Raw genomic sequence first — 115343 nt, 5'->3', positions numbered from 1 at the left:
TGGTGTAATGTATGGGGTGTTCCTGAAGGAGCAAAAAGTATAATTCGCCAGCTCAGTGTTGATGATGTAATGCTTCTAATAAAGACCACTGGCGGTAATGGTGAAATGCCAGCTTTATGTCACGTGAGAAGTTTTTGGAAAGAGCCATTACTTGATCTGTCAGATTTTTTATGGGGTAGTTCGCATTTCCCTTATATCTTCTTCTTTAAAACAAAACCCATTAACCTTACATGGTTTCAGTTTAAGCAAGACGTTCAATACCTGCCAAAATTTAGACCAGCGGGAAATGTCTATCGTGTAAAAAGCGATAGATTAGAAAGCTTTGGTGGCCCTGAAGGTTATGTTAAACACTTAACTCAATGTGGCTATAATATTGAGAACTCTCATAGTTTTGAAATTAGGGAAAATTCACCACAACAGGATTACGAGGAAGGTGAACGGCATGTTCGCGAATCATATTATTTCAAGAGAAATGCAAAATTAGTACAAGATGCTAAAAATAAATATGGATTCAAATGCCAAATTTGCGGATTTGATTTTGAATCTTTTTATGGTGCTGAAATAGGTTCTGGGTTTATTGAATGCCACCATAAAAACCCACTATCTGAGAAAGATGAAAACTACAAAAGCACATTAGATGATGTTTGTGTTGTCTGTTCTAATTGCCATCGCATTTTACATAGAACCAAGCCAGCAATGAAACCAGAGGAACTAATTGAACGGTTGCGCCGAACTATTGGAGCACCCACCGTTCTGAGCAAAACGTGAGGGTGTTCAATCTTCTGTGTCAGCCGAACATAGGTTAATATGATCATCCAATCTGCCGGAGAAATGGATCGATAGCCGCGACAATGTCAGATTCCAATTCTGTATGGGCAGCGTCCAGAGTTTTGATGCCTGCAACATACCGGCATATAACAGCTTGAGAAAACTATTTTCATTGGCGAAACCACCTTTGGTTTTTGTCAGTTTGCGGAATTGCCGATGGGCAGCCTCGATCGCATTGGTTGCGCGAATTGGGACACCCACCGTTCTGAGCGGCCCTTAGCGACCAACAGGCAGGCAGACAGGCAAAATCAACGCTTGGTTTTGGCTCTCGTTCTAATCCACCGAGCTGAATAAATAAGCCCAGGTGTTTGACCAAGCTCGGCACTGGTTAGTGGTGCAATGCGCTGCGCTTATTGGCACCCTACGTTCCCAACAGCACGGCTAGTGAGTGGCTGGGTAGCGGTGATAAAAGCGAGGTACCAAATTGAGGACACCCACCGTTCTGTTTGTCACGTAACGACCAAAGTACCAACAGGCATGCACAACTGGCGCACAATTTTGGTTTTCGAGCCAATCCACCGAGCTGAATAAATAAGCTCAGGCGTTTAACCAAGCACGGCTCTGGTTAGTGGTGCAATGCGCTGCGCTTATTGGCACCCTACGTTCCCGACAGCACGGCGCGTCGGTGGCTGGGTAGCGGCGATAAAAGCGAGACGGGAAAGAGATGAGTCAGGGGGCAAGCGCCCCCTGAAGATTGATGAGCGGTGCAGGCTGGGATTAGTCGAGCAGGCCGCGTTCGCGCAGCGCGCTGAGCAGCACGTCGACTAGCTCGGGCACGGATTGGCCGGAGTTGATTAAGTGCACTTCGGGCTGAAGCGGCGCTTCGTAGGCCGAATCGATACCGGTGAAGTTGCGAATTTCGCCGGCGCGGGCCTTTTTATAAAGCCCCTTGGGGTCGCGTTGTTCACATAGGGCCAGCGGCGCATCGACAAACACTTCGAGAAACTCCCCCTCCCCCAGCAGGCCACGCACCAAGTCGCGCTCTTCACGATAGGGCGAGATAAAGGCGGTGAGCACGATAAGGCCGGCATCGACCATCAGCTTGGCCACTTCACCAACCCGGCGGATATTTTCGCGCCGCGCCGCCTCATCAAAACCGAGATCGCTGCAAAGACCATGGCGCACGTTGTCGCCATCAAGCAGGTAGGTGTGCTTGCCGTGGGCGGCCAACGCCTCTTCCAGGGCGCCCGCCAAGGTCGATTTGCCCGCGCCGGAGAGGCCGGTAAACCAGAGCACCACGGGTTGCTGCCCCTTGGCACGGCTGCGGTCAGAGCGGGTAACCGCATGCGGATGCCACACGATGTTATTCATTTTGCCTCCATCAGAACGGGAAGAGCAGCGGGACCATGACGATAACACCGATGCTGTAGGCGAGCGAAACCGGCAGCGCCAGCATGAGGTAATCCTGCATCCGGTAGTTACCGGCCGAGTAGACCATCAGGTTGGTCTGATAGCCGTAGGGCAGGATAAAGCTCGAGCTCGCACCAAACAGCACCGCCAAAATAAAGGGCATGGTGGCCACGTCCATACTCAGCGCCAGCTGATAACCCATGGGAAACGCCAGCGCAGCGGCGGCGTTGTTACTCATCAGCTCGGTCAGCACCAGGGTAAACAGATAAATACCGATAAAGGCGATGATGGGGCTGGAGCCGTTAAATTCCCCCATCAGCCACTGGGCAATCACCTTGGCAAGCCCGGTCTGCTCGAGCTGATCCGACAGGGCCAGCGCCCCGCCAACCACCAGCCAGATCTCCAACGGGAAGCGGCGGCGAATCTCATCAAGGGTGAGGATGCGGGTCGCCAACAGCGCCACCAGCATGATCAGCAGCCCTTTAAACAGTGGCACGACATCGATCACCGAAGCGCCAATCACGGCAACAAAACCGGCGACCACAGCGGCGCTGCGGCGGGTATCGAGCCGGGTCGATGCTTCCAGACCGCTCACCACCAGAAACTCGCGATTCAAACTCTTGTTGCTGGCAAAGCGCGGACCGGGCGCGAGCAGCAGCACGTCACCGGCATGCAGCTCAATCTGACCGAGCCCGCCGGTTAACTGGCTTTCACCACGGCGCACTGCCAGCACCACCGCATCAAAATGGGTGCGAAACTCGGCGTCCTTGATGGTTTGCCCCACCAGACGCGAGCTGTGGCTGACAATCACCTCGACCAGATGCTGGCCGTTAAGGCGATGCTCGCCGTAAAGCTCAAGGCCGCGCATCTCCTGCAACACGCCGACGCTCTCCACATCGCCGCAAAACAGCAGCACATCCCCTTCATGCAGCTCGTGCTCCGGCTGCACCGGGCAGATCACCTGTTCGCCACGAATGATCTCGGCCAGATAGAGGCTTTTCAGGCTGCGCAGGCCATTGTCCTTGACGCTGCGACCGGCCATCGGCGAGCCGCGCCCGACCTTGGCTTCCAGAAAATAGCCGTGGGCCGGGTCAAACTCGCTCTCTTGCTCCGGCAGGCGGCGCGAGAAGATCATCACCGCAATCCAGCCGGTCAGCAGCGTGCCCGCCCCCACCATAAAGAAATCAAACATGCCCAGCGGCTTGGCGCCCATCTTCACCAGAAAGCTGTTGACGATGAGGTTGGTCGAGGTGCCGATCAGGGTCAGCACACCGCCAAAAGTGGCGGCAAAGCACATGGGCAGCAGCAGGCGCGCGGCGCTGTGCTCGGGGTTGCGTTTGACCGCGCCGAGCATAGAGGCCACCACCGCCGTGTTGTTCACAAACGCCGACAAAAAGGCGGTGGAGAACCACACCTTGGTCAGCACCTTGCCAAACGAGCCGCTGCCGATGGCGCCAGCAAACCAGCTCATCATGCGGGTCTTTTCAACGGCCAGCGACACCAGCAACAACAGCACCAGCGTCAGCAGGGAGCTGTTGGTATAGCCTGCGGTCAGGCTCTGGATATCGGCCAGACCGCACAGGTAGCTCACCATCACCGCGCCGGTGAAGAGCAGGGCCGGCCGCAGCCGGCCCTGGATCAGCAGCGCAATCAGGGCAACCAGCAAACCCAGGATCAGGGATTGTTGCCAGGTCATGCCTTACCCCTTGCTGATATCAAGCGCCTGCCAGTGCGGGAAGTGCTTGCGGATCAGAGCGTTGAGTTCGAGTTCAAACTCGCTGAAACCGGCCTTGGCGGTCTCTTCTTCCAGCGCTTGAACAATCATCCCGGCACCGACGGTGACGTTGGTCAGCCGGTCGATCAGGATAAAGCTGCCGGTATCGCGAATGTCGCGGTAAGGGTCAAACGCCACCGGTTCGGTCAGCGCCAGTTCGCACAGGCCAATCTCGTTGAGCTTGAGCTCGCTGGCGGCATGCTCTTCGAGGTTGTTGATATCAACCCGGTGACGGATCTGGGTCACTTCACCACGGCTCTTCTTGGTGGCGAGCTTGATGTCATAGCTGCGACCATGTTGCAGCGGCGCCTCACCCATCCACACGATATGGGCCAGCAGACGGCGGGAGACCGACGGCTTGTGGCTGGCCGCCACCAGCAGATCGCCACGGCTGATATCAATCTCGTCAGCCAGGGTGATGGTGATGGCCTGACCCGGCAGGGCGTGGTCCAGATCCCCATCAAAGGTGACGATGCGGGTGACGGTGCTCTCTTTGCCCGACGGCAGCACCGCCAGACGATCACCGACTTTCAGCACACCCGAAGCGAGCGTGCCGGCAAAGCCACGAAAATCGAGGTTGGGGCGGTTGACGTACTGCACCGGCAGGCGCACCGGATGGCGCTCGAGATCCTGCTCCACATCGGCGGTTTCGAGCAGGCTCAGCAGCGGCTCGCCCTGATACCAGGCCATGTTGACGCTCGGGTTAACCACGTTGTCACCGTCGAGAGCCGACACCGGCACCAGATGGATGGTTTCCACATCGAGCTGGCTGGCAAAGGCGCGGTAGTCGCGGCTGATCTCGTCAAAACGATCCTGGCTGAACTCCACCAGATCCATCTTGTTCACCGCAACCACGAACTGCTTGATGCCAAGCAGACTGGCGATGTAGCTGTGACGACGGGTCTGATCCAGCACCCCCTTGCGCGCATCAATCAGGATGATCGCCAGCTGGCAGGTTGAGGCGCCGGTCGCCATGTTCCGGGTGTACTGCTCATGGCCCGGGGTGTCGGCGATGATGAATTTGCGCTTGGCGGTGGAGAAATAGCGATACGCCACATCGATGGTGATCCCCTGCTCGCGCTCGGCTTGCAGGCCATCGACCAGCAGGGCCAGATCCAGCTTCTCACCGGTGGTGCCGAGCTTCTGGCTGTCTGATTCCAGCGCCTTGAGCTGATCTTCATAGATCTGCTGGGAGTCGTGCAGCAGGCGGCCGATCAGGGTGCTCTTGCCATCATCCACGCTGCCGCAGGTCAGAAAACGCAGCAGGCTCTTGTGTTCCTGAGCCTTGAGGTAGGCTTCGATCCCTTCGCTCTCGAGGGCGGTCTTCACATAAGAATTCATGGCAGCTCCTTAGAAATATCCCTGACGCTTCTTCTGCTCCATCGAGCCGGCCTGATCGTGGTCAATCAGTCGCCCTTGGCGCTCACTCGAGGTGGTCAGCAGCATCTCTTCGATGATCTCGGGCAGGGTGGCAGCATCGGATTCGATGGCACCGGTCAGCGGGTAGCAACCGAGGGTACGAAAACGCACCAGCTCTTCGCGCACTACGTCGTCAGGGCCGATCGGCATCCGCTCGTCATCAACCATGATCTTGATGCCGCCGCGCTCTACCACCGGGCGCATGGCCGCAAAGTAGAGCGGAACGATGTCGATCTGCTCGAGGTAGATGTATTGCCAGATGTCGAGTTCGGTCCAGTTAGAAAGCGGGAAGACGCGGATGCTCTCGCCCTTGTTGACCTGACCGTTGTAAGTGCGCCACAGCTCCGGCCGCTGGTTCTTCGGGTCCCAGCGGTGGTTGTCATCACGAAACGAATAGACCCGCTCCTTGGCACGGGACTTCTCTTCATCACGGCGGGCACCACCAAAGGCGGCATCAAAACCGTATTTGTTCAGCGCCTGCTTGAGCCCTTCGGTCTTCATGATGTCGGTGTGCTTGCCGCTACCATGCACGAACGGGTTGATGTCCATCGCCAGACCATCGGGGTTCTTGTGGACAATCAGATCGAGGCCATATTTGGCGGCGGTCTCGTCACGGAAGCGGATCATCTCCTTGAACTTCCAGTTGGTGTCCACGTGCAGCAGCGGGAAGGGGATCTTGCCCGGATAGAAGGCCTTGCGGGCCAGGTGCAGCATGACCGACGAGTCCTTGCCGATGGAGTAGAGCATCACTGGGTTTTCAAACTCGGCAGCCACTTCGCGGATGATGTGGATACTCTCCGCCTCCAGTTGCTGCAAGTGGGTCAATCTTTCGCGGTCCATGTCGGCTCCTCGGTCTCTCTTTTCACGCGTGTCTGTGCTTGTAATGAATCTCAGGCCAGCTGTACCAGCCCAAGCTCTGCCGGCTCGGCGCGCTCGCCAAACCAGGCCAGTTGTTCATGCAGGCTCACCACCTGCCCGATCACGATCAGGGACGGGCTCTCGGCCTGCGCCGCCAGAGTGCCCAGCTCAGCCAGCTGGCCAATCAGCAGGCGTTGGCGCGCCGTGGTGCCACGCTCGATGATGGCAACCGGCGTGTCGGCGCTGCGGCCGTGGGCCAGCAACTGCTGCTGGATCAATTCGCTTTTCATCAGCCCCATGTAGATGACCAGGGTCTGATTGCTGATGGCCAGCGCCTGCCAGTCGGGCTGACGCCCTTCCAGCTGGCAGTGGCCGGTGATAAAGACGGCGCTTTGGGCAAAGTCACGGTGGGTAAGCGGAATACCGGCATAAGCGGTCGCACCGGCAGCCGCCGTGATGCCGGGCACCACCGAGAAAGGCAAACCGGCAGCGGCCAGCGCCTGCAGCTCTTCACCGCCACGACCAAACATAAAGGGATCGCCCCCTTTGAGGCGCACCACACGCTGGCCCTGACGGGCGTAATCAATCAGCAGCTGGTTAATCTCGTCTTGCGGCACGCTATGGGCACCGGCTTTTTTACCCACCGGCACTAGCGTGGCGTCGCGGCGCACCAGATTGAGAATTTCGGGGGAGACCAGTTGGTCATAGAGCACCACTTCGGCCTGCTGGATCTGCTGCAATCCCTTGAGGGTGAGCAGACCGGGATCGCCCGGGCCAGCACCGACCAGCACCACTTCACCCGCCTCGCGGCCGGCTTGCTGCAATTCACTATCAAGCCACTGCTCGGCCTTATCCCACTGGTTTTGTTCAATCAGACCGCCGAGCACGTTGGAGGCGTAAGCGCGCTCCCAGAAACGGCGACGGGCCGAAAGCGAATCGAGCACCCGCTTGGCACGTTCACGAATGCGGCCAGAGAGGGTCGCCAAACCACCCAGATGGGTCGGCAGCAGGCTTTCGAGCCGCTCGCGCAGCAGTCGCACCAGCACCGGGGCACGGCCACCGCTGGAGACTGCCACCACGATGGGGCTGCGATCGATGATCGACGGAAAGATAAAACTGGAGCGCTCGGGGTCATCCACCACGTTGACAAACAGGCCGAGCTCGCTGGCTTGCTGATACACCTCGGCATTGACATCCAGCTGATCGGTAGCGGCAACGGCCAGCAGTTGGCCGCGAAGATGGGCAGGAGAAAACGGCTCGGCCAGATGGGTAAAACGACCGGCAAATTCGGCAAAGCCCTCGTCGAGCTCGGGGGCCACCAGGGTGAGACGGGCACCGGCTGCCAGCAGCAGGCGCGCTTTGCGCAGGGCCACATCCCCCCCGCCCACCAGCAGCACCGCTCGCCCTTCGAGCTTGGCAAACATCGGCAAGTAATCCATCGCACACCTCATGACATCCAGATGTTGGCACTCTAGAGGCGATTGATGGCGCATTAAAATAATAAAGAACGTTCATTTATATCTTTTGGAAATATAAAGACGAAAAGTGGCAAAACGGGATGAAAAAAATCCCCGCTGCTCCTGGAAGCAACGGGGATACATGCGGCACATCCGAGTGATTCGAAGTGCGATGTGAAAGAGGCTCCTCTTGCAAGGAAGCCTGGCGACCTTGTCGCACTGGATAATTCACATTGCGTGCCAATCTTGCCAACCTGCCCAACGCAACCCCGGATGAGGGAAACGCCCCCTTGCCCGGCGGCGCATCCGATGCCGAGGTCAAAAAAAGCGCCTGATCGGGGGTGGATCAGGCGCACAGTTTCACAACGTCCAGTTATTATCTTTCGCAGCACCATGGCATAAGCAAGAGGCGGGCCAGCGAAAAGGGCGCGCCAGCTGTGTTTCACGGGCCCAGCCTGGTGCAACTGCACAGGTTTTGGGCACCGCACTGGTCCTTTTGCCGGCAGGGGTATACCCTGCGAAATCAGGTATCCAAAGGAGTCATAGGATGAACGAGTCACTGGTTGTGCTATTCATTTTTGTCGTGCTGGTCCTGATTACCCTGGCGGCCGGTATCAAGATTGTGCCACAAGGTTTCAACTGGACCGTCGAGCGTTTTGGGCGCTACACCCGTACCCTCTCCCCCGGCCTCAACCTGCTGATCCCGTTTGTAGATCGGGTCGGTCACAAGATCAGCATGATGGAGCAGGTGCTCGATATTCCCTCCCAAGAGGTGATCTCGCGTGATAACGCCAACGTCACCATCGACGCCATCAGTTTCGTGCAGGTGGTGGAAGCGCACCGTGCGGCCTATGAGATCAACGACCTGATGAGCGCCATCCGCAATCTGGCGATGACCAATATCCGGACCGTGCTCGGCGCCATGGAGCTCGACGAGATGCTCTCCCAGCGCGATACCATCAATGAAAAACTGCTGCGCACCGTCGATGCGGCGACCGAGCCTTGGGGCGTCAAGGTGACCCGTATCGAGATCCGTGACGTGCAGCCGCCCACCGATCTGGTGGCTGCCATGAACGCCCAGATGAAAGCCGAGCGGCAAAAGCGCGCCGAGATCCTCGAAGCCGAAGGGGTGCGCCAATCCAAGATCCTCAAGGCCGAGGGGGAGAAGCAGTCGCAAATTCTCAAAGCCGAGGGTGAGCGTCAGGCCGCCTTCCTCGCCGCCGAAGCGCGCGAGCGCGCCGCAGAGGCCGAAGCCCGCGCCACCGAGATGGTCTCGCGAGCCATTGCCCAGGGCGATGTGCAGGCAGTGCACTACTTCATTGCCCAAAAATATACTGAAGCGCTGACCCGCATCGGCGAGAGCGACAACAGCAAGGTTGTCATGATGCCGCTGGAAGCGAGCCAGCTTATCGGCGCCATCGGCGGCATTGGTGAGCTGCTAAGCAAAGGCGGCTCGAAAGCACAGAGCGGTAAGTCATCATGATCGACCTCCTGCTGCAGATAACCAGCTGGCACTGGCTCGGCCTGGGTGGGGTGCTGCTGATCATGGAACTGTTCAGCGGTGCCGGTCTGTTGCTGTGGGCCGGGATTGCCGCGCTGGAAGTGGGCATCTTGCTGCTGCTCTACCCGTTTGGCTGGCAAGAGCAGTGGCTGCTGTTTGCCATTCAATCCATCGTCACCACCGGGCTGTGGTGGCGCTGGCAGCAGCAGCGTGATAACTCGCCGCGTGACGGGGCAGCCGGTCTCAACCAACGCATGCAGGGTTATCTCGGGCGGGAAGTCGAACTGCTTGATGACACCCATCAAGGGCTGAGCCGGGTGCGTCTGGATGACACGGTGTGGAGCGTCAGCTGCGAGCAGGCGCTGCCCGCCGGCAGCCGGGTGAAGATTACCGGCGCCGAATCGAGCCGCCTGCTGGTTGAAGCAGTGACAGAGGAGTAGGGGTTAGTCGCGGAAATTGCCGTGCTCGAGGCAGGCGCGCAGCAGATCCTTCCAGGTGATGATGCCGACCAGTTCACTGTTATCGAGCACCGGTAGGCAAGAGACCCCTTCGTTGAGCATCAGCGCCACGGCGCTGTGCACCGTCATGCGGGCTCCCACCGTAATAGGGTGACGGGTCATCACCTGATGCACCCGCTTATGCAGCGTGTCGCTATCGCGCGTCTGCTCTGCTTCCGATCCGAGATAGGGGCTCAGTGCCTGATAAAGATCGGTGTCGCTAAGGACGCCAACCAGCTCCTTCTCTTCTACGACCAGCAGGTGATGAAACGGTGCCTGTTCGAAGATCTCTTTGACCACCTCGAGACGATCATCCATCGAAACGGTCGCCAGTCTGGTTGTCATGATGTCTGCCACACGCATAGCTTGGTCCCATCCGAGTGATTCGTTTGCTTCTGTTTATGACAGGTTTGCGCGTCATAAACCATGCTTGAGTTCCCATATTGTGGGCCAGATGTGCAATGACGCCCCAATTAACGTAAGATTCGCCCTGTTTTTTTACCATTTGCCGGTCTCAAGAAGCCCCCATGATAGTTGCCAGTGAAGTCGAACTGATCCGCGGCGGCCGCAAGCTGCTCGATGGCGCCAGCGCCACCATCCACCCCGGCCACAAGGTCGGTCTGGTGGGCAAGAACGGGTGTGGCAAGTCCACCTTTTTTGCCCTGATCCGTGGTGAACTCTCCCTCGATGGCGGCTCGTGCAACGTGCCGTCCGGCTGGCAAATTGCCGGCGTGGCGCAGGAGACCCCGGCACTCGACTGCTCGGCGCTGGAATATGTCATCGACGGCGACCGCGAGTTTCGTGCGCTGGAAACCGAGCTGAAAGCCGCCGAGGCAGCCGACGACGGGATGAAGGTCGCCGATCTGCACGGCAAGCTCGACACCATCGGAGCCTGGAGTATTCGTGCCCGCGCCGCCGAGCTGCTGCACGGTCTGGGCTTTGGCGATGAGCAGCTGGCCTCACCGGTGCGCAGCTTCTCCGGTGGCTGGCGCATGCGTCTGAACCTTGCCCAGGCCCTGCTGTGCCGCTCCGATCTGCTGCTGCTCGATGAACCGACCAACCACCTGGATCTCGATGCGGTGATCTGGCTGGAAAAGTGGCTCAAGAGCTATCAGGGCACGCTGGTGCTTATCTCCCACGACCGGGATTTCCTCGATGCCGTGGTTGGCCGCATCATCCATATCGAGAACGGCAAGCTGAACGAATACACCGGCGGTTACTCCGATTTTGAACTGCAGCGCGCCGAACAGCTGGCCCAGCAGCAGTCCATGTATGAAAAGCAGCAGCGTGAGATGTCGCACATGCAGGCCTATGTGGACCGTTTCCGCTACAAGGCCTCCAAGGCGCGTCAGGCGCAAAGCCGCCTCAAGGCGATGGAGCGCATGGAAAAAATCCTGCCCGCCCACGCCGATTCGGAATTCAGCTTCGAGTTTCGTGACCCGACCGCCCTGCCCACACCGCTGATCGCGATGGAAAACTTAAGCGCCGGTTACGGCGACAAGGTGATCCTCGAGAAGATCAAACTCAATCTGGTGCCGGGTTCGCGCATTGGTCTGCTCGGTCGCAACGGCGCCGGTAAATCGACCTTTATCAAGATGCTGGCTGGCTCGAATCCGCCACTTTCCGGCAAGCTTGAAGTGAGCGCCGGGGTGAGCATCGGTTACTTTGCCCAGCATCAGCTGGAAACCCTGCGCCCGGATGACTCGCCGCTCGATCACTTGGTGCGTCTCGCGCCGGACAAACCCGAGCAGGAGCTGCGCAACTATCTTGGCAGCTTCGGCTTTCACGGCGACAAGGCGCTCGACAAGGTCGCACCGTTCTCCGGCGGTGAAAAGGCGCGGCTGGTGCTGGCCCTGATCACCTGGCAGCGCCCCAACCTGCTGCTGCTCGATGAACCGACCAACCACCTCGATCTCGAGATGCGCCACGCCCTGACCCTGGCTCTGCAGGGGTTTGAAGGAGCCATGGTGGTGGTCTCGCACGACCGTCACCTGCTGCGCACCACCACCGATGATTTCTATCTGGTGCACGGCGGCCGGGTCGAGCAGTTTGATGGCGATCTGGATGATTACCACAAGTGGCTAAACGAACAGGAAAAAGAGGCCAACGCCAAACCGGCGGATGCGCCGCTGTCGGCCAACTCGGCGCTGGCGCGTAAAGATCAAAAACGCCGCGAAGCCGAATTTCGTCAGCAGACTCGCCCACTGCGCCAGAAGCTTGAAAAGCTCGAAGCCAGTATGGACAAGCTGCAGACCAAGCTGGCAGCGGTCGAAGAGCAACTGGCCGATCCGGCCATCTATGAAGAGAGCGCCAAGGGCAAACTCTCCGAGTTGCTAAAATCCCAGGGGCCGCTTAAAGAGGAGCTCGAAGGGGTGGAGCTCGAGTGGATGAGCCTATCCGAAGAGCTCGAAACCATGGAGCAGGCGTTCGCTGCCGAGTCGTAATGCTGATGGGCAGGGCCAGCGCCCTGCCCGCTACGCTACTTTAGTTTGCCTGATTAACCCGCGCCAGCGGCGCACGAGAACAACACCCATGCTGAGCTATCGCCACGCCTTTCACGCCGGCAACCATGCCGATGTCCTCAAACACGCCGTGCAGGCACTGATCCTCGCGAGCCTGAAAAAGAAGGACAAACCCTTTATCGTGCTCGACACCCACGCCGGTGGCGGTCTGTATGACCTGCGTGGCGAGTGGTCGCAGAAAAAGGCTGAATATCAGGACGGCATCGCCCGTCTGTGGGGCGAGCAAGCCAACTGGGCCGCCATCGATGACTATCTGGCCACCGTGCGCGCCATGAATGATGACGGCGCCCTGACCTTCTACCCCGGCTCCCCCGAGCTGTCACGCCGCTTGACCCGCGAGCAGGACAAAGTGGTGCTGATGGAGCTGCACAACAACGAAGTGGAGTCGCTGCGCGGCAATATGCAGGGCGATCCGCGTGTCACCCTGCACCACCGCGACGGCTTCGAGGGATTGGTGGCGCTGCTGCCCCCCACCCCGCGCCGTGGTCTGGTGCTGATCGACCCGCCCTATGAGCTCAAAGAGGACTATTTCCGGGTGGTCGATACCCTGAAAAAGGCCCAGAAGCGCTGGGCGACCGGCATCTACGCCATCTGGTATCCGATCCTGGGACGCGAAGCCGATCGCTCGCGCGATATGCTTAACGCCATCGCCAAAGCGGGTCTCGGTGACGTCTTGGTGGCCGAGCTGGAAGTGGCTGGACAAACCCCGGACTGGGGGATGAACGGCTCGGGCATGGTGATAGTGAGCCCGCCGTGGCAGCTCGACGAACAGATCGAAACATTCCTCAAACCCCTGTGCAGCAAACTGGCCCAAGGCCCCGGAGCTCAATTCCGGGTCGAGTGGCTAAGCCGCAAAGAAGCAGAGTAAGCCTATCCTTCGGGGCATTGTGCCCCGAAGACCCGCCCCCAGCGCGTTCGTCTTACCCCATTGATAGCTCACGCCAACTAACGCCATAGATGAGAATAGATATCAATTACTCATCTACCATGGCACAGTGCAGGCATGTTGCATCAGGGGAAGACCCACCATGACCAAGACCCTCAGCTTTGCCGCCATCCACTTCTCAGTGGCCTTTACCCTGGCCTGGCTGCTGACCGGCGAGATTCTGCTGGCCAGCCTGATCGCCCTGATTGAGCCGATGGTCAACACGGCGGCGTTTTATCTGCATGACAAGCTGTGGCTGTGGCGCAAACCCGATCACAGCCTGCATGCCAAAACCAGCAGCTTTGCCGTGGTGCATTTCACCGTTGCCTTTAGCGTCGCCTGGCTGCTTAGTGGCGAGTGGCTCACTGGCGGCGTGATGGCCTTGATTGAGCCTGGCATCAACACCGTCGCCTTCTTCTTTCATGAAAAAGCGTGGCGCCAACGCCAGGCCTTGGTGGCTGCCTAAATCGGCGTCTCAGCGCTCTGCGGCCGCCAACCGTGCATGTCATAGCCAGTGGGGGATTGGTGCAACCGCAAGTGGAACTGACTAATCACCGCCACCACATGATCGAAGATATCCGCCTGAATCGACTCGTATTCGGCCCAGGCGGTGGTGGTAGTAAAGCAGTAGATCTCCAGTGGCAGGCCATCACTGGTCGGATTGAGCTGGCGCACCAACAAGGTCATATCTTTTCTGATTTGTTCATGAGCCTGTAGATAGGCCTGCAGGTAGGCGCGAAACGTACCGATGTTGGTGAGATAACGCCCGTTGATGGGGTTATCCAGCGCTTCGGTCAATCGCTGGTTGTACAGGCTAAGCTCTTGCTCTTTGCGGCTCAGATAAGGGGCCAGCAAGCGCGCCTGCTTGAGCGTCAGGATCTCCTCCTGAGTGAGAAAACGCACGCTGGTCATGTCGATATTGACGCTGCGTTTGATGCGCCGCCCGCCCGACTCGGTCATCCCCTGCCAGTTCTTAAACGAGTCAGAAATCAGGGCATAGGTGGGAATGGTGGTGATGGTTTTATCCCAATTTGACACCTTGACCGTGGTCAGGCCGATATCGATCACCTCACCATCGGCGCCATATTTATCCATCTGTAGCCAGTCGCCGACACTGAGCATCTGGTTGGCCGAGAGCTGAATGCCTGCCACCAGCCCGAGGATCGGATCTTTGAACACCAGCATCAGTACGGCCGTCATGGCACCGAGGCCGCTAAACAGGAACCAGGGCGATTTACCGACCAGCATGGAGAGCATCAAGATGCCAACCATGATGCTGCCCGCCAGCTTCACCCCCTGGAAAATACCGCGCAGCGGCAGGCTGCTGGCCATGCTGGAGCGGCGGCTGAAAAAAAGCAGCGCATCGAGCAGTGAAAACAGGAACAGCAACACGCAGAGCAGGATCGACAACTGGGTCGCCATCACGATCACCGACAAGCTTTGCGAGCCGGCAGGCAGCCAGATCTCCGCCTGTCCAAGCAGCACCAACCCTTGCAGTACATAGGCCAGTCGGTTGAACAGCTTCTTTTGCAAACCGGTGGGTAACCACACCTGGCGACTCTGCGCGAGCATGGCCAACAGCCGCACCAACAGATAACGGTGCAGCAGCAGATGGAGCAGGCAGAAGGTCAGCAGGATAAATCCAAGGGCAATTGAGAGCCCGAGCAGACCGGTTACTTCGACCCCCTGCGCGCTCAACCAGGAAAACAGATTCTCTTTCATCGGCACCTCCTTGATACCCCTACCCTAACAGAGCCACCCTGACAAACCATGAACAGGCTCCGCCACCCTCTGGCGCAGCGGCGCAGCGCGCTACGTGCAGTAAACCCCGCTGCGTGGTGTAGTAGAGGCCCTTCGCACTTTACGAGGAGAGTCCCATGAACCGTTCATCCTGTGTGCGTCTGTCTCTGGCACTGCTTACCAGCCTGCCCCTGTGGGTCCATGCAGCCCCCTCTTTTGATTGCAGCAAGGCCAGCGGCGCCGTCGAAACCCTGATCTGCAACGACCCGGCGCTGGCCGAACTCGACAACCGCCTGACGGCCCTCTATCCCAAGGCCGTGGCCGATTTTCCCACCGAGGATGTGCAAAAAGAGCAGGCGCTACAGCGCGGCTGGCTCGCAGGGCGCAACCAGTGCGCGAAAGCCGATGATGTGCGCGGCTGCGTGCAGCAAAGCTATCGCCAGCGCATCAGCGAATTGCAGATCAAAGGGGGCGAGACCATGGTGCCCTCGCCCGTCAGTTACCGCTGTGAACACGCGGTGAGCCTTGATGTCTACTACTACGACCAGACCGAACTGCCCAGTGCTGTCATCAATCTGAGCGAGGACGGCTTGCATCTGCAGGAGATGGCCTATGCCGATTCGCCTGCCAGCCAGCAGACAGATCGCTCCTACGTTGGGCGCAACCTCAATCTGCTGCGCGCCAAAGAGGGGGTCACTCTGGAGCGTGATGGCCAGCCGCCGCTGCAGTGCCAGCCACAAGCTGGCAGCAGCGAATAAGCCTATGCCTCCAGCGCCAGCAGCGCGAAGGTCGCAAGCCAGTGCTCACCCATGTAATCACCCGCCAGATGCGTAAGCGCCGCCGCAAGGTGGCGCTCGGCATTGGCAAGCAGCAGATCGTGGCGCGAGTCAGCCTCAGGCAGTGCCCGCGCCAGCGAACGTAAACACCAGGCTCGGCTCAAATTCAGCCCATCGAGATGGGCAATCTTGCCATCACTGCGATCGCTAACGGATGCCGGTGTAAACAGGGTGGCCGGCTCGCCGCTTGCCAGCGCTGGCAAAAACGCCGAGAGCCAGGGCTCGAAACGATCCGCTGGCAGCACCCGGCGCATCAACTCGGCCTCCATCAGGGAGGGCGAGAGAAACTCATCCCCCGAGGGCTCCCACGCCTGACACGCCACATCCTGCAGATGCCAACGCTCGGCACACTCGGTTATCTCACGCGCCAGTGCGGCAAACCCCATCGACTGGCAATAGGGCAGGGCCAGCGCCAACGCAAAGGCGGTGTTGAAGTGAGTGCCGACCCGCACCGGATAGGTCGCCTTGGGCAAAAAGGCAGCCAGCAGGCCCAGCAGCCGGTTCGCAAGCGGCGCCAACACGGCGGCATGGTCGCGCAAGGGCGCCTCCGGGGATTGCGCCAGCTCCCCATGCAGCGCCAACAACCAGGCCCAACCATAAGGACGCTCAAAGCGCTGGTGCAGCGGATGATCGAAGTAAGCCAGCTCACCAGCCACCTTGGTATCGGTAAAGTGCTCGGCCATCACCGCCAGGATGGCAGGGCGCTCGGGCAAATCGGGAAAGCGCCCCAGCAGACGGGCCAGCAACCAGTAGCCGTGCACACAGGAGTGCCAGTCGTAGCTGCCATAGAAAATCGGGTGCAGTTGGCGGGGCTCGGCCAACTCATCGCCATGTTGCAGCGCCAGCACCAGCTCGTTGGGGTATTCGCGGGTCAAATGTGAAAGAGCTAGGCGCGCAAAACGGCTGGCTAACTCTTGGGTCAGGCGGGTTTCCATCATACCTCCATCTTCCTGATAGACCCTGTCAGAAGACGGCAAAACGAGCGCGAACACAAGCGACCTTGCCACAAGGCGGTGCTCAGCGACACGACGGGCTCAAGAGACATGCCTCACTTGAGGCATACCCGAATGGGGGCAATTACTTTATTGCGACACCATTGCGTGCTTAACATCACGAAATTAACGTGGCAGAAGGTGTCACGACTTTCCCGTCCGACATGCAAGGAACACGCTCGATGCCGCCTGTGGAACGCTCTGTGACAATGAATCGGCTCTCATTGTTGCCTCCCTCACTGTTTGACCCCCTTCCCGGATTTCAGGTCTGGTATCGCTCCATTAAAGTGGTGCAGATCCGCTACAGCGCCTTCATTACCGCATTGCTTTACCCCTGTTATGGTTTGATCGAAGCGAGCATGGATCTAGCGCCGCTGCAGGTGTGGTTTCATATTGCGGTAGTCCCGCTGACCCTGCTGCTGATCGCCATCCTCAGTTTTTCACGCCGTCTGCACAACGTCATGTATGCGCTCTTGATGGTGATCCCCTGTGCCGCGCCGCTGTTCAGTCTTTATATCAACTTGCAAACCCCGCTCAGCCCTTACTTCGTGCCTGAGCTCTACCTGAATCTGCTATGGACCTTTGTCATCTCGGTGCTGCCGCTTGGCTGTGCGTTTATCACCGCCACCAGCACGCTGCTCGGAGCACTGATACTGATTGAACTCAGGGGTACCCCGGATCAGTTTCTCTTGCTCAATCTGCTGTGGACGGGGTCGGCCTATCTGTTTGGTCTGGTAGGGGCTGTGGTGCTGGAACAAGCCTACCGGGCCTTGTTCCAACAACAACGCCTGCTGGAGCACAGCGCCAGTACCGACAGTCTGACAACCCTGTGGAACCGGGAAAAGATGGGGCAGCTCTTTGACCAGGTGACGAGCGTCGACCCGGTCGGGATTCACCCGGTATCGGTGATCATGCTCGACATCGATCACTTCAAACAGGTGAACGATCAACACGGCCATGCCGTCGGTGATCACGTGCTGAGCAGTTTTGCCAACCTGTTACGCCTGAATGTGCGCCAACATGATCAGGTTGGACGCATTGGCGGCGAGGAGTTCTTCATTTTGCTGCCGGACACGGATGAGCATCGAGCCCATGTGCTGGCCAGTCATCTGCAAAGCCGCATCAACGGCTTCGAATTTGAACGGGTCGGCCATAAAAGTGCCAGTTTCGGCATCGCCCAATATCGTCCCCATGAGACGCTCGCCCAATTATTGAGCCGGGCGGATCAAGCGCTCTATCGCGCCAAAGCCAATGGTCGTAATCGCATCGAGGTTGGCTGAGTACCCTGCGCAACAACAAAAAAAAAGCCCGGCGTGGGCCGGGCGAACGTTGCTGCTACTTGGGTAGTGCAGGGTGGATATTCCTCATTGACGTCATCATATGAGAAGTGACCGGCAGCAAACCAACCGATTATTCCGGCAAAGGCAATCTGCTTTTACGATTACATTTATGCCTTTCGACGGCCTGTTGCTATCGTCACCTCACCGTCACACGACCTGATAGTGTTAAACCGGTTGTATTTGTTCACGTTTTGCTTCAACGTAATTAGATATAACTAAATCAAGGCTTAACTATGAGCCACCATACCCAGCAACACCCCAACCTGCGTTTTGCCACTCTGCTTGCCATGACCATGGCGCTGGGGCCGTTTGCCCTTGATACCTACCTGCCCGCCTTTCCTGCCATGGCGCAAGATTTGGGCTGTTCGGTGCATGAAATCTCGCTGAGCATCTCGGTGTACGTGTTTGTGCTGGCATTCGGGCAGCTGGTCGCCGGGCCGCTGTCCGATCGCATCGGCCGCGCCAACGTCATGCTCAGCGGCCTGCTGATCTTCGCCATGGCCAGCGCCTTGCTAACGGTGGTCAGCACCCTGCCCATGCTGCTGTTACTGCGCGCCGTTCAGGCCTTTGGTGCCGGCTGGGCGATTGTCTGCGTACCGGCGCTGGTGCGCGATCGCCTGCATGGACGGGAAGCGGCCAAGTTCTTCAGCCTGATCGGACTTATCGGGGTAGTAGCACCCGCGCTGGCGCCCTCGGTGGGTAGCACTTTGCTGGCCCGTTTCGCCTGGCCCGGCATCTTTGTCTTTCTGGCTCTGTATGGCCTGCTGATGGCGCTGCTGCTCAAGCGCATGGTGTTTGTGGGGGGAGTGGGCGCAGCATCTCCCCAGGCACACCCGATGACCCTGACAGCGCGCTACGGCTCGGTGCTGGTCAACCGCCCGGCACTGCGATTTCTGTTTATCCAGGCATTTTCGTTCTCGGTGATGCTGCTGTTTATCACCCACGCCTCGTTTATCTATCAGCAGCACTTTGGCGCCACCCCCGGCCAGTTCTCGCTGCTGTTCGGCGCCAATATGGTGGTGATGCTGACGGTAAATATCGCCAATCGCAAACTGCTGAACCACTTCACACCCCAGCGGATTCTCGCCCTCGGCCTGCTGCTACAGGGAGCCGGTCTGCTGGCCCTGATATTGGTGACCCTGTTTGCCCCCAGCCTCTGGTTGTTCCTGCCCGCCATGATGCTGACCGTCGGCGTGATGGGCGCCATTACCCCCAACACCCAGGCCTGTTTTATGGAGTATTTCACCCACAACAGCGGCACCGCCGCCGCCCTGATTGGCGCCGCCCAGTTCCTGTTTGCCGGAGTCATCTCCGCCGGCTCAGCCCTGCTGCCCGGCAGCGTGCTGGTGATTGTGCTCTGTCAGGCCGCCTGCTCGGCGGTATGCCTGTTGCTGCTGGCAATGCGCCAGCGCAGCGAGTAAGCAACCGCGTTTTTCCGACCCACCAATAGCAAAAAGCCCGTCACTGTGGACGGGCTTTGCGTATCTGGCAGGGGCAGTTTATTGACCGGTGCCGGAGTTACGGGTCGATGGACGACGGCGCGAGGCGGTCGTGCGGGTGCGACCACCGGCAGATTGCTGCTCCTTGTGGCGCTTGACGGCGCGACGGATCTGGGCAGCCTGCTTGTGGCGATTCGCCTTGCTATCGGCGTGCACGTCAACCTTGCTCTCGGTTTCGGACTGCATCCCCACCAGCGAACGCAGGTAGTTCACTTCGGCCAACTTGAGCTCTTGCCAACCGCCACGGGGTACCGAGCGGTCGAGCTTCACGTCGCCATAGCGGATACGCATCAGGCGGCTGACTTGCACGTCCTGAGATTCCCACAGGCGGCGCACTTCACGGTTGCGACCTTCGGTCAGGGTAACGTGAATCCATTGGTTCAGCCCTTCGCCACCGGCCGGCTTGATCTTGTTGAACTTGGCCACACCATCTTCGAGCTGCACACCGCGGCGCAGACGCTGCAGCATGGCTTCGTTGATCTCGCCAAACACACGCACCGCGTATTCACGCTCCACTTCGTGGCTCGGGTGCATCAGGCGGTTGGCCAGTTCACCGTCGGTGGTGAACAGCAGCAAACCGGAGGTGTTCACGTCAAGACGGCCAACGGCAATCCAGCGCCCTTCGGAAAGGGGAGGCAGACGGTCAAACACGGTAGGACGGCCTTCCGGGTCGTGGCGGGTGCACATCTCCCCTTCCGGCTTGTGGTAAGCCAGCACACGACAGATCAGTTCATCTGCCGGTTTGGTCTTGACCGTGTGACCATCAATACGGATCACAACATTGCTCTCGACGCGATCCCCCAGAACGGCAACTTTGCCATCCACGCTGACCCGACCCTCGGTGATGAGGGCCTCCATCTCACGACGGGAGCCGTGGCCCGCACGGGCCAGCACTTTTTGCAGTTTTTCACTCATCGGGTATACCTGATTGTTGACCGCCAAGCGGCAGGGCTGCCGCCAGCGGAGTTTCTGCTTCCGGGAGCAGCTCGGGGAGCTGCTCCAGGCTCTTCAAGTTGAAATAGTCGAGAAATTCGCGGGTCGTGGCGAGCAACTCGGGGCGCCCCGGCGCCTCTTTGTGCCCAATACCACGGACCCATCCCCGCTCTTTCAGGGTTGCCACCATCTGGCTGGAGACCGCCACACCGCGAATCGCTTCAATCTCGGCCCGGGTAATGGGCTGACGATACGCTATCAAGGTTAACGTCTCCATGACGGCCCGCGAATAACGCGGAGCCCGTTCACTCCATAAACGGGACAGCTCTTCGGCGAACTCCTGGCGGGCCTGAATGCGCCAACCGGAAGCCACCTCTTTCAATTCTACGCCGCGCGACTGGTAATCGCTTTTCAGCTCGGCCAGCAGCAGCTGAACGTAGCGGGTCGAGACCGGATAATCGGCCAGCACCGTGCTCTTGAGATCACTGATGGTAAGAGGCCGACCGGCCACCAGCAGGGCAGCCTCAATCAAGCTCTTCAGGCGCTCAGTGGGCAGGGCCATGCAGCATCTCCGCATCATCGGCCTGCTCGGCCAACGCAAAATGGATAGGGCCGAGCGGCTCGGCCTGCAGCAACCAGATGTGGGCGCCCTTGCACAGCTCCAGCAAGGCCAGGAAGGTGACCAGCACCCCCATGCGCCCCTCGTCAGTGCGCAGCACCTCGTCAAAGCGCAGGGTCATGCCCGGCGTCAGCATGGCCAGGATCTCGGCCATGCGCACCCGGGTCGGGATCTGCTCGCGCCGGATCTGATGATGCTCGAAGTGAGTCGCGCGTTTTACCACACTTTGCAGGGTCAAGGCGAGTTCAATCAGGGCAACGTCGGGGGCAAGCGGCTTCAAATCACCAAAATCCGGCAGCATCGCACTGGCGATAAATACCTCACGCTCGACCCGTGGCAAGGCATCGACCACCTCTGCCGCGAGCTTGAAACGCTCGTACTCCTGCAGGCGGCGAACCAGCGCCACCCGAGGGTCTTCACCCTCGTCATCTTCCAGCTCCGGCGCCTTGGGCAGCAGCAGGCGCGACTTGATCTCGGCCAGCCAGGCCGCCATAAGCAAATACTCGGCCGCCAGCTCCAGATTGAGCCCCTGCATCAGCTCGACATACTCCATGTACTGCGCGGTGATCTCGACGATCGGCAGGTTGAGAATGTCGAGTTGCTGGCGCCGGATGAGATAGAGCAGCAGATCGAGTGGCCCCTCGAAGGTCTCGAGGAACACTTCCAGCGCATCCGGCGGAATAAACAGATCCTGCGGCAGCTCGGTATAGGGCTTGCCCTCGACCAGGGCGATCGGATCGCTCATCACTCGAACGGCGTCGGATCCCCGGCGCCGCGACGGCGCACCACCGGCTCATCGTCGGAAAAGTCGATCACCGTGGTCGGTTGCTCGCCGAGATAACCGCCGTTGATCACCAGATCGAGCTGCTTGCCTAGCTTGTCGTTGATCTCGTCCGGATCATACTCGGCCGTGGCCGAACCCGGCAGGATCAAGGTGGTCGAGAGCAGCGGCTCCCCGAGCGCCTCCAGCAGTGCCAGCGCAATATTGTTGTCTGGCACCCGGATACCGATGGTCTTCTTCTTCTCGTTCATCAGGCGCCGCGGCACCTCTTTGGTGGCCTTGAAGATGAAGGTGTAGGCACCCGGCGTGTTGTTTTTGATCAGGCGAAAGGCGCTGTTCTCCACCCGGGCATAGGTCGCAAGCTCAGAGAGATCGCGGCATACCAGAGTAAAATCGTGGTCGGCTTCGATGCGGCGGATGCGGCAGATGCGCTCCAGCGCGCCCTTGTCACCCATCTGGCAGCCCAGCGCATAACCCGAATCGGTCGGGTAGACGATGACGCCACCGCTTTTAAGGATCTGCACCGACTGGCTGATCAGGCGCACCTGCGGATTTTCTGGGTGAATATAAAAATACTGACTCATGGGTACCTCCCGGGTTTATCACCCGGCGATTGCTCACGCAATGGACGGCACAGCCGCCGGACAGGATCCGTCGCACGGATCATCGAAACACTTGGTAATCTGCTTATTCTGCGCTCGTTTTCAAGCGCTTGCATCCGTCGTCTGCACCTCGGCCAGGGTCACGCCAAACAAGGCGGGATGAACCTGCCACAAGGGCTGACCGTGCTTGGGCAGCCACAGACCGCGACCAAGCTCCAACCAGGGTTGCGGCTGATGAAAATCGGAGCCGACCGAAATCAGCAAGCCGTGCTCCTCTGCCCACTGGCCGAGATTCGCGCGCTCAATGGGACTTTGCTGCGGCAGGCACACCTCCATGGCATCGCCGCCCGCCTCACCAAATGCCACCATCAGGCGTTTGATCCATTTGGTGGTGAGATCATAGCGCCCCGGATGGGCCAGCACCGCCTTGCCACCACCGGCATGAATGGCGGCAATCGCCTCAGCCATCACCGGCCACTGAGCCGGCACATAACCCTTGTTGCCGCGCGAGAGATAGCGCTTGAACACCTTCTGTATCGAGTCCACCACACCGGTATTGACCAGATGGCGGGCAAAGTGGGCACGGGTCACCTCGGCGTCACCGGCGAGTGCCTGCGCCCCGGCAAACGCATCCGGGATGCCGCACTTTTCCAGCCGACGACCAATCTCTTCGGCCCGCTCGCGGCGGCGCTGCGCCTGCGCTTTGAGAAACGCCTGCAGCGGCGCACTGGTCAGCGCCACCCCCAGCCCCACGATATGGATTTCGTGATGCTCCCAATTGGTGGAGATCTCCACGCCATTGACCAGTCGCAGCGGCAACTGGTGCGAAGCGACAGCCTCTGCCGCCTCGGCCAAGCCCGCCAGCGTGTCGTGATCGGTGATGGCCAGCACATCCACCCCCTTTTCGGCGGCGCGCAGCACCAGCTCGGTTGGGGAGAGCGCGCCATCAGAGGCAGTGGTATGGCAGTGCAGATCGAATCGCAGCAAGGTGAGCTATCTCTCCTGTGGTAAAAAAGCGGCTTGACTTGTCCGGTGAAATATCGTTTTACTGTAGGCACTTCAGATTGCACGAGACAGGACTCTATCCATGCAAGCGACTTTCACCCTCAACCTGATTTGGTGGTGGCACACTCCCTAAAACGCGGGCGTGTGGTCGTTGCTGTGTGCGAAATACCTGACAGCAAGAATAAAGAACCAAGAAAAAGCCCGCTGACCCCAGCGGGCTTTTTCATTATCCGGTTTTTAACGTATTAAGCGAGCAAGTGATGCAATTGATCAGACTGACAGGGCGATGGCGGCCCGAAACGGAAATCACAAGCCACTGATTTGATATTTATTTTAAGGAAAGCACCGCCATGATCATTGTACTCAAGCCCGCCGCCACCGAGGCTCATGCCAACGCCCTGCTGGCCCGTATCGAACAAACCGGTCTCAAGCCGCTCTATCTGCCGGGCGCCGAGCGCATCGTGCTGGGCGCTCTGGGCGACGAACGTATTCTCGATGGGCTCAACCTCGATGCCGATCCCATGGTCGAATCGGTCAAACCGATCCTCTCCAAATACAAGCTGGTCAGCCGTGAGCTGCACCCGCACGACAGCCAGGTGCGCATCGGTAACCTGACCGTCGGTGGCGATACCTTCGCCCTGATTGCCGGCCCCTGCTCGGTGGAATCCCGCGAGCAGCTGCACTCGGTCGCCGCCATGGTCAAGCAGTATGGCGCTCAGGCGCTGCGTGGTGGTGCCTTTAAGCCGCGCTCGAGCCCTTACGGCTTTCAGGGGCTCGGTGAAGAGGGGCTCAAACTGCTGGCCGAGGTGAACCGCGAACACGGCCTGCCGACCGTATCGGAAGTGATGGACGCCAGCGACGTGGAGATGATGTGCCAATACGTCGATTGCCTGCAGATTGGCTCGCGTAACATGCAAAACTTCCGCCTGCTCACCGCCGTCGGCCAGACCGACAAGCCGGTGCTGCTCAAGCGCGGTCTGTCAGCCACCATCGAAGAGTTCCTGCTGGCGGCCGAATATATCTACGCCGCCGGTAACCATCGCATCATCTTGTGTGAGCGCGGTATCCGCACCTTTGAAACCGCCACCCGCAATACTCTGGACTTGAACGCCGTCGCCCTGCTCAAGCAGAAGACCCACCTACCGGTGCTGGTTGACCCGAGCCACGGCACCGGCATTCGTGAGCTGGTGATCCCGCTGTCACGCGCGGCCGCTGCGGTCGGCGCCGACGGTATCATCGTCGAGGCTCACCTCAACCCGGCCCAGGCACTCTCGGATGGACATCAGGCGCTCACCGAGCCCCTGTTCCGCCAGCTGGTGGCCGAGTTGACCCCCTTTGTGCAGGCCGCCGGCCGCCACCTCTGATTGAAAGGATGCAACCATGACCTCCCTGCCCTTCGGCAAGTTTGAAACCCTGCGCCTGTCGGCCCCCTATGTGGCCGACCCGCTGGCACTCTATCGCACCCTGTGCGGCGAGCGGCCCCACACCGTGCTGCTCGAATCGGCCGAAATTGACAGCAAGGCTGGCAAGCAGAGCCTGCTGCTGGTCGATGCCTGCCTGCGCCTTGAGTGCCGCGATCAGACGGTGACGGTGCGCGCACTCTCTGCCAACGGCGAGCCGCTGCTGGCGCTGCTGGCCAAACAGTTGCCAAACGAGGTTACCCGCCAGCAGCAAGATAACGCGCTGGCCCTAACCTTCCCGCGCGCCGATCAGGCGCAAGACGAAGACAGCCGCCTCAAGGCTGTCGGCGTGCTCGACGCCCTGCGCCAACTGATCACCGGTCTGGAGACCGAGCATGAGCGCAGCAGCCTGTTTCTGGCCGGCACCTTCGCCTATGACCTGATCGCCGCCTATGAAGATTTGCCGCAGGTGCCGGAGGGGAGCAACGACTGCCCGGATTTTTGCTTCTATGTGGCTGAAACCCTGATCACCATCGATCACACGGTGCAGGCGACCAAGATCCAGGCCTGCGTCTTCGGCGGCGAAGGGTTTGCCCCGAGTTATCGTCGCCTGTCGGCGCGCCTTGGCGAGCTGAAAACCGCCTGCGCTGCCGCCGTCACTGCCGAGCAAGCCGCACCGACCATCAGCGGTCCGATTGCCGTTGATCAGGATGACAAGCGTTACTGCGCCGAAGTTGAGCGCCTCAAGGGCTATATCCGCAAGGGCGATATCTTTCAGGTGGTGCCCTCGCGCACCTTCTCGCTGCCCTGCCCGAGCCCGCTGGCCGCCTATCGCCGCCTCAAGCAGACCAACCCCAGCCCCTACATGTTCTATCTGCAAGATGAGCAGTTCACCCTGTTTGGCGCCTCGCCCGAGAGCGCGGTGAAGTTCTGCGCCCAGAGCCGTCAGGTGGAGATGTACCCGATTGCCGGCACCCGTCGCCGTGGCCTGAACCCTGATGGCAGCATCAATGCCGATCTGGACGGTCGCCTTGAGCTGGAGCTGCGTCAGGACGAGAAAGAGGTGGCCGAGCACCTGATGCTGGTCGATCTTGGCCGCAACGACATCGCCCGCATCAGCGAGCCGGGCACCCGCTATGTGAAAGACCTGCTCAAAGTCGATCGCTACAGCCACGTCATGCACCTGGTCTCACGGGTCGTCGGGCAGCTGCGCGGCGATCTGGATGCCCTGCACGCCTATCAGGCCTGCATGAACATGGGCACCCTGACCGGTGCGCCGAAAATTCGCGCCAGTGAGCTTATCCGCACCGTCGAAGGCAAGCGCCGTGGCAGCTACGGCGGCGCCGTGGGCTACTTAAACGGTGACGGCGAGATGGACACCTGCATCGTTATCCGCTCGGCCTTTGTGAAAAACGGCGTGGCCCACGTTCAGGCCGGTGCCGGCGTGGTCTTTGATTCCAAGCCCCAGGCCGAGGCCGACGAAACCCGCGCCAAAGCCGCCGCCGTGCTCTCCGCTATCGCTGCCAGCCATGGCACCTCGCTGCAGGCATTGAACGCCTTGGCAGCCAAGAACAAGGAAGTGAGCCATGACTAACATTTTCCTGCTCGATAACTTCGACTCCTTTACCTACAACCTGGTCGATCAGTTCCGCTCCCTCGGTTATCCGGTGCGGATCTACCGCAACAGCCTGCCGGCCCAGCGCATCATGGCAGAAATTGACGCATGCGCCGGTGATGCGGTGCTAGTGCTCTCACCGGGCCCGGGTGCCCCGCACGAAGCGGGCTGCCTGATTGAGCTCATCAAGCTGGCACGCGGTCGGGTGCCGATCCTCGGTATCTGCCTCGGTCATCAGGCGCTGTGCGAAGCCTATGGCGGCACCGTCGGCTCGGCTGGCGAGATCGTCCATGGTAAGCGCTCACTTATCGAGCACGACGGTCACGGCGCCTTTGCCGGTCTGCCCAACCCGCTGCCGGTGGCACGTTACCACTCCCTGGTCGCCACCTATGTGCCGCCAGAGCTATCAGTGATTGCCCACTATCAGGGCATGCCCATGGCACTGGCGCAGGAGGAGGACCGCGTGCTCGGCTTTCAGTTCCACCCGGAATCCATTTTGACCAGCGAAGGGGCCCGTCTGCTGACTCAGGCTCTCGCCCACATTACCCGCGCCAATCGCGGCGAGCAGTAAGCAAGGACGCCACCATGCATCAACATCTCAATACTCTTTATCAGGGTCAGTCGCTCAGCCGCGACGACTCCCGTGACGCCTTCGGCCAAGTGGTGCGCGGCGAAGTCGATCCCATCGTGCTCGCCAGCCTGCTCACCGCCTTAAAAATCAAAGGGGAAACTCCGGCCGAGATCGCCGGCGCCGCCGAAGCACTGCTGGCCGAAGCCCGCCCGTTTCCGCGCCCGGACTATGCCTTCTGCGACATTGTCGGGACCGGTGGCGATGGCCTTAACACCATCAACGTCTCCACCACCTCGGCGCTGGTCGCCGCCGCTTGCGGCCTCAAGGTGGCCAAGCACGGCAACCGCTCGGTGTCGAGCAAATCGGGCTCAAGCGATCTGCTCGATCAGATGGGGATCAAGCTCGACATGAGCCCAGAGCAGGCCCGGCATTGCCTCGATGAACTCGGTGTCTGCTTTCTGTTTGCGCCCCAGTATCACGCCGGGGTTCGCCACGCCATGCCGGTGCGCCAAACCCTCAAAACCCGCACCCTGTTCAACGTACTCGGGCCGCTGATTAACCCCGCCCGACCGACCTATCAACTGATGGGCGTTTATGCCCCCGAACTGGTGCGTCCGATTGCCGAAACCCTGCTGGCCTTGGGGCTGAAAACGGGTATGGTGGTACACGGCGCCGGCCTCGACGAGGTGGCGGTGCACGGACCGACCCAGGTGGCCGAGATCCGCGATGGGGAGATCCGCGAATATATGCTGACGCCAGCCGATTTCGGGCTCGAAACCTATCCGGTCAGTGCCATTGAAGGGGGGACTCCGGCCGAGAACCGGGCCATCACCCAGGCGATTTTGGAAGGACGTGGCGCCCCGGCCCACAACGCAGCGATTGCCGCCAACGTGGCGCCCTTACTGGTGATGGCCGGTGCCGAGCCGACCCTGCGCCAGGCGGCCAGTCGCGTGCTGGCGGTGCTGGCCAGCGGTGAGGCGGCCAGCCTTGCGGCGCGCCTTGCCACCCTCAGCCATCTGGAGCCGGCTGCCGGTTAATGGATTTCACGTTAAGGACAGACTCATGCTCAATCATTCCTCCCTCAGTCAGACCATCCTCGGCAAGATTGTCGCGGCCAAGCAGCAGTGGCTGGAGGAGCGCAAGGTCAGTCAGCCGCTCGCGCTGTTTCAAGCCGGGCTGACTCGCAGCGATCGCGATTTTGAAGGGGCCCTGCGCGCCGGTGGCACCCGCTTTATCATGGAGTGCAAGAAGGCCTCCCCCTCCAAGGGGCTGATCCGTGGTGACTTCAACCCGGAGCTGATTGCCGACACCTATGCCCCCTATGCCGCCGCCATCTCGGTGCTGACCGACGAGCCCTATTTTCAGGGGGACTTTGCCTACCTGCCGCGGGTACGCGCCCGCGTCAATCAACCGGTGCTGTGCAAGGATTTCATGATTGACCCTTATCAGGTCTATCTGGCCCGTCACTATCAGGCTGACGCCATCTTGCTGATGCTCTCGGTGCTGTCAGACGAGGGCTATCGCACCCTGTTTGCGGTGGCCCGCGGGCTCGGTCTGGGCGTGCTGACCGAGGTGAGCAACGAAGAGGAGGTGGCGCGTGCCATCACCCTCGGGGCGCCGGTCATCGGCATTAATAACCGGGACTTGCGCGATCTGAGCGTCGATCTCGACCGCACCCGCCAACTGGCCGCCCTGATCCCAAGCGATCGGCTGGTGGTCAGCGAATCGGGCATCCACCATCGCGCCCAGGTCGCCAGCCTGCGCCAGTACGCCAAGGCGTTTTTGGTGGGCTCGTCGTTGATGAGCGAGCCGGATCTGCCGCGCGCCGTGAAAAAGCTGGTGCTCGGCCAAAACAAGGTGTGCGGCCTGACCCGGCCACAAGATGCCGCCGCTGCCTTTGAGGCCGGCGCCATCTACGGCGGACTGATTTTTGTCGGCAAGAGCCCGCGCTATGTGGACATTCCGGCCGCCCGCGCCGTGATGGCCGGTGCGCCGCTGCAATACGTCGGCGTGTTTCGCAATGCCAAACCCGAGACGGTGGTGAAAACCGTCGAGGCGCTGGGATTGGCCGCCGTGCAGCTGCACGGGGATGAAAATGGCGCCTATATCGACGCGCTGCGCCCCTTGCTGCCGGATAACTGCCAGATCTGGAAGGCAGTCCATGTGGTGCCAGGTGAGCCCTTGCCGGACCTTGCGTTCCCGTGCGATCGCATCCTGCTCGACACCAAGGTGAGCGGCCAAAGCGGCGGCACTGGCGTCGCCTTTGACTGGCAACTGCTCGCCACCATCGATAAATCAACGCTGATGCTGGCCGGTGGGCTCAACCCCGACAACGCCCTTGCGGCTGCCCAAGTGGGCTGTCTCGGTCTTGATTTCAACTCCGGGGTGGAATCGGCGCCCGGCATCAAGGACGCGACCCGCATTCAAGCGGCATTTGAACAACTGACCCGACTCTGAATTATTCAAAGGAACCTGACGATGACACTGCTCAACCCCTTTTTCGGCGAATTCGGCGGCATGTATGTGCCGCAGATCCTGATGCCGGCACTGCTCCAGCTGGAGAAGGCCTTTGTCGATGCCAAGGATGATCCGGCCTTTATCGCCGAATTTGGCACCCTGCTGACCGAATATGCCGGCCGCCCGACCCCGCTGACCCTGACCCGCAACCTGACCCGCGGCACCAAGACCCGCCTCTATCTTAAGCGTGAAGATCTGCTGCACGGCGGCGCCCACAAGACCAACCAGGTGCTGGGCCAGGCCCTGCTTGCCAAGCGCATGGGCAAATCGGAGATCATCGCCGAAACCGGCGCCGGCCAACATGGCGTCGCCACCGCGCTGGCCTGCGCCCTGCTGGGTCTGAAGTGCCGCGTCTATATGGGCGCCAAGGATTGCGAACGGCAAAAACCCAACGTCTTTCGCATGAAGCTGATGGGCGCCACCGTGATTCCGGTGCACTCTGGCTCGGCCACCCTCAAAGATGCCTGCAACGAGGCGCTGCGCGACTGGGCTGCCACCTATGAAACCTCCCACTACATGCTGGGCACCGCCGCCGGTCCGCACCCCTTCCCGACCATTGTCCGTGAATTCCAGAAGATGATCGGCGAAGAGGCCAAGGTGCAGTGCTTTGAGAAAGAGGAGCGTCTGCCGGATGCGGTGATTGCCTGCGTGGGCGGTGGCTCCAATGCCATCGGCATGTTTGCCGACTTTATCCCGGATAGCTCGGTACGTCTGATTGGCGTTGAGCCGGCCGGTCACGGTATCGAATCGGGCGAGCACGGCGCGCCGCTTGGTCACGGCACCAAGGGGGTGTTCTTTGGGATGCACTCCTATCTGATGCAAGACAGCCAGGGCCAGATCCAGGAGTCCTACTCCATCTCCGCCGGCCTCGACTTCCCGTCGGTCGGCCCGCAGCACGCCCATCTGGCCGCCATCGGCCGCGCCGAGTATGTCTCGGTGACCGATCAGGAGGCACTCGATGCCTTCCGCGAGCTGGCCCTGCACGAGGGGATTATCCCGGCGCTGGAGTCCTCCCATGCGCTGGCCCACGCCCTCAAGATGGCCCGCAGCGAACCTGAAAAAGAGCAGGTGCTCATCGTCAATCTCTCCGGTCGTGGTGACAAGGACATCTTCACCGTCGCCGACATCTTCGAAAAGCAAGGAGTCCTGTGATGAACCGTTATGCGGATATGTTTGACCGTCTCGATGCCGCCAAGCAGGGCGCCTTCGTTCCGTTTGTGGCGCTCGGCGACCCGACGCCCGAGCTGTCGCTGGCCATCGTCGATGCGCTGGTAGAAGGCGGCGCCGATGCCCTTGAGCTCGGCATCCCCTTCTCCGATCCGGTCGCCGACGGCCCGACCATCCAGGGCGCCGCACTGCGCGCCTTTGCCAGCGGCACCACCCCGGATCGCTGCTTTGAGTTGCTCGGCCGCATTCGTGCCAAGTACCCGACCCTGCCGATTGGCCTGCTGGTGTACGCCAATCTCGTCTATGTGCGCGGCATCGACGGCTTCTATGAAAAGTGCCAACAAGCCGGCGTTGACTCGGTGCTGGTCGCCGACGTGCCGGTCGAGATGTGCGCCCCCTACAAGGCAGCGGCCGACCGCTTTGGCATCGCCAGCATCTTTATCGCGCCGCCTAATGGCGATCGTGAGACCCTGCAAAAAGTGGCCGAGCTTGGCAGTGGTTACACCTATCTGGTGAGCCGCGCCGGTGTCACCGGCGCCGAAACCAAGGCCGGTATGCCGGTCGATGGGCTGGTAAACACCCTGCGTGAGTTTAACGCCGCCCCGGCTCTGCTCGGCTTTGGCATCAGTGAGCCGGCCCAGGTGCGCGAGGCCATCAAGGCCGGTGCCGCCGGCGCCATCTCCGGCTCGGCCGTGGTCAAGATTATCGAGACCTATCACCAAGAGCCGACCCGGATGCTGACCCGCTTAAAAGAGTTTGTGGAAGGGATGAAGGCGGCGACCAATCGATAGGGAATGGCATTAGCCAAATGCCATTGGCCGTGTCTGTAGAGAGGGGAGCCTGATAGGCTCCCTTTTTTATCCGGCGCCAAAGGTGGGCTTTCTGTAGGTCTGATTAGCAAAGCATAATCAGATGTTCGCGACGTTGATGTGGTGGCGCTGCTTCCCTACGCAGTGGCACATCGTAGGGTGCAATAAGCGCCGCGCATTGCACCGCAGGGGATTGTCCGTTCCACGACGACAGACTCTCGCCGGATTCCAGAGCCGGCGGTTAACCCCTCAATGCGGCTACGCCGCATGGGACACGAGGACTTTGTCCTCGACAGGGTTTCGTCCGCCCTTCGGGCTGGGGCGAGTGACTTTGGAAAGACCCAAAGTCACCAAAGGTCTTCTCCCCCGCTTATTCGCCCGACTGACGTCGGGTACCTTCGGCTCACCTTTTGTCCAACGGCACGCGCCGATGGGCCGTCCATGGCCCAGCGCCGCTCGCTCGGCATCCTGCCTCGTGGCCTAGACAACAGGACTCGCTTCAGCGAACTAAGAGGGGGATCAATACCGTGCCAGCCCTGAGCCCCGACAAACCGCAGAGATGCTCACTCTCCCATTAGCAGAGGGTTGGAGTGAGGGGCGTTTTCGCACTTCTGCTAACCAACAACCCACTTGAAACGACAGTTGCTCACTAATTGATTGAACCTGCTCAGATTTTTATCAACGTCCTCTTTTCAGATCTCGCGTTGCACCCGTAAGATAGCCAAATGGCAATCTGTCTCTCGGCGCAATGTGATGGCAACGATGGATGGGCTCTCGCAGGTTAAAAGCGGTGGACTGGGTTTGTAACTCAGTGCGGTAGCCTTGCCGACGCTTGCCATGGCCTATGTCACACCATTTTTCGATATCGTCGTAATGGCGGCGCAAAAGGAAGAGGTCAAGCGAGTAAGTTAAGCCGCAAGGGACAAATGGCAAGCTATTGACTGAAAACATAGTGATTGATGCCCTATAACGGGGCAGAGCGGGGTTAGATGGAAGTCGGTATTAATGTGTTAGTGCCGACTTCCATCTAGTCAAAGTTAGCCCTTACAGGACATCCAATGAATCGCGAAAGATTTTTAGTAAAGTCGTTTGGTGACAATATCGATGGGACAAAGGCGGGTCTTATCAAGCTCATACAGCTACTCGATACCCATGACCATGCAGTGATAGTTGTTCCCGAAATAGGAAAGGTAAAGAGCACCATGCTCGTTGATGCTCTTGGAGAAGATCTCTCAAAGGCTCTGATAAAAAATCGAGAAATCGCATTTCCGGGAAACAAGAAAATCAGTTTGTGTGCGCAATCGACATTGAAAAACTACAGGCATGCAGACGCTTACTTAGCTTTGTGGGGCTCCGAATACACGATTGCAGATATTGAAGCTCTGCCTAATTGGGCGTCATTGGTTCTTGTAACTTGGTTACCGAAAGATTCCGCACAGTGGGAAGCAGCAAATAGAGTTACTGTCATTTACGACGACAAAAAGGGCTAACCCATCAGTCGAGAGGGCCCCCCCCGAAGCTGCGCTTTGGGCGGTCCCTCACTTCAAACGTTAGAGCGCAAGGATTACGATGTGCAAATTGCCGAACTGAAAGAAATCGCACCATTGCTGGCTGGTGGAATCGGTGCTGGAGCCACGCTTATTGCCGTCGTTGTAACAAGCCTATTCAATTTAAGGGTTGCGCGGCTAAACATTGAGGCCCAGAGCCGCCAAAAAACAAAAGAGCTAAAAATTGAAAAGCTTGAGGACCTATTCTTCCTATTCGAAAAATGGCAGGTAAACTTCTCAAATATCTACCTGATCCACCTTCGCTGCTACCGAGGCCAGCTAACATTCAACGAAGTAATTAAATTAGTCAATGAGCGTACAACTCTCGCTCCCGGTGAAGCACAGAAGTACCGAATGATCATGGATCTTCACTTTCCGTCACTTGTACAAGCGTATGCTCCAGTTGAAGCCGCACGCAAACGTCTAGTGCCATTCCTCTCTGATCCGAGTGTTAGCAGACTAAGCACCCAAGAGTTTAAGAGCAATCAAGTCATCTTTGAGGAAGCCTGTGAAGCCTTCAAATCCAAAGTGAGCTCCTTAGCTCACGAAACGTTAGAACTGGAATGAGCGAGCAAAATGAGGACATATATGGTCACCTCGCTGGATGCAAGGCCAACACCCTGATGGCAGTGTATTAGCAAAGTGGTCTTGTATAGGTCGTTACATAATGCCCCCCTGTCTCGTAACGCGTCTGGCCACAGATGATTGACGGTCTTACGACATATATCCAGCATCACACAGTTGTGTCTGCTCTGATGAGTTCCAATGTGAAGTCTTACCCGCCTTAGCACCCACAAGGCCTCGAACGCCAGTGTCCCATCAGGTTCCAGGTAAGACATATCCGTTTAGCTCATCATTGCCATTACCGCTTTACGTTGACTTCGGGTTGTTAATTCTTGGGTTATTTCACTGCCTGACAGGCTTTAGTGAGATCGAATCTTTGTCCTGTTGTCAGGACTGCCCAGACGATCCGGGCCAGTTTATTGGCAAGAGCTACGGTCACTTTGCAACTGTGTTTGCGCGCCTTGAATTTCAATTGGGACATCCACCTTTTGGGGTAAGCCGTAGTGCTATCGAAATTGTTTGTTGGTTACCCTGAGAAACATGTATCACCAGTCGTAACGGGCAGGAAAAGTTAGGCTTTCGGCAAATCGACGGCTTTAGACACAGCCAAACTCGCTGCCGATGATACCGGCAGGGCCCAGACGACAATCAATGAAAGCGAGTCAGTGCTTAGGATGACGACATCGTTGCTGGCCGCAGTGGTGGGCGTATTGTTGGCACAGTGCCCCATCCCCCACGGCCCGAATACCTGAGCGCCGAAACACGCTGACCTGGCGCAGCCAGCTGCTTTCTGCCAGATTCAAGCGCTGCAATATCGGCGCAAGCCCGGCAGGAATATGACCACGCTTGTCATCACGCATCGCCCGTCCGGTCCAATCGACCAGCGTCAGATAGTCGGTAAACGCATACGGCAAGGCATGCTCTTGCTCGCGCTGCTTCTCGGAAAACGGCAGCAACAGAGGTGGCAGCTCACCGGTTGCACGTCCCAGCCGCTGGCTGATGCTGGTGTAATCGCTCTCCTCCGGCCCCTCCGCCACCTTGGCGCGCACCGGATTGAGCTCGACATAGGTCATGCACGCCAGCAATGCTGATTCCGTCAGTAGCGCCTGACTTTTGAAGCGCCCTTCCCAGAAGTGTCCCTTGCAGCCATCTTCCTGATTGGCTTGCCGTGCCAGGCTTTCGTTGAGTAGACGCACCAGCCAGCTGATGGAGTAGAGTCGCTCCCGCCACTGGGCAAGTAATCCTTGTACCACGGCCAACTCCAGCTCGGTCAGCAACTCTTCCAGATACCAGCGGCGCACCAGCAATGGCCACTGAAACAGCCCGGCCCAGCGCTCGGCTACCTCGCGGTCACTCCAGCCGTTTGCCACCTCCGGCTCAACCTTCAGCACCAGATGGTAGTGGTTGTTCATCACCGCATAGGCGCAAACACCAATGGCAAAGACCCGCGACAACTGACCCAGCTTGTCGACCACCCACTGCCGTCGGTGCTCGAAGCTTTGGCCGGAATGGCTATCTTCCCCGCACAGAAACGCACGGCGCACACAGCGGCTGACCACGTGGTAGTAGGGCGTATCCTGCAAACAAATTTGACGTGAACGGGCGATGGTCATGGCAACCTCCCTCGGTGCTAAACCTTAAGCCAAGCAGCCCGCTACACCGCTGTCAAAAAGGTGGGTGTCCCAATGTATTTTGTATAGACGTTTTTTTAGAGCCTACCTTAATGGCATGTACTTTCCCAAGGATGTGTATGAGTTAGAAGATGCGTTCAACAACGACCTCCCTCAGTTTAAATTTAACGCGTTTATACAGCACAAGCGCCCAGAAAGAATGGTTAAAGATACTGCTGCAGAATGGGGTTCATGGAATCAAGAGTATTATAGGTATAAAATATTAGACCATCAGCAATCAACTCTCGAAATTTTGGAGGCGAATGTAGGTGATCACGGTGTTGTTACTTATGCCAGTCCTGCATTTCATACAAAGCAGGAATTCTGGAACGTACACAAGTCCCAGTCGTTTATCCAAAAATCAAATTTTTGCCAGCCGAGTAAACTAAGCGGGCATAATGCGTACACTTATATCTCACCTGGAACAAGTGGCATTGCACACTCAGAACCGGAAAAGGTTGAAAGCAAACACCTGATTAAAGAACTAGAAAGATTGTCTCAGTCAGAAATTAAGAATAACCTGAAGAATTCAATATTCATTTCAAATAGTTGCGAACTAATTGAAATAGCATTGGAGCCACAAGAAAAATATCATTATCTTTATAATGAAATCGTTGGCGCTCTAGATATGTATCAACAAGAATCACCAAAGTTATTACGCGATCTTTATAGGCTGTCAGCGTTCAAGTTTGTCACAGGAACAAATTTATATTTTGGTGTTGGTGATGAATCATTTAACAATAAAATTCAGCAGACTCGCCAGAGGCCTCGCTGCTGATTTAAGCATTAGACCGCAAGGCAGAAGTTCGCGAGGACGTAGAACTGAAATGAGGCCCCCCACTTTTTTAATTAACTTAACTATAAGACCATAAACATGGATAAGCGTTATCAAGTTTTTGTGAGTTCAACTTACGTTGATCTAAAAGAAGAAAGGCAAAAGGTCTTACAAACCTTAATGGAAATGGATTGTATTCCTGCAGGGATGGAATTATTCCCTGCTGCAGACGAAGAACAGTGGGACTTTATTAAACGTGTAATAGATGACTGTGACTACTACTTGCTCATTATAGGAGGTCGATATGGCTCAGTAGCTGAGGATGGACTTAGCTACACAGAAAAAGAATTTGATTATGCAGTGAGTAAGGGTATTAAAGTTATCGCTATGCTGCATGACGAACCAAATGCATTACCGAGAGCAAAAACAGAATTAGATAAAGAGGGTTATGAGAAACTCCAAAAATTCAGGGGAAAAGTAAGTACAGGTAGATTAGTGCGTTACTGGACTAATACATCTCAACTTTCTGGTGAAGTAGCACTTAGCCTCAATAAAACTATCAAAATGTTTCCAGCTATCGGTTGGGTAAGAGCAGACTCAACGGCTTCACCAGAGTTGTTAGCAGAAATTAATAATCTGCGAAAACGAAATGAAGAACTGCAGCATAAATTAAATGAATCCAGTGCGGAAGCGCCACTGATTCCAAGCTCTGAACTCGCAGATTGGGAGAGCTCATTAAAATTAAGCGGTACTTTTATGATAAACGCGATGAGTATGTATGATCCGACGGAACATCATATTTGGCCAGCAGAAACAACATGAAAAGACATATTTGGTAAGTTATCTCCACTAATTGCTAGCAGTCCGCGTGAAGATAAAGTTAATAAATTCTTAGCGGAACACTTTAGCAAGGTAGACAAAAACATATCTGGTCTTACTGAGTTGGTTGTAAGCCAACAAGATCTATTTACCATCCGAATTCAATTTTTGGCGTTGAACCTCATTAGCATTGATAACACGGTAGATGGTGCAAGGTGGAATCTAACAGAAAGAGGTACGCAAAAAATGATATTATCCAGAGTCGTTAGGGCTACAGACATTAATTAAACACTGAAATGAGTACACACATCTTTCTGAGCAAAGCATTGCACAGCAATGACACAATAGATGGCACTAGAGATCGAGTTATCACCCGATATAGCCATCATCCCCCTACCCAGCTCGGGGTTACCTTGAGCCGGGCGGGGCCATTGACTACAATGGCGCACTTTGTCTCTACCGCAGGTCATCACCATGAGCGATACCCAAACCAAACCGGCACTGCCTGATCATCTCTCTGCCAATCCGCGCAGCCCCCACTATGTAGCCGCCTGCTTTGAGCATGAGATCGGCATTCGCCTTAACGGCAAAGAGCGCACCGATGTGGAGGAGTACTGCATCAGCGAAGGTTGGGTGAAGATCCCCTCCCCCAAGGCCAAAGATCGCCGTGGTCAGCCCCTGCTGATGACCATCAAGGGCACGGTCGAGGCTTACTACCTCTAAGCCAGCTTGGCTGGTCGGTGGGTTGTTCCTGACAAGTCGATGGCCACAGGGCCCTGCGGGCCTCTTGCGATAAGGAGCACGTCACCAGGTGGCGTGCTCCTTTTGTTTTGCCCAAGAAGCGCTTATCAAAGGATCACCCTTTCGGCAATCCACACCACGGCCATGCGCCCGTATCTATTTCCCTTCACCACATGCTGGCGGTTGCAGTGCCAGAATCAAGACATCCCCGGTTTCCAACAGCGAGAAATCCCGGCTCTGATAAATCGGCGTCAGGGTGCAGAGCTTGGGCAAAATCTCATCCTCGATATGGTCCGCCCACAGGTTCTCGACCCCGAAGTGATTTAAAAACCGCACGCCCCAGTTCCAGTTTTTCTTAAGGTAGACAGGCACCAGATCGCCAATCAGGCGATAGCGAGAAGCCGCATTTTCAAGCACTGGTGACACCCTCTGCATGCCATATAAAAACAGCCTCTTCTCAACCTTGGGATCTGCTTCGTGGATCTTGGCGGCAATATTGGTGGCCAGATACTGGTCATAGATTTTCTGCTCGCCCATGGCCGTGCCATAGGCATAAGAGAAGATCAGGGCAAACCAGATAGCAGGCAGCGCCAGCAGCGGGGCCAGACGCCAGCGCCCAACGCCCAGCAGCAAGACCACCGCCATCCAGAGCAGAAAACCACTGTAAGAGATCAACACCCGAACAAACGTCACCGGCTCGGTAAAGACGCTCAGGGGCAAAAACGACATCACAAAGGCCAGAGCCGGTGAAAGTAGTATGCCGACCGATAGCACGCCTTCCAGCAGGGCGCCGCCCACCATGCGCTCGGCCAGCAGGCGATGACGTGCGCGAATCAACCACAGCAAGGCGCCGAGGGTTGCCACCATCAGATAAGCCGGAATAAACAGCGGCATATCGGCGATGCTCTGCGCAATCTTGTCATTGAAAAACAGCATGTGCTGCCAGAGCTGGTGCAGCCCTTCGAGGTTGGGGGTCAGCAGCTCGGAGTGCTTGGCCGTATAGGCCGCAGCCGCATATTTGGGCTTTATCAGCAGTGCATAGAGCAGATAGGCCAGCAGCAGTTGCATCATACGGGCGAACAGTGCCCGCAAGATGGAGCGCGCCATCACCAGCTGCTGGCGGTCGCAGTACGCCAGCAGCGCTTCAATCATCGCCAGAATGACAAAAAAGCCGATCACCGCCTGATACAGGCACAGAGAGAGGAAAAACAGCAGCGAGGCGATCACCATGGTGCACCAGGAGAGCTCACGCTCCAGATAGGCCGCCATCACCAGTACCAGTGACAGCATCATGGTCAGGGAGTCGAAGCGATAAGAGAGATTTTCCAAAAAGAAGGGATTAATAAAGGGGAAGAACAACAGCAGCGCCGCCAAGATCGGGCGGCCATGATCGAAGTGGGCGCGGTAGTAGCAAAAGCTGAAGTACACAAACGCAGCCACCGCCATCAGTAGCGTGAGCGGGAAGAGATCCACAATCCGCTCGCCCCTGCCGGTAAAGCCAAACACCTTCATCAGGATATCCGCCAGCGGCCGACCATTTTCGGCCCAGCGGGTATACCCCATCATGGAGCGTCCGAGATCGTCAACGTAATAGCGGTTGGCCATGATGATCGGCAACACGTAGACAAAACAGAGAAGCGACAAGACAAGTACAAACAGCCGATCCTTCTCATCCCGAAAAGGATTACGCACATAGGAAGCCAGAAACAGCATCAACCATTCCTTTGATTGCCGGTTGGGCAAAGCGCTGTTGCTATACGGCTATGCCTGTCCCGTTCTTGTTATCACGTGATGAGCCCGGTGGGCTTCACCTTCTCCCGCTGGCGCCTGCCAGATGGCAGACCAAAACAGTCTGCGGTAGGGCCACCATCGCGACGACTCCCCAAGTGGGTGTAAAGGTGGCGCGAAGCGATAGCGCAAAAACAGAGAGGGTGGCCTGCGCCACCCTCTTTGCGAAACTGGAGACTAACGGGCGAAGAGCAGTTGCTCCAGCTGCTCGCGGTTAGTCTGGCGAATATCGACCTTGATGTAGACCGAGCGCTCTTCGGGCAGCAGCAGCACGTCGCTCACACCGGCGCAGCGTGCCAGCGAGCGCTCAAGCTCAGGCGACACCACCAATCCATCCGGCAGCTCGATGCGCAGGCTGCTGACATAGGGCGGCTCGGCCATGGTGAGGCTCACCCCCAGCCAGAGCAGCGCGACCAGCGAGCAGCCGATAAACACCAGCAGGGCGCCGCCGCTGCCATAGAGCGCGCCGCCAAGGCTGCCACCAATGGCCACCCCGATAAACTGACTGGTGGAGTAGACCCCCATGGCAGTGCCCTTGCAGCCGGTGGGCGCCTCTTTGCTGATGAGTGACGGCAGCAGCGCCTCCATCACGTTAAAGCCGATAAAGAAGATCTGCAGGCCGGCCAGAATCCAGCTGAGCTGGGTGCCGGCATGCCAGAGCACCAACTCGGCGACCAGCATCAGTACAACGCAGAGCTGGAACACCCGGCGCATCTGGCGTTTGACCTCAGCCACGATGATAAAGGGCAGCACGGCCACAAACGAAATCACCATGGTGGCAAGATAGGCCTGCCACTGGTTATCACGGGGCAAACCGGCCTGCTCCATCAAAGGCGGCAGGGCCACAAAGCTCGACATCAGCAGGACGTGCACACACATAATGCCGAGATTGAGCTTGATAAGCCGGCTGTTGGTCAGCACCTGGCGAAGGGCACTGCCTACCAGCGCCGTTTCACGGTTGCGACGATGCTCACGCGGCGTGGGCACACAAAACAGCATGACGGCAATGCCGCCGGCAGCCAGCAAGGCGATGATCCAAAACAGTCCTGAGAGCCCGAGCGCATGAGTGATCAGCGGGCCGGTGACCATGGCCACCGCAAAGGTGACGCCAAAGCTCATGCCGATGAAGGCCATCGCCTTGGTGCGGTTCTGCTCACGGGTCAGATCGGAGAGCAGCGCCATCACGGCCGCCGAAATGGCGCCACTGCCTTGCAGAGCGCGGCCGGCAATCACGCCCCAGATGGTGTGCGTGGCCGCCGCCACCACACTTCCGAGCACAAACATGGCCAGTCCGCCGACAATCAGCGGCTTGCGGCCAATTCGATCGGAGAGAAGCCCAAAGGGGATCTGGAAGATGGCCTGAGTCAGGCCGTAGATACCGATGGCAATGCCAATCAGCGGCTCGGAGGCACCGGCCAGTGACATGCCATAGGTGGTCAGCACCGGTAGCACCATGAACATGCCGAGCATACGCAAAGAGAAGAGCGCACCCAGCGACCAGGTGGCCTGGCGCTCTTCACGGGTCATGGAGAAGTCGTTCATGGGATCTCGTTAGGAAAGTAGTGGCCAGAGTGACAGGCAAAATGCTGTCTTAACCCGCATCTTAACGCTACTTTTTTCTGTCTGGATAATTACCGGCCGAATAAAAAAACAAAGCCGGGCAAGCCCGGCCTTGGAATGTGTAACATCAACCCATCAGGGAACCATGCTCACCAGCACCGGCGTCGCTTCGGTCTGCACATCCACCGACATCATCACGCTCAGGCAGGTGATGGTGACGATGGAGAACAGGAACAGGCGACGGGCCCACAGGGAGTCATCCACCGGTTTCTTGTAACCCATCAGCGCCATACCCAGCCACCAGACACTCACGGCGGCGGCCACCACCAGATACTTGTACCCGGCATAACCGCCAAGGAACAGCATCAGGGTCGGCACCATAAACGCCAGAATGTAGAGGGTGATGTGGTTCTTGGCCGCTGGAATCCCCTTGACCACCGGCAGTACCGGGATGTTGGCCGCCTGATAATCCTTGAAGCGATAGATGGCAATCGCATAGGAGTGCGGCATCTGCCACAGGCTGAAGATAGCCAGCAGGATCAGCGCGCCGGAGTCAAAGCTGCCGGTCACGGCGCAGTAGCCGATGACAGGAGGCGCCGCGCCCGACAGACTCCCCACCAGGGTGCCATAGACCGAGTGGCGCTTCATGTAGAGGCTGTAGACCCCAACGTAGACAATGAAGCCCAGTACGGCCAGCAGGGCAGCGACCGGATTGGCGGCCCAGTAGAGCAGCGCCACACCGGCCACACCGAGCAGGCTGGCATACCAAAGGGTGACCGACGGAGCGATCAGCCCTTTGACCAGCACCCGGTTCTTGGTGCGCTCCATGATGCAATCAATGTCGCGGTCGATGTAGTTGTTAAACACACAACCCGATGCCACTACCAGTGACACGCCGAGCATGGTCACAACGAACAGGGGAACGTCGAGGCTCCCCTTCGAGGCCAGCAGGAAACCTCCGATAACCGAGATAAGGTTACCGAAGATGATTCCCGGCTTGGTCACTTGCAGGTATTGCTTCATCATCTGCAGTCACTCTTTATCAGTGGAGCATCATGTTGATGTTGAGGTTGTACATGATCCACAGGGAGCCCACGACCACGATGGCAATGATGATCACCGTGAACACCAGGGCTGTGACGTTCCAGCGCTGCTCGGACGAGGTGTTCATGTGCAGGAAGTAGAACAGATGCACAAAGATCTGCACGACTGCCATGCCCACCACCGTCAGCAGGGTGGCCTGATGAGAGAACCCGCCGTCCATCACCATCCAGAACGGGATGGCAGTCAGGATCACCGACAGGATAAAACCGGTCAGGTAGGAGTTGACGCTGCCGTGGCTGGCGCCGTGTTGATCAACAGAATGACTCATTACATGGCCCCCATCAGATAAACCACTGTGAAGACGCAGATCCACACCACGTCGAGGAAGTGCCAGAACAGGCTCAGGCACATCAGGCGGGTACGGTTACGCTCGGTCAGCCCCTTGCGGGAGACCTGAAACATCATCACCGCAATCCAGATAAGACCGCTGGTCACGTGGATCCCGTGCGTACCGACCAGCGTGAAGAAGGCCGACAGGAACGCGCTGCGATCCGGGCCAAAGCCTTCGCCGATCAGGTGGTGGAATTCATAAAGCTCCATGCCGATAAAGCCGGCACCGAACAGGAAGGTCACCAGCAACCAGGAGATGACGCTGGATTGCTGCCCCTTGTTCATGGCGACCATGCCGAAACCGAAGGTGATACTACTAAACAGCAGCAGCATGGTTTCGACCAGCACGAAGGAGAGACCGAAGATCTCTTTGCCGTCCGGGCCGCCCGCCGTGCCATTAACCAGCACGGCATAGGTGGCGAACAGGCATGCAAAGAGGATGCAGTCGCTCATCAGGTAGATCCAGAAGCCGAACACCTTGTTGGCGCCGGCATCATGGTGCCCGTGGTGGGCATCATGATGGGAATGATGAAGGGTATCGGTAGCCATATTAGTTCACACCCGCCTTGCTGATGTTCTCGAAATGCGCGTTCTCGATGCGCTCGATCTCGTCAACTTGTACGTAGTAATCCACGTCATCGTTGAAGCTGTGAATGATCCAGGTGGCGATGATGCCAACGAAGGAGGCGATCGCCAGCCACCAGATGAACCAGATCATGGCAAAGCCAAACACGGTCGCGAACGCGGCCAGGATCACACCACCGCCGCTGTTCTTCGGCATGTGGATCGGGGCATAGCTCTCGGGTTTGCGATAGGCAATACCCTGCTCTTTCAGATCCCAGAAGGCATCCAGACCCTTCACATTCGGCTCGATGGCGAAGTTGTAGAACGGCGGCGGGGAAGAGGTAGCCCACTCCAGTGTACGGCCGCCCCACGGGTCACCGGTCAGGTCACGGTTCTGCTCGCGGTCACGAATACTGACCACCACTTGAATCAGCTGGCACAACACACCGATAGCAATCAGGGCAGCACCACAGGCGGCCACAACCAGCCAGGGGTGGAACTCCGGATCGATATGCTGGCTGACGCGACGGGTCATACCCATGAAGCCCAGCACGTAGAGCGGCATAAAGGCCACGAAGAAACCGGTGATCCAAAACCAGAAGGCGCGCTTGCCCCAGGTATCGTTGAGCTTGAAGCCGAACGCTTTCGGGAACCAGTAGGTGATACCGGCAAAGCAGCCGAACACCACGCCACCGATGATGACGTTATGGAAGTGCGCAATCAGGAACAGGCTGTTGTGCAGCACGAAGTTGGCCGCCGGCACCGACAGCAGCACGCCGGTCATCCCACCGATGGAGAAGGTGATGATAAAACCGGTGGTCCACAGCATCGGCGAGGTGAACTCGATGCGGCCGCGATACATGGTGAACAGCCAGTTGAAGATCTTCACCCCGGTCGGGATGGAGATAATCATGGTCGTGATGCCGAAGAAGGCGTTCACGTTGGCGCCCGAGCCCATGGTAAAGAAGTGGTGCAGCCAGACGATGAACGACAACACGGTGATGGCGACGGTGGCCCACACCAGCGAGGTGTAGCCAAACAGTTTCTTCTTACAGAAGGTGGCCACCACTTCGGAGAAGATCCCGAACACCGGCAGCACCAGAATGTATACCTCGGGGTGGCCCCAGGCCCAAATCAGGTTGACATACATCATCATGTTGCCACCCATGTCATTGGTAAAGAAATGGGTGCCAAGGTAGCGGTCTGCGGTCAGCAGCGCGATGGTGACAGTCAGGATCGGGAAAGAGGCGATGATCAGGATGTTGGCGCACAGCGCGGTCCAGGTGAAGACCGGCAGACGCATCATGGTCATGCCCGGAGCACGCAGCTTGATGATGGTGGCAAAGAAGTTAACACCGGTCAGCAGCGTCCCGATACCCGAGATCTGCAAGCTCCAGATCCAGTAATCCACCCCGACGCCCGGACTGAACTCCAGCCCCGACAACGGCGGATAGGCCAGCCAGCCCACTTGGGCAAACTCACCCACAGCCAGGGAGATGTTGATCAGCACTACCGCAGAGGCCGTAAACCAGAAGCTCACGTTGTTGAGGAACGGAAACGCCACGTCACGAGCGCCGATTTGCAGCGGCACCGCGATGTTCATCAGACCGATAACCAGCGGCATGGCCACGAAGAAGATCATGATAACGCCGTGGGCGGTAAAGATCTGATCGTAGTGGTGCGGGGGCAGGAAGCCTTCGCTGCCAGCCGAGGCCAGCACCTGTTGGCTACGCATCATCACCGCATCGGCAAAGCCACGAATCAGCATGATCATGCCGAGGATGAGATACATGATACCGAGGCGCTTGTGGTCAACCGAAGTCAGCCACTCTTTCCACAGGTATTGCCACTTGCCGTAATAAGTAATGAGACCGGCAACCAAGCCGCCGCCCAGAATAATGCAGGCGACCGTAACCATGATAATCGGCTCATGGAAGGGGATCGCATCAAGCGTCAATTTTCCAAACATCTGTTATTCCTCGGCTTCAGCGTTGACCGCTTGGTCATCCATCTGCATGTGCCCGGAGTGGTCCATCTGGCCCATTTCACCGGTATGCTCCATGTTCATGTGCGCAGCGTGGTCCATCTGACCGGCCCCAGCCTCTGCCCCTTCATGCTGCATCGGCTTTTGCTCGCCATGCTGCATGGGCATGCTATGACCCATGAACTTGTTGATGATCTTGGCAAACAGCTCGGGATCGGCATGACCGTAATACTCAACCGGATGGTACTCGGTCGGCTTGGCCAGCACGGCAAATTGATCCATGTTGTCGAGCGTCTTGCCGGAGGCCTTAACCTTGGCAACCCAGGCATCAAAGCCAGCCTGATCGGCGGTCGCAATCGCGGTGAACTTCATGCCGGAGAATCCTTTGCCGCTGTAACTGGCAGAGATCCCCTTGTATTGGCCCGGCTCATCGGCAATCAGGTGCAGCTTGGTCTGCATGCCGGTCATGGCATAAATCTGACCACCCAGTTGCGGAATGAAGAAGGAGTTCATCACTGTGTCGGAGGTGATGCGGAAATTGATCGGGGTATTGGCCGGGAATGCCAATTCATTAACCGATGCGATGCCCAATTCCGGATAAACGAACAACCACTTCCAATCGAGGGAAATAACATCAACCTTGACCGGTTTGACGTTGGATTCGAGCGGCTTGTATGGGTCAAGTTCGTGCGACGTCTTCCAGGTAATGGCGGCGAGAATCACGATAATGATGATCGGCACCGTCCACACCACGGCTTCAATCTTGGTCGAGTGGGCCCAATTTGGTAAATAGGTGGCACTGGTATTGGACGCGCGATATTTACGCGCAAACACCACGGCCATGATAATGACCGGAATGACGACGATGAGCATTAGCCCCAACGCGGTCAATATCAGTGACTTCTGTTCCAGACCAATCTGACCCTTGGGGCTCATCAGAACCATGTCACAGCCACTCAGCAAGCTGGCAGCTATGAGCAGGCATCCAATGCCCCAACTCCTTTTATACGCACAAGGTCTCATGCAGCTTCCTCATCTAGCGCAAGGCTTACGTTGTCACAAAAAGTACGCCATTTTAGTGAAGGCGGATCATTTGTAAACAACTTGAAAAATTAATCGCTATGTTATCACCATTTTGTTCCTTTTGTTTACCCAGTGAGGGGTAAACACTGATAATTCCTGTGGTTTTCGTTATGACCACGTTAAAAATATGACTATTGTTCGTACTTTGTGCAAGATGGCTGTTTTTTGTTCTTTTCTTTCCGGCAGAGCGATCAGGATATCGAGGGATAAGGCGTATTTGAGTGGCACATTACGCCATGGCATCGAGCGGGAAAACAGGCAGGAATAACTGGCGGAGCCGCTGGTTGGCGGCCCCGCAGAGGATATTAGCGCAGGGAAGAGAGTGCCTTGGGATCGTCGCCAAAGCGGTTAAGACCGCGATCACCGTCGCAGACCATGAAGTAGATAAACAACAATAGTCCCAGCACCGGGATCAGGTTGATCAAGATCCACCAGCCAGTGCGGTTGGTATCGTGCAAACGGCGCACCCCGACCGCCAGACTCGGCAACAACACCGCCAGCGAGTAAAGATTGACCAGCGTCTCTTTGACTCCCAACAGAGAGCCGACCAGCCCCAATACTAGGGTCACAATCAGGTTGCACAGCACAAACATCCAGTATTCCTTGCGCTGAGCCCGGCCACGAAACAGTGCATACTGTCTCAGTACAGAGAGATACCACTGCATAATATTCCTCAGAATAAAGAAGACGTTAGCTAGCTATTCCCGTCACATTACACCCGCTTGCCGGCCCAGTCGATCAGGGTCTGGCGATAGAGTGCCAACAGCGCCGTATCATCTACCGCCACCCCGACCTGCTGGGCGCGATAAGCCTCCCAACCGTCATGGGGATGACGTCGTCCATCAAATTTTTGCAGGGTGTGGCCAATGGCCGGGCCGTCGGTCACCACCCGCACCGCCCCTTCGCGCAAGGTAAACAGCGCCGGGTTGATGACATAAGCAATGGCCGACGGATCATGCACATGGCAGCCATCCATGCCAATTCGAGCCGAGTAGAAGCGCAGATAGAAACGGCTGACATCCCACAGAAACTGACCGACCTCACCGGCATCATCGCGCAGGGCGTCGAGGTAAGCGCCGCTGAACACGCTCTGCTGGGTCACGTCCAGACCGATAATGACCACAGGCCAGTCGGCGGTGAACACCTGGTCGGCCGCCTCCGGGTCATCGTGAATATTGGCCTCGGCATAAGGGGTCACGTTACCGCGATGGCCGTTGACGCCAAACGCGCCGCCCATCACCACCACCTGTTTGACCAGACCGGTGATCTCCGGTGCCTGCTCAAGGGCCAAAGCCAGATTGGTGAGCGGGCCGATGGTTACCAGCGTGATCTCACCGGGCGCAGCCTTGACCGAATCAACGATAAACTGCCAGGCCGGTCGCGGGTCGGCGCTACCTTGCGCCTCACCGGCGGTCACATCACCCAGACCATGCTCACCATGCACGACGGTGGTCGCCCCCACTGGCGGACGCCGCAGCGGGCGATCGGCGCCTTTAGCAATGATCGCCTGCATGCCAAAACGCTCTTTAATCCAGAGGGCGTTGCGGGTGCCATCTTCGATGGTGGCATTACCAAACACGGTGGTGATGCCAAGCAGCTCGATGGCTGGGCTGGCTTCGGCAAACAGAATGGCCATGGCATCATCGATGCCGGGATCGGTGTCCAGAATGATCTTTTCAGTCATGGTGATAACGGCGTTCCAGTGACAACAAAGCCGACAGTGTACTGCCTGCCTGTTCACTTGTCTGGAGCCACCTCACATCCTGCTGCACCTAACGAGGTGGCCCCGTGTAGTGGGGGCAACCCTGTACAGTCGCTTCGTCAGGCAGGCTCACCCACCGTTTCAATCAACGCCAACAGCTCGCGGGTCTTCTCCTGCATCAAGGCGACATCGGCGCGCGATTCCACGTTCAGACGCAGCAGCGGCTCGGTATTGGAGCAGCGCAGATTAAAGCGCCAGTTGGCAAAGCTCATGGAGAGCCCATCGGTGCGATCGACCAAAGCAGCCTGCGCCGCATACGCCGCTTCGACGCGGGCCATGGCGGCTTTGGCATCATCCAGCCGACGGTTGATCTCGCCAGAGGCCGGAAACGCCGCCATCTGCTCGGCCAGCATGCTACCGAGGGATTGCCGGCGCAGGGCAATCAATTCGATAACCAGCAGCCAGGGGATCATGCCGCTGTCACAGTAAGCAAAATCGCGAAAATAGTGATGAGCACTCATCTCGCCGCCATAGACCGCATCTTCGGCGCGCATCCGCTCCTTGATAAAGGCGTGACCGGTCTTGGAGAGCACCGGCAACCCGCCCCCCTGGCGCACAACCGCCTCGGTATTCCAGCACAGGCGCGGATCGTGGATGATGCGCGCCCCCGGATTTTTGTGCAAAAACGCCTCGGCCAGCAGACCGACGATGTAGTACCCCTCGATAAACTGACCCGTCTCATCAAACAGGAAGCAGCGGTCAAAATCCCCGTCAAACGCGATACCCAGATCGGCGCCGGTCCGCAGCACCGCATCGCGGGTCATGTCGCGGCACTCGGGCAGCAGCGGATTGGGAATACCGTGCGGAAAGCTGCCATCGGGCTCATTGAGGATCTTGTGGAAGGTGACCGGCACACCGGCCGCCATAAAGCGCTGCTCGATGGCATCAATCACATGACCCGCCGCACCATTCCCGCTGTTGATCACCACCGACAGCGGGGTCAGCCTGGCCGGCTCGATGTAACCGAGCAGATGATCCACATAAGCATCGAGCACACTGATTTGACGACAGGTGCCCAAGCGCGGCGCGGCAGCAAACTCGCCACTGGCGGCCAACTGCCGAATATCATCCAGACCGCTGTCACCGCTGATCGGGCGCGACTGCTCACGCACCAGTTTCATGCCGTTGTAGTTGATCGGATTGTGACTGGCGGTTACTTCTATACCGCCATCGAGCCCGAGGTGGAAGGTGGCAAAATAGATCTCTTCGGTGCCGGAGAGCCCGATATCGAGCACATCACTGCCGCCCTCCATCAAGCCGCGGGCTAGCGCATTTTTCAGCGCTTCGCTGCTGTGGCGCACATCGCCGCCGACCACCACACAGCGCGGCGTCAGCAACTGGGCATAGGCGCGGCCAATGCGATAGGCCACCTCTTCATCTAACTCTTCACCCAGCTTGCCGCGAATGTCATAAGCCTTAAAACAGCTCATCTCTCTGACCATGCTAACCTCCTCCTCGCTTCAGCCGCGGCCGTAGCGATCCTCGAAACGAATAATGTCATCTTCCTTGAGATAAGAGCCCGAGCGCACTTCGATAAGATCGAGCGGGATCTTGCCGGGGTTCTCCAACGAGTGAATGGTGCCGACGGGAATATAGACAGACTCGTTTTCACTGAGCAGCCGCACCTCTTCCCCGAGCGTCACCCGCGCAGTGCCCGCCACCACAACCCAGTGCTCGGCCCGGTGGTGGTGCATCTGCAGCGAGAGCTTTTCGCCCGGTTTGACCGTGATGTGTTTGACCTGATAGCGCTCGCCCTTGTCGATGGTGTCGAGCTTGCCCCACGGCCGATAGAGTTCACGATGCTCGTGGTATTCGCTGCGACCGGTTCGCTTGAGGCGATCGACCACCTGCTTGACCTCTTGCACCCGATCCCGGTGCGCTACCAGCACGGCATCCTTGGTCTGGATCACCACCAGATCGTTAACACCGACCAGACTGACCAGCCCACCGTCGGCATACACATAGTTGCGATCGGATTCGTGCAGCATCACATCACCGCGCCCGACGTTGCCTTGGGTGTCCTTGTCACTGATCTCCCACAGGGATGACCAGGAGCCGACATCGCACCAACCGGCATCCATGGGCACCACCACGGCGCGCTCAGTACGCTCCATCACCGCATAGTCGATGGAATCGCTCGGACAGGCCGCAAAGGCGTCACGGCCGATGCGGATAAAGTCCATGTCATGACACGGCTGGCCAATGGCGGTGCGGCAGGCATTGAGGATCTCAGGCGCAAAGCGGCCCAGCTCCCCCAGATAGTCGCTGGCACGCATCAAAAACATGCCGCTGTTCCAGTCGTATTCGCCGCTTTCGAGATAGGCGGTGGCGGTGGCCAAATCCGGCTTTTCAACAAAACTCGCCACCCTGAACGCCCCTTCCCCCAATGCTTCGCCACGACGGATATAGCCATAGCCGGTTTCGGGGGCATTGGCGACGATGCCAAAGGTGACCAGCGAGCCGCTCTGTGCATAGGGCAGCGCACGATTGACCGCGGCGCTAAAGGCGCTCTGGTTACGAATCACATGATCCGCCGCCAGCACCAGCAGCAGTGGGTCCTCCCCTTGTGCCGTCGCCTCCAGAGCCGCCAGCGCAATGGCCGGCGCGGTATTGCGCCCCATCGGTTCGAGGATGATATTGCCAGCTAGCTGGCCCAGCTCCCGCAACTGCTCGGCCACCATAAAGCGGTGATCTTCGTTGCAGATCACCAGCGGCGGCTGACAGGGAAGATCGCTTAAACGCAGCAGGGTCTCCTGCAACATGGTCTGTTCGCTGCAAAGACGCAGAAACTGTTTGGGGTAGGCACCACGCGACAGGGGCCAGAGCCGCGAGCCGGAACCGCCGGCCATTACTATGGGTAAAATTGTCATCCGCACTCCTCAAACAGCGTGTTCTATTGTCGGGCCCGCGCACAATACGGGCCGTCTTTGTTATACCTTGCTTCGCGAGAGTCCCAGTTTATGCAGCGGCAGTTTGCTGACAATATCCAGGTAGAGCTCGGCTCGAAATGTTCTGACCAGCCAGAGATAGCTGAGCAACCCAACCAGCGTCACGATCGCAATGTTCAGCATATCGCTCTGGACCAAACCATGCACCCAGCATGCCAGCCAATAGGCGCCACCAAAAGCAAGCAGCCCGAAGCTGGCAGGAAAGGCAAAACAGAGCAGCGCACTTTTCAGCGCAATGCCTTCCCGGGTAAACACCACGCTGGTAATAAACAGGGAGTGCACCATGTAATAGAGACTGACTCCCAGCGCCGTACCCAGCGCGCCACCCTGGGTCGCACCAAGATAGACGGCAATCACAAACAGTGGCGCAGTCATCAGTTGATAACGCAGTGAGCGGCCATATTGCCCACGGGCATCAAGATAACAGCCCGCCGCCCATGAGATGGCATCAAATGGCAGCCCGATGCTAAGCGCCTGCAGCAGCAACACCGAGTCGCTCCAGCGATCCCCAAACAGCAGATGCAGACCGGGCTCGGCCACCGCCGCCTGCAAATAGCAGATAGGGACAGTGATAAGGCCCAACATCTCGGCCGTTTTGAGCGCCGCCCGTTTTTGCCGCTCGGCTTCACCATTCATCGAGATCAGGGCCGGGCGCAGCACATTGGTAAAATTGGATGCCAGCAACATCATGGGTTGCGCCACCAACCGATAGGCAAAATAGTAAAAGCCCACCACCGTAGCGCTCGCCAGCCCGCCCAGCATGATGTAACTCCCCTGCCCGATACAGGTCGTCAGCACCGTGATGCTAAATACATTGCTGCCACGGCGCAGAACTCGCCACCAACCGCGAGACACCCGAAGTGGGCGCAGCGGCAGAGGGGAAACCCGCCAATAGACCGCCAGGCGGATCATGGCCAATAGCGGTACGGCCAGCACAAAGCTGTAGGTGCCCAGTCCCAGCCAGGCAAACAGCACCATGGCCATCTGCCCTGCCAACAGCTCTGCCGAGGTATAGAGCGCCAGAAAACGAAAACGCAGATCCGACTTGAGTTTGGCCTGAGGCACCACCGCCATGGCAGTAAACGGCATGGCCAGCGCAATGATCCAGATAAGCGGAACGATCCGCTCGTTGTTGTAGTACTCCGCACCCAGCGGCGCCGCGATACACATCAAGATGGCGGCGACCAGTGCCAACCCCAGACTCAGCACAAAGACCTGAGTGGTCCACAGCCGCATCCCTTTGTGACGCTGCAAAAATACCCGCTCAATGCCAAAGTTGGCGATGATGTCAAAAAAGCTGGTAATGGTGTAAGCCAGACCAAGCACACCAAAATCGGCCGGCACCAGAAGATGAGCAAGCAGCAGTTGTGACAACAGGGTCGCCAGCCGACCACCAATGCTGAGAAAGGTGGTCCAGAGAATGCCGGAGGCCGCGCGTTTACCAAGAGGCAGAGACATATCACTCACAGTTCGGTCCTTGAGCTGTTTCGGCGGTCACTCAACCGCCAAAAAATTGCCGTTCCATCGCCATCGACTTGCTGCGCACCCGGGTCAGGCGGCGCAGTAGCAGCAGGGGATTGGCCAGCACACTGCGTTTGAAGAAAAAGTGGCGCAGGATGCCGCTCGACTGGCTGTGGGATTCGGCACTGGCAGCCCGATAGACCGCCCCCGGAAACGGCAGTGGCGCGAGGGGCGTGCCGCGCTCGGAGAGCAGACCGTGAATGTAGAGATGGCTACCTAGCACATTCTTGATGTACTCCTCGCTGGCACTCTCAAGGCTCTGTGGCAAATCGAGCAGGTCGCTGCGAATAATATGGGACGAGCCACACAGGTTGGAAAAATCGTCGTGCAAAAACAACCAATGGCCGCCATCCGTCCAGACATAACCATCTTTGACGAACCAGCCGAAGGTTCCCGAATGCTGACGAATGTAGGCGGTCAGGTCGCGGCTGATAAAGTCATCGTCATCGACCACCATGGCATATCCCATGTCACTGCGGGCATGCAGCAGACCGGCCAAAATGCGCCGCCCTTTATCTAGGCGTACCGCTTCGTTGACCTTGGCCAGATCATGGCGATCCTTCTCGTAGCAGCGATTAGGCGGGAAATCGACCCATTTGACCTCAAACCCGGCAGGAAGATCTGGGAGATCCGAACCATGGTTGGCCACGATCACGGCCCGCCAGCCGGGTTCGCTCTGATTGGCAATCGAACGAACCGTCGCCGTCAGATTACGCTTCTGCTTGCCCCAGTCTCTGGCATTGTCCGGATGCCGCACCGGGATAATAAACGTGATGATATTTTGCATGGTGACCCTCCACTGTCAGACAACAACACGATCCCTTGGTAACAGCAGGTTACCTGCCGCGGCGGGTGCTCTTGCTTAATCGCGCCGCCACCGAGTGGGCAATACGGCGCAGGTGCACAGCAGCATGCTGGCGGTAAAGCCATAGCAACTGCACAAACTCCATCATCTTTTTCTCACGAATGGCCAGAAACAGCCGGTTACTCTGCTCGGCCTGCTGCAAGGATTGCAGGTGGCGCGCCAGCGCCTCACGCTGCCCATCCAGCATCGGCTGCGCCAACAACTGCTGCTCTGCGGCCATCAACAGGCGATGCGCCTCGGCATTGAACCGCCCCGACAGCGAGTTGCCATAGATGAAGTAGTCGTAAAGGGGCTCATCGAGATAGCTGATGCGCGCACCGCGCAGCAGGCACTCAGTGATCAGAATAAAATCCTCGCTGTTACGCAGCTCATCGCGATAGCCGAGTCGATGCTTATCCAAAAACGCCTTGTTCATCAGCGGCTTGAGAAAACCCAGCAGAGTGCGACTCACATAAGGCATGTTGTAGGCAGCATACAGCTCCAGACTCCAGATACCGGCCAAATCAGCGGCAACATCGGCGGGCACCAACAGCGCCGTGACCGTATCGGGCGCCGCATCTTGGCGCATCGCCAGATTGTCAAAACAGATATCGAGCCGCTCGCTGCGAGCATGTTCGAGCATGCGGGCCAACCGGCCGGGTTGCAGCGCATCATCTCCGTCCACCACGGCAATCCACTCGCCGCTGGCACGGCGCAGGCCCAGATTGCGAGCCGCCGATGGCCCGCCGTTTTGAGCCGTGGTGAGGCCAATCAGATTGGGATAACGCTGCTGCAACCTAGCGATCACCGCAGCGGTGTTATCGGTCGAGCAGTCGTTGACCACGATTATCTCGAGTCCATCGACGCCCTGCTGCGCCGCGATGCTGGCGATACAGCGCTCGAGGGTGGCGGCGGCATTCCAGGCCGCCACAATGACGGAGATCTCGATCATCGCCCCTCCTGATGCAGCGCAAACAGATCGGCAACCTGCCGCTCCAGCTGCGCTTTTTGCTCACCCAATGCAGGCGCACTGGCCGCCATGGTCAGCAACTCGTCCCGACTTAAATTCGCCACTCTGGCGGCAGAGCATACGCAGGCACCGAGCCCGATATCCTGAAACAGGGCAGTAATCTTCTTGTTGTGGACACCTATTGGAGCAGCCAGCATGCGGTTGCCGACACTGCCAGCCAACAGCAGGGAGTGCAGCCGGTTGGAAACCACCCGGGCCGAGCGACGATAGAGCGCCTGGGTATCGGCGATACGCTGGCAGCCATCATCGGCCTGACAGGGAATACCAATGCGCTCGCGCACCCAGCTCGCCAGTTGCTCGTTGATGGCTCGATCCTTTTCAACCTGATAGACGAAATAGACCGGCTGCTCGGTGCCAAGCAGTGCCAAGATCCGCTCGACCACCAAGCGGGCCTCTTCGCCCTGCTCAGGGTATTGATCGCTACGAAACGAGAAGGTAATGCCATCCACGCTCACGGGCGCCTCGGCCAGAAAAGCGTTAAACGCCAGATCCGGGGCGCGGCCGTCACTGCGCACCGATAAAGTGGCCAGCGTCTGTTCACTCAAGGTATCGCGCACCAGATGGCGGAACATGGCCGCCGAGCGAGCCTTAAGCTGCAACTTGAGCTTGGGACCCAGATCTTCATACGAGACGCCCAGTTGGCAAATACGCACTCCCAGCCCGGCCAACAGGTAGTAGAGCCCGGTATGCAGCCAACTGCGTAGATTAAGGCGCCCATCGAGATCGCCAATCCAGCCACCCGGCGACAAGAACAGATAACTCTGCTCACCGAGGATTCGCCGCCAGGCGATGCCAAGCAGAAAACGGCTGCGACCATGAGTGCGATCTTGCGCAAAGCCGTCCAGGAACGAGCGCCCCAACATATCGATAAAATGATCGGGCACCTTGGAGAGCCCCAGCGTCACGTCGGCGTGCTGCGACATCAGCCGGATCAACTCACGATTGAGCAGCGCATCCCCCAGATTGTCGAACTGGGTTTCCACAAAGAAGTAGGCATGACTGTCTGGTCGCGCCGGCACCGCCGGCAGCTCGGTATCGGCAAATGCCGAGGGATTGAAATACCGGTCAGTGATCTGCTGCCAATTCAGCACCGGCAAGCCACTGTGATGCCCCGCAGCCAGCGCTTGCCCGACAGCTACCTTGATACTGGCCGGATCATCAGCCTGATAGCCAAAACGGTGAGCATAGCCACCCACCACCTGCTGTGGGCAAATTGCCGGAACACCAAAGAACGCATATTGCTGCAGCTTCATGGAGGTGTCCGCCAGCGAGGCCGGGATCTGCGTCGGCAGATAGGGGGCCACCCCCGCGTCGGCGTGCTTGATGTAGGCCAGCGTCTGGGTAAAGGGCATTTCATCGTAATGGCACACGTTGGCAGGCCACTCGCTGGGGCGAGGTTGGCCACAACCAATCACATGGAACGTCACCTCAGGGTACGCCGTCGCCGCCTGGGTAAAGAAGTTGCCATCAAACAACATGGAGCCCACCGACACCACATTACACCCGCCCTGATAGGGGCTGGGATCGCCAAGCTGGGCCGTTTCGCTATCGATGCCGTGGGGGACAAAGTAACGCCGGGTGCCGGGGGCAAAATCCCGCACCATGCGCGGCGAGTTAACCACGGCATAATCGAGGCGTGGCGAGATGCGCCAGAGGGTGCGTTTCACATGCCAGGCTACATCGATGGCATCCAGCTCATCGGCCGCCACATAGATGATGCGTGAGCGTGGATTGAGTCGCTGCGCCAGATCGTAAAAAACCGGCGCGATGCCGCTTTCCAGCACAATCACATCCGCCTCACTCATCCAGCGCCGCAGCAGACGTGGGGCGAGTGCGACATAGAGATCGTACAACCATCCTTCAACCCGACGCAGCAGGGGAATGCGGGTGTTAAACGGATGCAGCAGCGTTTTCCACAAAAAGCAGTCTACGCCGTTGACCTGCTCCTCGCGGTTTGCGTGCTCGGCAATGCAATGGCGACCATCCGGGCGGCGCGTCGATAACCAGGAGTAGCGCAGGGAGAAAAATCGCACCGGATTCCCCGCCGCCGCCAGTCGCTCGGCAATAAAGTGCAGCGACACCTTGCGGGGGGTTCGAAAATCATGGGCAGTCAGGAACAGGACATTCATCGCAACTCACCTCGGCCAACCAACAGCGCTCTTAGACCCGCCCGCCAGCATGGCGTAACGACATCAGGCACAACAGAAAGAAACGTCCCATATCCAGGGTGTAGCGACGCAGTAAACGACGCGGCTCAAGCGCCAATCGATAGAGCCATTCACAGCGGACAGCCTGCACCCAGTTCGGTGCCCGGCTCACCCGACCGGAGAGAAAATCGAGCAGGGCGCCCACCCCGACCACCAGCGGCACCGCCAGCTGCTCGCGATGACGCAAGATCCAGTACTCCTGAGCCGGATTGCCCAGCGCCACCAGCAGGATGTCTGGCTGACTCTGGTTGATCCGCTCAATCAGGGCTGCCTCATCGCTCATGTCGGCAAAGCCGTTGGCCTCACCGACTACCTCAATCCCCTGCCCCATCAAGGTGATCGCCGCACGGCTGGCTACTCCGGGCTGACCACCGAGCAGAAACGCCCGACGAAACAGCGCGCTTTCACGCATAAGGCGCGGCGTAAAATCGGTGCCGTTAAGATTGGCGGCAAAGGGCGAGCCGGTTAGCAGACGCGCGGCGACATCAAGCGCAATCCCGTCATTGGCCATCACCACCTCGGGCCGGCTAAAACTCGCCACATCCCGGTGACAGTGGTTGAACAAATTGCTGTTGCCATAAAACAGGCTGACCCGATTAGGAAACGCGCGCACCTTGTCACTAAGCAGGGCTATCAGCTCCGGCGCAGAGCCGTTAAACAGATGAAAACCAAGAATGTTTTTTTCAGACGTCATGGCCATCACTCCTTGTTAGCCGTGGCGGTGAAATGGGTCTGCAACACCCGCATCTGCGGACGAATCTGACCCTGTTTGGGATGAATCGAGAAGGGATAGTTGCCCCACCAGCTGCCGGCGGCCCAATAGCTCCAGCCGCGCCAGGGAGCACCGGTCAGCTGTCCGAGCATGCTATCGAGCAGACTCAGACACTCGGGGCTGTCGGCCACGCCAAACTCGCCCAGCAGCAGGGATTGATGCTGCTCGCGCCCCCACTGACTCACCCGGGCCAAAATGGCATTCATCTGATCGGCGCCCATGCACTCCCAGTGGGTGCCCGAACCATCACGATCAGCGTATTGATGCAGCTCAATTACACTGCGCCCCTTGGGATCGTGAAACCCGGCAAACAGGTCGGCGTTGCTGGGAGAGCCGCTAAACCAGCTGTGGGCCCCACTCCAGCCGCCACCGGAGACCAGAATCAGATGCTCGGATCCGTCAGCGCGTAGCCGGTCCACGGTTTTTTGTGCAAGGCTCGCCCAGCGCGGACGCTCCAGCGCCGAGGGTTCATTCATCAGCCCAAGCGCCACCACCCGGCTATAGGGTTTAAGCAGCGTGGCCATGCGCCGCCATAGATCCATCAAGATGGCATCGCCCTGTTCGGACTCTGGCAGTGGCACACCACGAAACTTGCCGTAGTTGTGCAGGTCCACCAGCAGGCAGATATTGCGCTGCTCGGCATAACGGGCCAATCGCAATAGCGGATTGACCTGGCTGGCGGCAAGATCGCCCATCGGCACAGGTTGTAGCCGCTCCCAGAGCACAGGCAACCGAATCAGGTTGGCGCCGGCTTTGACATAGCTGTCCAGATAACCCTCGGAAGGGTAGATGTAATCCTTGTTAGCCACCCCCGGCAGCGCCTTGCTCTTGAACTCGGCGCCGGCCACATTGACACCGCGCAGCGCTGCGCCCGAAAGGCAATCTGCCTGTACCAACGAGCAAACCAACCACAACCACATCCAGACAAGGCGCATGGTTACACTCCCATTCCGTGATGGAGCGCCACGTTGCGGTACTCGTCGATATAGCGATTCGATACAAACTGCCAGGAGAAGTGCTGCACGGCCGCCGCCAGTTGCTCACCCACCCGCTCATCAAGGATCTCGTGCAGCGCCAGCAGTTGGCCGACATTGGCGGCATCGTCCTCTTCGAGCAGCAATCCCATGCCACTGGCATTAACGATCTTGGCAAACGGTGGAATGGGACTGAGCAGCGGATAGAGCCCGGCACTCATTGCCTCAATGGCAGCAAGGCCAAACCCTTCGTGACGGGAGCGGCAGATAAAATAACCGGCACGGGCAATCTGATCGCGCAAGGTGGCGTTGTCAGGATTGGGGCAAAGTTCAACCACCTGATCCAGACCGGCACGGGCAATCAATGCCGCCAACGAGTGGCGGTCGTGATCATACTCGCGCCCGGCAATCACCAGCCGCCACTGCGGCGCAACCTGATGCAAACGGGCAAACAGCGCGATGGTTTGCTCAAGCCCCTTGTTTTGTGACCAGCGACCGAAGTAGATGATGCGCGGCGCCGGAGCCTCGCTGCGAGTCAGGCGGAATTTATCCACATCCACCCCGTTTTCGATCACCTCCACTTTTTGGCCATCACAGATGCGGCCAAACAGGCGGCCATCATTCTCACTGGTGGCGTAAATCCGCTCATAAAACCAGGAGGAGGCGCGCGTGACGGTCTGAAAGAACACGCGCTTGAGGCGACTGGCAAACGGGGTGTGGAAATAGATGCCGTGCGAGGCGGCCACAATTGGCTTGGCATGCAGCCAACGGGTCCAGGCCAGAAAGTCGTAGAAAAAGTCGACGCCGTGTACATGCACAATGTCGGCATCGCGAATGGCGCGCAGCACAGCGGGGCAGATGGGATAACGGCTCGAGCCACGATAGGAGAGCCGGATCACCCGAATGCCATCGAGCCACTCTTCGGCCGGCAGCTCGCTGGTATCCCCATTGAACAACCGGTTCAGGGTGATAATGGTCGGCTGCTGGGTGCCATCGGCCAACTGATGACGGGCAATGTTGTAGACCACATCCTCCAGCCCGCCCACCGACGGATGATACTGACGGACCACGTGATACACCTTGATGGTCATGTTGCGGGAGTCTCCTCTTTGGCAGGGGATACGGCGGCCAGCGTGCCCATGATGAACCAGAGCACACCGGCTGATTTGAGCGCAAACAGCGAGCTGCCGCTGATGCAGAGGATCATGCTGATATAGAGTGATGCCAGTGCGCGAAAACGGATGGCGCCCGGGGTGGCCATCGGCACCAGCCAGAGCATGGTCCAGGCGATCAGCGCGAAGATGAGACCAAAGCGGGTGAGCATGTAGGCGTAGCCCATGTCGCCGAAGTTGAGCATGTAGGCCGGGGCACCAAAGAAATCGCGCAGACCAAAGTTGGAGAGTACCCGCCCCGAGGTGAGCAGCCGTCCCATAAAGGAGTCACCCAAGTCAGCATTGCCCACCAGATTGCTGTAAAACACCAGCGCAGCGATGGCGCACCAGGGCAAAAAGGCGTAACTGGCCAGCCAGCGCAGCGGCAACATGCGCGAGAAGATAACCAGCAGTGACATCATCAGGGCAAAGCGTGAATCGGCCATGGCCACCAGCATCATGACCCCGGCGGCAAAGCACAGTGATGTGCGCACACTGCCGCCGCGGCACAGCGCCCAAATCAGCACGATGACCGAAAAGTTACCCAGCGAAATGGGTTCAAGAAAGATCGACGAGATGCGGTGCGATCCGAATAGCCAGGGCAGGATGGTGCGACCGATGCCATCGGGACGAAACCCGTTGAGTGTCAGGGCCTGACCCGAGAAGATGGCGCCACCGTTGCTGCCAATGCCACTTTGGTTCATGAAGTAAGAGAAGGTGTGAAACAGCTTGATGTACCAGTCGAGCGCCAGCCACTCAAACATGCCCTGCACCACAGCAATGATCAGTACCACCTTCAGCAATCTGTCGATCAGATCCGGCGTGCCATAGCTGAGCCCAAACCAGAAGAACAGCAAGATGATCAGCAGATCGCGCACCGATTTGGCATCCATGTTGCCGCGCAGCAAGGTGAGTAAGAACAGGTTCACCAGCACCAGCAGCATCAAGCCCGCCATGGGGGCCGGAATGCGGCGATAAACCAGCAGCACGATCAGGCCATAGATGCCACCTTCCACCAGCATGACCAAGGTCTGGTTGATGGGAAACAGCAGGGTGTTCACCAGGCACAAACCGGCCTGATAGAGCACGGAGGCGAGCACCAACAGCAGGATCAGTACAGGCGGAACGGCAGGTTGGGTCATGGCCGACGCCATGCTGGCACGAAACGGACTGCTAGAGAGCGAACCAATCATGGCGCCGTCCCGGCCAACAGTTGCCGTGTTGCCGGATCAAGCGCAGCGAACAAGTCAGCGGCAAAGTGATCCTGCCATTGATAAGCCCGCTCCCGATCCTCATCCAGACTCGACAAGCGCATCAGCACGCCATCGGGGATCACCCGCTCAAAGGCATAGACAAACTGGGTCAGCTTTCTGTCCAGACCGGGACGCACCACGTTGTCACCGATCACCATCCAGTAGGTGAGCGGCTCAATGCGGTTACCCTGGCGGGTGAATAAGCGCGTGACCGGCAGTGAATGACCAGGGACGTTAAGGCGGGTTTCACGAGCGTCACTGACGTCGAACCCCTGCGCTGTGTAGCAGATTTCCGGGCGGTGAGCCTGGGACAGATCGTTGGATTGATCGCGCCCATAGACCAGTGAAAGCATGACCCGGGCACCACTGCTGTGCTGATAGATACGGGAAATTTGCTGCTCGTAAAGCCCCGCTAACGCGGCCTTGGCTTCGGCGGAAATCTCCACCACACCGATAGCCGGAGCCAACTTCCAGGCACCAAACTGGGTCGGGATTTGCTGCTCAAGGTCGATGGTCTGCTCATGTTTATCAGCCATCAGCTGGCGCTGCTCCAGCCAACCACGCCCAAGCAGCAGGGTAACGGCCACCACCACCAACACCAGCAGGGTTGAACGCAGATGCGCCGTTTCCCGGTATTCGCGCAGCAACGCCATCATCCCCGCACCTCCGTGCGGCTGCGACCAGCCAACCGGTCAAGCAGCCCATCAAGGGTAATGATCAGCATCAGCGCCACCACAAACAGGAACAACCCCGAGAGCTCATGAACAAAGCTCTGGGCGATATCATTGCCCTCGTGATAGGTGAGCAAGGCAATAAACAGCACCCGCAGCACATTGGCGGTAATGGAAATCGGCACGATCAGTAACGCGATGACTAGCTTGCGCGCACCGCCCTCCCGCTTGACCACATGCAGGTAGAGCAGCGCGATGGCCTCAAGGCTAAACAGGGAGTTGATACCGGAGCAGGCATCGGCCACCAGAAGTTGATAGGGGCCCAGAATCAACACCACCCCTTGGCGCGCCACCGGATAGCCGAGCAGATAGAGCAGGGTTTCGGTGACGTGGGAGACCAGCAGCTTGAGCGGCTGCACAATCACGTCGGTCAGCATAAAGGGCAGCGGGATCACAAACAGTAGCAGCGCCAGCGGCAGCAAAAACGGGCGCAATTTGGCTCGCCCGAAATAGAGCAGGATCAAGGCCGCCAGCATCACAATCAGTGAAGAGACCGAGAACATCGGCAGCTGCAACATATCGCCCAGCAGATAGAGCAGCGCACCAAGCAGCAGTGCCAAGCCCCCCACCAGCCGGTCAGGTCTGGTCGAAGGCTCGCACTGCAGCAGTTGATAGACAAACAGACCGAGCGCCACCATCAGCAGTAATGCGGCAGTGCTGCCCCCCACACTTTGCGGATCGGCAAAGTAGAGGCCGTTAAACAGGGGGCCATACAGGCAGGTCAGAGCCAGCAGCGCCAATGACAGGTGCAGCGAAAAGGGCCATTTACGTAACGTCATGACGCTACTCGACATAGACGCAGCCCAGTACGCGAACCTGAATAAACCGCAGCCGGGCCACCATGTCAGCCAGCGCTGGCATCGGTGTGCGGTTGCGGCGCGCTTGCAAGATCACCCCACCGACCAGCGAGGCGAGAATTTGCGCGTCATACCATTCGTTCTGATCCGGCGCATGGTAGATGACCACGTCAAACTGGTGTGCCAGCTCTTGTACCAACACCTGCATCCGCTTGCGGGACAACAGCTCCTGCGGGTTGGGCGCCCGGGTACCACTGGGCAGAAAATAGAGATCTTCCAAGCCACTCAGTGCCGAGATCACCTGACTGGCTTTGCAGCGACCCGCAAGCAGATCGGAAAGGCCGATACGATGCTCGCCACCGAGCAAGGCAGGCAATGAACTACCACGCAGATTGGCATCCACCAGCAGGGTACGCAGTCCCAACTGGCTAAAAGCGATGGCCAGATTTCCGGCCAGCACCGCCCGCTCCTCCTGCCCGTCCACGCCACCGACCAGCAGGCTGTGGTGACCTTGCGAGAGCCAGGAGAGCTGCAGCTGACTGCGCAGCGCCTTGATCTTCTCCTTCTCCATCAGCTGGTCAGCAAAGGCCATATACAGACGCGGGCTCAGATGGGTGTCAGTGCCATCCAGATAGCTAAATGCAAACTGCTGGGCCAGCACGGCATTGAGATCTTCCTCGCTCAGCAGGCCCAGCGCCTGAGCCGCTTCGCCAAAGCGGCAAGCATGCTCGTGTTGATACTTGAGGATCTGACCGAGCTGGATATCGGTTAACTTGCCGGCATCGACCAGCAACTCCCCAACCCGCGGTGGCAGCACCTCTTCGGTGAGCATGTCCTGCGATGAAATCGGCATCATGATTGACCTCCCCGCCAGCCCAATGACAGGCGTTGCGGTGCCGGCAGTGCCTCACCTTGTAACGTGACCAGCACCGGCAATCCAAGGGTATGAATAATGTCATCATCACAGCGCAGGCGACGACGACGCATTTCGGCCAGGAAGCTGACAAACGCTCCGGTAGCCACCCCCAGAAGCAACCCAAAAACCATGTTGAACAATGGCTTGGGAAAAATAGGCTGGGTCGGGGTCTGCGCCCGTTGCAGCACAGTGATATTGGTAAAACTGGCGTTCGACTGGATGGCCGACTCTGACCACTTCTGCATAACCAGGTCATAGTTGCGCTGGGCGTTATCAACCCCGCGTTGCAAAATATCGAGCTGGGTTTGCTGATCTTTTAACTGCAACACACGCTGCTTCTGCTGGGCCAACTCCTCTTGCTGCGCCTTGAGGCGACTGTCCATCGCCGTCACGGTCTGCTGCGTCTGCTCGATGACATGATTCTGTTGCTGGGCCAGCTGACGCTGGGTTTCAGCAATCTGCGCCGTCAACTGCTGATAGAGCGGATGCTGACTCCCGGCCTTGGCCAGCAACATGCTGCGCTGCTTTTGCAGGTCGGCGAGCGACAGGGTGAGTTGGGCCACCAGCGGATTGTTGGTGGCATTGGTACGGGCCCCGGCCAACAGCGAAGAAGCGGCGATGTAATCAGTCTGCGCCCGGGTCACCTCGGCGGTGAGCTCCATCAGCCGTTGGTTCTCCATATCCACCCGTTCGCTGCTAGCCAGCACGCCGTGTTGCTGCTGATAGACCGAGAGCTCGGACTGGCGGTTTTCCAACTCACGCTGCAGCGAGACCATTTGATCTTTGAAAAACGACTCGCTCTGCAGCGCCTTACCGCTCTTGGTCGAGATCACCACCCGCCGATAGGCATCGACAAAGGCATTGGCAATGGTTGAAGCAAACTCAGGGGACACGGCTTTATAGCGCACAGTAATCACGCTGCTGTCCTTGCCCACTTCGACTTCCAGACCACGCAACAGGCCGGTGGCCAACCAATCTTCGATATCGCCAGCCGCACCGGAGGCGGCAAAGTTTTGCTGCGCCTGTGGCAAGGAGGCCATCTTGAGGGAACGCACCACCTGCAGTGCCGTGGTATGGCTGGAGATGATCGCGATCTGGGTGCCCAGATAATTCTGCTGAACCATGCTGCCGTTAAGCAGGGTCAGAGAGGCAGGATCCGCCCCGCCGTCCACCGAGATGACCGCCTCACTGACATAGCGCTTGGGCAGTAGGAGTGTCACTACCCCCACCAGCAGTAGCACCAGCAGCGTGATGACCAGCACCAGACGCTTGCGGGCCAGCATGACTGCGAGAAACTGTTTGACCGTCATCATGACTCTGTACTCCTAGAACCAGCTTTCGCCGACGCGGATCACCGCATCGGCACTGACCGGATCGCCGGGATGGACGCTTTTCTCTTCCATCTCGCCCTTGCTGCCCGGCTGCTGCAGCACAATGTCATCCTCATCGGCCCGCGATGAGAAACCACCGGCCACGACGATGGATTGCATCACGGTCATCCCCTCGGTCAGCGGATAGCTACCAGGGCGAGCCACTTCGCCATAGACATACACCATCGCCTGACGCTTGACGTGCAGCTGGTCGCCCGGCTCGAGCAGCAAGTCTTGCTGCTGCCCACTGGCCAGCTTGGCCAGATCAATCTCGGTGGTTTTGCCATGGCGCAGCAGCTCAACGCGCTGGGCACCGCCGGCACTCACGCCACCAGCCTGCGCCAGCATGGCGGATAACGGTGTATCGACGCGTAGCGGGTATTGCCCCGGGCGATTCACCTCACCCCAGACCGACACCATCTGGCTGCGCGACTCGACGATCAGAATGTTCACGTGTGGCTTTTGCAGCACGCCGGCTGCCTGCCACTTGTTAGCAAGCAGCTGCTCTGCCTCGTCAAAGCCAAGGCCGGCCAACGCCACATCGCCGAGCAGCGGCACATTGAGTTTGCCGTTGCTGGCGATCTCGGCTTCCAGCGAGAGATCCGGGTTGCCATAGACGCTCACCCGCACCACATCACCGGCTCCCAACCGAGCACCATTTTTTTCAGCGGCCTGCAGCGGCATCAGCATGCCAACGCAGACCAGAACGCAGCACCACCGTAACCATGCACGCATCATTGCAACCCCTTCAAACCCGATGCCAGCGAGGCGTTGCCGGCTTTGTCACCCTCCACCTTGGCCGTTGTTGCAACTGGCTCAGAGGCGAAACGCTTGAGATATTCGATTGTTGATTCTTTACGCAAAGAGGCGAGCTGCTGATCCAGCAGCTCTTTGCGGTGCGCCTTATAGAGCTGCTGACTGATCTCCTCTTGCGCCTCATCAAGGGTCAGCGCGGCATTCTCACTGGCGATCATCATCATCAGCAGACGCTGGCCATCGCTCTTGTCCGCCAGCACATCCCCCGGCTTCATCTTCTGCATCTGCTGGCCAAGGCGCTCGGGCACCTTGTCGCTGGTCAGCATGATGCGCTGCTTCTGCAGATGAATGCCGCGCTGGGCAAACCAGATGTCGGCATCGCGCTCATTTTTGACCTTGCCAAACTCCTGCAATGCCTGGTCATCCATCTCCTGCTCGGGAATGAGGAAGGTGGTCATGACATACTTTCTGCGCTCACGAAACGCATCGGCGTGCTGCTGGTAGTAGCCACTGACTTCATCCTCGGTCGGTGCGGCGCTCTTGCCATTGCCCAGAGCCCGCTGCAGCACGGCCTGAGCCAGCACCTGACGGCGGGCAAACTCGAGCGCCTGTACCACCATGGGATCACGGTCGAGCTTGTCGTTCTGGGCCTTTTGCACCAGCATCTCCTGCTGCACCAGATCGTCGAGCACCTTCTGCTTCTCGCTGTCGGCACGCAGCTCATCCCCGGGGCGCTGCGACAACAGGTAGTTCAGTTGCAGCACCGTCACCTCTTTACCATTGACCCGTGCCAGCACTTGGCTTGCCGCCGGTTTTTTCTCTTCACCACAACCGCCAAGCGCCAGCAATACAGCGGCGCAGAGCAGCGCTTTTCGGGCATTGCGATAATCGGGCTTCATCGTTACCCCGTCCTCAGTAAGCATTCCCTTTCGGGCGAATCGTCTGGTAAGCGGTCATCAATACGATGCGCAGGTCCATCCACAGCGACCAGTGGCGTAGGTAAGCCAGGTCGAAATCGATGCGCCGCTCCATTTTGTCGAGCGTGTCTGTCTCACCCCGGCAACCGTTCACCTGGGCCCAGCCGGTAATTCCCGGCCGCACCTTGTGGCGAATCATGTAGCCCTTGATGAGCTTGCGGTAATACTCGTTGTGGGTGTTGGCGTGGGGGCGCGGACCGACAATGCTCATCTTGCCTTCCAGCACATTGATGAACTGCGGCAACTCGTCGAGCGAGGTCTTGCGCAAAAACGCACCAATAGGAGTGAGACGCTGATCGCCCTGACGGGCCTGCGTCACCTTGTCGCCGTCCTCCATGACCGTCATGGAGCGGAACTTGTAGACCTGAATGCTTTTGCCATCCATGCCATAGCGGCGTTGCTTGAAAATCACCGGGCCTGGTGAGGTCATCTTCACCGCAACCGCCGTCACCAGCATGATGGGCCAAATCAACGCCAAAATGCACAAGGTCAGCACCACATCTTCCCAGCGTTTCACCACGCCCTTGAGCCCGGTAAAGGGGGAGTCACAGACACACACCACCGGAATGCCGGCCACGTTGTCCACATGCCCCTGAATCATGTCGAACACAAAGTAATCGGGCACAAAATAGATGGAGACTGTGCTGTCTTGCAGGCTGTCGAGCAGGCTCATCACCCGTGGCTGCGATGACATGGGTAACGAGATAAATACCTGGTTGATCCCTTCACGTTGGATAATCCCGGTCATCTCTTCGAGACGGGCTAGGATCTCTTTGTCTGACATGCGATCTTCACGCAGCCGCGTGATGTCACGGTCATCAAAGAAGCCGACAAACTCCATATTGAGATAGTTGTTGGCACGAATGCGATCGCGCAGCGCCAGCCCGGCATCATTGGCACCGACAATGGCAACACGGCGCCGGGAGTGCGTTGTGATAGTGCCCATCACCCCGATGACCAGCCCGTGCACCAGCAATTGTGCCAGTGGGGCGACCACGATCCAGGTCAGGATGTAAGGCGGATAGAAATAGAGATCCCAAGAGGCCAGATAGCTGATAAGCCCCAACGTCAGCACCACGAAGCACCAGCCCAGTACAAAACGAGTAATGCCCCACCACACTAGCCCGGGGGTCGGCACCAGCAGCACCGAGCCGTCCATCACCATCATGGTCAGCATAAAGGCGAGCGCCGCCAGCACCAGTTCGGTCCCGCCAAAGACCACATCAAACATGAAATGCAGTCCGTACAGCGTCACCACTACCAGCACCGGATCGATGACCGATTTAAACAGGGTCACCAGCGGCGAAATCCGCTCCAGTTCACTATGCAGGCTATCAAGCGAGGGGTAGAAAACCCGCTCGTCCTCACGGGAGGCAGCATTTGCACCGGGACGCACATCCTGCTTGTGCGTCAGCTCTGCCATTACGTCACTCATCCTTGATACCTCAGAAGGTGTAAGACAGGTTCACGCCTGCGTTTTGATAGTCATACTCCCGACTATGCAGCTGTGATTGGCGGCTTCCCCACTTCCAGGAGAAGCGACTGGTCCAGTTGCGTGCCGGATGCCAAGTCAAGGTCGCCTGGTATCCATAGGTCTTTTCATTGCCAAGCAAGGTACTGCTACTCGGCGCTGCCTCCTGATAATCCGCTTCGCTACGCGACACGGACTGATTGAGACTCCAGACCGGAGTCCATTGCCACTTCCAGTTCAATGAGTAGGTATTGTTGATAACCGACTCGTAGCGCTCGCCTGCCGGAGCCTCCTGACGGCTCCACCGCAGCCCGAACGAGCTCTTGTCACTCAGGGCGTAGCGCACCCCCAGTGAGCCCACCAGAAACTGCTTGTCATCCCGGTCGTCATAGAGCCACACCATGCGCCCAACTTGCCCTTGTAGATCAAGCCGATCGCTCACGGGCCAGCTCCACCCCAATGTCAGTTTCAGCTGCCGATTGTCCTGCCCCGACGTGGTCGGCTGCCGATAGGTGATCTGCTTGTCCTGCCACATCAACCTGAGCTGGCTACCTCGCGCGGTGCGATACCCCAAAGTCGCCCCCCACCCCAGCTCGTCCACATCGAGCGCCTCGTACAGCGCACTGCTGTGACGCACGGTTCTGGCAACCCCACGTAACTCCGTCTGAATACGGCGATCCGGTGGATTGGAAAAAGAGAGATCGACCGAACGCTGATTACGCATATCACGCGTACCGGCAGCCACATCTTCAAAACTGCCCAACTGGCTGGACTCACTCAATTGCAAACCACTGTGCAACCAAGGACCAATCACCCCATTCCAACCGGCCGTCGTCTGATGCGAGGTATTGGACATACCGTCGTTATTGGCATATTCCTGACGATTAACACCACCCGCCAGAAATAGCTGCTGCCGCGATAATGTGGTCCCCCAGCGCGCCCCCAGGTTCATGCTGGTCAACCAATCACTGCGAGACAGTCCATCACCCAGACGGGTGTCATCGTTAATCCGGAAAATATTGTCATCAAACGACTGCCCGATATTCGTCGTCAGCGACCAGGAATCGCCTTGCTGTTGATTAGCCAATGCCGACGAGGCATAACCGGCCATCATGCAAATAACAAAGAGATTCCTCATCCCTGGCTCTCGATACGCTGGTTGAAAAACCGGCCCGACTCAGCTGCGCGGTTAATAAACACACGCGCTGATGCCGGGCGATTACACATTGCTATTAGGCAATTGGAATCAGGCGGCCTGCATCATGGTCGGAATACGGGTAGAGCGTTGACGCTTGCTGATAAACAAGCCAACCAGACCTACCAGAATCAGCAGGTAGACACCCGGCTCTGGGATAGCGGCAGTCACGATACCGGCCACATAGGCGCCACCCGACGAACCGGAGATAGTACCGCTGATCAAAAGATCGTAGAGGCCAGAACTCGGAATCGTGAAGCTCCAGAAGGTGCCACTGTCAGTCACCAGTTCAGTGACAGCCAGATAGGTTGAGGTAGCTACGTCATACACCGAAAGGGCAAAATCAGTGATGCCATAGGTTTTGGCCAAGCTAAGGCTAACCGCACCGGCTACCGCAACGGCCTCATCCGTGATATCCAGCGACCAGGTGTCAGTAAAAGTGCTTCCTTGTGCCGCACCTAGATGAAGAAAGGTAGTACTGGCTTCACCCGGCACATCCACCACAGTCACATCAGCAAATACTTGCCCTGCACCCAGCATCAGCACCAAAAACAGAATTTTCCGTAACATGAGTGTTCCTCCATAGAACAAACTAAATAAACCAACTAGGTTCAATCCCTTCGTCCATAAACGTTGCCGTCGATTTATATCTCCATCACCTCCCGCGTTGTCTTTCATTCCTCAGGTTGCAAGATAGCGATACCGATATATACCGGTGACCAGCCCGATTCGGGGCGCGAGACCATTCCATGGAGTCATATTTGCTGTGTGGCTCCCAGGATGTATTCCCTCAGAGGGAATGTTAATAACGATGCAAGTTACTAAATCTTGACCGTCAAGGAGGATCTTACCGGGGGGAGATGTTTTTCATATCGGTGGAAAGTTTGAAATTCCGGGGGGCGGAATGAGGGCAAAAGCATACTTAGGTATGAGAGAAATCTCATACCTTGAGATATTTAACGTTTGTTTAACAAACCAAGGCAAAGCCCCAGTAGGCGGGATAACGGGAAATATAGCACTTAATCACAGGTGGAACTTTGACCTGGATCGTAAGCATAGACGATGGTTTCACGCATCACGGCTGAGTTTGGCAAGGGGTGCCTGTCAAACGACAGCACAGACTGTTACGCTTGGCATGATAGCGCCTCATACCACACTCAAATGAGAATCTCGTATGCACATCTATTACCCCAAGCAGCAGAGTAGGGCCATGCCGTGGAAAAACGGTCAAGGTGAAACGCGTGAACTGCTCCTTGAGCCATCTGGAAGCTCGCTGGACCATCTCGATTTCGACTATCGCCTGAGTATGGCCATCATCAAAAGCAGCGGTGACTTTTCGCGCTTCCCGGGCTATCGCCGCATCTTGCTGCCGGTCTCAGGCGCCGGTTTTGCTCTTAATGGCCACCCCTATGCCACCTATGAGATTGCCCACTTTGACGGTGATGAGGCCATGCACTGCACCTTGCTCAAAAAAGAGGTGACGGATTTGGGCCTTATCTACCAGCCGGACAAGATCAAAGCCAATGCACGGATCCTGACCCTGCCCTTTACCGTCAATCTGACCCTTGAACCTGACCACCGTTATCTGGTGACACTGCTTGATGGCACGCTTGCAGCCAATGGCCAGGCAATGACGGCAGGAGACACGCTCGCTCTGCAGCAAGAAAACCAACTGGAACTCGCTTGCTCTCGCCGGGCCACGCTAGCCTTCTTTACGCTGCAGCCAGTGGGCTGAGAGTGTTGCACTCCCGGGAAAACGGATATGATGTTATCGATAAGTATTCTCAAATACAGGAATCATCATGTCCGCTCCCGCACCGCGTCGCCCGCGTTTACTGCAGGTTCGCCAGATTGTCGATATCACCCCCTCTTTGCGCCGTATCACTCTGCACAGTGACGAACTTGCCGATTACCCAGACGCTCAGGGTGGCGCTCACATCAAGCTGATGTTTGCCCAGCCGGGACAAGCCCATCCGGTTCTACCCGAACTGACCGAACGCGGTCCACGCTGGGCCGATCCTGCCAGCAAGCCAGTAATGCGGACTTTCACGCTGCGCGCCCTGCGTCGTGAACGTGGTGAACTGGATGTGGAATTTGCCCTGCATGGCGGAACCGGCCCTGCGGCCCGTTTTATCGAGCAGGTCAAACCGGGTGACTGGCTCGGCCTTTCCGCGCCCGGTGGCCCACAGCCAATGTTACCGCCGGCCCGCCGCTACTACCTGGCTGGCGATCTCACGGCCTTGCCAGCCATCGCCGCTCTCGTCAGCCAGCTGCCGGCTGATGCCACCGGCGCCATTGCCGTTTTGGTACCCACCGCAGCAGACATCCAGCCTCTGGCGCTGCCTGCCGGCATCGCCATTCACTGGGAAGTGGGTGGCCGCGAGCAGCATGGCGCACTGCAGCAGTGGTTCTGCCTGCAGGCAAGTGACGCCAGCAACAGCCACTTCTGGCTGGCCGGCGAGCAAGATCTGGTGCTGCCCCTGCGCCGCCATGTGCGCCGGACGCTCGGCGCTGATCGCGCTCACGTCTATGCCGTGCCTTATTGGCGCGCCGGTCGCAGTGAAGAGGAGTATCACGACGAGCGCCATGAGGTCATGGACGCCGAAGCCTAAGAAGCTATCGAGTTGGCATCAGCGGCAAAACGGCAGGCAACCAGCACCATTTGCACCCATTACGCCCAAATTACTTCTTTTTAGGTAAAAGCCTGATTTCACCCTACCTCAGTATTGTCCCCATCAGGCATCTAATTGATGCCTGATTATTTAATCCCTGTTTTGAACGAGAATTAAATGATGCATATGCGGTGTTGGATCAAAGTTGGCTGATTGACACCAATCTGGCGCAATAACATACAATCCATCCCGGTTTCTTTAATCATTAACTTAATGATAAAAAACAAAATTTAAGTTTTTCCTGCCACAGGACGTGCGGAACGATTTATCTCAAAAGCGTTATTAAAGCAGTGAGTTAGGGCTACCTTCCCAAGCCTTTTCTCATGATGGTTACCCTTTTTCCATTTAACCGAGAGAAAGAAGAAGTATGTCACTGCGTCACATGACCGTGGGTCAAAAACTGACAGCCGCGTTTTCGCTGTTTTTCCTGATGCTGTTCCTGATCGGGGGATTCTCGCTTTATCAGTTCGACAAGATGAACGACACCGCCATTACCCTGACTGATACCACCATCCCAGGTATCGACATGGTTTCCGATATCCGTCACGCCAGTACCAATCTGCGTCGCTTTGAATTTGCCTATTTGCTGCTGCAAGACAACCCGCAACGAGCCAGCGAATACCAGCGCATCATCGATACTCAGGCCGGAACCATGCAAACCCAATTGCAAAATTATGAGCGGGTGATCAGTGATGACGTCGAACGCGCCATCTTCGTCGAGCTCAAGCAGCAGTGGAATGCTTACATGAGTCTGCATGCGACCATCTGGCAGAACATCGCCAGCGGTAACCGGACTCAGGCAGTAAACGATTTACTTGGACAGGGCTATCAGATTTTCACTCAGCTGGATGGCGCCATGAAGAAACTGCTCGAGCGCAACCACCAGTTTGCGCAACACAACAAAGAAGCAGCAAATGACGCATTCCAGATTGCCCGCACCAGCATCATCGCAGCCATTCTGGCCTGCGCGGCGCTGGTGGTGCTGTTTGCCACCGTACTGACCCGCCAGATCCGTAACCCGCTGGTGATGCTGACCAATCAGGCCAGCCGCATTGCCGACGGCCACCTGGGCCGAGGCGAGCTGTGCGACTGGATTGCCGAGGGGCGCCTGAACAAAGACGAGATTGGCCAGCTTGGCCAAGCCATTCAACGCATGAAGAACGGCCTGGGCGATCTGGTCAGCGAGATCTCAAGCTCGGTCACCCAGCTGGGCAGCGCCGTGGAAGAGGTCAGCGCTATCTCCACCCAATCTTCTCATGGCATGTCCCAGCAGCAGGGCCAAATCACCCAGGTTGCCACCGCCATGCAGCAGATGCAGACCACGGTGGAAGATGTCGCCCGTAACACCACGCAGGCCGCCGAAATGGCCCGCAGCGCCTTTAATGCGTCCCGTCAAGGTCAGCAGGTGGTGGTTAGCGCCATCGACAGTCTGGAGAAAATGGCCGGCGAAATCGAAGGGACCGGCCAGGTGGTCAGTCAGCTCGAAAGCGAGAGTAACAACATCAGCCTGGTACTGGATGTGATCCGCAATATCGCCGATCAGACCAACCTGCTGGCGCTCAACGCGGCCATCGAAGCGGCTCGCGCCGGTGAACAGGGCCGCGGTTTTGCGGTAGTGGCCGATGAGGTTCGCACCCTGGCCCAACGCACGCAGGACTCCACCACCGAAATCCAGCGCATGATCGAGCAGTTGCAAAGCCGTGCCTCTGCCGCTGGCAGTGCCATGCAGGAAGGGTGTCAGAGCATGCTCGAGACCGTCTCACTGGCTCGCGGTGCCGGTGAGCAGATGGAGCAGGTCAACGACGCCGTGACGGCCATCAGCGACATGAATACCCAGATTGCCAGCGCCACCGAGGAGCAGCATCAGGTAGCCGAAGAGCTGGGCCGCAACATGCTCGTCATTAATACGGTCGCCGAAGAGAATGCTCAGGGCGCCAACCATACAGCTCAGTCCTGCCATGAGCTGGCCCGACTGGCGCAACACCTGCAACAGCGCATCAGCCGCTTCAGTCTCGCCTGATAGGCACGCCACTCTGTGAACGGGGATTGGAAAACCGATCCCCGTTTCCTTTACTCTGCAGCCATAGTGTTCCATTCGGAGTTCATCATGAGCCAAGAGATTGTTGTGATTGCCAACGGCGCCCCCTATGGCAGTGAATCCCTGTTTAATGCCCTGCGTCTCTCCCTGACCCTGGCCGAGCGTGACGGCGTCAGCCTCAAGCTGTTTTTGTTATCTGATGCGGTGACGGCCGCTCTGCCGGGTCAAACTCCGGCCGAAGGCTACAACCTGCGCCAGATGCTGGAGATCTTGCTTGCCCAAGGCGTACCGGTGCGCCTGTGCAAAACCTGTTGCGATGCTCGCGGCATCACCACACTGCCACTGATTGAGGGTATCGAGATCGGCACGCTGGCCCTGCTGGCGGACTGGACACTGGCCGCCGACAAGGTGCTGACCTTCTAATCCTGCATTTGCTGCGGTGACAGACGTGTTTTTTGGCTGCGCTTGCTCTAAGCTGGCGGCCTGTTTCGCCACGCGAGAGAACGTATGTCGCCGCGCCCCCTGCTGTTTTTGCTGTTAACCAGCCTGTTATCTGCCTGCCAACCCGCTACCGAACCGACCCGAATTGAGGGGCGGACCATGGGCACTTTCTATGCTGTCACCCTTGCCGACCCGTTCCCGGGCGGACAACAGGCGTTGCAGCAGCAAGTCGATGCCCTGCTGGTCAAGCTCAACCACGAAATCTCAACCTATGAGCCCGATTCGGATATCTCCCGCTTCAATCAGGCCAAGGATGCGCTGGCCCACCCCATTCCAAGCGACATGGCCAAGATCGTGGAGCAAGGCATCACCGCCGGCCAGGTCACCAAGGGGCTGCTGGATGTCACGGTCGGCCCACTGGTCAATCTGTGGGGATTTGGCCCGGACAAGCGCCCGGTTAAAACCCCGGATGAGGCCGCCATCGCAGCGGCGCGTGAGCGGGTTGGCATCGACAAACTGCACCTCACCCGTCAGGGCGAGCAGTTTATGCTGAGTAAAGATCACCCCGATCTCTATCTCGATCTCTCGACGCTGGGTGAAGGAGCCGGCTCTGACGCCGTTGCCGCCCTGCTCGATAAAGCCGGCATCCAGAACTATCTGATTGAGCTCGCTGGCGCGGTGCGCAGCAAAGGCCACAACCCCAAAGGCAAACCGTGGCGCATTGCCATTGTCGATCCTTCCGACAAACCGGGTGCCTTTCAGGGGATCGTCACGCCCAAGGGGATGGCGGTCAGCACTGCGGGAAGTTACCGCAATTACTATGAGCTCGATGGTCAGCGCTATTCGCACATCATCGATCCGCGCACCGGACGACCCATTGCGCACAAGCTGGTGTCGGCCACCGTCATCACCCCTACCGCGCTCGAGGCCGATGCCTACGACACCGCGCTGATGGTGATGGGGCCGGACGAAGCGATGGCCTTTGCCAAGGCGCGTCAGATGGCGGTCTATCTTATCGTCAAAGGCGACAAGGGCTTTGAGGCGCGCTACACGCCGCAGTTCGAACCCTATTTGGCAAAGTAATAGAGAGCAGAAGAGGGCCCCACGGGGCTTTCAGACATTCAAGACGTGACCTGGCTCCCAATCTGCTGCCCAGTTTGGTCACTGCGCATAGTCCCCTCTTGCCGCCGTGACATATGATGAGGTCCGCCAATAGCGGCGAGCCAAATCACCCGAGGAGTCCCTGAATGAAGTTGTTGCTGCTGATCTGCGCGGTTGGACTGGCCTTTTATCTCTACTCACAACAACAGTCGCGCAAGCAGGCCGACGCCAATCTGCGTGAGGGCGATGCCTTCCTGGCGAACAACAGCAAGCAACAGGGTGTCGAGCAGACCGGATCGGGGCTGCAATACCAGTGGCTGCAAGAAGGAAGCGGCACCGAGCGACCGGGCGCAACCAGCCGGGTCAAGGTGCACTATGAAGGTCGTTTGCTCGACGGCACGGTTTTCGACAGCTCCTACGCCCGTGGCGAGCCGATTGTCTTTGGTCTTAATCAGGTGATCCGCGGCTGGACCGAAGGGCTGCAACTGATGCACCCGGGCGACAAGATGCGCCTGTTTATCCCTGCCAAGCTCGGCTACGGCAACCGCTCGGCCGGGAAAATTCCGCCCGGCGCGACGCTGATTTTTGATGTTGAGCTGCTGGCTATCGAATAATGCGAGCCTGTTGCGGCCGCCGTCAGAGTGCGCGGCCGCAACCCACTAAATGGTATAGCGATACCAGCGCCAGTCCTGCTCTCCCACCTCGGCCATATAGGCCTCTTGCTCGGCCTCTTTGATGGCCAGCCACACCTTCATAAACTCATCCCCAAAGACCTGATGCAGCCATGCACTGTGCCGGGCACGGGCCAGCGCCTGCTGCCAGTTGGGCAAGGCACCTGGCTGCGCCGTGGCATAGCCGTTCCCCTCAATCGGCGCGCCGGGATCACTGTGCTCACTGATGCCTCGCAGCAAACCGGCCAGCACACAGGCGGCGGCCAGATAGGGATTGGCATCGGCGCCGCAGATGCGGTGCTCCACATGACGGCTATCGGGCAATCCGCCGGGAATACGCATCGACACGGTGCGGTTGTTCACCCCCCAGGTCGGCGCCAGCGGCGCGTAGCTGTGCGCCCGAAAGCGGCGATAGGAGTTGGCATGCGGACAGAAAAGCAGCAGCGCATCGGATAAGGTGGTGAGCAATCCACCAATGCCGTGGCGCAGTAGCGGTGAGCCGTGAGGATCGTCGCTGGCAAACAGATTGTGCCCAAGCTCATCGGCCAAGCTCACGTGCAGGTGCATGCCGCTGCCAGCGTGCTCGGCAAACGGCTTGGCCATAAAACAGGCCTGCATGCCATGGGCGTCGGCCACCCCTTTGACCAGCCGCTTGTAGCGAATCCCCTGATCGAGCGCCAGCAGCGCCGGGCCGTGCTCGAGGGTGATCTCCACCTGCCCCGGCGCGTATTCGGAAATCGCCGTGCGTGCTGGCAACCGCTGCAGCTTGCACGCGGCATACAGGTCAGCCAGAAACGGTTCAAGCTGCGCCAGCTCACGCACGCCATAGACCTGCGGCGAATGGGGCCGCCGCCCATCGCCCAGCCGGGCGGGTTGCGGTCTGCCAAACGGATCATCGTCTCTGTCGAGCAGATAGAACTCAAGCTCGACCGCCATCACCGGATAGAACCCCGCCTGCTCGAGTGACTGGATCACCCGGATCAGCGCATGACGCGGATCTGCCACCGCCGCCGGTTGCCCTGATTGCGGGTGCAACGAGAGCTGAAAGGCAGCGGTCGGCACTTTGCGCCACGGCAGCACGGTGAGTGAACCGGCCAGTGGAAACGCCTGGCAATCGGCGTCGGCCACATCCCACACCAATCCGGTCTCGTCCACGTCCTCGCCGTTTACGGTGAGCGCCAGAATACTGGCCGGCAGTGGACGACCATGCCGATAGACCGTCAGCACCTCTTCGCGGCGCAATAACTTGCCACGGCTGATGCCGGCCAAATCCACCAGATAGACCTCAAAAGCGTCAATCTCGGGGTGATCCGCTAAAAATTGCTCGGCCTCCCGCACATCTGCAAATCCGTGCATCAGGCCTCCTCGCGGCTCAGCGCCAGCAACTCGCCCAGCGCCAGATCCAGCGTAGTGAGCAGTTTATCGACCTGTTCACTGCGAGTTTCCGGGCAGCACAGAGTCATGTTGTGAAACGGGGTGATCAGCACGCCGCGATTGATAAGGTAAAGATGCAGCAACTGCTGCAGCGGATCGTTAAACGCCGCTTCGGCCGCCGCACCGCTGCGCGGTGGCTCCTGACAGAACTGAAACTCGCAGCGCGCCCCGAGTTCAGTCACCGACCACGGCAGCCGGTGGCGGGCAATCAGCTGACGAAATCCTTCGGCCAACCGGCGCGCCTCATGCAACATGTGGGCATAGGCCCCTTGCGTCATCACCCGGGTCAGGTTGGCACGCATGGCATGCATCACCAGCGCGTTGGCCGACAAGGTGGTACCCATTCCGCTATGGCCATGCCCCTCCCCCTGCTGACTTATCTGGCTGCGCACCCGGTGCATTGCTTCCGCCATGGCCGCCGTGCAGCCATACACAGAGCAGGGCACCCCGCCAGCGATGGCCTTGCCCAGGGTAAGAAAATCGGGTTCAAGCGACCAGGCACGGGTGCAACCACCCGGATGGGTCGAGATGGTATGGGTCTCGTCAATGATCAGCAGCGTGCCATAGCGGCGGGTGAGATCGCGCAGCTCGCGGTGAAAACCGGTATCGGGCAGCACCATGCCGATGTTGGTCATGGCCGGTTCACAGAGCACCGCCGCCACATCGCCACCCGCCAGTGCGGCTTCGAGCGCCGCCAGATCGTTAAACGGCACCGCCCGGCTGGCAACATCCAGCGGCTGCACCTGGCCAATCAGACCGGGGCGCGCCACGGTGTGTCCCGCTTTGCAGCGCACCATGGCGTCATCGACCGTGCCGTGATAGCAGCCATCGAACACCACCACCACCGGGCGGCCGGTGATGGCTCGCACCCAGCGCAACACATATCGGTTGGCATCAGTAGCCGTGGCCGCCACCTGCCACAGCGGCAGGCCAAAGCGCTCGGCGAGCAGTTCACCGCAGGCGACCGCATCTTCGCCCGGCAACATGGTGGTCAATCCCAGATAGGCTTGCCGGGCAATGGCTTCAGCCACCGGAACCGGTGAGTGGCCAAACATGCTGCCGGTATCACCAAGGCAGAAATCCACGTATTCATGACCGTCCACGTCATAAAAACAGGCGCCCTGGGCATGGCTGACAAACAGCGGCACCGGGGTCGACCAGTCGCTCATCCAGTGCATGGGAACCCCGCCAAACAGGCTGTCGGTTGCCTGCTTGGCCAAGGCTACCGATTTGGGATTGTCATTGAGAAAACGCGCCTCTTCACGGGCCATCAGGCAGGCCACGGCGCCGGGAGTGATCACTGACATAACTCGCTCCTTGAGTCGTGATGGTCTGCTTCCAGTGTGATTTTTAGCCACTCCTGCCGTCAACCTGTCTGCGCGCACAATTAAGCAAACTACCGTGTAGCGATCACAGAATGGGGGGGCAAGACGTTAAGCGGCTCTCATTTTGGCGTGACGTGGCAGGGCATCCCGCTGGATTTATGAAATGATGCGGCCAAAACTACCTCTTTAGTGGAGTTTTCATGCTACGCCTGGTCAAAATGGCTCTGCCATTCGTGCTCTTCCTGTTTCTGCTGCTGATGCCCACCGCCTGGATCCCACTTGAAGGGATCACGGTCGTCGAGCAGCGCGTCATTGCGCTGTTTGTGCTGGCGGCGCTGTGCTGGATCCTCGAGCCCATTCCCATCTATGCCACCTCGCTGCTGATTATCGTGCTGGAGCTGCTGATGATCTCCAACAAGGGGTTGTGGCTGTTTACCAGCGGGAAAGAGACCGACGGATTTGGCCCTCTGCTCGCCTACTCCGACATCATGGCCACCTTCGCCTCACCGGTGATCATGCTGTTTCTCGGTGGCTTTTTTCTGGCGATTGCGGCGACCAAATATCAGCTCGATATCAACCTGGCGCGGGTACTGCTGCGTCCATTTGGCGCCAATCCACGCATTGTGATGCTGGGGTTGATGCTGATCACCGCCGTCTTCTCCATGTTTATGAGCAACACCGCGACCACCGCCATGATGCTGTCGATTCTGGCACCGGTGCTGGCAGTATTTCCCGACAAGGACCCGGCCAAAACCGGCTTTGTGCTGGCAATTCCGGTGGCGGCTAACCTGGGCGGTATCGGCACCCCGATTGGTACGCCGCCCAATGCGGTGGCGCTCAAATATCTCACTGGCGAGCACGCTATCTCGTTTGGCCAGTGGATGGGCTTTGCCGTTCCTTTCATGCTCTGCCTGCTGCTGCTCGCTTGGTTCCTGCTCGGCCGTTTCTTCCCCAGCCGCCTGAACCGTATCGAGCTCAATATCGAGGGACGTTTTTTGCAAGGGCTCAAACCCTGGGTGGTCTATCTCACCTTTATCGTGACCATCGTGTTGTGGCTGCTCGGCGATCTGCATGGCATGAACTCCTACGTGGTGGCGCTGATCCCGGTAGCGGTGTTTGTCACCACCGGCATTATCACCCGCGAGGATCTGCACCGCATTTCACTGGATGTACTGTGGCTGGTCTCCGGGGGGATTGCGCTGGGTCTTGCGCTGGAAGAGACCGGTCTGGCCGAGCGGTTGATCACCCACATTCCGTTCCATGAATACTCCACCCTGGCCGTGCTGGTTGGAGCCTGCCTGCTGGCACTGCTGATGGCCAACTTTATGTCCAACACGGCCACCGCCAACCTGCTGCTACCACTGGTTGCGGCGCTGGCCGCCGGGATGCCGGAGCTGGTCGAGTGGGGCGGAGCCCATACCCTGATCCTGGCGGTCACGCTGTCGGTATCCTTGGGCATGTCACTGCCTATAAGCACGCCGCCCAATGCACTGGCTCACGCCACCGGACTGGTCGAGAGCCGGCAGATGGCGCTGATCGGAGTCATCATGGGAGTGGTGGGGACCCTGCTAGCCATGGTCTGGATTTACGAGGTGGCGTCATTGGGCTGGATTTGAGTCTATTTGTCACCCATCCTTGGGGGAGCTGATTGACCGAGGAGTCCAGCCATGCACTCCCCCATTATCTGGTTTACGCTGCTGATCCCGTTGGCTTGCGCCGAGTCTGCCCCCGCGCCGGCCAGAGTGATTGTCACCGATAGCCAGAGCGCACCGTCAGAGGCGGCCATCAAGGTCTACCGCTACCGCGGCCCGGATGGAGTGACCCACTACGCCGATCAGGCGCCGGGCACAGCAGGCTTTGAGATCCTCTGGTTTGAACACTGCTTTGCCTGCAACCCTGACTCGGCGGTGGACTGGCGCCGCACCGATCTGTTTGTCTCCGATTACGCCTCCCCCATCAGTGCTGCTGCCCGCACTTATCAGGTTGAACCGGCGCTGATCCGGGCTCTTATCCACGCCGAGTCGGCGTTTAATCCACTGGTGGTTTCGCGCAAAGGGGCCATGGGATTGACCCAACTGATGCCAGAAACCGCCCGCGAGCTTGGGGTAGGAAACGCCTTTACCCCGGAGCAAAACATCTTCGCAGGTGTGCGCTATCTCTCGGGTTTGCTGCGCCAATATCAGGGCGATATCCCCTTGGCATTGGCGGCTTACAATGCCGGCCCTGGCGCCGTCGAGAAATATCACGGCATTCCGCCTTACACCGAAACCCGCGCCTACGTAGAGCGCGTAGCCCTGCTGCATCAGCGTTACCGCGACGCCCTCGCAGGCAATCCGCGCCAATAAAAAAACGCACTGCGAGCAGTGCGTTTTTTTGCTATCCATCAGGCCGAATTACTTCTGCTCGGCCACCATGCGATAGGCCAGAGCACCGACGATGGCACCGACAATCGGTGCAACCCAGAACAGCCACAGTTGGCTCACGGCCCAATCACCCACAAACAACGCGACGCCGGTGCTGCGTGCCGGGTTGACCGAGGTGTTGGTCACCGGGATAGAGATAAGATGGATCAGGGTCAGGCAAAGGCCGATGGCGATCGGAGCAAAACCGGCCGGCGCTCGGCTGTCGGTGGCCCCCATGATGACAAACAGGAAGAAGGCGGTCATCACCACTTCACACACCAGCGCAGCCAGCATGCTGTAGCCGCCCGGTGAGTGTTCACCATAGCCGTTAGAGGCAAAACCGGTGGTCACGTCAAAACCGGCCTGACCGCTGGCGATCACATACAAAACGCCGGCGGCCAGCACAGCACCGATCACCTGAGCGATGATATAAGGCAGCACTTTGGCGGCCGGGAAGCGACCACCGGCACACAGACCGATGGTGACAGCCGGGTTCAGGTGGCAACCAGAGATATGGCCGATGGCATAGGCCATGGTCAGCACAGTCAGGCCAAAGGCCAGCGAGACCCCGAGCAGACCGATGCCCACATTGGGAAACGCAGCCGCCAGCACTGCGCTACCACAGCCACCCAGCACCAGCCAGAAGGTCCCCATCAACTCTGCAGCATATGATTTCATTGTGTTTTCCTCTCACTTGGTGGGCCGAACTGCGGCACCGGTAGCGGCGAATTATGGAAATCGGGAGCCGTTTGACCAGTAGGGTGATCGGGAACACAAATTGTGACAAACATCACAACTCAATGATTAGTAATATAAAAAGTAAGGAATATAGAAAAAGGCACCGCAGGGTGCCTTTCTTCAAACACGACAATTTTTGACAAAAATATCATCGATAGCGGCCACCGACGGCACCAGTGGTCCGCCCGGCCATGCGGATCAAACTCTGTCGGGTGTGCAAATGGCACAGGGCCACACCGAGGGCATCGGCCGCATCGGCCTGCGGCGTTCCCGGCAGTTTAAGCAGATGCATCACCATGTGCTGCACCTGAGCCTTTTCTGCACCGCCCGTTCCCACCACGGCTTGCTTAATCTGGGTGGCCGAATATTCACTGACCGGCAGACCGGCATTGACCGCAGCCACAATGGCGCTGCCACGGGCTTGGCCAAGCTTGAGGGCCGAGTCAGCGTTACGGGCCATAAACACCCGCTCAATGGCAAACTCGGTGGGGGCAAACTGGGTGATGATCTCGCTGACGCCGTCATATACCTGCTTGAGGCGCTCGGGTAACTCACCGCAATCGGTGCGAATGCAGCCCGAACCCAGATATTCGATACGCGGACCAGTAACGCGAAGCACTCCGTATCCGGTGATCCGCGAGCCCGGATCAATGCCCAAAATAATGCTCATGACGACTCTTGCTAATGAATGCTGGGCGTCAAGATAGCAAAGTCACGCCCGCTTGGCTCGCCTCATGACTCCCTGGCCAGCAAGCGATAGAGGGTGGAGCGACTGACAGCAAGGCGGCGCGCCGCCTCGCTCATATTGCCCTGACACTCGGCCAGCACAGTGCGCACCTGGGCCAGACGACCATCGGCCAGCGTTTGTGACAAATGCGCCACGGCGGCGGGCAAATTAAGGTGATGCAGCGCAATCACCCCTTCCCCTTCGGCCAGCACGCAGGCGACTTCAAGGATCTGTTTAAGCTGGCGCACATTCCCCGGCAAAGGGTGCGCCAGCAGGGCTTGTTCAGCCGATGCGCTCAACGTTAACCGGGCGTCGAGTTGCTCAAGCAAAGAGGTCTGCAGCGCGCGCCGCTCTGCCAGCGGCCAGTCGCGCAGGGCTGGCATATGGTGATGCCAACCGCACAGGCGGTAATAGAGATCTTCGCGAAAATCGCCAGCCGTCACCATCTGCTGCAGATCGCAATGACTGGCCGACACCAACCAAAAATCGACCGGCTCGGCGCGAGTACTGCCCACCGGGGTTACCGCCCGCTCCTGCAAAACCCGCAGCAGACGGGTTTGAGCGGCCAATGGCAATTCACCAATTTCGTCGAGCATCAGGATGCCGCCATGGGCCGAGCGCAGATACCCCTGGCTGCCTTGGGGACGCGCCCCGCTAAATGCGCCCCCGACATAACCAAACAGCTCGGCTTCCACCAAGTCGGCAGGCAGAGCGCCACAATTGACGCACACCAACGGCTTGCCAGCACGGCTTGACCCCTGATGTAGCTGACGCACCAGATGCTCCTTGCCACAACCGGTTTCACCCTCAATCAGCAACGGAATGGCGCGCGCTAACATGCGGGCCGCAACCTGCTGCGGTGTGGCCACCGTTGGGCGCGCTGTTGCGACACGGCTGCCTTGCCGCTCACGCAGGCGCTGCAGCGCTTCGTCCGGCTCGGGGTGCTGCCGCAGCCAGCGATAACCGGCCCGATTTGCCCCCAGTAGCTCACCATCGGCGCCAAGCAACAGACGACCCGACCAGAGATTTTGTGGCTCGAGATCGACCAGTTGTCCGCGCAAACCGGCCAGCAGGGCATTTTCCAGCGTCAGTGCCAACAAGCGGACCGTACCGAGCATATCGCCACCGTGGCGGGTTGCCTCAGAGGAGAGATCAAGCACGCCCAATAGCTTGCCATCCGGCCCTTGCAGGGGAACGGCGCTACAACCGAGAAAGCGGTGGCGTTCAAAGAAGTGTTCGCTGCCAAGCACCTGCAACTCACGCTGCTCACACAGCGCCGTACCGATGGCATTGGTGCCCTTGCTGGCCTCACCCCAGCGAGCGCCGGGGCGCAAAAACACCTCTTCAGCCCGCCGCTCAAACAGGGGACTGCCAATGGATTCAAGGATGGCGCCTTCCCGGTCACAGAGCAGCAAGCGACAAGGGCGACCTGCCTGCAACTGTTCAAACAGGGGCTGCACGAAGCGCAGGAAACAGTCGATGACGGCGTGTTGTGCGTCCAGCCGCGCCGCCATCTCACCCCGCGCCAGCAGATCGAGTTCGGCACTGGCTCGTGGCTCTAATCCCATGCCGCTGCAGCGCTGCCAGGAGCGACGAATTGACTCGGGTAACGCGATCTCGTTCATGGCATCCCCTGTAGCAAAACAGAACAGTGGCGCGCGACAGGTGTCGCATCCTGATACAGCGCACCCCGTTCTGGCCGGTGCACAGTTCAGTAATGATGACGCAAGAACCCTTATTTTGTAACGTTTTATTAACTTATTGCGCTCTGGTCAGACCCGCTGGCACGCCCCTTGCGATAACCGAGTCACCCTCATACGGGTCAACGGATAACATCAGCACAAGGACACACATCATGATTTACGTCGCTCCCGGCCAAGCCGGTGCCATCGTCAGTTTCAAATCCCGTTACGACAACTTCATTGGTGGTGAGTGGGTCGCCCCCAAAGCCGGACGCTATTTCGAGAACATCTCACCGGTCAACGGTCAGGTTTTTTGTGAAGTCGCCCGCTCGGACGGCACCGATATCGAATTGGCGCTGGATGCTGCGCACAAGGCCTTTGTGGGTTGGAGCCGCACCAGCGTAGCAGTCCGCAGCAATGTGTTACTGCGCATTGCCGATCGCATTGAGCAGAATCTGGAATCCCTGGCCGTGGCCGAAACCTGGGAAAATGGCAAAGCTGTGCGGGAAACCCTGGCGGCCGACCTGCCGCTGGTGGTCGATCACTTCCGCTACTTCGCCGGTTGTATCCGGGCCCAGGAGGGCGCGGCCGCCGAGTTGGATCAGAACACTGTCAGCTATCACTTCAAAGAGCCCATCGGCGTAGTCGGTCAGATCATCCCGTGGAACTTCCCGCTGCTGATGGCCGCCTGGAAGCTGGCTCCGGCCCTGGCTGCCGGTTGCTGCGTGGTGCTCAAACCGGCTGAGCAGACACCAGTCACCATCATGCTGATGATGGACCTTATCAAGGACCTGCTGCCACCCGGCGTGGTCAACGTCGTCAACGGCTTTGGTGCCGAGGCCGGTCAAGCGCTGGCCACCAGTCACCGCATTCAGAAGCTCGCCTTTACCGGCTCCACCGAGGTGGGTGGCCACATCCTGCGCTGCGCGGCCGAGCGCCTTATCCCCTCCACCGTGGAGCTAGGCGGCAAGTCGCCCAACATCTACTTTGCCGACGTGATGCAGCATGAAAGCTCCTACATCGACAAGGCAGTTGAAGGGATGCTGATGACCTTCTTCAATCAGGGCGAAGTGTGCACCTGCCCGTCACGGGCGCTGGTGCAAGAGAGTATTTACGACGACTTTATGGATCGAGTGCTGGCCCGCGCCCGCACCATAGTGCAGGGCAACCCGCTCGATACCACCACCCAGGTTGGTGCCCAAGCCTCGCGGGAGCAGTTCGAGAAGATCCTCGGCTACATGGAGATCGGCCGTAAAGAAGGGGTGCGCATGCTGCTCGGTGGCAATGCCGCCAGCGTCAGCGGTCTGGAGAAGGGGTTCTATATCCAACCCACCATCTTCTTTGGTGACAACAAGATGCGGGTGTTCCAAGAGGAGATCTTCGGCCCGGCGCTGGGGGTGACCACCTTCAAGGATGAGGCGCAGGCTCTGGCGATTGCCAACGACACCCAATATGGCCTGGGGGCCGGTGTCTGGACCCGTGACAGCAATCTGGCCTGGCGCATGGGGCGCGGCATTCAGGCAGGTCGGGTCTGGGTCAACTGCTACCACGCCTATCCGGCGCACGCCGCATTCGGCGGTTACAAAAAATCAGGGATCGGTCGCGAGACCCACAAAATGATGCTCGATCACTACCAGAACACCAAAAACCTGCTGGTCAGCCACGACGTCAATCCGCTCGGTTTCTTCTAATCCTGATCTGCTGTCATTCGGGCGCCTGTGGGCGCCCTGTTTATTAGCGGATTAATCGTGGATACCAAGCTGCTGGCGATAACGTTGGGGCGAACAGCCCTGCTCGCGCTGGAACATGGCGATAAACGCCGAGGTTGAGCCATAACCCAGTCGCCACCCCATCTCCTGGATCGGCATGGGACCGCGCAGCCAGGAGAGCGCCTGCACCATCCGCAGCCGGGTGCGCCACTGACCAAAACTCATGCCCAGATCGCGATGGCAGCGCCGGGCAAGTGTGCGTGAGGTGGTGTGCAACTGCTCGGCCCACTGCTCAAGGGTACGGTTGTCATCGGGTGCCGCTTGCAACGAGGCCAGCAGGGTGCCGAGCAGCCGGTCACTCGACCAGGGCAGGTAGTTATGCTGACTGTCAGCCACCGCCAGCCGGTCAATCAGCAGCTCGGCCTGCAGCACATCACTTGGCGTGCTCATGTGGCTGACCCGCCGCGCGACAAAATCATCGAGCAGCGCCTTAAGCAGCGGGGTCAATTGCAGTAAACACGATGTGGTTGGCAGATTGGCAGAGAGCGCTTCACTGACGTAGATGGAGGTGTAGTGCAGGGTCCTGTCGTTGTAGGCCGAGTGAGGCTCATTGGCCGGCACCCAGACCAGAAACTCAGGAGGTGCGATCAGGCGCCGCCCCGTCACTTCCACTTCCATGATGCCAAGGCTGATATGGCTAAGTTGCCCCCAGGGGTGGCTGTGCTCGGCCAGCGCATTACCGCCCTGGATTTGGCTATAGCGCAGATAGAGTGGATTGGGCGGGGCCAGCGCGCGATCTTGCTCGGCCATCGCCAGTGCCTGAGAGAGGGTCTGTTCCATACGGCTTGTCTCAACGGGACGACTCGTTGTCATATTTAAACTATTTCCATTTATTATGACACAGCTAGACTGGGATCTGTGTAACACAGTGAGAACACCATGTCCTTTCTCTTTCCCTTGCTGGCGGTCGTGATCTGGTCTGCCAATACCGTCGTCTCCAAAGCCGCCGCCGGCACCATCGATCCGGCGGCCATCTCGTTTTATCGCTGGGTCGTGGCGGCGCTGGCGCTTACACCGTTTTGCCTGGCCGGAGTGTGGCGACAACGCCAACAGCTGCGCCCCTGGCTGGGTCGTCTGCTGGTGCTGGCCAGTCTCGGCATGGTGCTCTACCAGTGCCTTGCTTACTACGCTGCCCACCAGACGTCGGCGACCAACATGGGGGTGATCGGTTCGCTGATCCCGCTGCTGACCGTGCTGCTGGGCGCCCTGCTGTTTGCCACGCCGCCGCGTCCCGTGGCGCTGGCCGGCGTAGTGGTGTCGCTCAGTGGCGTGCTCTGGCTGCTCGGCAAAGGTCAGCCCGCCAGTTTGTTGCAAGGGGTCAACCCGGGCGATCTAATGATGCTGGCCGGCTCGGCCAGCTATGCCCTCTATGGGCTGCTGATGCGACGCTGGCAACTTCCTTTTGGCCCCTGGATCAACCTCTATCTGCAAGTTCTGCTCGCCGTGGCCTTGCTCACGCCGGTGGCCGCGAGCGCTGACTCGCTGGCCGTGTCGGGGCCTGCGCTGGCCATGGTGCTGTTTGCCGGACTGGCCTCGTCGCTGCTGGCCGCTTATTGCTGGCTACGAGGACTGGCAACACTGGGGCCGGAACGCACAGCGATTTTCATGAATCTGGTACCACTGCTGACCGCCATGCTGGCCCAGCTGACCCTGGGCGAACCGCTTCATGATTACCATTTGTTGGGAGGTGGATTGATCCTCGGCGGCGTGGTCATGAGCCAGTTACGCACACGCTCCCGGCCACAGCCGGAAGCAGCCTGATCCTTACAGCTCGCGGCGCCAGCGGTAACGCCGCTCCGGTCGGCCACGCTGGCCATAGTTGAGCTCGACCTCGAGCTTGTCTTCCGACTCGAGGTATTCAAGGTAGCGGCGAGCGGTGGTACGACTCAATTCAAGGCGTAGAGCGACCGTGTCGGTGGAGAAGGTCACCTCCCGCTCACCCGCCAGCAGGTCGTGCACCTGACGCAGGGTAATCAGATCGATCCCCTTGGGGGTATCGCGGCCATCACGGGAGCGCCCCTTACCAAGCAGGCGATCCAGATCGCCCTGATCGAGGTGGCGCGTCTCGGCCAACCGCCGGTGCAAGGCCGCCACTTCCGCCAGGCTCTGCTGGATACGCGACAGACGCAGCGGCTTGATGATGTAGTCCTGCACCCCGAGGTTGAGGGCTCGCTGAATGCTTTCAACATCGCTGGCAGCGGTCACCATGATGACCTGACTCTCGATGGAGCGAGCGCGCAGCGAAGCCACCCATTCGAGCCCGGAGCCATCGGGTAGCGACACATCGACCAGCAGTAACTGGGGCTCCTCGTCGGCCAGCAGGCTCTCTGCGCCGGCCAGCGTATCGGCCCGACCAAGCAGTTCAAAATCAGGCGTGGTGGCGATCAGCTCACCGAGAATACTGCCGATCCGCGGATCGTCTTCAATGATCAGGGTCGTGATGGAGGACATGGCTACACCAGTTGTTCTTTGTCGAGATAGATACCAAACAGGGTGGTTTTGGCTGCGGTCCGACGCCACTCAATGACGCCGCCACGACGATCGGCGGTCTCCTTGACCAGAAACAGCCCGACACCGTGATCACCGGTCTGCCGGCTCACCCCGTATTCAAACAGGTGATCGGCGAGCGCCTCGTCGACCCCTTCTCCGCTGTCTTCAACCTCGATCACCAGACGGCGACCCAGATCGCTTATCGAGAGCAGCACTTGCGGCTCGCACCGCTCACGGTTATTCCATGCCGCACGGATGCCATTATCCAGCAGGTTACCCATCAGCGTGATGAGATCGGCCGACACCGTGCCCGGATACTCATCGAGCGACGAGTTGTCGTCGAGCTCGAGCTTGACGCCCAACTCGCGCGCCCGGCTGAATTTGCCAAGGATCAAACCTGCCACCGGCTTGTCCTGCACGCTGCGCAGCAAATCTTGCAGCAGCGACTGGCACTCTTCGTTCTCGCGCTGGATCAAGTCAACCGCCTGCTCCACATGGCCCAATTGCAGCAAGCCCGACAGGCTGCTCAGCTTATTGGCAAACTCGTGGGTCTGCATGCGCAGCATCTCGGAATACTGGCGCAGATGGGTCACCTGAGAGGCCAAACTGCCCGCCTCTTCCGGACGGCTGAAGATAAGCAGATGCCCGGCGCCACGTGCTATCGGTTGAAAGCGACCGACAAAGGCATCCCCATGAACTTGAAAACTGACTTCCCCTTCACCACCAGCCAGGCTTTCGACCAGCGTTGCCGGCAAGGCACTGAGCGGTTGCCCAATCTGTGCCTGGCGACCCGCCCCGTGCAGACGCAGGGTATAAAAGGCGGCGCTGTTGATCATGCTGATGCGCCGCTGCGGATCAAAGGCGATGATCCCCTCTTGAATGCTTTCAAGCACCAGATCCTGCTGGGCAAAGCGTCGCACAATCACTTCAGGCTCAAGGTCGAGCAAGGTGCGCTTGAGCCGCCGCTGAATCCAGACTGCCAGCAACAGACCACAGCCAATCACAGCCAGGGTCGCCGCGACCAGCAGCAGCAAACGATCCAGATAGAGGCCATCGACTTTCTGCATCAGGTAGCCCACCACCACCACGCCGATAGCCTGTCCATCGGCGCCGATAATCGGTGAAAAGCAGCGAATTGCCGGGCCAAGTGTGCCCAAATCCCGCGAGCAGTAGCTTTCCCGCTGTTGCAGCGCCGGCCAGATATCCCGGCCCTGAAAATGCTTACCGAGCAGCTCCTGGCGCGGATGGCTAAAGCGCACCGCATGCTCGTCGGTTACCACTATGTAGGTCACGTCAGTGCGCATGGCGATGCTCTGCACATAGTCGCGCAAGTCACCGGCCACGCCTTGCTCAAGAGCGCTCACCACCCGCTGATCATGGCTGAGGATCCGCGCCAGCTCGCTGCCCTTCTCTTCCAGATTGATCTCGACCAGATGGCGGATAAACAGGGCCAGCAATCCTCCCAGGATCAGAATGAGCAACAGCGACACCGACAGGGAGAGGAAGACCACTTGCTGACGCAACTTCATGACAAAACCCAAGGCAGAAGAGAAGCGGGCTTCATGATGGAGGTTTCATCAGCGACAGGTCAATCAAACAAGCGGGATCATGGTCAAACTCTGCTCACTGCATGAGCAGCAAGATACCCAGAAAGAAATATTCAGTGATGTAGCTCACAAAAATGATTTACTTAGCAAGCTAAGCAAATATAATTGTTAGCACGCTAAGTAATTTGGAGCCTGCCATGGAATCCCGTCTCGAACGCCTGCGCGAACTCTCTTTGGCCGAACGTCTCGGCCGACTGTTCCGGCTGTGGAGCCGGGTCGCCGATCAGGAACTCTCCCCGCTGGGACTGACCTACCCGCGCTGGACCGCATTGTGGAAGTTGTCACGCATGGGCGACCACATCAGTCAGAAATCTCTGGCCGACGCCCTCGAAATCGAAGTGGCCTCCTTGATGCGCACTCTGGGGCAGCTTGAAGAGCAGGGTCTGGTGACCCGCCACTGCTGCACCAATGACAAGCGGGTTCGCATCGTCAGCCTGACCAATGCCGGTAAAGCACTGCTTGGCCCTATCGAGCAGCGCATCGTGCAAGCCCGCCGCGAAGTGCTGGCCGGCATTGATGAGCGCGAACTGGCGCAATTTGAGCACACCCTCTCCCGCATTCATGACAACGCGCTCGCCAAGCTGGCCAAAGGGCCGGCTGAATTGACCGAACTGGAGTAAAGAAAGATGACACCGGACCAACAGTTTGCCCGCTGGATCAAGGGCTCAGTGCTGGCCTTTGCCGCCCTGTTTATCTATTTCCTGCTGGCGGATTTGAAGATTCCCCTCACCCCGCAGGCGATGGCCACCCGTGGCGTCGTAAAGGTCGCTCCGCAAGTCAGCGGCCGGCTACAAACCCTGTACGTGCACAATAACCAGACCGTCCAGCGCGGCGATCTGCTGTTCGCCCTCGACCCGCAGCCGTTTCGCCTGGCGGTCGAACAGGCACAACTCAAACTCGAAGAGGCACTGCAGGAGAACGCCGAACTCGACGCCCAGATAGTCTCGGCGCAAGCCGATGTTTCTGCCGCCAAGGTCAAGCTGGATCTGGCCGAGCGTGATGCCCACCGCATCAGTGAACTGTATGCCCGCCATGTCATCTCGCAGCAGAGTAAAGATGAGGCCGACAGCACCCTGCATACCGCTCACGCCACCCTCAAGGCCAGTGAAGCGGCGCTGGAGCAGCTCAGAGTGAGCCGCGGCGAACAAGGCGATATCAACCTGCGCCTGCGCGTTGCCCGCAACACCCTGGATCAGGCCAAGCTCAATCTCACTTATAGCCAGGTGCGTGCCAGCCAGGACGGTATCGTCACCAACCTGCAACTGGTGAAAGGCGCCTATGCCAGCGCCGGTAGCCCGCTGCTGGCTCTGGTAGCCAATCAGGTCGATATCATCGCCGACTTCCGCGAAAAAGCGCTGCGTCAGGTCAACCCGGGCTATCAGGCGCTGATCGCCTTCGACGGCCAGCCCGGCACCATCTATGCCGCTCAGGTCACCAGCCTGGATGCCGGTGTCAGCGCCGGTCAGTTTGATGCCGATGGCGAGCTGGCCACCCCGAGCGAGTCGGATCGCTGGGTGCGCGATGCCCAGCGCCTGCGTCTGCACCTGAGTTTGACCAGCGATTCACAGCATCTGCTGCCGGCCGGCGCCCGTGCCACCGTGCAACTGCTGCCGGAGAACCCCATGCTGGCCACTCTGGCGCGCCTGCAAATTCACCTGCTCAGCCTGCTGCACTACATCTACTGAGGAGCGAGATATGCAGCTATGGCATCGGCCTCTTGGGCCTAACGACCTGCGCCAGTGCTTGCGGATTGCAACCGGCGCCACCTTGGGCTTTTTGCTGTGCAAGGTGATGAACTGGAACTACGGCGTCTTCTTTACCGTCACCCCCATGCTGCTGCTCGGGATGGTGCCGGTGATGAGCGGCCATGCGGCACGGCAACTGTTGGCATCAGCCGTGACCAGCAGTGTGGAAGTCGGTCTGCTTGGCGGTCTGTTTGGCTCACACCCCGGCCTGATAACGCCGATCGCCTTTCTGCTGTTTCTCTACCGCTTTGCCTGTATGTCGAAGGGGAGCCTGTTTCTGTTTGGCGCTAACGGCGTCATCAACCTCAGCATCATGCTCCACTTTGGTAGCTACCCGACGGTGGACTTGAACGATCTCATCACCACCAATCTGGTCGCCACCGCCTTCTCGGTCGCCATCGCCTGGGTGATGACGGCGCTGATGCCGGACGTGGAAGCCAGACCCAAACCGGCGCCGGCCGCCAAGGCGCCGCACCGGATGCGCCACGAGGCACTGCTGGGAGCGACCATCGCGACCCTGTCGTTTCTGGTGTTCCAGATCCTTGATCTGAAAGATTCCCTGTCGGCCCAATCCACCACCCTGCTGGTGCTGTTTCCCATGCACTGGAACGGCGCTCTGGGTTATGCCCGCAAGCGGGCCATGGGCACCTTGCTCGGGGTCAGCTTTGGCTTGGCGGTGCAAGTGCTGCTCTATGACTGGTCAGATCAACTGCTGCTGGTCACCCTGATGTTGTGGACTGGCGCCATGTTGTTTTCTTATGCCCACGTCAAGGAAGCCAGCGGCTCAGGCGCCGGATTTGGTGCGCTCACCACGCTCGGCATCCTGTTTGGTCAATACCTGACGCCCGGCAGCGACATGGTCTACAGCGCCCTGTATCGGGTCAGCAGTATTTGCACGGCGATTGTGGTCACTCTGGCGCTCTGTTATCTGGTACATCGCCTGCTTAACAGCCATCCGGCGACCCGATTTGGCCAATAACAGATAAAAATACAAAAACAGCATACCCACTTAGGAAATTGTTCGATTCAATTCAGCGAGTTAGGATGAAAGCTCATTCTGCTCGCCGGATAGACTCATGAAAGCTGTCGCCTTGCTATTTCCTCTGCTCTCCCTGCTGCTCACCGCCTGCCACCCGGCCGATTCACTCTCGGTAAAGGGGGGCGATCCGGTGCAGTATCAGTGCGAAGGTGGCGAGACCATTACGGTTCGCTACTTCTCACTCACTGACGACAGCCTCAACTTTATCAAACTGACCCTGCCGGAAAATCAGCAGGTGACGCTGCCTCAGGTCGTCTCGGGATCCGGAGCACGCTATAGCGATGGTCATGACTGGAGTTGGTGGAGCAAGGGACAGGGCGGATTTGTCGAGCAACCCGATGACAGTGGCGAGTGGCAAACTGCCTTTGGCGCTTGTCAGCAGCAGTAACCCCTGCTGAGCCACTCGTTGAAAACGTCTCCATAAAAGAGGCTCGCACTGAAAAGCCTTTCCTATGACATTTTTTGTGATTCACATCACATCAGTTGTCAGCGATGAGGGGATTTCCTAGGATCGCATTGTGACATTCGTCACATATTGTGATTAACGGGAGAACCACTATGTTCGAACATCTGGCCGTGCTGTTTCACCTCAAGGGAAGCCGCTGCAAGGAACAGGGCGACACCACGAACTACGCTCCTGCCACCCGCGCCTACTACTTTCGCTACGGCGCTTAAGTCCGCCGGCGTGTTGCCAACCCTTTTACCTTCCCTGACCGCGCTCCGGTTTACGCAGCGCGGTCAGTTTTTATGGTGTTCAGACCCTTATCTGCGGGTGGTGGCAAGCCACACTGTGCTCCGGCATATCCGGCGCAGCACCATCGGTCAGTCGCGGCGCTTCATGGCGACAGCGTTCGCTGGCATAGGGGCAACGCGGGTGAAAGTGGCAGCCGGCGGGAGGATTAATGGGTGATGGCACATCCCCGCCGAGCACAATCCGCTCGCTGCGCCGGCGTGGATCAGCGATCGGAATGGCCGAGATCAGTGCCCGGGTATAGGGGTGGCGCGCATCCCGATAGAGCGTTTGGGCATCCGCCAGCTCGACAATGCGCCCCAGATACATCACCGCGATGCGATCCGAGACATGCTTGACCACCGACAGATCGTGGGCGATGAACAGCATGCTAAGCTGCATCTCCCGCTGTAGCGCCAAGAGCAGATTGAGGATTTGCGACTGCACCGAAACATCCAGCGCCGAGACCGCCTCATCGCACACCAGCAAGCTGGGGTTGAGGGCGATGGCACGAGCAATTCCGATCCGCTGGCGCTGCCCGCCGGAAAACTCATGGGGATAGCGACTGAGTGCGCTGGCCGGCAGCCCGACCCGCTCCAGCAGAGCCTGAACCCAGGCGCGCCGCTCTTGCGCACTGCCCCGGCCATGGATAATGAACGGCTCTTCGAGGATCTGTCCGACCGTGTGGCGAGCATTGAGCGATTCCAGCGGGTCTTGAAACACCATCTGCATCTGCTGGCGCAGAGCGCGCAGCTCGCCAGCGGGCAGATGGGTGATATCACGCCCATCAAATTCGATACGCCCGCCGCTCGGCTCCTGTAAACGCAGCAAAGTTCGCCCCAAGGTCGATTTGCCGCAACCCGACTCGCCCACCAGCCCCAACGTTTCGCCACGGCGCACACTCAAGCTGACCCCATTGACCGCTTGTACCCGATGGCGGAGTCGCAGCAAACCGCCCCCCATCACGAAGTGCTGCTGCAACTCATCCAGACGCAGAATCACATCATTCATGCGCAGCGCCCTCTGCCAGTAGATTACGCCAGTGATGGCAAGCGACCCGATGACCCGAGGCAACCTGCTCATCCGCCGGGCTGGCGCGATGGCAGCACTCACTTTGATAGGCGCAGCGGTTGGCAAACCGGCAACCTGGCGGCATGTCACCCAGCGCCGGCACCTGACCGGGGATGGTGGGCAGTAGTGTTTTGGGCTCGTCATCCAGGCGCGGCATGGCGCGCAGCAGCCCGCGGCTATAGGGGTGGCGCGGCGATTCAAACAGGGAGAACACATCGCACTGCTCGACCACCCGACCGGCATACATCACCACCACCTGATCGCACATTTCTGCCACTACCCCAAGATCGTGGGTAATAAACAGCAGCGCCATCCCTCGCTGGCGCTGTAACTGGCGCATCAAATCCAGGATCTGCGCCTGAATCGTTACATCCAGCGCCGTGGTCGGCTCATCGCAAATCAGCAGATCCGGCTCGCAGGCCAGCGCCATGGCAATCATCACCCGCTGCCGCATCCCGCCCGACAATTGATGCGGGTAGCTCTGCATCCGCTGCGTGGGCTCGGGGATACCGACTTGGCGCAGCATCTCGATGGCCGCCTCGCGTTGCTGCTGGCGGGTGTAATCCTGCCGATGCAGCGCATAGACTTCGCACAACTGGGCACCGATTGTCTGCACCGGATTAAGCGCCGTCATCGGCTCCTGAAAGATCATGGCGATACGATTACCGCGCATCTGATAGCGCTCACTCGGGCTCATCGCCAGCAGGTCATCCCCTTGCAGATGAATCGAGCCACCGCTCGCCTGACCAATGGGCCGTGGCAACAGCCCCATGATGGCCAGCGCCGTGACGCTCTTGCCGCAGCCTGACTCCCCGACCAATCCCACCGTCTGACCGGGCTCGATGGTCAACGAGACGCCATCGAGCACCGTATGCAGCCCCTCATCGCTTTGAAAGCGAACACTGAGTTCATGCACCGCCAACAGCGGAGCCGGCTTGCTATCTACCCACATCTCTTGATTACTCATAACGGCTAAACCTGCGCGGATCGAAGGCTTCGCGTACCGCCTCACCGATAAACGACACCATGATCAGCACCGCACTCACCGCCCCAACCACCGAGCTAACAATCCAGCTAGCATCAAGATTGTTGATCCCCTGCGAGAGCAGTTCGCCCCAACTCGGGGTCGGTGGCATCAGGCCAAAGCCAAGATAATCGAGCGCAGTCAGGGTCGAGATATTGCCCACCACCGCAAACGGTGCCAGCGTCACCACCATCATCAAGGTGTTGGGCAAAATATGGTGAAACAGGATGCGCGCCGTCCCCGCGCCCTGCGCCCGGGCCGCCAGCACATAATCGCGCGCACGCTCTTTATAGGTGAGGGTGCGCATATACCAGGTGATCCCCATCCAGCCAAACAGCACATTGATAACGATAAACAGGCCGACGCTCGGCTTGGTCAGCGACACCAGAATCATGATGACGTAGAGAAACGGCACCTGGGACCAGATCTCGATAAAGCGTTGCAGCAATAGATCGAAGCGCCCGCCAAGCAGCCCCATCAGGCAGCCGAGCGTCACTCCGATGGCATAGCTGGCGAGCAGGGTGACAAAGGCAAACCCGATAGCGATGCGAAAGCCATATACCAAACGCGCCAGCACATCACGGCCACCGGTGTCGGTCCCGAGCAGATGACGTTCGGCCAAACTCGGCGCATAAGGCGGGTAAGCATTCTGACGAAAATCCTGCTCATAAGGATTCCAGGGCACCGGCGGCAGCAATACCCAATCGCCCTGATTCGCCTTGGCAAAACGGTCGGCCAACTCGCGATAGTTGGTCTCGTAGGCGTAATCGAGCCCGAAGCGGCTGCCGGGGATCACGGCGCTATAGGTCGGAAAAAACCACTGCCCCTGATAGTGCACCACCAGAGCGCGGCTGTTGACCAACAGCTCGGCCATGCAGGAGAGCAGCACCAGCACACTGAACAGAATAAAGGAGTAGTAACCGCGCCGAATCGAGGTAAAGCGGCGCAGGGTTTTGCGAGCAACGGGAGTGAGCGCCATCGACTATTCTCCGAAACGCACGCGCGGATCGACCAGCGCCACGCAGATATCTGACAGGATGTTGCCAAGCAGCATGAGCAGCGAGGTGATGGCCAAAATGCCCATCACGGTCGGGTAGTCACGCTCGACAATCGCCTCATAACCGAGCAGGCCGATGCCGTCGATATTGAAAATGGTCTCGATAAGAAACGAGCCGCTGAAAAACACCGTCAGCACACTACCCATATGACTGGCGATCGGGATCAAGCTGTTGCGCAGGGCATGGCGCACCACCGCCTGGCGAAACGGCAATCCTTTTGCCACGGCGGTACGCACATAATCGGCCGACAGGTTCTCCATCAGGCTGTTTTTCATGGTCATGGTCAGCACCGCAAAATCACGGATGGCATAGGCAATCAGCGGCAGCAATGCGTGACTGAACACCATCAACACCTTGTCCCAATTGCTGTCGAGATAATCAAAGTCATCGCCGGGAAAGCCCCCCATCGGCAGCCACTCGAGATGAAAAGCAAACAGCGTAATAAGGAAGATGCCTACCACATACGCCGGTAGCGCGTAGGCGGTGTAGATAAACATGGAGGTGAGTGAATCAAAGCGGCTGTTGTGGCGCAGCGCCTTGGCAATCCCGAGCGGGATGGAAACCAGATAGCTCAGGATAAAGGTAGCCACGCCGAAAAAGGCGGTCACCGGCAAGCGGTCACGCACCAGATCCCACACCGGCTGGTAGTAGCGGGTCGATTCACCCAGATCGAGCCGAAGCAGCTTGTTCAGCCACTCCCAATAAGCCACCAGCATCGGCTTATCGAGGCCATAAAACGCCTTGAGCTCCTCAATCTGCTCATCCGACAGCGCCTGCGCCCCCTTACTGGCATTAGAGCGATGCCCCTCACCCTGAGCCACCTGAACCTGCATCAACATGCGCTCGACCGGGCCACCAGGCACGAAGCGGGTGACAGTAAAGACCAGCAGGGTGATACCAAGAAAGGTAGGAATAATCAGCAGCGCACGGCGCAAGAAATAGGAGAGCATGTTGACCCGTCCAGGTTGTGGTCAGCACAGGAACATCCGGTGCCCGGCGTATTGTTATGATGACACTGTGCGCCGGCGGGTGGTACCCGTTCAAGGTGATGATTTCGCAGGCAAAGCGACCCAAGATAATAAAGAGTGCTATCAATAACCGTTAGTGGCAGATGCTGCAAATGCATATGAGGAATAGTTGTAATGTTTCGCCCTCATTTAGACGTCCAGACGTCAAAACATTCATTGACATAGCCATCCGGACATCTTAGCATCATCTACTATTCAGGCAGGGAATGACCGCCATTCCTCTGCCCAGCTTCCCAGCCTGCAGATCCCCATGCTGCAGCGCCGACAGAACGGATGATTTCATGATTGAATTAATCGGTCTCAACAAAGTCTATGGCAGTGGCGAGGATGCCGTCCACGCCCTGCGTGACGTGAGCCTGAGCGTGCCCCAAGGCAAGATTGTCGGGGTGATCGGTGCCTCCGGTGCCGGTAAGAGCACCCTGATCCGCTGCGTGAACCTGCTCGAGCGCCCGACCACCGGTCAGGTGATTGTCGATGGTCAGGATCTGACTCGCATGAGCGGCAGCGAGCTGACTCTGGCTCGCCGCCAGATTGGCATGATTTTCCAGCACTTTAACCTGCTCTCCTCGCGCACTGTCTCGGGCAACATCGCGTTTCCGCTCGAATTGGCCGGTTGGGATCAGACCCGCATCGATCAACGGGTGAACGAGCTGCTGACACTGGTCGGTCTTGAGCCGCGTGCCCAAGCCTATCCGTCCGAGCTCTCCGGCGGCCAAAAACAGCGCGTGGCGATTGCCCGTGCCCTGGCCCCGTCGCCCAAAGTACTGCTGTGTGACGAGGCCACCTCGGCGCTCGATCCGCAAACCACCCACTCGATTCTGGAATTGCTCAAAGAGATCAACCAGAAGCTGGGGCTGACCATTTTGCTGATCACCCACGAGATGGATGTGGTCAAACGCATCTGTGACGACGTTGCCATCATCAGTGACGGCATGTTGATCGAACACGGTGACGTGGCCTGGTTCTTCAGCCACGCCAAGACCGAGCTGGCGCGTGATTTTATCCGCTCGACCATTCATCTGCCGGTGCCGGACGAATATCAGGCCCGCATGAGCGCCGAGCGCAGCGAAGGGAGCTATCCGCTGGTCAAGCTGGGCTTTACCGGCAATACGGTCAACAGCCCGCTCATTTCCGAGGCCAGCCGCCGTTTCGGTATCGATATCAGCATCCTCTCTGCCGACATCGAGTATGCCGGCGGCGTGAAGTTCGGGTTCCTGCTGGCCGAGCTGTTCGGTAATGCCGAGCAGTGCGATGCCACCCTGGCTTTCTTCAACGAACACCATATTCAGCTGGAGGTTTTGGGCTATGTCAGAAGCCATGATTAATCTGCTGGTGACTGCCCTTGGCGATACCCTGCTGATGGTAGTGGCCTCGGCGCTGTTCAGCTGCCTGCTCGGCCTGCCGCTGGGTGTGGCACTGCATGTCACCAAGCGTGGCCAGATCCTGGAAAATCCGCTGCTCAACCAGGTGCTGGGCATGTTGGTGAACGTTGGCCGTTCGGTGCCCTTTATCATTCTGCTGGTGGCGATTATTCCGCTCACCCGCCTGATTGTGGGCACCAGTATCGGAACCGTGGCTGCCATTGTGCCGCTGACGGTGGGCGCGATTCCCTTCTTTGCCCGTCTGGTGGAAGGGGCGCTGATGGAGATCCCGGATGGTCTGGTGGAGGCTGCTCGCGCCATGGGCGCCAAGCCGCTGCAGATCGTCGCCAAAGTCCTGCTGCCTGAAGCGCTGCCGGGCATCATCAACAGCATCACCATCACTCTGGTGGCGCTGGTGAACTACTCTGCCATGGCGGGTGCCATCGGTGGTGGCGGTCTGGGCGATGTGGGTATCCGCTATGGTTATCAACGGTTTGATCCCCTGGTGATGCTGGCCACCGTGGTGATTCTGGTGGTACTGGTCCAGTTTATTCAGAGCGTGGGTGAGCGACTGGTTCACCGTGTTGATCACCGCTAATTTCGAATTCTTACAGGAGGTTGTATGAAGTTTGGTATCAAGTCTGTGGCCGCTGCCCTGCTGGCCGGTCTGGTTCTGGTCGGTTGCGGCCAGAAAGAAGAGAACAAGCCGCTGAAGGTCGGTGCCATCGCCGGTGCCGAAGCCCAACTGGTTGAAACCGCCGCCAAAGTCGCCAAGGAAAAATATGGCCTGACCGTGGAAGTGGTGACCTTCTCCGATTTCGCTACCCCGAACGTGGCGCTGAACGATGGCAGCATCGATCTGAACGCCTTCCAGCACAAGCCCTACCTCGATTCTCAAATCAAGGATCGCGGCTTCAAGCTGGTTGCCGTGGGTAACACCTTCGTCTACCCGATCGCCGGTTACTCCAAGAAGATCAAGTCTCTGAACGATCTGCAGGAAGGCGCCCAGATCGCCGTACCGAACGACCCGACCAACCTCGGCCGTTCCCTGATCCTGCTGGCCAAACAGGGCCTCATCACCCTCAAAGACAACAGCAACCTGAACGCGACCGTGCTGGACATCACCGCCAATCCGAAGAACCTGAAGATTGTCGAGCTGGAAGCCGCGCAACTGCCGCGCTCCCTGGAAGATGTGGATCTGGCCGTGATCAACACCGTTTACGCCGCTCAGGTTGACCTGCTGCCGGGCCGTGACGGTCTGTTCGTCGAAGACAAGGACTCCCCCTACGTGAACCTGGTTGTTGCCCGTGAAGACAACAAGGATCAGGAGCGCGTCAAGCAGTTCGTCCAATCCTACGAGTCCGAAGAGGTCTATCAGAAGGGTATGGAGCTGTTCAAGGGTGGTCTGGTCAAGGGCTGGTAATCCCGCACCACGTTCGTATCCGTTACCGTTTGGGCCACGCTTGCGTGGCCCTTTCTTTTGTCAGCATTCAAGGGCTGCGCAGAGAGTAACCGGTTGCACTGTTAGGAAAACGTAAAGCATGGTCTTTTGAACTGAGCCCGCTATCATGTCGTGAAGCAGCACAAGAACGGTTTCACCATCATGCACCACTGGTATCTCGCCTACTGCAAGGCAAAAGAAGAGTCCCGGGCACAAACCCATCTCCAGCTACAGGGCGTAGAGTCCTACTACCCCATGGTAGAGGTGGAAAAGCTCAAGCGGGGCAAACGGGTCAAGGTGCAAGAGCCCATGTTCCCCAACTACCTGTTCTTCTACGCCGATCTGGAGAGCGTGTCGCCCGTCAGCATCAAATCGACCCGTGGTATCTATAAGGTCATCCACACCGGTTCCGTCTGGACGCCGGTTCCTAACCAGCTGATCTATGGCCTGATGAGCCGCGACGACAGCGACGAGGCGCGGGCACACTATGCATCACTGCCCAATCCCGGTGACCGGGTACTGATTGCAGAGGGTCCGTTTAAAGGGCTGGAAGCCATCTACCAAGAGCCCGATGGCGATCAGCGCGCTATTTTGCTGGTGACCCTGCTGCACAGTGAAACGTCGAGCAGCTTTGCCAACCAGGATTTTCGTCTTATCAAGGAATAACCGCAGGGCGGGGTTGAGGTTGTGGCGCACAGGCCACAACCTCGGCGATGTGGGGGCTAACGCCCCACGGGATTAACGTATTCGATTGCCAAGCCGGAAGCCTGTTTGGTACTCACGCTCGATGATGTGACGAACCTCCAGACCTTCGTGCCCTTCCAGACCGATATCGCGCAGCAATGCCGGTGACAGATTGACCATCACTTCACGACGTTCCAGATAAGCAATACGACGCTGCACCAGGCTCTCAACGCCACGCAGCAAAACCAGTTCGAAAGACATATGACCTCCGTTTGAACCCAGCGGCTCCCACGGAGAGATAGACAAACACCACCCAGCGAGAGACCGCGGGCGATGATTAAAGACAGGATTAGTGCCTAATCACTCCTCGCGGGAGACGAAATGCACGATCTGAGGTGCCGGGATTACGGCGCGCTAGAGCGTGATGTGCGGTCATGGTGTGACGCATGATCGTCTCCTCGTTCGGATAATTAGGTTCGGCGAGTGTAAAGAAGGGCTATTTGCCCCGTCAACCATCCCACCCCATATGGGGAGGGTGAATTAGATACCTGACAGCAGCCGATACTCTTCCAGCACATAGGTATCGGTCATACCGCTCACATAATCGAGCAGCAGCCGGGTTCGGTAATACCACTCCTGCTGCGCCGGCAGCAAAAAGCGGCTATCGGGCGCGGCAATCGCCCGCTGATAGGCCTTGATATGCCGCCCGGAGAGGCGGTGGCTGAGGCGGCGCAACAAAAAACGGCCCTGGCTGCGCCCTTCCAGCAGCGCCGCAAAGGCGGTCGCCGGCAGAGTCAGCAGCTCGCTGTAGGTCTCCAGCACTCCGCGCAGGGCGGCGTAACCCTCCAGCTCCAGCGCCTCCACTTCCGGGCGCAGAAACACCTGCTCTCTGGCTACATTGCGTAAAATATCGAGTGCCCGCGCCGGCGCACTCTGCCCGTGTAGCAACGGATGGGGATAGGTGCCGGCCAAAATGGCGTCGTGCTCGCGCAGATAGGTCTCTGCCGCCAAGCTCACCAGATCGTCGGTCAGCTGCTCGCGCAGCGGGCCAAACAGACGTGGATCCTCTTTAAGCGCCGCATCAATCATCTCTCCCAGATAAGGCTCAGTAGCGGCGCCGCGCAGTGCAAGCAACAGATCCGAGAGGGAGAGAATGCGCCGGTCGACCGCATCTTCCAGATCGGCGATGCAGTAAGAGATATCGTCAGCCGCTTCCATGATATAGACCAGCGGATGGCGAGCTCCTGCTGTCAGTCCAAGTCGGGCCGAGAGGTCGGCCTGCAGCGGCCGCTCGCTCAGGTATACCGCACTCTTGGCCTGCCAGCCCTCCCCCGCCAAACCCGGCCCCGGGTATTTGCACATGGCCGCCAGTTGGCCAAGGGTAAGATCGAGTTCATGCAGGGAGTGCACCAGACGCAGGCTCTGGGCATTGCCATCAAAGTGGCAGAGATCGCGGCGAAACGGCTGCCACTCGGCACCGGGGGATGCGCCGAGCGCCGCGCTATAGAGCGCGTCATGACGGGTCTCGAGCCAGTTGCCAATGACCTGCTCACCGAAATGGCCGAACGGCGGGTTGCCGACATCGTGCAGCAGACAGGCCATCTCGACCAGATTGAGCAGGGTCATCGGTGGCACACCGGGCTCGGGTAACGCGGCCAGCACCCGACGGGTGATCTGGCGCCCGGTCTCCTGCACCTCCAGCGAATGCGTCAGCCGGCTGCGCACCGATGCTTTCACATCGAGCGGAAACACCTGGGTTTTTTGCTGCAGGCGGCGTACCGGAGAAGCTTGCACAATGCGGGCCCGATCGCGCTCGGTGGCTTCGACTAACCCTTCTGTCACGGCGGCGCGGCAACGCTCGGCCGGTATCAGTTTGCGGTACATCCCTCTCTCCTGTCAGCGTGCCAGCCACGCCCGCAGGCGAGCCACATCTGCGGGATACTCCCGCCGCATGGTTTCAATCCAGTCTTCCACGTTCTCCCACCAGGCGGGTAGCTCGGTGGTCTGGATCTGCTGACCCAACTGCTGGATACGGTGCAGCCCGATAGAGCCGGCCGCCCCCTTAATCTTGTGCCCCTCTTCGGCGATACCTTTCTGATCGCGCGCCGTCATGTTGGAGTCGAGCACCGCCATGTATTCCGGCATCATCTTCTCAAACAGATCGACACTGGAGCTAAGCACCGATTTGCCCACCGCCCCGGCATAATCCTCGAGGAAACCAATATCGAGGATACCGGCATCACTCTCCTCTTCTGGCAACTCGTCATCATCGGCCAGTACGCCGCCAAACAGGTGCCCCAGTATCGCGTGCACCGCCGCCGAGCGCAGCGGCTTGCGAATCACATCCACCATGCCGCGGGCCAGATAGGTTTGACGATCGGTGACCAGATTGGCAGTGAGCGCCACCATCGGCGGCATGCTCTCACCGTAACGGGCCAGCAGACGCTCGGCGATATCGAAGCCGGTCATATCTGGCAGCTGGATATCGAGCAGAATCAAATCAAAATCATCCGGCGTGGCCAACGCCAGCGCCTGGGCGCCATCGCGCGCCACCTGAACGTGGTGACCGAGCTTTTCCAGCAGCGCTCTGGCGACCGTGATATTGAGCTCGACGTCTTCGACCAGCAGTATGTCCAGTGGCGGCACGTCATGCTCGCTGACAGGCTCCGGCGCCTCGGCCTGCTCAACGTCGAGTTCCAGAGTAAAGCAGGCGCCTTCACCGGGGTCGCTATCTACCGAGAGTGCCCCCCCCATCGCCTGCACCAGCTGGCTGGACACAGCGAGGCCAATCCCGGTGCCGATGGACTGCTTCTGCTCGTCCTGCACCTGATAGTACATGGCGAAGATCTTCTCTTGTTCAGCCGGAGCGATACCGATGCCGGTATCCTCCACCTCAAAATGCAGCCCCAAGCGGTGAGGATCATCGGTCGGGTGCACCAGACAGCGTACCGTGACTCCCCCCTCCTTGGTAAATTTCACCGCGTTACCCACCAGATTCCACAGGATCTGGCGCAGGCGGGTGCCATCAGCCATCACAAACTGCGGCATCTCGCCATCGCGGTCAAAGTGTAGATAGAGCCCCTTCTGCTCGGCCTGAATGCGTGACAGGGTCTCTAGCTCATCGAGGAAGGCGGGCAGCTCAAGGCGCATCGGCACGATATCCAGCCGGCGCCGATCGAGTTTGTCCAGATCGATGATGTCGTTGAAGATATTGCCGAGCGTCACGGCGCTTAAGTGAATGGTTTTCAGTTGCTGATGGCGGGTTTCATCGAGCGGCGTGTCGAGCAAAATACGGCTCAAGCCAACAATGCCATTGAGCGGAGTGCGCAGCTCATGGCTGATGGTCGAGATAAAGGTGGTCTTGTCGCGGCTGGCCTTCTCTAGCTTGTCCTGATACTGCTTGCGCTCGGTGATATCGCGGCCAAACCCAAGCAAGCCGAGACGCTTGCCGAAACGATCAAAAAACGGCACTTTGCGCAGCTCAAAGTAAGCCTTGCGCCCATCCGGGTACTCCAACCACTGCTCATAGGTCAGAGACTGGTTATCGGCAAACACCTGGCGGTCCGTCTCGACCACCTTGCTGGCAACATCGGCCTTGTAGACATCGAACGGTGTCAGGCCGATAAGCTCGGACTCGGCGCGACCGGTCAACTCCTCCATGGCGCGGTTGCAACCGGAGAACTGCTCCTGCTCGTTGCGGTAATAGACCAGATCCGGTGAGCAGTCGATAAATGAGCGCAGCAGCGCGGTGCGCTCTTCCAAATTCAACTGCGCTTTTTCGCGCTGGAACACTTCGTTTTCCAGATCTTCGATGGCCTGCTGACGGGCTACTTCGAGGCGTTGGGTCTGCTCAATCTGTGCGTTGAGCTGGGTGATGTTCTCCTGCAGCTGGCGATTGAGCTCAAGGTCGCGCTCACGCATCTCCTGCAGTTTGCGCACCATGCGGCTCAAACGCTGGCGTGAATCTTCCAGCTGATCGACCACGATGGAGAGAAAATAGACCGCCCAGGGCGTCACCAGCAGTCCGAAGAAGATGGAGCGAACCAGATCCACCACATCGACCGCCCCGCGCAGAAACAGGGTCACCCCCATCTGGATCGAGACAGCCAGCACGATAATGCCCGCCGCGAGCAGCATGCTAAAGCGCACCAGCCCGAGTTTGGTCATCAGGTCAACGTAGTACTGGGCCCACGACTTGATCTGTTTCATCCATCCGATTCCTTGTCCGCATCGCTCAACAGCATACCAGCCGGCAGGAGTGGACTCACCTGCCAGACGAGCCTGCTGTGCGCCATGCCGCGTTCAGTAACGCCAAAGTGCTTAAATATTAAGCAAAAAGGCCTTTCACAATACAACTTGCCAGCATTACTATGCCGGTGACCAGCTTCGGTTCAGCATTCATATCGGACACTATGCCGCCTTCGTCCGTTCCCATCCCAACCTTGAGGAGAGAAGCTTCATGTTACGTTACAGCCTGTTAGCCGTCGCATTGTTCGGGACTGCCGCAGCCCATGCCGATGTGGTGACCATTCCCTCAGAGTCCGGTTTTTCCGGGTTTGTCATGGGGGGAGCCGGTGTCCAGAATTATCAATCCAACTTCTACAAGGGACGCGGTGGCGACGATCACCATGATGGTCTGCACAGCGGCCCCCAAAGCCAGAGCAGTCTGGTGCCGCTAATCAACGCCGACCTGCGTTACACCTTTGGCGACACTCGCACCCAGTTATTCCTCGGTAACCTGATTCAAGATGCGGTGCGTTTTGACTTCACCCAGCAAGCCGGTGTCCGCCAGCAGATTGGTGACAAGGGCGTTCTCTCTGCCGGCTATGTCTTCTCGGGCATGCCGGTTAAAACCTGGAAAGACCCTTTTGCTGAAAAAAGCCGCTCGGAGACCGATATCAAGTCCAACGGTGCCCGCCTGGGCTGGGATCAAGTTTGGGGCAGCGGGCTGAACGCGTCCTACACCTATCGTAAGATTGATGTGAAAGACGATGAGAGTGGTGCAAGTGTCACAGCACAGAGCGATATGCTTAAGCGCAGCGGCACGCAGCATCGCTACGAACTCTCTTACGATATCCGCCTGCAACCCAAGCACACCCTGACTCCGACCATCATCTACAGCAAGGCCGATCTGGACGGTAGCGCCGAGAGTTATGATCGCACCCAGTTGCAGTTAAGCTACGCCTATCAGGGTGCCCAGTGGTCGCTGACCAGCAACGTGTTTGCAGCCCAGCGTAACTACGACACCGACAACCCCATCTACAACCAGCAAGCCGATGCCGATGAATATGGCCTCAACGCCACCTTCTTCTGGCATCAACTGATGGGAATCAAGCCGCTCAGCGGATTTGTCAGTGCCTCTTACGCCAAGTCCAACTCCGACATCGCCTTCTATGACACTCAGGTAAGCAGTGTCGGCACCGGGCTGATTTACAACTTCTGATACATCGGAAACTCACGGGGCGCACCATGCGCCCCGTTTTATTTACAGCAGATCGCGAAAGCGATGCCACAACATCCCGAGCGCCAGCAGGGGGGAACGTAAATGTTTGCCTCCGGGAAAGCGCAGGTGCGGCACCCGACTGAAAATATCAAAGCCAAGGCTCTCGCCACGAATCGCTTCGGCCACCAGTTTGGCCGCCATGTGGGTGGCGTTCAGGCCATGACCGGAATAGGCCTGGGCATAGTAGACATTGCCATGAAGGGGCAGCCGCCCAATCTGCGGCATACGGTTGGCGCCAATTCCGATCATGCCGCCCCAGGCGAACTCGATGTTCGCTTCGCGCAGCTCTGGAAAGGCGCGTAGCATCTTGGGCAGCATAAAGGCGCGCAGATCCCGCGGGTCTTTGCCCGAGTAGTTACACGCCCCGCCGAACAAAAGACGCCCATCGGCCGAGAGACGGTAGTAATCGAGCACGGTATTGACGTCGCACACCCCGAGATTGCCCGGCAGCAACCGGTCTCGCAAACGCTTGGGTAGCACTTCGGTGGCCAGGATGTAAGAGCCGGCCGGTAGCACCTTGGCCCCTACGTCGGGCTCAAGGTCTGCCAGATCCACATTACACGCCAGCACCAGCTGATCGGCCACCACCCGACCACGGCGGGTTGACACCGACACCTTGCTGCCGTATTCGATGCGCGTCACCATGGAGTGCTCGAACAGTTTCACCCCCAGCGCAGCGGCGGCGCGTGCTTCGCCAAGCGCCAGATTGAGCGGGTGCAGATGGGCCGAGCCCATGTCCACCAGCGCCCCGATATAGCGATCAGAGCCCACCACCTCGTGGATCTTCTCTTGCTCGACCAGTCGCACCTCAAACGGATACTGCAAATCCGTCAGACTCTGCATATCACGCTCAAATTCCCGCATATGTCTGGGCTTGAGCGCCAGATCGGCGTGACCAGGCGCCAGATCGCAATCGATGGCAAAGCGGGCGATGCGATCTTTAACCAGTTGCACCGCCTCAATTCCCATCCGATCGATCTCACGCGCCCCCTCTTCACCGATCCAGCGCACAAACTGATAAGGATCGTGGCCGATGCCACGGATCAGCTGGCCGCCGTTGCGCCCCGATTCACCCCAGCCGATGCGTCGCCCTTCCAGCAGAACCACTGAATAGCCGAGATCGGCCAGGTTGATGGCGGTATTGAGGCCGGTAAAACCGCCCCCGACCACACAGATATCGGCGCGTAGCTCCCCTTCCAGCTCCGGCCAGGTGGCAGGATCGTTGCGGGTCGCGGCGTAATAGGAGTGAGTATGTTCGAGATTTTCAGTGGTCATCAGCAGCATCCTTGCCAGTGAAATGATGTTTACCAAATTAAACGAAAAACCCGGCTATGCCCATCCCCGAGCCTGGTGTGTTTATTACAGATAAACAAAAGGCGCCCCGAGGGGCGCCTTGCAAGCAATCAAAATACGGTAGTAATTACAGTACGTCGATAGCGTTCAGGTCGGAGAAAGCCTTCTCCAGACGCTTGATCATGGAAGTTTGACCTTCACGCAGCCATACGCGCGGGTCATAGAACTTCTTGTTCGGCTTGTCAGCACCTTCCGGGTTGCCCAGCTGGCCTTGCAGGTAAGCTTCGTTCTTCTTGTAGAAGTTCAGCAGACCTTCCCAGGTTGCCCACTGGGTGTCAGTGTCGATGTTCATCTTCACGACGCCGTAGGAGATGGATTCGCGGATCTCTTCCAGAGTGGAGCCCGAGCCACCGTGGAATACGAAGTCCAGAGACTTGGCAGGGATGCCAAACTTCTCGGAAACGTACTTCTGGGAAGCGTCCAGGATCGACGGGGTCAGCTTGACGTTACCCGGCTTGTAAACACCGTGCACGTTACCGAAGGAGGCAGCGATGGTGAAACGCGGGCTGATCTTGGACAGACGCTCGTAAGCGTAAGCCACGTCTTCCGGCTGGGTGTACAGAGCGGATTGATCCATGTGGCTGTTGTCCACACCATCTTCTTCGCCACCGGTGCAACCCAGTTCCAGCTCCAGAGTCATGTTCATCTTGGCCATGCGGGTCAGGTACTCGCAGCAGATGTCGATGTTCTCTTCGAGAGACTCTTCGGACAGGTCCAGCATGTGGGAGGAGAACAGCGGCTTGCCGGTTTCGGCGAAGTGCTTTTCACCCGCGTCGAGCAGACCGTCGATCCACGGCAGCAGCTTCTTGGCAGCGTGGTCGGTGTGCAGGATCACCGGGATACCATAGGCTTCGGCCACAGCGTGAACGTGCTTGGCACCGGAGATGGCACCCAGGATGGCAGCCTTCTGACCTTCCAGCTTCAGACCCTTACCGGCAGTAAATACAGCGCCACCGTTGGAGAACTGAACGATGACCGGAGCCTTCACCTTGGCAGCGGCTTCCAGCACGGCGTTGACGGAATCGGTACCGACGCAGTTAACGGCCGGCAGAGCGAAGCCGTTTTCCTTGGCGACAGCGAATACCTTCTGAACGTCATCACCGGTGATTACGCCGGGCTTAACGAAGTCGAAAATCTTCTTAGACATGTTTCTCGTCCTATTCTCGTATGCCAATAAAAAATGGGGGGTTCATCATGAACCGGCACAAGGCGGGCACATGATAGACGAAACGGGAGGCTTTTGCCCCCCGTTTCCGGGTCATTGCTTATGCTTTAGCGCGTTGTTCCAGGATGGCAACGGCCGGCAGTTTCTTGCCTTCTACGAACTCCAGGAAGGCGCCGCCGCCAGTGGAGATGTAGGAAACCTTGTCAGCGATACCGAACTTGTCGATAGCCGCCAGGGTGTCACCACCGCCAGCGATGGAGAAAGCCGGGGATTCAGCGATAGCGCGAGCGATCACTTCGGTACCCTTGGCGAACTGGTCGAATTCGAATACGCCAACCGGACCGTTCCACAGGATGGTTTTGGCGTTCATGATGATGTCAGCCAGAGCCTTGGCAGAATCCGGGCCGATGTCGAAGATCATGTCGTCATCAGACACATCAGACACAGCCTTGGTGGTGGCCGGAGTGGACTCGGAGAACTCCTTGCCAACCACGACGTCGGTGGTAGCCGGGATGGAGGTTTCGGCAGCCAGCTTCTTGGCGGTGTCGAGCAGGTCGTGTTCGCACAGGGACTTGCCGACGTTGTGACCGGCAGCAGCGATAAAGGTGTTGGCGATGCCACCACCAACGACCAGCTGGTCAGCGATCTTGGAGAGGGATTCCAGCACGGTCAGCTTGGTGGAAACCTTGGAGCCACCAACAATAGCAACCATCGGACGAGCCGGGTTGTCCATGGCCTTGCCAAGGGCTTCCAGTTCGCCAGCCAGCAGCGGACCTGCACAGGCAACCGGAGCAAATTGAGCCACACCGTAGGTGGAGCCTTCAGCGCGGTGAGCAGTACCGAATGCGTCCATTACGAAGATGTCGCACAGAGCGGCGTACTTCTTGGCCAGCTCTTCGGTGTTCTTCTTTTCGCCCTTGTTGAAGCGGCAGTTTTCCAGCACAACCAGTTCACCCTGGGCAACTTCTACGCCATCCAGGTAATCCTTGGCCAGACGAACCGGGCAGGACAGAGCGTCTTTCAGATAGTTAACCACCGGAGCCAGGGAGAACTCTTCGTTGTACTCACCTTCGGTAGGACGACCCAGGTGGGAGGTGATCATCAGCTTGGCGCCCTTTTCCAGAGCCAGCTTGATGGTCGGCAGAGTCGCAACGATACGTGCATCGGAAGTGACCTTGCCGTCTTTTACCGGCACGTTCAGGTCAGCACGGATCAGGACACGCTTGCCAGCCAGATCCAGGTCGGTCATCTTGATAACAGACATATTCAGTCCTCTATATTTTTCCAGGTAATGTTAAAAACAGTAACCTTGTGCCCGGGGCAGGCCTCAGCCTGCGACCATCATGGCCCGGGTGGTATCCAGCATGCGGTTTGCGAAGCCCCATTCGTTGTCGCACCACATCAACATCTTGACGAGGTTGGCATCGCTCACACGGGTCTGGGTACCGTCAATGATGCATGAGTGAGCATCATGATTGAAATCGACCGAAACCAGCGGTTCTTCGGTGTAATCCAGAATGCCGGCTAATGTACCTCTGGATGCCCGTTGCAGGGCTTGATTTACGTCAGTAACCGTAACTTTTTTTCGTACTGTGATACTGAGATCCATCGCCGTGACGTTGATGGTGGGTACCCGCACCGCGATCGCCTCGAACTTGCCGGCGAAGTGCGGCAAAATTCGCTCCAGGCCCTTTGCCAGCTTGGTATCCACCGGGATGATGGACTGGCTGGCGGCTCGGGTTCGACGCAGATCGGTGTGATACGCGTCAATCACCTGCTGGTCATGCATGGCTGAATGAATTGTCGTAATTGTACCACAATTTATTTCGAATTCTCGATGCAATGTTTCAATCACGGGGACCACGCAGTTGGTGGTACACGAGGCGTTCGAGACGATCCGCTCACGTCCGGTCAGCTGATAATGGTTGACCCCGTAAACGATGGTCGCGTCCACATCCGCATCAGCCGGATGAGAAAACAGTACCTTGCCCGCCCCTGCCGCCAGATGCTTTTCTGCATCGGCCCGCGAACCGAAGATGCCAGTGCAATCGAGCACCACGTCCACCCCCAGAGCCCGCCACGGCAGATTGGCCGGATCACGTTCGGCAAACAGCGGGATCAGGTCTTCCCCCACCTGCATGGTGTTGCCAGCGAGTTCGACCGGGAAAGCAAAGCGCCCGTGACTGGTGTCGTAACGAGTCAGATGCGCCATGGCGGTCGGTGCCGCCAGTTCGTTAATTGCCACGATTTTGATGCACTTGTCGCGGCCACTCTCATAGAGGGCGCGCAGTACATTGCGGCCAATACGGCCATAGCCGTTGATGGCGATACGAATCATCCGGACAGGGCCTCCTCTGATTCAGGACGGACAGGCAGTGTAGCGCTGGATCACAAAACAAAACAGGGCCCGCAGGCCCTGTTTGAGGTGAGAAGGAGTATTACTTCTTCTCGGCACCCTTGACATCGTCAGCCGCCTGCTTCTCGATAGCGAGCAGCTCGACCTCAAAGACCAGCACGGAGTTAGCCGGGATGGAGCCCGCGCCATGTTCACCGTAGCCCAGCTTGGCGGGCAGGAAGAACTTGAACTTGGAGCCGACTGGCATCAGTTGTACGCCTTCGGTCCAGCCCGGGATCACCTGGTTGAGCGGGAAAGTAACCGGCTCGCCGCGATCGACAGAGCTGTCGAACTTGGTGCCGTCGATCAGGGTACCGGTGTAGTGCACCTTGACCACGTCAGTATCTTTCGGCTTCGGACCATTACCGAGCTTCTCAACCTGATATTGCAGGCCGGAGGCGGTGGTCTTGACCCCTTCCTTCTTGGCGTTGTCGACCAGGAAGGCATCACCCTTCTTCTGGTTCTCGGCAGCGTCCTTCTCGGCCTTGGCCTTGGTCAGGTCGTTGATCTTGGCATCATAGGCTTGCAGGGCCTTCTGGATCTCTTCATCGCTCATCTTGGCGCTCTTGGAGAGACCATCGGTCACACCCTTGAGGATCACCTGATTGTCGAGCTTGATGCCCAGCTCTTGCTGGCGCTCGAGGGTGTTGGCGATATAACGGCCCATGGAGAGACCGATTGCATAGCCGGACTGCTCTTCGAAGCTCTTGGCCTCGACCTTGCCTTCCGCCGGTTTGGCAGCTTCGGTCTTGGCAGGAGCTGCCGGCTTCTCATCCTTCTGGCATGCAGTCAGACCTACAGACACGGCAGCTGCCAGCAGGGATACCTTCAGAAAACTATTCATCAGACTCTCCAAACATAATGCGACTCGCCCTTTCCATCCGAAAGGGGAGATTAAGGGCAACAAACCGCCCTATACTAGCGCCCGCGACCGTGCGAACAAAGCATGAGACAGGAAAAATGCAAAAAAGTGCCGTAGTGATACTGCTTCTCACCACATTACTCTCTGGCTGCAACCAACCGGAGTCAAACGCAGAGCAGCAGCTTCAGCTGGCAGACAGCAGCGTGCTCAGTGGCGAACTCTCGAATGATGCGTCGCTGGCGCTGCTTGGCAGTGCCAGTCAGGGCGCGGTGTTGTGGGACTTGCCCCGAAAAACCCCCCGCTTTCGCTGGCACACCGACAAGGATGACGAGCCGGTGACCGTCACCCGCTTCTCCCCCGCGTCGGGTTGGGCCGTCACCGCCTCGGCCACCACCTTCGCCCTGTGGCAAACCCGGGATGGCAAGTCGGCCGGTTACTACTCCCTGCCCGAATCACGCCTGCGTGATATCGCCGTGGCGGACAACGGTCATCAGGTGGTGATTGCCCGCGAAGATGGCAAGAGCGAGTGGGTCGATCTGCAAAGCGGTCGCCGCCTGCAGTTTCTCGGCCACAGCGAAGCGGTGAACAGCGTTGATCTCTCCCCGAATGGCCGTTACGCCCTGAGCGGTGGCAATGACTACGCCGCCTATCTGTGGAATACCCAAAGCGGCCAGGTGCTGCATCGCTTCAACCATGGCAGCCGGGTGGCGCTGGTGCGGCTCGATCCAGCCGGTCGCTACGCCTTTACCGCCAGTGCCATGGGTCAGGCGGTGATCTGGGATCTGGTCAGTGGCAAACAGGTCAGTCAACTGCAGATGAAGCACCGTCAGGAGATCTACAGCACCGCCCGTTTCGTCAATCAGGGCAAATGGCTGCTGACCGGCTCACCCTCACGCCAGGCTGAACTGTGGCAGGTGAGTGACGGCGCATTGCTCGCCAACTGGCAAGTGGCAATCCGCGAGCAGCATCGACCGGCTGGCGCAGTGGTCTATGGCGTGGCTTTGCGCGACAATAACCGGGTAGTCACACTCAGCTCCAGCGGCTATGCCGAAACCTGGAGCATCAAGTAAAGGAAATCTGATGGACACGCAGCCGCTTCTCGAGCGCATTGAAACCCTGGAGACCCGTCTTGCCTATACCGAATACACGGTCGAGCAACTGAGTGAAGAGCTTGCCGTGCAGGGCCGCGAGCTGGACAAGTTGCGCTATCAGTTCCAGCTGCTGGTGGAAAAGTTCATGGTGATACAACCAAGCCAGATTGCCAGCATGTCGGAAGAGACGCCGCCTCCGCACTACTAAGCGTGAAATGGACTAAACACAACGGGGAGAGCGTTATCGCTCTCCCCGTTTTTCTATTCATGTGTCCGACGACTCGCTCATGCGATGGGCGACAGCCCGCGCCGAATCCGCTTGATCCCGGCCTCATAGAGCCCATCTCGCCCCTGCTGGTGTTCACGGGTATCGAAAATCTTCAAAAACCACATGTACTGCCCCGGATGCCGGGTTAGCTGCTGCTGCACCATATTGTTCATGCGGCAGGTGTCGGCGACCACATCATCCGTTGGATAGTTATCAAAGGGTTCGCCAATCTCCAGGCGATAACAGCGCTGCGCCTCGTCATAGCAGGCCATCAGCGGCACCGCACTGGCACCGCTGACCTGCACCAGACGCGGTAACGCCGGCAGAGTCGCCTTGGGATGACCAAAGAAGGGAACGAAAATACTCTTGTCGCGGCCGTGATCCTGATCGGGCAGATAAAAGAAACTGTGCCCTTTTTTGATGGTTTTGATCACTGCCTTGATGCCGGCGCTGCGCTCATACACGCGGCAACCATTGCGCGCACGCGCCCGATTCAGGTGCCAATCAAACACCGGATTGCGCGCCCGTTTCATCATGGTGCACATCGGCACGCCGCGTTGGGTGAAATAATACCCGGCAGCATCGACCGGCCAGGTGTGTGGCACCACCAGAATCACTTGCCGGCCCTGCGCCTGCAGTGCCTCGATGTGTTCCCAGCCACTGACCTGCATCCTGCTCATCAAATAACGCGGGCCGCGCACACTGAACTCGCCAAACCCCAGCAAACTCTTGAGCCCGACCCGAATCGAGGTCATCACAATGGCATCGTGCTCAGCGGCACTCTGGGCCGGGAAGCAGATTGCCAGATTGGTTCTGGCGATATAGAGCTGTTTTTTCGAGACGCGAAACACCAGTGGAGCCAGTGCGTCGGCCAGACGGTCACGCATCCATACCGGCACAAACGCGAGCACCATCAACACCCCCAGCGACATCCAGCTCAACCAGTAACGCGGATGAAGAAAACGGGTTTCAAACGAAGAGTCAAACAACGGATCGTGGGAGGACATGCAGGGGTGTCTAGCAATATGGGTGGTGGCGCATTGTAGTCTGAGCAACAGGTAATACCAGTTAAATTCATCCCACTATGTCGTTAAGAGCATAACAACAGAGGGTTCACCGCCACGTAAAACCTCACCGCGATGACAACCACTGACAAAAAAAGCCCGCGATGGCGGGCTCTTTCATATCAATCCGGGTATCAGTGGTGGTGACCGTGACCACCGCAACCACCACCACCGCAGCAACCGCCTTGGCCGTGATCGTCGTCGTCATGCTTATGGCCAGCACCGCCACAGCAACCGCCGTGACCGTGTTCATGATCGTGGTAATGGTCATGATGATGACCACCGCCGCAGCAGCCGCCCTCTTCATGATCATGATCGTGACCGTGACCACCACAACCACCGGCACCGTGAACATGGCCATGGGCCAGCTCTTCGGCAGTGGCCGGACGCACGTTCTTGATCTCGACGGTGAAGCTCAGGGTCACGCCAGCCAGCGGATGGTTACCATCGACCTTGACGAACTCTTCAGACACTTCAACCACGGTCACCGGACGGTGGCCATCGTCGGTTTCGGCCACGAAGGTATCACCTTCGGCCACTTCCATGCCGTCGAACAGTTCGCCCGGCACTTCTTGAACCAGCGACTCGTCATACACGCCATAG

Annotated in this window: 106 protein-coding genes and 2 pseudogenes (2 of these 108 only partly in view); 42 read left to right on the top strand and 66 right to left on the bottom strand. The window is 58.5% G+C overall.

Annotated features, from left to right (window positions below; translation table 11 throughout):
* Positions 1-768: the 3' portion of an HNH endonuclease gene (locus BW958_RS08470; protein ID WP_076575293.1), read on the top strand. Its footprint begins 159 nt before the window's first position; the window shows 768 of its 927 coding nt (coding positions 160-927); its start codon lies off the left edge, out of view; it ends in the stop codon at positions 766-768.
* A gap of 6 nt (positions 769-774) precedes the next feature.
* On the opposite strand, the pseudogene BW958_RS08465 reads toward BW958_RS08470, so the two are convergent.
* From BW958_RS08465 to cysG, 6 genes and pseudogenes are all read right to left on the bottom strand, one after another.
* Positions 775-1017, bottom strand: a pseudogene (locus tag BW958_RS08465) (IS256 family transposase); the annotation flags it as partial.
* 528 nt (positions 1018-1545) lie between these two features.
* Complete coding sequence (cysC, locus tag BW958_RS08460; RefSeq protein ID WP_076575292.1) at positions 1546-2139, bottom strand: adenylyl-sulfate kinase; 594 nt, start codon at positions 2137-2139, stop codon at positions 1546-1548.
* 10 nt (positions 2140-2149) lie between these two features.
* Positions 2150-3874 carry an SLC13 family permease gene (locus tag BW958_RS08455; protein ID WP_076575291.1) on the bottom strand — a complete coding sequence of 575 codons (1725 nt, stop codon included), beginning with the start codon at positions 3872-3874 and terminating at the stop codon, positions 2150-2152.
* 3 nt (positions 3875-3877) lie between these two features.
* Entirely contained in the window at positions 3878-5293 is a 1416-nt protein-coding gene (gene cysN / locus BW958_RS08450; RefSeq protein WP_076575290.1) for a sulfate adenylyltransferase subunit CysN, read from the bottom strand.
* A gap of 9 nt (positions 5294-5302) precedes the next feature.
* Positions 5303-6256 (bottom strand): sulfate adenylyltransferase subunit CysD, encoded by a 954-nt coding sequence (gene cysD, locus BW958_RS08445; RefSeq protein ID WP_256701937.1) that lies wholly within the window; start codon positions 6254-6256, stop codon positions 5303-5305.
* A 5-nt stretch (positions 6257-6261) separates the two neighbouring features.
* Positions 6262-7668: a siroheme synthase CysG gene (gene cysG / locus BW958_RS08440; RefSeq protein WP_076575288.1), complete on the bottom strand. Its 1407-nt coding sequence runs from the start codon at positions 7666-7668 to the stop codon at positions 6262-6264.
* A gap of 565 nt (positions 7669-8233) precedes the next feature.
* On the opposite strand from cysG, the gene BW958_RS08435 reads away from it, so the two are divergent.
* Both BW958_RS08435 and BW958_RS08430 read left to right on the top strand, forming a co-directional pair.
* Positions 8234-9169 carry an SPFH domain-containing protein gene (locus BW958_RS08435; RefSeq protein ID WP_076575287.1) on the top strand — a complete coding sequence of 312 codons (936 nt, stop codon included), beginning with the start codon at positions 8234-8236 and terminating at the stop codon, positions 9167-9169.
* Positions 9166-9627: an NfeD family protein gene (locus BW958_RS08430; RefSeq protein WP_076575286.1), complete on the top strand. Its 462-nt coding sequence runs from the start codon at positions 9166-9168 to the stop codon at positions 9625-9627. The genes BW958_RS08435 and BW958_RS08430 overlap by 4 nt, the downstream gene beginning before the upstream one ends.
* 3 nt (positions 9628-9630) lie before the next feature.
* Here BW958_RS08430 and BW958_RS08425 read toward each other — a convergent pair whose 3' ends face one another.
* Positions 9631-10047 carry a CBS domain-containing protein gene (locus BW958_RS08425; RefSeq protein WP_076575285.1) on the bottom strand — a complete coding sequence of 139 codons (417 nt, stop codon included), beginning with the start codon at positions 10045-10047 and terminating at the stop codon, positions 9631-9633.
* 164 nt (positions 10048-10211) lie between these two features.
* On the opposite strand from BW958_RS08425, the gene BW958_RS08420 reads away from it, so the two are divergent.
* The 3 genes from BW958_RS08420 (at position 10212) to BW958_RS08410 (ending at position 13597) form a co-directional block, all read left to right on the top strand.
* Positions 10212-12128, top strand: coding sequence for an ABC transporter ATP-binding protein (locus tag BW958_RS08420; protein ID WP_076575284.1), 1917 nt, complete (start codon positions 10212-10214; stop codon positions 12126-12128).
* A gap of 88 nt (positions 12129-12216) precedes the next feature.
* Entirely contained in the window at positions 12217-13074 is an 858-nt protein-coding gene (locus BW958_RS08415) for a 23S rRNA (adenine(2030)-N(6))-methyltransferase RlmJ (RefSeq protein WP_076575283.1), read from the top strand.
* A gap of 160 nt (positions 13075-13234) precedes the next feature.
* Positions 13235-13597, top strand: a complete 363-nt coding sequence (locus tag BW958_RS08410) for a DUF2061 domain-containing protein (protein ID WP_076575282.1) — start codon at positions 13235-13237, stop codon at positions 13595-13597.
* On the opposite strand, the gene BW958_RS08405 is transcribed toward BW958_RS08410, so the two are convergent.
* Positions 13594-14853 (bottom strand): mechanosensitive ion channel family protein, encoded by a 1260-nt coding sequence (locus BW958_RS08405; RefSeq protein WP_076575281.1) that lies wholly within the window; start codon positions 14851-14853, stop codon positions 13594-13596. The two genes, BW958_RS08410 and BW958_RS08405, sit on opposite strands and share 4 nt — an antisense overlap.
* Before the next feature lie 155 nt (positions 14854-15008).
* Here BW958_RS08405 and BW958_RS08400 point away from each other — a divergent pair, with 155 nt between their 5' ends.
* Positions 15009-15629: a lysozyme inhibitor LprI family protein gene (locus BW958_RS08400; protein WP_076575280.1), complete on the top strand. Its 621-nt coding sequence runs from the start codon at positions 15009-15011 to the stop codon at positions 15627-15629.
* Positions 15630-15631: 2 nt separating this feature from the next.
* On the opposite strand, the gene BW958_RS08395 is transcribed toward BW958_RS08400, so the two are convergent.
* Positions 15632-16645: a DUF2891 domain-containing protein gene (locus BW958_RS08395; protein WP_218641749.1), complete on the bottom strand. Its 1014-nt coding sequence runs from the start codon at positions 16643-16645 to the stop codon at positions 15632-15634.
* Between the two features lie 263 nt (positions 16646-16908).
* On the opposite strand from BW958_RS08395, the gene BW958_RS08390 reads away from it, so the two are divergent.
* Complete coding sequence (locus tag BW958_RS08390; RefSeq protein WP_076575377.1) at positions 16909-17979, top strand: GGDEF domain-containing protein; 1071 nt, start codon at positions 16909-16911, stop codon at positions 17977-17979.
* 293 nt (positions 17980-18272) lie between these two features.
* Positions 18273-19460, top strand: coding sequence for a multidrug effflux MFS transporter (locus tag BW958_RS08385; protein WP_076575278.1), 1188 nt, complete (start codon positions 18273-18275; stop codon positions 19458-19460).
* A gap of 78 nt (positions 19461-19538) precedes the next feature.
* Here BW958_RS08385 and rluB read toward each other — a convergent pair whose 3' ends face one another.
* The 5 genes from rluB to BW958_RS08360 all read right to left on the bottom strand — a co-directional run bounded on the left by rluB (position 19539) and on the right by BW958_RS08360 (position 23457).
* On the bottom strand, positions 19539-20453 hold the full coding sequence (rluB, locus tag BW958_RS08380) for a 23S rRNA pseudouridine(2605) synthase RluB (protein ID WP_076575277.1): 915 nt from the start codon (positions 20451-20453) through the stop codon (positions 19539-19541).
* Entirely contained in the window at positions 20446-21033 is a 588-nt protein-coding gene (scpB, locus tag BW958_RS08375; RefSeq protein ID WP_076575276.1) for an SMC-Scp complex subunit ScpB, read from the bottom strand. The genes rluB and scpB overlap by 8 nt, the downstream gene beginning before the upstream one ends.
* The gene (locus BW958_RS08370; protein WP_076575275.1) at positions 21017-21835 is read right to left on the bottom strand and encodes a segregation and condensation protein A; all 819 of its coding nucleotides are present in this window, start codon (positions 21833-21835) and stop codon (positions 21017-21019) included. The genes scpB and BW958_RS08370 overlap by 17 nt, the downstream gene beginning before the upstream one ends.
* Entirely contained in the window at positions 21835-22455 is a 621-nt protein-coding gene (locus tag BW958_RS08365) for an L-threonylcarbamoyladenylate synthase (protein WP_076575274.1), read from the bottom strand. The genes BW958_RS08370 and BW958_RS08365 overlap by 1 nt, the downstream gene beginning before the upstream one ends.
* Positions 22456-22575: 120 nt before the next feature.
* The gene (locus tag BW958_RS08360; RefSeq protein WP_076575376.1) at positions 22576-23457 is read right to left on the bottom strand and encodes an RNase RNM; all 882 of its coding nucleotides are present in this window, start codon (positions 23455-23457) and stop codon (positions 22576-22578) included.
* Positions 23458-23828: 371 nt separating this feature from the next.
* Between BW958_RS08360 and BW958_RS08355 the strand changes: the two genes are divergently transcribed.
* The 9 genes from BW958_RS08355 to BW958_RS08315 all read left to right on the top strand — a co-directional run bounded on the left by BW958_RS08355 (position 23829) and on the right by BW958_RS08315 (position 33671).
* On the top strand, positions 23829-24842 hold the full coding sequence (locus tag BW958_RS08355; protein WP_076575273.1) for a bifunctional 3-deoxy-7-phosphoheptulonate synthase/chorismate mutase: 1014 nt from the start codon (positions 23829-23831) through the stop codon (positions 24840-24842).
* 16 nt (positions 24843-24858) lie between these two features.
* A complete protein-coding gene (locus BW958_RS08350; RefSeq protein WP_076575272.1) occupies positions 24859-26472 on the top strand; it encodes an anthranilate synthase component 1 in 1614 nt (537 codons plus the stop codon).
* A complete protein-coding gene (locus tag BW958_RS08345) occupies positions 26465-27064 on the top strand; it encodes an aminodeoxychorismate/anthranilate synthase component II (protein WP_076575271.1) in 600 nt (199 codons plus the stop codon). Before BW958_RS08350 ends, BW958_RS08345 begins: the two co-directional genes overlap by 8 nt.
* 14 nt (positions 27065-27078) lie before the next feature.
* Positions 27079-28101 carry an anthranilate phosphoribosyltransferase gene (trpD, locus tag BW958_RS08340; protein WP_076575270.1) on the top strand — a complete coding sequence of 341 codons (1023 nt, stop codon included), beginning with the start codon at positions 27079-27081 and terminating at the stop codon, positions 28099-28101.
* 25 nt (positions 28102-28126) lie between these two features.
* Positions 28127-29521 carry a bifunctional indole-3-glycerol-phosphate synthase TrpC/phosphoribosylanthranilate isomerase TrpF gene (trpCF, locus tag BW958_RS08335; protein WP_083687279.1) on the top strand — a complete coding sequence of 465 codons (1395 nt, stop codon included), beginning with the start codon at positions 28127-28129 and terminating at the stop codon, positions 29519-29521.
* A gap of 21 nt (positions 29522-29542) precedes the next feature.
* A complete protein-coding gene (gene trpB, locus BW958_RS08330) occupies positions 29543-30733 on the top strand; it encodes a tryptophan synthase subunit beta (RefSeq protein ID WP_076575269.1) in 1191 nt (396 codons plus the stop codon).
* Positions 30733-31539, top strand: a complete 807-nt coding sequence (trpA, locus tag BW958_RS08325; protein WP_076575268.1) for a tryptophan synthase subunit alpha — start codon at positions 30733-30735, stop codon at positions 31537-31539. The genes trpB and trpA overlap by 1 nt, the downstream gene beginning before the upstream one ends.
* Positions 31540-32615: 1076 nt before the next feature.
* Positions 32616-33047, top strand: coding sequence for a hypothetical protein (locus tag BW958_RS08320; protein ID WP_076575267.1), 432 nt, complete (start codon positions 32616-32618; stop codon positions 33045-33047).
* An 81-nt stretch (positions 33048-33128) separates the two neighbouring features.
* Positions 33129-33671, top strand: coding sequence for a hypothetical protein (locus BW958_RS08315; RefSeq protein ID WP_076575266.1), 543 nt, complete (start codon positions 33129-33131; stop codon positions 33669-33671).
* A 334-nt stretch (positions 33672-34005) separates the two neighbouring features.
* Here the strand turns inward: BW958_RS08315 and BW958_RS20305 are convergent.
* Both BW958_RS20305 and BW958_RS08310 read right to left on the bottom strand, forming a co-directional pair.
* A pseudogene (locus tag BW958_RS20305) lies at positions 34006-34131 on the bottom strand (IS110 family transposase); the annotation flags it as partial.
* A gap of 199 nt (positions 34132-34330) precedes the next feature.
* Positions 34331-35281, bottom strand: a complete 951-nt coding sequence (locus tag BW958_RS08310; RefSeq protein ID WP_076575265.1) for a transposase — start codon at positions 35279-35281, stop codon at positions 34331-34333.
* Positions 35282-35396: 115 nt separating this feature from the next.
* On the opposite strand from BW958_RS08310, the gene BW958_RS08305 reads away from it, so the two are divergent.
* The 3 genes from BW958_RS08305 to BW958_RS08295 all read left to right on the top strand — a co-directional run bounded on the left by BW958_RS08305 (position 35397) and on the right by BW958_RS08295 (position 37655).
* Complete coding sequence (locus BW958_RS08305; protein WP_076575264.1) at positions 35397-36116, top strand: hypothetical protein; 720 nt, start codon at positions 35397-35399, stop codon at positions 36114-36116.
* A gap of 96 nt (positions 36117-36212) precedes the next feature.
* Positions 36213-36935 (top strand): DUF4062 domain-containing protein, encoded by a 723-nt coding sequence (locus BW958_RS08300; protein WP_218641748.1) that lies wholly within the window; start codon positions 36213-36215, stop codon positions 36933-36935.
* 471 nt (positions 36936-37406) lie between these two features.
* Positions 37407-37655, top strand: coding sequence for a DUF3297 family protein (locus tag BW958_RS08295; RefSeq protein WP_076575263.1), 249 nt, complete (start codon positions 37407-37409; stop codon positions 37653-37655).
* 174 nt (positions 37656-37829) lie between these two features.
* Here BW958_RS08295 and BW958_RS08290 read toward each other — a convergent pair whose 3' ends face one another.
* From BW958_RS08290 to BW958_RS08155, 28 genes are all read right to left on the bottom strand, one after another.
* A complete protein-coding gene (locus tag BW958_RS08290) occupies positions 37830-39386 on the bottom strand; it encodes a glucosyltransferase domain-containing protein (protein ID WP_076575262.1) in 1557 nt (518 codons plus the stop codon).
* Between the two features lie 252 nt (positions 39387-39638).
* Positions 39639-41003, bottom strand: a complete 1365-nt coding sequence (locus BW958_RS08285; RefSeq protein ID WP_076575261.1) for an MFS transporter — start codon at positions 41001-41003, stop codon at positions 39639-39641.
* 153 nt (positions 41004-41156) lie between these two features.
* Positions 41157-42047, bottom strand: a complete 891-nt coding sequence (gene cyoE, locus BW958_RS08280) for a heme o synthase (RefSeq protein ID WP_076575260.1) — start codon at positions 42045-42047, stop codon at positions 41157-41159.
* A 16-nt stretch (positions 42048-42063) separates the two neighbouring features.
* Positions 42064-42393: a cytochrome o ubiquinol oxidase subunit IV gene (locus BW958_RS08275; RefSeq protein ID WP_076575259.1), complete on the bottom strand. Its 330-nt coding sequence runs from the start codon at positions 42391-42393 to the stop codon at positions 42064-42066.
* The gene (locus BW958_RS08270) at positions 42393-43004 is read right to left on the bottom strand and encodes a cytochrome o ubiquinol oxidase subunit III (protein WP_076575258.1); all 612 of its coding nucleotides are present in this window, start codon (positions 43002-43004) and stop codon (positions 42393-42395) included. Before BW958_RS08270 ends, BW958_RS08275 begins: the two co-directional genes overlap by 1 nt.
* 1 nt (position 43005) lies before the next feature.
* Complete coding sequence (gene cyoB, locus BW958_RS08265; protein WP_076575257.1) at positions 43006-44988, bottom strand: cytochrome o ubiquinol oxidase subunit I; 1983 nt, start codon at positions 44986-44988, stop codon at positions 43006-43008.
* 3 nt (positions 44989-44991) lie between these two features.
* Positions 44992-46026, bottom strand: a complete 1035-nt coding sequence (gene cyoA / locus BW958_RS08260) for a cytochrome o ubiquinol oxidase subunit II (protein WP_076575256.1) — start codon at positions 46024-46026, stop codon at positions 44992-44994.
* Positions 46027-46391: 365 nt separating this feature from the next.
* Positions 46392-46751, bottom strand: coding sequence for a DUF805 domain-containing protein (locus BW958_RS08255; protein WP_076575255.1), 360 nt, complete (start codon positions 46749-46751; stop codon positions 46392-46394).
* Between the two features lie 47 nt (positions 46752-46798).
* Complete coding sequence (locus BW958_RS08250) at positions 46799-47770, bottom strand: nucleoside hydrolase (RefSeq protein ID WP_076575254.1); 972 nt, start codon at positions 47768-47770, stop codon at positions 46799-46801.
* Between the two features lie 137 nt (positions 47771-47907).
* Positions 47908-49290 carry a phosphohexomutase domain-containing protein gene (locus tag BW958_RS08245; protein WP_076575253.1) on the bottom strand — a complete coding sequence of 461 codons (1383 nt, stop codon included), beginning with the start codon at positions 49288-49290 and terminating at the stop codon, positions 47908-47910.
* 18 nt (positions 49291-49308) lie between these two features.
* Positions 49309-50718 (bottom strand): mannose-1-phosphate guanylyltransferase/mannose-6-phosphate isomerase, encoded by a 1410-nt coding sequence (locus tag BW958_RS08240; RefSeq protein ID WP_076575252.1) that lies wholly within the window; start codon positions 50716-50718, stop codon positions 49309-49311.
* A gap of 60 nt (positions 50719-50778) precedes the next feature.
* Positions 50779-52254, bottom strand: coding sequence for an oligosaccharide flippase family protein (locus BW958_RS08235; RefSeq protein WP_256701936.1), 1476 nt, complete (start codon positions 52252-52254; stop codon positions 50779-50781).
* A gap of 40 nt (positions 52255-52294) precedes the next feature.
* Positions 52295-53104 carry a glycosyltransferase family 2 protein gene (locus tag BW958_RS08230; RefSeq protein WP_076575250.1) on the bottom strand — a complete coding sequence of 270 codons (810 nt, stop codon included), beginning with the start codon at positions 53102-53104 and terminating at the stop codon, positions 52295-52297.
* Between the two features lie 49 nt (positions 53105-53153).
* Positions 53154-54113, bottom strand: a complete 960-nt coding sequence (locus tag BW958_RS08225) for a glycosyltransferase family 2 protein (RefSeq protein WP_076575249.1) — start codon at positions 54111-54113, stop codon at positions 53154-53156.
* Entirely contained in the window at positions 54110-56320 is a 2211-nt protein-coding gene (locus tag BW958_RS08220) for a GumK N-terminal domain-containing glycosyltransferase (RefSeq protein ID WP_076575248.1), read from the bottom strand. Before BW958_RS08220 ends, BW958_RS08225 begins: the two co-directional genes overlap by 4 nt.
* Before the next feature lie 31 nt (positions 56321-56351).
* Positions 56352-57092 carry a WecB/TagA/CpsF family glycosyltransferase gene (locus tag BW958_RS08215; protein WP_179078831.1) on the bottom strand — a complete coding sequence of 247 codons (741 nt, stop codon included), beginning with the start codon at positions 57090-57092 and terminating at the stop codon, positions 56352-56354.
* A 5-nt stretch (positions 57093-57097) separates the two neighbouring features.
* Entirely contained in the window at positions 57098-58105 is a 1008-nt protein-coding gene (locus BW958_RS08210; RefSeq protein WP_076575246.1) for a glycoside hydrolase family 5 protein, read from the bottom strand.
* A gap of 2 nt (positions 58106-58107) precedes the next feature.
* The gene (locus BW958_RS08205; protein ID WP_143233052.1) at positions 58108-59235 is read right to left on the bottom strand and encodes a glycosyltransferase family 4 protein; all 1128 of its coding nucleotides are present in this window, start codon (positions 59233-59235) and stop codon (positions 58108-58110) included.
* Positions 59232-60488, bottom strand: a complete 1257-nt coding sequence (locus BW958_RS08200; protein ID WP_076575245.1) for a hypothetical protein — start codon at positions 60486-60488, stop codon at positions 59232-59234. Before BW958_RS08200 ends, BW958_RS08205 begins: the two co-directional genes overlap by 4 nt.
* On the bottom strand, positions 60485-61204 hold the full coding sequence (gene epsI / locus BW958_RS08195) for an exosortase-associated protein EpsI, B-type (RefSeq protein WP_083687278.1): 720 nt from the start codon (positions 61202-61204) through the stop codon (positions 60485-60487). Before epsI ends, BW958_RS08200 begins: the two co-directional genes overlap by 4 nt.
* On the bottom strand, positions 61201-62058 hold the full coding sequence (xrt, locus tag BW958_RS08190; protein WP_179078830.1) for an exosortase: 858 nt from the start codon (positions 62056-62058) through the stop codon (positions 61201-61203). Before xrt ends, epsI begins: the two co-directional genes overlap by 4 nt.
* A 4-nt stretch (positions 62059-62062) precedes the next feature.
* Positions 62063-62932 carry a cyclic di-GMP-binding domain-containing protein, MshE-related gene (locus BW958_RS08185; RefSeq protein WP_083687276.1) on the bottom strand — a complete coding sequence of 290 codons (870 nt, stop codon included), beginning with the start codon at positions 62930-62932 and terminating at the stop codon, positions 62063-62065.
* Complete coding sequence (locus BW958_RS08180; RefSeq protein WP_076575244.1) at positions 62929-64305, bottom strand: GNVR domain-containing protein; 1377 nt, start codon at positions 64303-64305, stop codon at positions 62929-62931. The genes BW958_RS08185 and BW958_RS08180 overlap by 4 nt, the downstream gene beginning before the upstream one ends.
* Before the next feature lie 12 nt (positions 64306-64317).
* The gene (locus BW958_RS08175) at positions 64318-65100 is read right to left on the bottom strand and encodes an SLBB domain-containing protein (RefSeq protein ID WP_083687275.1); all 783 of its coding nucleotides are present in this window, start codon (positions 65098-65100) and stop codon (positions 64318-64320) included.
* Positions 65097-66017: an EpsD family peptidyl-prolyl cis-trans isomerase gene (locus tag BW958_RS08170; RefSeq protein ID WP_076575243.1), complete on the bottom strand. Its 921-nt coding sequence runs from the start codon at positions 66015-66017 to the stop codon at positions 65097-65099. The genes BW958_RS08175 and BW958_RS08170 overlap by 4 nt, the downstream gene beginning before the upstream one ends.
* Positions 66018-66030: 13 nt before the next feature.
* The gene (locus BW958_RS08165) at positions 66031-67530 is read right to left on the bottom strand and encodes an undecaprenyl-phosphate glucose phosphotransferase (RefSeq protein WP_218641747.1); all 1500 of its coding nucleotides are present in this window, start codon (positions 67528-67530) and stop codon (positions 66031-66033) included.
* 10 nt (positions 67531-67540) lie between these two features.
* Positions 67541-68704: a hypothetical protein gene (locus BW958_RS08160; protein ID WP_143233051.1), complete on the bottom strand. Its 1164-nt coding sequence runs from the start codon at positions 68702-68704 to the stop codon at positions 67541-67543.
* Between the two features lie 108 nt (positions 68705-68812).
* Positions 68813-69331, bottom strand: a complete 519-nt coding sequence (locus BW958_RS08155) for an FxDxF family PEP-CTERM protein (RefSeq protein ID WP_076575241.1) — start codon at positions 69329-69331, stop codon at positions 68813-68815.
* Positions 69332-69935: 604 nt separating this feature from the next.
* Here BW958_RS08155 and BW958_RS08150 point away from each other — a divergent pair.
* The 6 genes from BW958_RS08150 (at position 69936) to BW958_RS08125 (ending at position 75627) form a co-directional block, all read left to right on the top strand.
* Entirely contained in the window at positions 69936-70496 is a 561-nt protein-coding gene (locus BW958_RS08150; protein WP_076575240.1) for a HutD/Ves family protein, read from the top strand.
* Positions 70497-70563: 67 nt separating this feature from the next.
* Positions 70564-71373: a siderophore-interacting protein gene (locus BW958_RS08145; RefSeq protein ID WP_076575239.1), complete on the top strand. Its 810-nt coding sequence runs from the start codon at positions 70564-70566 to the stop codon at positions 71371-71373.
* Between the two features lie 427 nt (positions 71374-71800).
* Positions 71801-73453, top strand: coding sequence for a methyl-accepting chemotaxis protein (locus tag BW958_RS08140; protein WP_076575238.1), 1653 nt, complete (start codon positions 71801-71803; stop codon positions 73451-73453).
* 87 nt (positions 73454-73540) lie between these two features.
* On the top strand, positions 73541-73894 hold the full coding sequence (locus BW958_RS08135) for a DsrE/DsrF/TusD sulfur relay family protein (protein ID WP_076575237.1): 354 nt from the start codon (positions 73541-73543) through the stop codon (positions 73892-73894).
* A gap of 84 nt (positions 73895-73978) precedes the next feature.
* On the top strand, positions 73979-74995 hold the full coding sequence (locus BW958_RS08130) for an FAD:protein FMN transferase (protein ID WP_076575236.1): 1017 nt from the start codon (positions 73979-73981) through the stop codon (positions 74993-74995).
* Positions 74996-75159: 164 nt separating this feature from the next.
* Positions 75160-75627, top strand: coding sequence for a BamJ family beta-barrel-assembly machinery protein (locus BW958_RS08125; protein ID WP_076575235.1), 468 nt, complete (start codon positions 75160-75162; stop codon positions 75625-75627).
* Positions 75628-75672: 45 nt separating this feature from the next.
* Here the strand turns inward: BW958_RS08125 and BW958_RS08120 are convergent, their stop codons facing one another.
* Together BW958_RS08120 and BW958_RS08115 are read right to left on the bottom strand one after the other, a co-directional pair.
* Entirely contained in the window at positions 75673-77040 is a 1368-nt protein-coding gene (locus tag BW958_RS08120) for a glutamine synthetase family protein (protein WP_076575234.1), read from the bottom strand.
* On the bottom strand, positions 77040-78425 hold the full coding sequence (locus BW958_RS08115) for an aspartate aminotransferase family protein (protein ID WP_076575233.1): 1386 nt from the start codon (positions 78423-78425) through the stop codon (positions 77040-77042). The genes BW958_RS08120 and BW958_RS08115 overlap by 1 nt, the downstream gene beginning before the upstream one ends.
* A gap of 218 nt (positions 78426-78643) precedes the next feature.
* On the opposite strand from BW958_RS08115, the gene BW958_RS08110 reads away from it, so the two are divergent.
* The gene (locus BW958_RS08110; protein WP_076575232.1) at positions 78644-80059 is read left to right on the top strand and encodes an SLC13 family permease; all 1416 of its coding nucleotides are present in this window, start codon (positions 78644-78646) and stop codon (positions 80057-80059) included.
* Positions 80060-80110: 51 nt separating this feature from the next.
* A complete protein-coding gene (locus tag BW958_RS08105; RefSeq protein ID WP_083687271.1) occupies positions 80111-80788 on the top strand; it encodes a lytic transglycosylase domain-containing protein in 678 nt (225 codons plus the stop codon).
* Between the two features lie 48 nt (positions 80789-80836).
* Here the strand turns inward: BW958_RS08105 and aqpZ are convergent, their stop codons facing one another.
* The 3 genes from aqpZ to BW958_RS08090 form a co-directional block, all read right to left on the bottom strand.
* Positions 80837-81523 (bottom strand): aquaporin Z, encoded by a 687-nt coding sequence (gene aqpZ / locus BW958_RS08100; RefSeq protein WP_076575231.1) that lies wholly within the window; start codon positions 81521-81523, stop codon positions 80837-80839.
* 208 nt (positions 81524-81731) lie between these two features.
* Positions 81732-82253, bottom strand: a complete 522-nt coding sequence (gene ruvC / locus BW958_RS08095; RefSeq protein WP_076575230.1) for a crossover junction endodeoxyribonuclease RuvC — start codon at positions 82251-82253, stop codon at positions 81732-81734.
* A gap of 62 nt (positions 82254-82315) precedes the next feature.
* Positions 82316-83935: a sigma-54-dependent Fis family transcriptional regulator gene (locus BW958_RS08090; protein WP_076575229.1), complete on the bottom strand. Its 1620-nt coding sequence runs from the start codon at positions 83933-83935 to the stop codon at positions 82316-82318.
* 230 nt (positions 83936-84165) lie between these two features.
* Between BW958_RS08090 and BW958_RS08085 the strand changes: the two genes are divergently transcribed.
* Entirely contained in the window at positions 84166-85683 is a 1518-nt protein-coding gene (locus BW958_RS08085) for an acetaldehyde dehydrogenase ExaC (protein WP_076575228.1), read from the top strand.
* Between the two features lie 51 nt (positions 85684-85734).
* Here BW958_RS08085 and BW958_RS08080 read toward each other — a convergent pair whose 3' ends face one another.
* A complete protein-coding gene (locus BW958_RS08080) occupies positions 85735-86541 on the bottom strand; it encodes an AraC family transcriptional regulator (RefSeq protein ID WP_076575227.1) in 807 nt (268 codons plus the stop codon).
* Between the two features lie 99 nt (positions 86542-86640).
* Here BW958_RS08080 and BW958_RS08075 point away from each other — a divergent pair, with 99 nt between their 5' ends.
* On the top strand, positions 86641-87522 hold the full coding sequence (locus BW958_RS08075; RefSeq protein WP_076575226.1) for a DMT family transporter: 882 nt from the start codon (positions 86641-86643) through the stop codon (positions 87520-87522).
* 3 nt (positions 87523-87525) lie between these two features.
* On the opposite strand, the gene BW958_RS08070 is transcribed toward BW958_RS08075, so the two are convergent.
* Positions 87526-88212, bottom strand: coding sequence for a response regulator (locus tag BW958_RS08070; protein WP_076575225.1), 687 nt, complete (start codon positions 88210-88212; stop codon positions 87526-87528).
* Positions 88213-88214: 2 nt separating this feature from the next.
* Positions 88215-89780, bottom strand: coding sequence for an ATP-binding protein (locus BW958_RS08065; RefSeq protein ID WP_076575224.1), 1566 nt, complete (start codon positions 89778-89780; stop codon positions 88215-88217).
* Between the two features lie 215 nt (positions 89781-89995).
* Between BW958_RS08065 and BW958_RS08060 the strand changes: the two genes are divergently transcribed.
* From BW958_RS08060 to BW958_RS08045, 4 genes are all read left to right on the top strand, one after another.
* Positions 89996-90478: a MarR family transcriptional regulator gene (locus tag BW958_RS08060; RefSeq protein WP_076575223.1), complete on the top strand. Its 483-nt coding sequence runs from the start codon at positions 89996-89998 to the stop codon at positions 90476-90478.
* A gap of 6 nt (positions 90479-90484) precedes the next feature.
* Complete coding sequence (locus BW958_RS08055) at positions 90485-91543, top strand: HlyD family secretion protein (RefSeq protein ID WP_076575222.1); 1059 nt, start codon at positions 90485-90487, stop codon at positions 91541-91543.
* A gap of 10 nt (positions 91544-91553) precedes the next feature.
* On the top strand, positions 91554-92582 hold the full coding sequence (locus BW958_RS08050; RefSeq protein WP_076575221.1) for a DUF2955 domain-containing protein: 1029 nt from the start codon (positions 91554-91556) through the stop codon (positions 92580-92582).
* A 97-nt stretch (positions 92583-92679) separates the two neighbouring features.
* Positions 92680-93030, top strand: a complete 351-nt coding sequence (locus BW958_RS08045) for an MliC family protein (protein WP_076575220.1) — start codon at positions 92680-92682, stop codon at positions 93028-93030.
* A gap of 366 nt (positions 93031-93396) precedes the next feature.
* On the opposite strand, the gene BW958_RS08040 is transcribed toward BW958_RS08045, so the two are convergent.
* From BW958_RS08040 to BW958_RS08025, 4 genes are read right to left on the bottom strand one after another with little or no spacing between them, the layout of a single operon-like run.
* Positions 93397-94383: an ABC transporter ATP-binding protein gene (locus BW958_RS08040; protein ID WP_076575219.1), complete on the bottom strand. Its 987-nt coding sequence runs from the start codon at positions 94381-94383 to the stop codon at positions 93397-93399.
* Entirely contained in the window at positions 94376-95410 is a 1035-nt protein-coding gene (locus BW958_RS08035) for an ABC transporter ATP-binding protein (RefSeq protein WP_076575218.1), read from the bottom strand. The genes BW958_RS08040 and BW958_RS08035 overlap by 8 nt, the downstream gene beginning before the upstream one ends.
* Complete coding sequence (locus BW958_RS08030; protein WP_076575217.1) at positions 95403-96446, bottom strand: ABC transporter permease; 1044 nt, start codon at positions 96444-96446, stop codon at positions 95403-95405. The genes BW958_RS08035 and BW958_RS08030 overlap by 8 nt, the downstream gene beginning before the upstream one ends.
* Positions 96447-96449: 3 nt before the next feature.
* Positions 96450-97475, bottom strand: a complete 1026-nt coding sequence (locus BW958_RS08025; protein WP_076575216.1) for an ABC transporter permease subunit — start codon at positions 97473-97475, stop codon at positions 96450-96452.
* Positions 97476-97834: 359 nt separating this feature from the next.
* On the opposite strand from BW958_RS08025, the gene metN reads away from it, so the two are divergent.
* From metN to rfaH, 4 genes are all read left to right on the top strand, one after another.
* Positions 97835-98878, top strand: coding sequence for a methionine ABC transporter ATP-binding protein MetN (gene metN, locus BW958_RS08020; RefSeq protein ID WP_076575215.1), 1044 nt, complete (start codon positions 97835-97837; stop codon positions 98876-98878).
* Positions 98859-99512: a methionine ABC transporter permease gene (locus tag BW958_RS08015; protein WP_076575214.1), complete on the top strand. Its 654-nt coding sequence runs from the start codon at positions 98859-98861 to the stop codon at positions 99510-99512. Before metN ends, BW958_RS08015 begins: the two co-directional genes overlap by 20 nt.
* Positions 99513-99536: 24 nt before the next feature.
* Complete coding sequence (gene metQ, locus BW958_RS08010; protein ID WP_076575213.1) at positions 99537-100337, top strand: methionine ABC transporter substrate-binding lipoprotein MetQ; 801 nt, start codon at positions 99537-99539, stop codon at positions 100335-100337.
* A gap of 180 nt (positions 100338-100517) precedes the next feature.
* The gene (gene rfaH / locus BW958_RS08005) at positions 100518-101021 is read left to right on the top strand and encodes a transcription/translation regulatory transformer protein RfaH (RefSeq protein WP_076575368.1); all 504 of its coding nucleotides are present in this window, start codon (positions 100518-100520) and stop codon (positions 101019-101021) included.
* Between the two features lie 72 nt (positions 101022-101093).
* Here the strand turns inward: rfaH and BW958_RS08000 are convergent, their stop codons facing one another.
* The 3 genes from BW958_RS08000 to arcB form a co-directional block, all read right to left on the bottom strand.
* On the bottom strand, positions 101094-101300 hold the full coding sequence (locus BW958_RS08000) for a hypothetical protein (RefSeq protein WP_076575212.1): 207 nt from the start codon (positions 101298-101300) through the stop codon (positions 101094-101096).
* A gap of 279 nt (positions 101301-101579) precedes the next feature.
* On the bottom strand, positions 101580-102923 hold the full coding sequence (gene dgt, locus BW958_RS07995) for a dGTPase (protein WP_076575211.1): 1344 nt from the start codon (positions 102921-102923) through the stop codon (positions 101580-101582).
* Positions 102924-102935: 12 nt separating this feature from the next.
* Positions 102936-105248, bottom strand: a complete 2313-nt coding sequence (arcB, locus tag BW958_RS07990; RefSeq protein ID WP_076575210.1) for an aerobic respiration two-component sensor histidine kinase ArcB — start codon at positions 105246-105248, stop codon at positions 102936-102938.
* A gap of 250 nt (positions 105249-105498) precedes the next feature.
* On the opposite strand from arcB, the gene BW958_RS07985 reads away from it, so the two are divergent.
* The gene (locus tag BW958_RS07985) at positions 105499-106482 is read left to right on the top strand and encodes a DUF2860 family protein (RefSeq protein ID WP_076575209.1); all 984 of its coding nucleotides are present in this window, start codon (positions 105499-105501) and stop codon (positions 106480-106482) included.
* 42 nt (positions 106483-106524) lie between these two features.
* Here BW958_RS07985 and BW958_RS07980 read toward each other — a convergent pair whose 3' ends face one another.
* The 5 genes from BW958_RS07980 to fkpA form a co-directional block, all read right to left on the bottom strand.
* A complete protein-coding gene (locus BW958_RS07980; RefSeq protein WP_076575208.1) occupies positions 106525-107817 on the bottom strand; it encodes an NAD(P)/FAD-dependent oxidoreductase in 1293 nt (430 codons plus the stop codon).
* A 145-nt stretch (positions 107818-107962) separates the two neighbouring features.
* The gene (gene fbaA / locus BW958_RS07975; protein WP_076575207.1) at positions 107963-109042 is read right to left on the bottom strand and encodes a class II fructose-bisphosphate aldolase; all 1080 of its coding nucleotides are present in this window, start codon (positions 109040-109042) and stop codon (positions 107963-107965) included.
* Positions 109043-109160: 118 nt separating this feature from the next.
* Complete coding sequence (locus tag BW958_RS07970; protein ID WP_076575206.1) at positions 109161-110324, bottom strand: phosphoglycerate kinase; 1164 nt, start codon at positions 110322-110324, stop codon at positions 109161-109163.
* A gap of 63 nt (positions 110325-110387) precedes the next feature.
* Entirely contained in the window at positions 110388-111398 is a 1011-nt protein-coding gene (epd, locus tag BW958_RS07965) for an erythrose-4-phosphate dehydrogenase (protein WP_076575205.1), read from the bottom strand.
* A gap of 100 nt (positions 111399-111498) precedes the next feature.
* The gene (fkpA, locus tag BW958_RS07960; RefSeq protein WP_076575204.1) at positions 111499-112299 is read right to left on the bottom strand and encodes an FKBP-type peptidyl-prolyl cis-trans isomerase; all 801 of its coding nucleotides are present in this window, start codon (positions 112297-112299) and stop codon (positions 111499-111501) included.
* A gap of 116 nt (positions 112300-112415) precedes the next feature.
* Here fkpA and BW958_RS07955 point away from each other — a divergent pair, with 116 nt between their 5' ends.
* Together BW958_RS07955 and BW958_RS07950 are read left to right on the top strand one after the other, a co-directional pair.
* Entirely contained in the window at positions 112416-113387 is a 972-nt protein-coding gene (locus tag BW958_RS07955; RefSeq protein ID WP_076575203.1) for a WD40 repeat domain-containing protein, read from the top strand.
* 10 nt (positions 113388-113397) lie between these two features.
* Positions 113398-113616: a SlyX family protein gene (locus BW958_RS07950; protein ID WP_076575202.1), complete on the top strand. Its 219-nt coding sequence runs from the start codon at positions 113398-113400 to the stop codon at positions 113614-113616.
* Positions 113617-113693: 77 nt separating this feature from the next.
* Here the strand turns inward: BW958_RS07950 and lpxM are convergent, their stop codons facing one another.
* Together lpxM and slyD are read right to left on the bottom strand one after the other, a co-directional pair.
* The gene (gene lpxM, locus BW958_RS07945; RefSeq protein ID WP_076575201.1) at positions 113694-114683 is read right to left on the bottom strand and encodes a lauroyl-Kdo(2)-lipid IV(A) myristoyltransferase; all 990 of its coding nucleotides are present in this window, start codon (positions 114681-114683) and stop codon (positions 113694-113696) included.
* Positions 114684-114874: 191 nt separating this feature from the next.
* Positions 114875-115343, bottom strand: the 3' portion of a protein-coding gene (gene slyD / locus BW958_RS07940) for a peptidylprolyl isomerase (RefSeq protein WP_076575200.1). It continues 200 nt past the right edge of the window; the window shows 469 of its 669 coding nt (coding positions 201-669); its start codon lies beyond the right edge, outside the window; it ends in the stop codon at positions 114875-114877.

The organism is Aeromonas sp. RU39B (genome assembly GCF_900156095.1).
GTDB lineage: Bacteria > Pseudomonadota > Gammaproteobacteria > Enterobacterales > Aeromonadaceae > Aeromonas.
This window is presented reverse-complemented; position numbering and strand designations above follow the sequence as displayed.

Excerpts from the sequence above, each read along its gene's own strand:
- cysC (WP_076575292.1), bottom strand. The coding sequence starts at position 2,139 with ATGAATAACATCGTGTGGCATCCGCATGCGGTTACCCGCTCTGACCGC.
- BW958_RS08455 (WP_076575291.1), bottom strand. The coding sequence starts at position 3,874 with ATGACCTGGCAACAATCCCTGATCCTGGGTTTGCTGGTTGCCCTGATT.
- cysN (WP_076575290.1), bottom strand. The coding sequence starts at position 5,293 with ATGAATTCTTATGTGAAGACCGCCCTCGAGAGCGAAGGGATCGAAGCC.
- cysG (WP_076575288.1), bottom strand. The coding sequence starts at position 7,668 with ATGGATTACTTGCCGATGTTTGCCAAGCTCGAAGGGCGAGCGGTGCTG.
- BW958_RS08435 (WP_076575287.1), top strand. The coding sequence starts at position 8,234 with ATGAACGAGTCACTGGTTGTGCTATTCATTTTTGTCGTGCTGGTCCTG.
- BW958_RS08430 (WP_076575286.1), top strand. The coding sequence starts at position 9,166 with ATGATCGACCTCCTGCTGCAGATAACCAGCTGGCACTGGCTCGGCCTG.
- BW958_RS08425 (WP_076575285.1), bottom strand. The coding sequence starts at position 10,047 with ATGCGTGTGGCAGACATCATGACAACCAGACTGGCGACCGTTTCGATG.
- BW958_RS08420 (WP_076575284.1), top strand. The coding sequence starts at position 10,212 with ATGATAGTTGCCAGTGAAGTCGAACTGATCCGCGGCGGCCGCAAGCTG.
- BW958_RS08415 (WP_076575283.1), top strand. The coding sequence starts at position 12,217 with ATGCTGAGCTATCGCCACGCCTTTCACGCCGGCAACCATGCCGATGTC.
- BW958_RS08410 (WP_076575282.1), top strand. The coding sequence starts at position 13,235 with ATGACCAAGACCCTCAGCTTTGCCGCCATCCACTTCTCAGTGGCCTTT.
- BW958_RS08405 (WP_076575281.1), bottom strand. The coding sequence starts at position 14,853 with ATGAAAGAGAATCTGTTTTCCTGGTTGAGCGCGCAGGGGGTCGAAGTA.
- BW958_RS08400 (WP_076575280.1), top strand. The coding sequence starts at position 15,009 with ATGAACCGTTCATCCTGTGTGCGTCTGTCTCTGGCACTGCTTACCAGC.
- BW958_RS08395 (WP_218641749.1), bottom strand. The coding sequence starts at position 16,645 with ATGATGGAAACCCGCCTGACCCAAGAGTTAGCCAGCCGTTTTGCGCGC.
- BW958_RS08390 (WP_076575377.1), top strand. The coding sequence starts at position 16,909 with ATGAATCGGCTCTCATTGTTGCCTCCCTCACTGTTTGACCCCCTTCCC.
- BW958_RS08385 (WP_076575278.1), top strand. The coding sequence starts at position 18,273 with ATGAGCCACCATACCCAGCAACACCCCAACCTGCGTTTTGCCACTCTG.
- rluB (WP_076575277.1), bottom strand. The coding sequence starts at position 20,453 with ATGAGTGAAAAACTGCAAAAAGTGCTGGCCCGTGCGGGCCACGGCTCC.
- scpB (WP_076575276.1), bottom strand. The coding sequence starts at position 21,033 with ATGGCCCTGCCCACTGAGCGCCTGAAGAGCTTGATTGAGGCTGCCCTG.
- BW958_RS08370 (WP_076575275.1), bottom strand. The coding sequence starts at position 21,835 with ATGAGCGATCCGATCGCCCTGGTCGAGGGCAAGCCCTATACCGAGCTG.
- BW958_RS08365 (WP_076575274.1), bottom strand. The coding sequence starts at position 22,455 with ATGAGTCAGTATTTTTATATTCACCCAGAAAATCCGCAGGTGCGCCTG.
- BW958_RS08355 (WP_076575273.1), top strand. The coding sequence starts at position 23,829 with ATGATCATTGTACTCAAGCCCGCCGCCACCGAGGCTCATGCCAACGCC.
- BW958_RS08350 (WP_076575272.1), top strand. The coding sequence starts at position 24,859 with ATGACCTCCCTGCCCTTCGGCAAGTTTGAAACCCTGCGCCTGTCGGCC.
- BW958_RS08345 (WP_076575271.1), top strand. The coding sequence starts at position 26,465 with ATGACTAACATTTTCCTGCTCGATAACTTCGACTCCTTTACCTACAAC.
- trpD (WP_076575270.1), top strand. The coding sequence starts at position 27,079 with ATGCATCAACATCTCAATACTCTTTATCAGGGTCAGTCGCTCAGCCGC.
- trpCF (WP_083687279.1), top strand. The coding sequence starts at position 28,127 with ATGCTCAATCATTCCTCCCTCAGTCAGACCATCCTCGGCAAGATTGTC.
- trpB (WP_076575269.1), top strand. The coding sequence starts at position 29,543 with ATGACACTGCTCAACCCCTTTTTCGGCGAATTCGGCGGCATGTATGTG.
- trpA (WP_076575268.1), top strand. The coding sequence starts at position 30,733 with ATGAACCGTTATGCGGATATGTTTGACCGTCTCGATGCCGCCAAGCAG.
- BW958_RS08320 (WP_076575267.1), top strand. The coding sequence starts at position 32,616 with ATGAATCGCGAAAGATTTTTAGTAAAGTCGTTTGGTGACAATATCGAT.
- BW958_RS08310 (WP_076575265.1), bottom strand. The coding sequence starts at position 35,281 with ATGACCATCGCCCGTTCACGTCAAATTTGTTTGCAGGATACGCCCTAC.
- BW958_RS08305 (WP_076575264.1), top strand. The coding sequence starts at position 35,397 with ATGTACTTTCCCAAGGATGTGTATGAGTTAGAAGATGCGTTCAACAAC.
- BW958_RS08300 (WP_218641748.1), top strand. The coding sequence starts at position 36,213 with ATGGATAAGCGTTATCAAGTTTTTGTGAGTTCAACTTACGTTGATCTA.
- BW958_RS08295 (WP_076575263.1), top strand. The coding sequence starts at position 37,407 with ATGAGCGATACCCAAACCAAACCGGCACTGCCTGATCATCTCTCTGCC.
- BW958_RS08290 (WP_076575262.1), bottom strand. The coding sequence starts at position 39,386 with ATGCTGTTTCTGGCTTCCTATGTGCGTAATCCTTTTCGGGATGAGAAG.
- BW958_RS08285 (WP_076575261.1), bottom strand. The coding sequence starts at position 41,003 with ATGAACGACTTCTCCATGACCCGTGAAGAGCGCCAGGCCACCTGGTCG.
- cyoE (WP_076575260.1), bottom strand. The coding sequence starts at position 42,047 with ATGATGAAGCAATACCTGCAAGTGACCAAGCCGGGAATCATCTTCGGT.
- BW958_RS08275 (WP_076575259.1), bottom strand. The coding sequence starts at position 42,393 with ATGAGTCATTCTGTTGATCAACACGGCGCCAGCCACGGCAGCGTCAAC.
- BW958_RS08270 (WP_076575258.1), bottom strand. The coding sequence starts at position 43,004 with ATGGCTACCGATACCCTTCATCATTCCCATCATGATGCCCACCACGGG.
- cyoB (WP_076575257.1), bottom strand. The coding sequence starts at position 44,988 with ATGTTTGGAAAATTGACGCTTGATGCGATCCCCTTCCATGAGCCGATT.
- cyoA (WP_076575256.1), bottom strand. The coding sequence starts at position 46,026 with ATGAGACCTTGTGCGTATAAAAGGAGTTGGGGCATTGGATGCCTGCTC.
- BW958_RS08255 (WP_076575255.1), bottom strand. The coding sequence starts at position 46,751 with ATGCAGTGGTATCTCTCTGTACTGAGACAGTATGCACTGTTTCGTGGC.
- BW958_RS08250 (WP_076575254.1), bottom strand. The coding sequence starts at position 47,770 with ATGACTGAAAAGATCATTCTGGACACCGATCCCGGCATCGATGATGCC.
- BW958_RS08245 (WP_076575253.1), bottom strand. The coding sequence starts at position 49,290 with ATGGTCAGAGAGATGAGCTGTTTTAAGGCTTATGACATTCGCGGCAAG.
- BW958_RS08240 (WP_076575252.1), bottom strand. The coding sequence starts at position 50,718 with ATGACAATTTTACCCATAGTAATGGCCGGCGGTTCCGGCTCGCGGCTC.
- BW958_RS08235 (WP_256701936.1), bottom strand. The coding sequence starts at position 52,254 with ATGTCTCTGCCTCTTGGTAAACGCGCGGCCTCCGGCATTCTCTGGACC.
- BW958_RS08230 (WP_076575250.1), bottom strand. The coding sequence starts at position 53,104 with ATGCAAAATATCATCACGTTTATTATCCCGGTGCGGCATCCGGACAAT.
- BW958_RS08225 (WP_076575249.1), bottom strand. The coding sequence starts at position 54,113 with ATGATCGAGATCTCCGTCATTGTGGCGGCCTGGAATGCCGCCGCCACC.
- BW958_RS08220 (WP_076575248.1), bottom strand. The coding sequence starts at position 56,320 with ATGAATGTCCTGTTCCTGACTGCCCATGATTTTCGAACCCCCCGCAAG.
- BW958_RS08215 (WP_179078831.1), bottom strand. The coding sequence starts at position 57,092 with ATGACGTCTGAAAAAAACATTCTTGGTTTTCATCTGTTTAACGGCTCT.
- BW958_RS08210 (WP_076575246.1), bottom strand. The coding sequence starts at position 58,105 with ATGCGCCTTGTCTGGATGTGGTTGTGGTTGGTTTGCTCGTTGGTACAG.
- BW958_RS08205 (WP_143233052.1), bottom strand. The coding sequence starts at position 59,235 with ATGACCATCAAGGTGTATCACGTGGTCCGTCAGTATCATCCGTCGGTG.
- BW958_RS08200 (WP_076575245.1), bottom strand. The coding sequence starts at position 60,488 with ATGATTGGTTCGCTCTCTAGCAGTCCGTTTCGTGCCAGCATGGCGTCG.
- epsI (WP_083687278.1), bottom strand. The coding sequence starts at position 61,204 with ATGATGGCGTTGCTGCGCGAATACCGGGAAACGGCGCATCTGCGTTCA.
- xrt (WP_179078830.1), bottom strand. The coding sequence starts at position 62,058 with ATGACGTTACGTAAATGGCCCTTTTCGCTGCACCTGTCATTGGCGCTG.
- BW958_RS08185 (WP_083687276.1), bottom strand. The coding sequence starts at position 62,932 with ATGATGCCGATTTCATCGCAGGACATGCTCACCGAAGAGGTGCTGCCA.
- BW958_RS08180 (WP_076575244.1), bottom strand. The coding sequence starts at position 64,305 with ATGATGACGGTCAAACAGTTTCTCGCAGTCATGCTGGCCCGCAAGCGT.
- BW958_RS08175 (WP_083687275.1), bottom strand. The coding sequence starts at position 65,100 with ATGATGCGTGCATGGTTACGGTGGTGCTGCGTTCTGGTCTGCGTTGGC.
- BW958_RS08170 (WP_076575243.1), bottom strand. The coding sequence starts at position 66,017 with ATGAAGCCCGATTATCGCAATGCCCGAAAAGCGCTGCTCTGCGCCGCT.
- BW958_RS08165 (WP_218641747.1), bottom strand. The coding sequence starts at position 67,530 with ATGAGTGACGTAATGGCAGAGCTGACGCACAAGCAGGATGTGCGTCCC.
- BW958_RS08160 (WP_143233051.1), bottom strand. The coding sequence starts at position 68,704 with ATGAGGAATCTCTTTGTTATTTGCATGATGGCCGGTTATGCCTCGTCG.
- BW958_RS08155 (WP_076575241.1), bottom strand. The coding sequence starts at position 69,331 with ATGTTACGGAAAATTCTGTTTTTGGTGCTGATGCTGGGTGCAGGGCAA.
- BW958_RS08150 (WP_076575240.1), top strand. The coding sequence starts at position 69,936 with ATGCACATCTATTACCCCAAGCAGCAGAGTAGGGCCATGCCGTGGAAA.
- BW958_RS08145 (WP_076575239.1), top strand. The coding sequence starts at position 70,564 with ATGTCCGCTCCCGCACCGCGTCGCCCGCGTTTACTGCAGGTTCGCCAG.
- BW958_RS08140 (WP_076575238.1), top strand. The coding sequence starts at position 71,801 with ATGTCACTGCGTCACATGACCGTGGGTCAAAAACTGACAGCCGCGTTT.
- BW958_RS08135 (WP_076575237.1), top strand. The coding sequence starts at position 73,541 with ATGAGCCAAGAGATTGTTGTGATTGCCAACGGCGCCCCCTATGGCAGT.
- BW958_RS08130 (WP_076575236.1), top strand. The coding sequence starts at position 73,979 with ATGTCGCCGCGCCCCCTGCTGTTTTTGCTGTTAACCAGCCTGTTATCT.
- BW958_RS08125 (WP_076575235.1), top strand. The coding sequence starts at position 75,160 with ATGAAGTTGTTGCTGCTGATCTGCGCGGTTGGACTGGCCTTTTATCTC.
- BW958_RS08120 (WP_076575234.1), bottom strand. The coding sequence starts at position 77,040 with ATGCACGGATTTGCAGATGTGCGGGAGGCCGAGCAATTTTTAGCGGAT.
- BW958_RS08115 (WP_076575233.1), bottom strand. The coding sequence starts at position 78,425 with ATGTCAGTGATCACTCCCGGCGCCGTGGCCTGCCTGATGGCCCGTGAA.
- BW958_RS08110 (WP_076575232.1), top strand. The coding sequence starts at position 78,644 with ATGCTACGCCTGGTCAAAATGGCTCTGCCATTCGTGCTCTTCCTGTTT.
- BW958_RS08105 (WP_083687271.1), top strand. The coding sequence starts at position 80,111 with ATGCACTCCCCCATTATCTGGTTTACGCTGCTGATCCCGTTGGCTTGC.
- aqpZ (WP_076575231.1), bottom strand. The coding sequence starts at position 81,523 with ATGAAATCATATGCTGCAGAGTTGATGGGGACCTTCTGGCTGGTGCTG.
- ruvC (WP_076575230.1), bottom strand. The coding sequence starts at position 82,253 with ATGAGCATTATTTTGGGCATTGATCCGGGCTCGCGGATCACCGGATAC.
- BW958_RS08090 (WP_076575229.1), bottom strand. The coding sequence starts at position 83,935 with ATGAACGAGATCGCGTTACCCGAGTCAATTCGTCGCTCCTGGCAGCGC.
- BW958_RS08085 (WP_076575228.1), top strand. The coding sequence starts at position 84,166 with ATGATTTACGTCGCTCCCGGCCAAGCCGGTGCCATCGTCAGTTTCAAA.
- BW958_RS08080 (WP_076575227.1), bottom strand. The coding sequence starts at position 86,541 with ATGGAACAGACCCTCTCTCAGGCACTGGCGATGGCCGAGCAAGATCGC.
- BW958_RS08075 (WP_076575226.1), top strand. The coding sequence starts at position 86,641 with ATGTCCTTTCTCTTTCCCTTGCTGGCGGTCGTGATCTGGTCTGCCAAT.
- BW958_RS08070 (WP_076575225.1), bottom strand. The coding sequence starts at position 88,212 with ATGTCCTCCATCACGACCCTGATCATTGAAGACGATCCGCGGATCGGC.
- BW958_RS08065 (WP_076575224.1), bottom strand. The coding sequence starts at position 89,780 with ATGAAGTTGCGTCAGCAAGTGGTCTTCCTCTCCCTGTCGGTGTCGCTG.
- BW958_RS08060 (WP_076575223.1), top strand. The coding sequence starts at position 89,996 with ATGGAATCCCGTCTCGAACGCCTGCGCGAACTCTCTTTGGCCGAACGT.
- BW958_RS08055 (WP_076575222.1), top strand. The coding sequence starts at position 90,485 with ATGACACCGGACCAACAGTTTGCCCGCTGGATCAAGGGCTCAGTGCTG.
- BW958_RS08050 (WP_076575221.1), top strand. The coding sequence starts at position 91,554 with ATGCAGCTATGGCATCGGCCTCTTGGGCCTAACGACCTGCGCCAGTGC.
- BW958_RS08045 (WP_076575220.1), top strand. The coding sequence starts at position 92,680 with ATGAAAGCTGTCGCCTTGCTATTTCCTCTGCTCTCCCTGCTGCTCACC.
- BW958_RS08040 (WP_076575219.1), bottom strand. The coding sequence starts at position 94,383 with ATGAATGATGTGATTCTGCGTCTGGATGAGTTGCAGCAGCACTTCGTG.
- BW958_RS08035 (WP_076575218.1), bottom strand. The coding sequence starts at position 95,410 with ATGAGTAATCAAGAGATGTGGGTAGATAGCAAGCCGGCTCCGCTGTTG.
- BW958_RS08030 (WP_076575217.1), bottom strand. The coding sequence starts at position 96,446 with ATGGCGCTCACTCCCGTTGCTCGCAAAACCCTGCGCCGCTTTACCTCG.
- BW958_RS08025 (WP_076575216.1), bottom strand. The coding sequence starts at position 97,475 with ATGCTCTCCTATTTCTTGCGCCGTGCGCTGCTGATTATTCCTACCTTT.
- metN (WP_076575215.1), top strand. The coding sequence starts at position 97,835 with ATGATTGAATTAATCGGTCTCAACAAAGTCTATGGCAGTGGCGAGGAT.
- BW958_RS08015 (WP_076575214.1), top strand. The coding sequence starts at position 98,859 with ATGTCAGAAGCCATGATTAATCTGCTGGTGACTGCCCTTGGCGATACC.
- metQ (WP_076575213.1), top strand. The coding sequence starts at position 99,537 with ATGAAGTTTGGTATCAAGTCTGTGGCCGCTGCCCTGCTGGCCGGTCTG.
- rfaH (WP_076575368.1), top strand. The coding sequence starts at position 100,518 with ATGCACCACTGGTATCTCGCCTACTGCAAGGCAAAAGAAGAGTCCCGG.
- BW958_RS08000 (WP_076575212.1), bottom strand. The coding sequence starts at position 101,300 with ATGTCTTTCGAACTGGTTTTGCTGCGTGGCGTTGAGAGCCTGGTGCAG.
- dgt (WP_076575211.1), bottom strand. The coding sequence starts at position 102,923 with ATGTACCGCAAACTGATACCGGCCGAGCGTTGCCGCGCCGCCGTGACA.
- arcB (WP_076575210.1), bottom strand. The coding sequence starts at position 105,248 with ATGAAACAGATCAAGTCGTGGGCCCAGTACTACGTTGACCTGATGACC.
- BW958_RS07985 (WP_076575209.1), top strand. The coding sequence starts at position 105,499 with ATGTTACGTTACAGCCTGTTAGCCGTCGCATTGTTCGGGACTGCCGCA.
- BW958_RS07980 (WP_076575208.1), bottom strand. The coding sequence starts at position 107,817 with ATGACCACTGAAAATCTCGAACATACTCACTCCTATTACGCCGCGACC.
- fbaA (WP_076575207.1), bottom strand. The coding sequence starts at position 109,042 with ATGTCTAAGAAGATTTTCGACTTCGTTAAGCCCGGCGTAATCACCGGT.
- BW958_RS07970 (WP_076575206.1), bottom strand. The coding sequence starts at position 110,324 with ATGTCTGTTATCAAGATGACCGACCTGGATCTGGCTGGCAAGCGTGTC.
- epd (WP_076575205.1), bottom strand. The coding sequence starts at position 111,398 with ATGATTCGTATCGCCATCAACGGCTATGGCCGTATTGGCCGCAATGTA.
- fkpA (WP_076575204.1), bottom strand. The coding sequence starts at position 112,299 with ATGAATAGTTTTCTGAAGGTATCCCTGCTGGCAGCTGCCGTGTCTGTA.
- BW958_RS07955 (WP_076575203.1), top strand. The coding sequence starts at position 112,416 with ATGCAAAAAAGTGCCGTAGTGATACTGCTTCTCACCACATTACTCTCT.
- BW958_RS07950 (WP_076575202.1), top strand. The coding sequence starts at position 113,398 with ATGGACACGCAGCCGCTTCTCGAGCGCATTGAAACCCTGGAGACCCGT.
- lpxM (WP_076575201.1), bottom strand. The coding sequence starts at position 114,683 with ATGTCCTCCCACGATCCGTTGTTTGACTCTTCGTTTGAAACCCGTTTT.